At 60.6% G+C, this 113673-nt stretch carries 106 protein-coding genes and 5 pseudogenes (2 of these 111 cut by a window edge); 53 read left to right on the top strand and 58 right to left on the bottom strand.

Annotated features, from left to right (window positions below; genetic code table 11):
• Positions 1-351: the 5' end (the start) of a sensor histidine kinase gene (locus AC3WOY_RS15275; RefSeq protein ID WP_492425232.1), read on the bottom strand. It extends 804 nt beyond the left edge of the window; the window shows 351 of its 1155 coding nt (coding positions 1-351); it begins with the start codon at positions 349-351; its stop codon lies beyond the left edge, outside the window.
• A 114-nt stretch (positions 352-465) separates the two neighbouring features.
• Here AC3WOY_RS15275 and AC3WOY_RS15270 point away from each other — a divergent pair, with 114 nt between their 5' ends.
• A complete protein-coding gene (locus AC3WOY_RS15270) occupies positions 466-675 on the top strand; it encodes a hypothetical protein (protein WP_492425230.1) in 210 nt (69 codons plus the stop codon).
• A 108-nt stretch (positions 676-783) separates the two neighbouring features.
• The gene (locus tag AC3WOY_RS15265; RefSeq protein WP_492425228.1) at positions 784-1071 is read left to right on the top strand and encodes a hypothetical protein; all 288 of its coding nucleotides are present in this window, start codon (positions 784-786) and stop codon (positions 1069-1071) included.
• Between the two features lie 18 nt (positions 1072-1089).
• Here AC3WOY_RS15265 and AC3WOY_RS15260 read toward each other — a convergent pair whose 3' ends face one another.
• The 3 genes from AC3WOY_RS15260 to AC3WOY_RS15250 all read right to left on the bottom strand — a co-directional run bounded on the left by AC3WOY_RS15260 (position 1090) and on the right by AC3WOY_RS15250 (position 3287).
• Positions 1090-1299 carry a cysteine-rich CWC family protein gene (locus AC3WOY_RS15260; protein WP_492425226.1) on the bottom strand — a complete coding sequence of 70 codons (210 nt, stop codon included), beginning with the start codon at positions 1297-1299 and terminating at the stop codon, positions 1090-1092.
• The gene (locus AC3WOY_RS15255) at positions 1299-1652 is read right to left on the bottom strand and encodes a CZB domain-containing protein (protein WP_492425224.1); all 354 of its coding nucleotides are present in this window, start codon (positions 1650-1652) and stop codon (positions 1299-1301) included. Before AC3WOY_RS15255 ends, AC3WOY_RS15260 begins: the two co-directional genes overlap by 1 nt.
• An 84-nt stretch (positions 1653-1736) precedes the next feature.
• Complete coding sequence (locus AC3WOY_RS15250) at positions 1737-3287, bottom strand: tetratricopeptide repeat protein (protein WP_492425222.1); 1551 nt, start codon at positions 3285-3287, stop codon at positions 1737-1739.
• Between the two features lie 277 nt (positions 3288-3564).
• Between AC3WOY_RS15250 and AC3WOY_RS15245 the strand changes: the two genes are divergently transcribed.
• Entirely contained in the window at positions 3565-4617 is a 1053-nt protein-coding gene (locus tag AC3WOY_RS15245) for a porin (protein WP_492425220.1), read from the top strand.
• Positions 4618-4654: 37 nt separating this feature from the next.
• Here the strand turns inward: AC3WOY_RS15245 and AC3WOY_RS15240 are convergent, their stop codons facing one another.
• From AC3WOY_RS15240 to AC3WOY_RS15225, 4 genes are all read right to left on the bottom strand, one after another.
• Positions 4655-4999, bottom strand: coding sequence for a protealysin inhibitor emfourin (locus AC3WOY_RS15240; protein ID WP_492425218.1), 345 nt, complete (start codon positions 4997-4999; stop codon positions 4655-4657).
• A gap of 4 nt (positions 5000-5003) precedes the next feature.
• Positions 5004-6092, bottom strand: coding sequence for a M4 family metallopeptidase (locus AC3WOY_RS15235; RefSeq protein ID WP_492425216.1), 1089 nt, complete (start codon positions 6090-6092; stop codon positions 5004-5006).
• Between the two features lie 296 nt (positions 6093-6388).
• Complete coding sequence (locus AC3WOY_RS15230) at positions 6389-8122, bottom strand: 4Fe-4S binding protein (RefSeq protein ID WP_492425214.1); 1734 nt, start codon at positions 8120-8122, stop codon at positions 6389-6391.
• Between the two features lie 272 nt (positions 8123-8394).
• On the bottom strand, positions 8395-9282 hold the full coding sequence (locus AC3WOY_RS15225) for an MBL fold metallo-hydrolase (protein WP_492425212.1): 888 nt from the start codon (positions 9280-9282) through the stop codon (positions 8395-8397).
• 216 nt (positions 9283-9498) lie between these two features.
• Between AC3WOY_RS15225 and AC3WOY_RS15220 the strand changes: the two genes are divergently transcribed.
• Complete coding sequence (locus tag AC3WOY_RS15220) at positions 9499-10374, top strand: LysR family transcriptional regulator (RefSeq protein WP_492425210.1); 876 nt, start codon at positions 9499-9501, stop codon at positions 10372-10374.
• 240 nt (positions 10375-10614) lie between these two features.
• Positions 10615-11028 carry a VOC family protein gene (locus tag AC3WOY_RS15215; protein ID WP_492425208.1) on the top strand — a complete coding sequence of 138 codons (414 nt, stop codon included), beginning with the start codon at positions 10615-10617 and terminating at the stop codon, positions 11026-11028.
• A 269-nt stretch (positions 11029-11297) separates the two neighbouring features.
• Here the strand turns inward: AC3WOY_RS15215 and AC3WOY_RS15210 are convergent, their stop codons facing one another.
• Both AC3WOY_RS15210 and AC3WOY_RS15205 read right to left on the bottom strand, forming a co-directional pair.
• On the bottom strand, positions 11298-11561 hold the full coding sequence (locus AC3WOY_RS15210) for a hypothetical protein (RefSeq protein ID WP_492425206.1): 264 nt from the start codon (positions 11559-11561) through the stop codon (positions 11298-11300).
• Between the two features lie 124 nt (positions 11562-11685).
• A complete protein-coding gene (locus AC3WOY_RS15205; RefSeq protein ID WP_492425204.1) occupies positions 11686-12486 on the bottom strand; it encodes an alpha/beta hydrolase in 801 nt (266 codons plus the stop codon).
• Between the two features lie 415 nt (positions 12487-12901).
• Here AC3WOY_RS15205 and AC3WOY_RS15200 point away from each other — a divergent pair, with 415 nt between their 5' ends.
• The 3 genes from AC3WOY_RS15200 (at position 12902) to AC3WOY_RS15190 (ending at position 15877) form a co-directional block, all read left to right on the top strand.
• Positions 12902-13786: a protein kinase family protein gene (locus tag AC3WOY_RS15200; RefSeq protein ID WP_492425202.1), complete on the top strand. Its 885-nt coding sequence runs from the start codon at positions 12902-12904 to the stop codon at positions 13784-13786.
• Positions 13787-14010: 224 nt separating this feature from the next.
• On the top strand, positions 14011-14793 hold the full coding sequence (locus AC3WOY_RS15195; protein ID WP_492425200.1) for a hypothetical protein: 783 nt from the start codon (positions 14011-14013) through the stop codon (positions 14791-14793).
• Positions 14783-15877, top strand: a complete 1095-nt coding sequence (locus tag AC3WOY_RS15190; protein WP_492425198.1) for a sensor histidine kinase — start codon at positions 14783-14785, stop codon at positions 15875-15877. The genes AC3WOY_RS15195 and AC3WOY_RS15190 overlap by 11 nt, the downstream gene beginning before the upstream one ends.
• 87 nt (positions 15878-15964) lie before the next feature.
• Here the strand turns inward: AC3WOY_RS15190 and AC3WOY_RS15185 are convergent, their stop codons facing one another.
• Together AC3WOY_RS15185 and AC3WOY_RS15180 are read right to left on the bottom strand one after the other, a co-directional pair.
• Complete coding sequence (locus AC3WOY_RS15185) at positions 15965-16123, bottom strand: hypothetical protein (RefSeq protein WP_492425196.1); 159 nt, start codon at positions 16121-16123, stop codon at positions 15965-15967.
• Positions 16124-16152: 29 nt separating this feature from the next.
• On the bottom strand, positions 16153-16542 hold the full coding sequence (locus AC3WOY_RS15180; RefSeq protein ID WP_492425194.1) for a hypothetical protein: 390 nt from the start codon (positions 16540-16542) through the stop codon (positions 16153-16155).
• A 376-nt stretch (positions 16543-16918) separates the two neighbouring features.
• On the opposite strand from AC3WOY_RS15180, the gene AC3WOY_RS15175 reads away from it, so the two are divergent.
• Entirely contained in the window at positions 16919-17497 is a 579-nt protein-coding gene (locus AC3WOY_RS15175) for an alpha/beta fold hydrolase (RefSeq protein ID WP_492425192.1), read from the top strand.
• 246 nt (positions 17498-17743) lie between these two features.
• Positions 17744-18025 (top strand): DUF1488 family protein, encoded by a 282-nt coding sequence (locus AC3WOY_RS15170; protein WP_492425190.1) that lies wholly within the window; start codon positions 17744-17746, stop codon positions 18023-18025.
• A 158-nt stretch (positions 18026-18183) separates the two neighbouring features.
• Here AC3WOY_RS15170 and AC3WOY_RS15165 read toward each other — a convergent pair whose 3' ends face one another.
• The 6 genes from AC3WOY_RS15165 to AC3WOY_RS15140 all read right to left on the bottom strand — a co-directional run bounded on the left by AC3WOY_RS15165 (position 18184) and on the right by AC3WOY_RS15140 (position 22855).
• On the bottom strand, positions 18184-19440 hold the full coding sequence (locus AC3WOY_RS15165; RefSeq protein WP_492425188.1) for a porin: 1257 nt from the start codon (positions 19438-19440) through the stop codon (positions 18184-18186).
• A 306-nt stretch (positions 19441-19746) separates the two neighbouring features.
• Complete coding sequence (locus tag AC3WOY_RS15160; protein ID WP_492425185.1) at positions 19747-20055, bottom strand: c-type cytochrome; 309 nt, start codon at positions 20053-20055, stop codon at positions 19747-19749.
• A gap of 161 nt (positions 20056-20216) precedes the next feature.
• Entirely contained in the window at positions 20217-20585 is a 369-nt protein-coding gene (locus AC3WOY_RS15155; protein WP_492425183.1) for a hypothetical protein, read from the bottom strand.
• Complete coding sequence (locus AC3WOY_RS15150) at positions 20582-21031, bottom strand: hypothetical protein (protein WP_492425181.1); 450 nt, start codon at positions 21029-21031, stop codon at positions 20582-20584. The genes AC3WOY_RS15155 and AC3WOY_RS15150 overlap by 4 nt, the downstream gene beginning before the upstream one ends.
• Positions 21032-21231: 200 nt before the next feature.
• Positions 21232-21555, bottom strand: a complete 324-nt coding sequence (locus tag AC3WOY_RS15145; protein ID WP_492425179.1) for a DUF4148 domain-containing protein — start codon at positions 21553-21555, stop codon at positions 21232-21234.
• Positions 21556-21910: 355 nt separating this feature from the next.
• A complete protein-coding gene (locus AC3WOY_RS15140; RefSeq protein ID WP_492425177.1) occupies positions 21911-22855 on the bottom strand; it encodes a hypothetical protein in 945 nt (314 codons plus the stop codon).
• Between the two features lie 202 nt (positions 22856-23057).
• Between AC3WOY_RS15140 and AC3WOY_RS15135 the strand changes: the two genes are divergently transcribed.
• A complete protein-coding gene (locus AC3WOY_RS15135; protein ID WP_492425175.1) occupies positions 23058-23972 on the top strand; it encodes a queuosine salvage family protein in 915 nt (304 codons plus the stop codon).
• Positions 23973-24192: 220 nt separating this feature from the next.
• On the opposite strand, the gene AC3WOY_RS15130 is transcribed toward AC3WOY_RS15135, so the two are convergent.
• The 4 genes from AC3WOY_RS15130 to AC3WOY_RS15115 all read right to left on the bottom strand — a co-directional run bounded on the left by AC3WOY_RS15130 (position 24193) and on the right by AC3WOY_RS15115 (position 29556).
• Positions 24193-24636 carry a hypothetical protein gene (locus tag AC3WOY_RS15130; protein ID WP_492425173.1) on the bottom strand — a complete coding sequence of 148 codons (444 nt, stop codon included), beginning with the start codon at positions 24634-24636 and terminating at the stop codon, positions 24193-24195.
• 28 nt (positions 24637-24664) lie between these two features.
• Positions 24665-26674, bottom strand: coding sequence for an AAA family ATPase (locus AC3WOY_RS15125; RefSeq protein ID WP_492425171.1), 2010 nt, complete (start codon positions 26672-26674; stop codon positions 24665-24667).
• Positions 26675-27248: 574 nt separating this feature from the next.
• Positions 27249-28265 carry an IS110 family RNA-guided transposase gene (locus AC3WOY_RS15120; RefSeq protein WP_492422772.1) on the bottom strand — a complete coding sequence of 339 codons (1017 nt, stop codon included), beginning with the start codon at positions 28263-28265 and terminating at the stop codon, positions 27249-27251.
• A 190-nt stretch (positions 28266-28455) separates the two neighbouring features.
• Positions 28456-29556, bottom strand: coding sequence for a type I restriction endonuclease (locus AC3WOY_RS15115; RefSeq protein ID WP_492425169.1), 1101 nt, complete (start codon positions 29554-29556; stop codon positions 28456-28458).
• A 302-nt stretch (positions 29557-29858) separates the two neighbouring features.
• Between AC3WOY_RS15115 and AC3WOY_RS15110 the strand changes: the two genes are divergently transcribed.
• Both AC3WOY_RS15110 and AC3WOY_RS15105 read left to right on the top strand, forming a co-directional pair.
• Positions 29859-30080 carry a hypothetical protein gene (locus tag AC3WOY_RS15110; protein ID WP_492425167.1) on the top strand — a complete coding sequence of 74 codons (222 nt, stop codon included), beginning with the start codon at positions 29859-29861 and terminating at the stop codon, positions 30078-30080.
• The gene (locus tag AC3WOY_RS15105) at positions 30077-30424 is read left to right on the top strand and encodes a hypothetical protein (protein ID WP_492425165.1); all 348 of its coding nucleotides are present in this window, start codon (positions 30077-30079) and stop codon (positions 30422-30424) included. The genes AC3WOY_RS15110 and AC3WOY_RS15105 overlap by 4 nt, the downstream gene beginning before the upstream one ends.
• Before the next feature lie 37 nt (positions 30425-30461).
• Here the strand turns inward: AC3WOY_RS15105 and AC3WOY_RS15100 are convergent, their stop codons facing one another.
• Together AC3WOY_RS15100 and AC3WOY_RS15095 are read right to left on the bottom strand one after the other, a co-directional pair.
• Positions 30462-31748: an O-acetylhomoserine aminocarboxypropyltransferase/cysteine synthase family protein gene (locus tag AC3WOY_RS15100; RefSeq protein ID WP_492425163.1), complete on the bottom strand. Its 1287-nt coding sequence runs from the start codon at positions 31746-31748 to the stop codon at positions 30462-30464.
• 180 nt (positions 31749-31928) lie between these two features.
• On the bottom strand, positions 31929-33281 hold the full coding sequence (locus AC3WOY_RS15095) for a TrpB-like pyridoxal phosphate-dependent enzyme (RefSeq protein WP_492425161.1): 1353 nt from the start codon (positions 33279-33281) through the stop codon (positions 31929-31931).
• Positions 33282-33660: 379 nt separating this feature from the next.
• Between AC3WOY_RS15095 and AC3WOY_RS15090 the strand changes: the two genes are divergently transcribed.
• Positions 33661-35358, top strand: a complete 1698-nt coding sequence (locus tag AC3WOY_RS15090; protein ID WP_492425159.1) for a sensor domain-containing protein — start codon at positions 33661-33663, stop codon at positions 35356-35358.
• A gap of 5 nt (positions 35359-35363) precedes the next feature.
• Here AC3WOY_RS15090 and AC3WOY_RS15085 read toward each other — a convergent pair whose 3' ends face one another.
• Positions 35364-35750, bottom strand: coding sequence for a rhodanese-like domain-containing protein (locus AC3WOY_RS15085; RefSeq protein ID WP_492425157.1), 387 nt, complete (start codon positions 35748-35750; stop codon positions 35364-35366).
• Positions 35751-35968: 218 nt separating this feature from the next.
• Between AC3WOY_RS15085 and AC3WOY_RS15080 the strand changes: the two genes are divergently transcribed.
• Positions 35969-37216 carry an MgtC/SapB family protein gene (locus tag AC3WOY_RS15080; RefSeq protein ID WP_492425155.1) on the top strand — a complete coding sequence of 416 codons (1248 nt, stop codon included), beginning with the start codon at positions 35969-35971 and terminating at the stop codon, positions 37214-37216.
• On the opposite strand, the gene AC3WOY_RS15075 is transcribed toward AC3WOY_RS15080, so the two are convergent.
• Positions 37217-38512 (bottom strand): hypothetical protein, encoded by a 1296-nt coding sequence (locus AC3WOY_RS15075; protein WP_492425153.1) that lies wholly within the window; start codon positions 38510-38512, stop codon positions 37217-37219.
• 77 nt (positions 38513-38589) lie between these two features.
• Here AC3WOY_RS15075 and AC3WOY_RS15070 point away from each other — a divergent pair, with 77 nt between their 5' ends.
• Genes AC3WOY_RS15070 through AC3WOY_RS15055 form a run of 4 tightly spaced genes read left to right on the top strand, consistent with a single transcriptional unit; the run spans position 38590 to position 40594 of the window.
• The gene (locus AC3WOY_RS15070) at positions 38590-38910 is read left to right on the top strand and encodes an ArsR/SmtB family transcription factor (RefSeq protein ID WP_492425151.1); all 321 of its coding nucleotides are present in this window, start codon (positions 38590-38592) and stop codon (positions 38908-38910) included.
• A gap of 14 nt (positions 38911-38924) precedes the next feature.
• Positions 38925-39362, top strand: a complete 438-nt coding sequence (arsN2, locus tag AC3WOY_RS15065; RefSeq protein ID WP_492425149.1) for an arsenic resistance N-acetyltransferase ArsN2 — start codon at positions 38925-38927, stop codon at positions 39360-39362.
• 15 nt (positions 39363-39377) lie between these two features.
• Positions 39378-39878, top strand: coding sequence for an arsenate reductase ArsC (locus tag AC3WOY_RS15060; RefSeq protein ID WP_492425147.1), 501 nt, complete (start codon positions 39378-39380; stop codon positions 39876-39878).
• Positions 39875-40594, top strand: a complete 720-nt coding sequence (locus AC3WOY_RS15055; RefSeq protein WP_492425145.1) for an MIP/aquaporin family protein — start codon at positions 39875-39877, stop codon at positions 40592-40594. Before AC3WOY_RS15060 ends, AC3WOY_RS15055 begins: the two co-directional genes overlap by 4 nt.
• A 53-nt stretch (positions 40595-40647) precedes the next feature.
• Here the strand turns inward: AC3WOY_RS15055 and AC3WOY_RS15050 are convergent, their stop codons facing one another.
• Positions 40648-40920, bottom strand: coding sequence for a nickel-binding protein (locus AC3WOY_RS15050; protein WP_492425143.1), 273 nt, complete (start codon positions 40918-40920; stop codon positions 40648-40650).
• A gap of 79 nt (positions 40921-40999) precedes the next feature.
• Entirely contained in the window at positions 41000-41188 is a 189-nt protein-coding gene (locus tag AC3WOY_RS15045; RefSeq protein ID WP_492425141.1) for a hypothetical protein, read from the bottom strand.
• Between AC3WOY_RS15045 and AC3WOY_RS15040 the strand changes: the two genes are divergently transcribed.
• From AC3WOY_RS15040 to AC3WOY_RS15030, 3 genes are all read left to right on the top strand, one after another.
• The gene (locus AC3WOY_RS15040) at positions 41187-41600 is read left to right on the top strand and encodes an HAD domain-containing protein (protein ID WP_492425139.1); all 414 of its coding nucleotides are present in this window, start codon (positions 41187-41189) and stop codon (positions 41598-41600) included. The two genes, AC3WOY_RS15045 and AC3WOY_RS15040, sit on opposite strands and share 2 nt — an antisense overlap.
• A 372-nt stretch (positions 41601-41972) precedes the next feature.
• On the top strand, positions 41973-42164 hold the full coding sequence (locus tag AC3WOY_RS15035) for a hypothetical protein (protein WP_492425137.1): 192 nt from the start codon (positions 41973-41975) through the stop codon (positions 42162-42164).
• 123 nt (positions 42165-42287) lie between these two features.
• Positions 42288-42827 carry a DUF2478 domain-containing protein gene (locus AC3WOY_RS15030; protein ID WP_492425135.1) on the top strand — a complete coding sequence of 180 codons (540 nt, stop codon included), beginning with the start codon at positions 42288-42290 and terminating at the stop codon, positions 42825-42827.
• 45 nt (positions 42828-42872) lie between these two features.
• Here the strand turns inward: AC3WOY_RS15030 and AC3WOY_RS15025 are convergent.
• The 9 genes and pseudogenes from AC3WOY_RS15025 to AC3WOY_RS14985 all read right to left on the bottom strand — a co-directional run.
• Positions 42873-43373, bottom strand: a pseudogene (locus AC3WOY_RS15025) (GGDEF domain-containing protein); the annotation flags it as partial.
• 111 nt (positions 43374-43484) lie between these two features.
• Positions 43485-44576: pseudogene (locus AC3WOY_RS15020) on the bottom strand (CHASE3 domain-containing protein); the annotation flags it as partial.
• 260 nt (positions 44577-44836) lie between these two features.
• Positions 44837-47971: a sensor domain-containing protein gene (locus tag AC3WOY_RS15015; protein WP_492425133.1), complete on the bottom strand. Its 3135-nt coding sequence runs from the start codon at positions 47969-47971 to the stop codon at positions 44837-44839.
• A 4-nt stretch (positions 47972-47975) separates the two neighbouring features.
• Entirely contained in the window at positions 47976-49673 is a 1698-nt protein-coding gene (locus AC3WOY_RS15010; protein ID WP_492425131.1) for a methyl-accepting chemotaxis protein, read from the bottom strand.
• Between the two features lie 118 nt (positions 49674-49791).
• A complete protein-coding gene (locus AC3WOY_RS15005) occupies positions 49792-49992 on the bottom strand; it encodes a hypothetical protein (RefSeq protein WP_492425129.1) in 201 nt (66 codons plus the stop codon).
• 226 nt (positions 49993-50218) lie between these two features.
• Entirely contained in the window at positions 50219-52513 is a 2295-nt protein-coding gene (locus tag AC3WOY_RS15000; protein ID WP_492425127.1) for a putative bifunctional diguanylate cyclase/phosphodiesterase, read from the bottom strand.
• A 112-nt stretch (positions 52514-52625) separates the two neighbouring features.
• Positions 52626-54335: a methyl-accepting chemotaxis protein gene (locus AC3WOY_RS14995; RefSeq protein WP_492425124.1), complete on the bottom strand. Its 1710-nt coding sequence runs from the start codon at positions 54333-54335 to the stop codon at positions 52626-52628.
• 256 nt (positions 54336-54591) lie between these two features.
• Complete coding sequence (locus AC3WOY_RS14990; protein ID WP_492425122.1) at positions 54592-57402, bottom strand: EAL domain-containing protein; 2811 nt, start codon at positions 57400-57402, stop codon at positions 54592-54594.
• Positions 57403-57619: 217 nt separating this feature from the next.
• Positions 57620-57895, bottom strand: a complete 276-nt coding sequence (locus AC3WOY_RS14985) for a hypothetical protein (protein ID WP_492425120.1) — start codon at positions 57893-57895, stop codon at positions 57620-57622.
• Positions 57896-57933: 38 nt separating this feature from the next.
• Here AC3WOY_RS14985 and AC3WOY_RS14980 point away from each other — a divergent pair, with 38 nt between their 5' ends.
• Both AC3WOY_RS14980 and AC3WOY_RS14975 read left to right on the top strand, forming a co-directional pair.
• Positions 57934-58338, top strand: a complete 405-nt coding sequence (locus AC3WOY_RS14980) for a bacteriohemerythrin (RefSeq protein WP_492425118.1) — start codon at positions 57934-57936, stop codon at positions 58336-58338.
• 25 nt (positions 58339-58363) lie between these two features.
• Complete coding sequence (locus tag AC3WOY_RS14975) at positions 58364-59629, top strand: HD-GYP domain-containing protein (protein ID WP_492425116.1); 1266 nt, start codon at positions 58364-58366, stop codon at positions 59627-59629.
• Here the strand turns inward: AC3WOY_RS14975 and AC3WOY_RS14970 are convergent, their stop codons facing one another.
• The gene (locus tag AC3WOY_RS14970) at positions 59630-60682 is read right to left on the bottom strand and encodes an AI-2E family transporter (RefSeq protein ID WP_492425114.1); all 1053 of its coding nucleotides are present in this window, start codon (positions 60680-60682) and stop codon (positions 59630-59632) included. It abuts the gene before it with no gap.
• A 191-nt stretch (positions 60683-60873) separates the two neighbouring features.
• Between AC3WOY_RS14970 and AC3WOY_RS14965 the strand changes: the two genes are divergently transcribed.
• The gene (locus tag AC3WOY_RS14965; RefSeq protein WP_492425112.1) at positions 60874-61326 is read left to right on the top strand and encodes a hypothetical protein; all 453 of its coding nucleotides are present in this window, start codon (positions 60874-60876) and stop codon (positions 61324-61326) included.
• Between the two features lie 21 nt (positions 61327-61347).
• On the opposite strand, the gene AC3WOY_RS14960 is transcribed toward AC3WOY_RS14965, so the two are convergent.
• The 8 genes and pseudogenes from AC3WOY_RS14960 to AC3WOY_RS14925 form a co-directional block, all read right to left on the bottom strand.
• Positions 61348-62499, bottom strand: coding sequence for a GGDEF domain-containing protein (locus tag AC3WOY_RS14960; RefSeq protein ID WP_492425110.1), 1152 nt, complete (start codon positions 62497-62499; stop codon positions 61348-61350).
• Between the two features lie 226 nt (positions 62500-62725).
• Entirely contained in the window at positions 62726-63946 is a 1221-nt protein-coding gene (locus AC3WOY_RS14955) for a GGDEF domain-containing protein (RefSeq protein ID WP_492425108.1), read from the bottom strand.
• An 810-nt stretch (positions 63947-64756) separates the two neighbouring features.
• Positions 64757-67087 (bottom strand): annotated as a pseudogene (locus AC3WOY_RS14950) (heavy metal translocating P-type ATPase); the annotation flags it as partial.
• A gap of 23 nt (positions 67088-67110) precedes the next feature.
• On the bottom strand, positions 67111-67764 hold the full coding sequence (locus tag AC3WOY_RS14945; RefSeq protein WP_492425106.1) for a methyltransferase family protein: 654 nt from the start codon (positions 67762-67764) through the stop codon (positions 67111-67113).
• A complete protein-coding gene (locus AC3WOY_RS14940) occupies positions 67761-68021 on the bottom strand; it encodes a DUF2933 domain-containing protein (protein ID WP_492425104.1) in 261 nt (86 codons plus the stop codon). Before AC3WOY_RS14940 ends, AC3WOY_RS14945 begins: the two co-directional genes overlap by 4 nt.
• Before the next feature lie 171 nt (positions 68022-68192).
• The gene (locus AC3WOY_RS14935; RefSeq protein ID WP_492425102.1) at positions 68193-68393 is read right to left on the bottom strand and encodes a heavy-metal-associated domain-containing protein; all 201 of its coding nucleotides are present in this window, start codon (positions 68391-68393) and stop codon (positions 68193-68195) included.
• An 81-nt stretch (positions 68394-68474) separates the two neighbouring features.
• Positions 68475-68813: a copper-binding protein gene (locus AC3WOY_RS14930; RefSeq protein ID WP_492425100.1), complete on the bottom strand. Its 339-nt coding sequence runs from the start codon at positions 68811-68813 to the stop codon at positions 68475-68477.
• A 726-nt stretch (positions 68814-69539) separates the two neighbouring features.
• Positions 69540-70087 (bottom strand): annotated as a pseudogene (locus AC3WOY_RS14925) (amino acid ABC transporter permease); the annotation flags it as partial.
• A 346-nt stretch (positions 70088-70433) separates the two neighbouring features.
• Between AC3WOY_RS14925 and AC3WOY_RS14920 the strand changes: the two are divergent.
• Positions 70434-70844, top strand: a complete 411-nt coding sequence (locus AC3WOY_RS14920) for a hypothetical protein (RefSeq protein WP_492425098.1) — start codon at positions 70434-70436, stop codon at positions 70842-70844.
• A 398-nt stretch (positions 70845-71242) separates the two neighbouring features.
• Positions 71243-71650, top strand: coding sequence for a DUF3597 domain-containing protein (locus AC3WOY_RS14915; protein ID WP_492425096.1), 408 nt, complete (start codon positions 71243-71245; stop codon positions 71648-71650).
• A gap of 124 nt (positions 71651-71774) precedes the next feature.
• Here the strand turns inward: AC3WOY_RS14915 and AC3WOY_RS14910 are convergent, their stop codons facing one another.
• Complete coding sequence (locus tag AC3WOY_RS14910; protein ID WP_492425094.1) at positions 71775-72386, bottom strand: SDR family NAD(P)-dependent oxidoreductase; 612 nt, start codon at positions 72384-72386, stop codon at positions 71775-71777.
• A gap of 44 nt (positions 72387-72430) precedes the next feature.
• Between AC3WOY_RS14910 and AC3WOY_RS14905 the strand changes: the two genes are divergently transcribed.
• The 3 genes from AC3WOY_RS14905 (at position 72431) to AC3WOY_RS14895 (ending at position 75097) form a co-directional block, all read left to right on the top strand.
• Complete coding sequence (locus tag AC3WOY_RS14905; RefSeq protein WP_492425092.1) at positions 72431-72781, top strand: type 2 periplasmic-binding domain-containing protein; 351 nt, start codon at positions 72431-72433, stop codon at positions 72779-72781.
• Between the two features lie 215 nt (positions 72782-72996).
• Positions 72997-73488 carry a DUF3304 domain-containing protein gene (locus tag AC3WOY_RS14900; RefSeq protein ID WP_492425090.1) on the top strand — a complete coding sequence of 164 codons (492 nt, stop codon included), beginning with the start codon at positions 72997-72999 and terminating at the stop codon, positions 73486-73488.
• Between the two features lie 22 nt (positions 73489-73510).
• A complete protein-coding gene (locus AC3WOY_RS14895) occupies positions 73511-75097 on the top strand; it encodes a T6SS phospholipase effector Tle1-like catalytic domain-containing protein (protein ID WP_492425088.1) in 1587 nt (528 codons plus the stop codon).
• Between the two features lie 223 nt (positions 75098-75320).
• On the opposite strand, the pseudogene AC3WOY_RS14890 reads toward AC3WOY_RS14895, so the two are convergent.
• A pseudogene (locus AC3WOY_RS14890) lies at positions 75321-75590 on the bottom strand (superoxide dismutase family protein); the annotation flags it as partial.
• Between the two features lie 560 nt (positions 75591-76150).
• On the opposite strand from AC3WOY_RS14890, the gene AC3WOY_RS14885 reads away from it, so the two are divergent.
• Both AC3WOY_RS14885 and AC3WOY_RS14880 read left to right on the top strand, forming a co-directional pair.
• The gene (locus AC3WOY_RS14885; RefSeq protein ID WP_492425086.1) at positions 76151-77332 is read left to right on the top strand and encodes a DUF6765 family protein; all 1182 of its coding nucleotides are present in this window, start codon (positions 76151-76153) and stop codon (positions 77330-77332) included.
• Positions 77333-77594: 262 nt separating this feature from the next.
• On the top strand, positions 77595-78659 hold the full coding sequence (locus AC3WOY_RS14880) for a GSU2403 family nucleotidyltransferase fold protein (protein ID WP_492425084.1): 1065 nt from the start codon (positions 77595-77597) through the stop codon (positions 78657-78659).
• Positions 78660-78798: 139 nt separating this feature from the next.
• On the opposite strand, the gene AC3WOY_RS14875 is transcribed toward AC3WOY_RS14880, so the two are convergent.
• Positions 78799-79383 carry a superoxide dismutase family protein gene (locus AC3WOY_RS14875; protein ID WP_492425082.1) on the bottom strand — a complete coding sequence of 195 codons (585 nt, stop codon included), beginning with the start codon at positions 79381-79383 and terminating at the stop codon, positions 78799-78801.
• A 374-nt stretch (positions 79384-79757) separates the two neighbouring features.
• Here AC3WOY_RS14875 and AC3WOY_RS14870 point away from each other — a divergent pair, with 374 nt between their 5' ends.
• Both AC3WOY_RS14870 and AC3WOY_RS14865 read left to right on the top strand, forming a co-directional pair.
• Positions 79758-80747, top strand: a complete 990-nt coding sequence (locus AC3WOY_RS14870) for an NAD(P)H-dependent flavin oxidoreductase (RefSeq protein WP_492425080.1) — start codon at positions 79758-79760, stop codon at positions 80745-80747.
• Positions 80748-80831: 84 nt separating this feature from the next.
• Positions 80832-81215 carry a cupin domain-containing protein gene (locus AC3WOY_RS14865; protein WP_492425078.1) on the top strand — a complete coding sequence of 128 codons (384 nt, stop codon included), beginning with the start codon at positions 80832-80834 and terminating at the stop codon, positions 81213-81215.
• 31 nt (positions 81216-81246) lie between these two features.
• Here AC3WOY_RS14865 and AC3WOY_RS14860 read toward each other — a convergent pair whose 3' ends face one another.
• The 3 genes from AC3WOY_RS14860 to AC3WOY_RS14850 form a co-directional block, all read right to left on the bottom strand.
• Complete coding sequence (locus tag AC3WOY_RS14860) at positions 81247-81780, bottom strand: hypothetical protein (protein WP_492425076.1); 534 nt, start codon at positions 81778-81780, stop codon at positions 81247-81249.
• Positions 81777-82244: a hypothetical protein gene (locus tag AC3WOY_RS14855; RefSeq protein ID WP_492425074.1), complete on the bottom strand. Its 468-nt coding sequence runs from the start codon at positions 82242-82244 to the stop codon at positions 81777-81779. The genes AC3WOY_RS14860 and AC3WOY_RS14855 overlap by 4 nt, the downstream gene beginning before the upstream one ends.
• A 350-nt stretch (positions 82245-82594) precedes the next feature.
• Complete coding sequence (locus tag AC3WOY_RS14850) at positions 82595-83467, bottom strand: STAS-like domain-containing protein (RefSeq protein WP_492425072.1); 873 nt, start codon at positions 83465-83467, stop codon at positions 82595-82597.
• A 248-nt stretch (positions 83468-83715) separates the two neighbouring features.
• Here AC3WOY_RS14850 and AC3WOY_RS14845 point away from each other — a divergent pair.
• Positions 83716-84508 (top strand): IS5 family transposase gene (locus AC3WOY_RS14845; protein WP_492423889.1). Its coding sequence is split into 2 segments (ribosomal slippage): positions 83716-83988 and positions 83990-84508, totalling 792 coding nucleotides; the frame shifts between segments, so codons are not numbered across the junction.
• A gap of 374 nt (positions 84509-84882) precedes the next feature.
• On the opposite strand, the gene AC3WOY_RS14840 is transcribed toward AC3WOY_RS14845, so the two are convergent.
• The 5 genes from AC3WOY_RS14840 to AC3WOY_RS14820 form a co-directional block, all read right to left on the bottom strand.
• Complete coding sequence (locus AC3WOY_RS14840; RefSeq protein ID WP_492425070.1) at positions 84883-85455, bottom strand: hypothetical protein; 573 nt, start codon at positions 85453-85455, stop codon at positions 84883-84885.
• A gap of 82 nt (positions 85456-85537) precedes the next feature.
• The gene (locus AC3WOY_RS14835) at positions 85538-85897 is read right to left on the bottom strand and encodes a DUF6232 family protein (RefSeq protein WP_492425068.1); all 360 of its coding nucleotides are present in this window, start codon (positions 85895-85897) and stop codon (positions 85538-85540) included.
• Positions 85898-85998: 101 nt separating this feature from the next.
• On the bottom strand, positions 85999-86358 hold the full coding sequence (locus AC3WOY_RS14830) for a hypothetical protein (RefSeq protein WP_492425066.1): 360 nt from the start codon (positions 86356-86358) through the stop codon (positions 85999-86001).
• 486 nt (positions 86359-86844) lie between these two features.
• Positions 86845-89691: an adenosylcobalamin-dependent ribonucleoside-diphosphate reductase gene (locus AC3WOY_RS14825; protein WP_492425064.1), complete on the bottom strand. Its 2847-nt coding sequence runs from the start codon at positions 89689-89691 to the stop codon at positions 86845-86847.
• A gap of 417 nt (positions 89692-90108) precedes the next feature.
• Positions 90109-90408 (bottom strand): EF-hand domain-containing protein, encoded by a 300-nt coding sequence (locus tag AC3WOY_RS14820; RefSeq protein WP_492425062.1) that lies wholly within the window; start codon positions 90406-90408, stop codon positions 90109-90111.
• Positions 90409-91170: 762 nt separating this feature from the next.
• Here AC3WOY_RS14820 and AC3WOY_RS14815 point away from each other — a divergent pair.
• From AC3WOY_RS14815 to ccsA, 11 genes are all read left to right on the top strand, one after another.
• Entirely contained in the window at positions 91171-91407 is a 237-nt protein-coding gene (locus tag AC3WOY_RS14815; protein ID WP_492425060.1) for a hypothetical protein, read from the top strand.
• Positions 91408-91767: 360 nt separating this feature from the next.
• Positions 91768-92883, top strand: coding sequence for an NHL repeat-containing protein (locus AC3WOY_RS14810; RefSeq protein ID WP_492425058.1), 1116 nt, complete (start codon positions 91768-91770; stop codon positions 92881-92883).
• Positions 92884-92954: 71 nt separating this feature from the next.
• A complete protein-coding gene (locus AC3WOY_RS14805) occupies positions 92955-93281 on the top strand; it encodes a hypothetical protein (protein ID WP_492425056.1) in 327 nt (108 codons plus the stop codon).
• A 2-nt stretch (positions 93282-93283) separates the two neighbouring features.
• Entirely contained in the window at positions 93284-94609 is a 1326-nt protein-coding gene (locus AC3WOY_RS14800) for a LuxE/PaaK family acyltransferase (RefSeq protein ID WP_492425054.1), read from the top strand.
• Positions 94610-94698: 89 nt separating this feature from the next.
• Positions 94699-96279: a B12-binding domain-containing radical SAM protein gene (locus AC3WOY_RS14795; RefSeq protein ID WP_492425052.1), complete on the top strand. Its 1581-nt coding sequence runs from the start codon at positions 94699-94701 to the stop codon at positions 96277-96279.
• 41 nt (positions 96280-96320) lie between these two features.
• Positions 96321-98888, top strand: a complete 2568-nt coding sequence (locus AC3WOY_RS14790) for a cytochrome c3 family protein (RefSeq protein WP_492425050.1) — start codon at positions 96321-96323, stop codon at positions 98886-98888.
• Positions 98810-99874 (top strand): hypothetical protein, encoded by a 1065-nt coding sequence (locus AC3WOY_RS14785; protein ID WP_492425048.1) that lies wholly within the window; start codon positions 98810-98812, stop codon positions 99872-99874. The genes AC3WOY_RS14790 and AC3WOY_RS14785 overlap by 79 nt, the downstream gene beginning before the upstream one ends.
• Positions 99864-100730: a formylglycine-generating enzyme family protein gene (locus AC3WOY_RS14780; RefSeq protein ID WP_492425046.1), complete on the top strand. Its 867-nt coding sequence runs from the start codon at positions 99864-99866 to the stop codon at positions 100728-100730. The genes AC3WOY_RS14785 and AC3WOY_RS14780 overlap by 11 nt, the downstream gene beginning before the upstream one ends.
• A gap of 12 nt (positions 100731-100742) precedes the next feature.
• Positions 100743-101684 carry a formylglycine-generating enzyme family protein gene (locus AC3WOY_RS14775; RefSeq protein ID WP_492425044.1) on the top strand — a complete coding sequence of 314 codons (942 nt, stop codon included), beginning with the start codon at positions 100743-100745 and terminating at the stop codon, positions 101682-101684.
• Positions 101681-102505, top strand: coding sequence for a hypothetical protein (locus AC3WOY_RS14770; RefSeq protein ID WP_492425042.1), 825 nt, complete (start codon positions 101681-101683; stop codon positions 102503-102505). The genes AC3WOY_RS14775 and AC3WOY_RS14770 overlap by 4 nt, the downstream gene beginning before the upstream one ends.
• A complete protein-coding gene (ccsA, locus tag AC3WOY_RS14765) occupies positions 102502-103323 on the top strand; it encodes a cytochrome c biogenesis protein CcsA (RefSeq protein ID WP_492425040.1) in 822 nt (273 codons plus the stop codon). The genes AC3WOY_RS14770 and ccsA overlap by 4 nt, the downstream gene beginning before the upstream one ends.
• 25 nt (positions 103324-103348) lie before the next feature.
• Here ccsA and AC3WOY_RS14760 read toward each other — a convergent pair whose 3' ends face one another.
• Entirely contained in the window at positions 103349-104221 is an 873-nt protein-coding gene (locus tag AC3WOY_RS14760) for a hypothetical protein (protein WP_492425038.1), read from the bottom strand.
• Positions 104222-104561: 340 nt separating this feature from the next.
• Between AC3WOY_RS14760 and AC3WOY_RS14755 the strand changes: the two genes are divergently transcribed.
• The 7 genes in view from AC3WOY_RS14755 to AC3WOY_RS14725 are tightly spaced (at most 41 nt apart) and all read left to right on the top strand, a layout consistent with a single transcriptional unit that may run on beyond the window.
• Positions 104562-108128, top strand: a complete 3567-nt coding sequence (locus AC3WOY_RS14755) for a beta strand repeat-containing protein (protein WP_492425036.1) — start codon at positions 104562-104564, stop codon at positions 108126-108128.
• A gap of 41 nt (positions 108129-108169) precedes the next feature.
• Positions 108170-109132, top strand: a complete 963-nt coding sequence (locus tag AC3WOY_RS14750) for an AAA family ATPase (RefSeq protein WP_492425034.1) — start codon at positions 108170-108172, stop codon at positions 109130-109132.
• Positions 109129-110034, top strand: a complete 906-nt coding sequence (locus AC3WOY_RS14745) for a DUF58 domain-containing protein (RefSeq protein ID WP_492425032.1) — start codon at positions 109129-109131, stop codon at positions 110032-110034. The genes AC3WOY_RS14750 and AC3WOY_RS14745 overlap by 4 nt, the downstream gene beginning before the upstream one ends.
• On the top strand, positions 110031-110489 hold the full coding sequence (locus tag AC3WOY_RS14740; RefSeq protein ID WP_492425030.1) for a DUF4381 domain-containing protein: 459 nt from the start codon (positions 110031-110033) through the stop codon (positions 110487-110489). The genes AC3WOY_RS14745 and AC3WOY_RS14740 overlap by 4 nt, the downstream gene beginning before the upstream one ends.
• Complete coding sequence (locus tag AC3WOY_RS14735) at positions 110486-111394, top strand: VWA domain-containing protein (protein ID WP_492425028.1); 909 nt, start codon at positions 110486-110488, stop codon at positions 111392-111394. Before AC3WOY_RS14740 ends, AC3WOY_RS14735 begins: the two co-directional genes overlap by 4 nt.
• On the top strand, positions 111391-112791 hold the full coding sequence (locus AC3WOY_RS14730; protein ID WP_492425026.1) for a tetratricopeptide repeat protein: 1401 nt from the start codon (positions 111391-111393) through the stop codon (positions 112789-112791). Before AC3WOY_RS14735 ends, AC3WOY_RS14730 begins: the two co-directional genes overlap by 4 nt.
• Positions 112785-113673 carry the 5' portion of a BatD family protein gene (locus AC3WOY_RS14725; protein WP_492425024.1) on the top strand. Its footprint extends 299 nt past the window's final position, so only the first 889 of its 1188 coding nucleotides appear in the window; its start codon is at positions 112785-112787; its stop codon lies off the right edge, out of view. Before AC3WOY_RS14730 ends, AC3WOY_RS14725 begins: the two co-directional genes overlap by 7 nt.

The following is a 113673-nucleotide window of genomic DNA, read 5'->3' as shown; positions in this document are numbered from 1 at the left end:
GCGCTGCAGGACATCGAAGATCGCCCAGCGCAGAAGCTGGTATTCCGCAATGACCGCCTGGGCATCGTAGTTCGTCAGGCGCGCGCGCTCGCCGCCGTGCTCGGAGGCGGTCGTATTGGCGCTGGTTGCAATGGCACGCGGAAAATCCGGAGAGATGGCCTGCGCAAGATTGTCGTACAGGAAGGGAAAGGTATTGATCAGGACGGGTAGAGGGAGATGCATGGCCTCTTTCACGTTCGCTTTGACCCGCTGCCCCCATTCGCGCAATACCTCATCGCGCAGCGCCATCATGCGCATCGCGTGCGGAGAAAGCTTGCCGGCCCCTGCCGGCGGAGCAGCGTTCGTCGTCACGGCGGATTGCCCCGGTTCAAGGTGATCGAGCGGTATGCATTGATGACAGGAGCGCGCGCGGCAAGTTCACGCACATGCATCGGAATCAATCTCCGCGCCGCTTGTCCCATTCTCATGGACCGCAAGGAAATCACCCCCGAAGACCTCGAGCGATTTGCCGCCGCAATGGCAAACGCCATTCCCGACATCGACTGCCCGGACTGCTGCGAGCAGGGCTGGAAGTACCAGTACGTGGAAATGAGCGCCGCGCTCTACCGCGATGAGTGGGAATGGCATTGCCTGCTCAACGCCATCCTTCGCTACCGCCGGGCGAAAAAAGAATAGGGAACCTTCGCCGGAAAGGTTGTCAAATGCACTACAGTTCGCCCGTGCACGCAATTGCGCTTTCCTGCAATCGCTGCACGCAGGACAGTTGCATGGAGCCGGCACATCATGAAGTATCGGCGAATATCGCTCGGGCTTGAACTCGGTTCGGCCGCGGTCGAAACACGGCTGACCGAAATCGCACTGTTGATGCGCAAGTCATTTCCCGACTGCTACTGGGAGCGCCAGGAAGGCAGCGATGATGGCAGCACGAATGAAATGCACGTCATCATCAACGGCAGGGAGGAACCCGTAAACTTCACCGACCGCGAACTGATCAGCTATTCCGGAAAGAGGCGGCGCACGGCCATCGACCATCGCATGCGCGACGTATTGATCCGGCTATTAGAGAACTAAGGCGCGGTGCCCAAGGCACTAACTGCCGGATTTCCCGGTCGCGCAATTGCGGCAGACGCAAGCCTGGTTGCGCTGCGCCTCGGGAATGCGGGCCAGGACGGCAGGATCGATGGGTGTCGTGGTGCACCAGCAAGGCGTGTCGAAGCTGCCGCTGGCGGCCGGCGCGCAACCGTTGGGGGCGCCGCACAGCGGGCAGGTATTGTTCGGCTTGGGATCGAGGGTGCCCATTACAGCTTCGCATCCGTTTTCAGCTGCCTGACCGCCGCCACCATCGCAATGAAGGCTTTCGTGCACGGCGTGCCGCTGCCCAGCATCGCCTTGGCCTGTTCGTATTCGCCGAGGTTGATCTGGCGCACCACCTTTTCCACTTCGGCGTGGAAGGCGGCATGCGCATCGACGCAGGGCTGGAAGCTCTTCACGAACGGGAACCGGCGCTCACCCTCGCCATGCAGCCAGTTGCCCAGCACGCAGCCATCGACCTTGCCGGCCGACTTGGGATCGAGCTGATGTTGTTCCGCGATCGCGGCGAGGAGTTTCTGGCGGATCTCTCCATCCTTGGCCAATGCTTCTTCCAGATTCATGACGGTTCCCTGTTGTCGTTTTCCAAGACCTCCGCAAGGCGGAAAAGCATCATAACAGGGGCATCCCTTCCTGTTAAGGCAGGATCAATGCAGCCACTTGTTCCATCCCGGCTGCACATCATGGACAGATTCCAGCTGCGCGCGCGCTTCCTTGTGCCCCTGCGCCGCCGCGCGGCCCAGCAGGTCGAAGGCCTTGCCTTGGTCGCGCGGCACGCCGATGCCGGCCAGGTACTTCATGCCGAGCAGGTACTGCGCCTCCGCATCGCCCTGTTCCGCGCAGCGCGAGAACCAGTGCGCGGCCAGCGTGTCGTCCTGCGGCATGCCCTCGCCGGTGCGGTAGGCGCGGGCGAGATTGAACTGCGCATTGGCATGTCCCTGCTCCGCCGCCGGCCGGTACCATTCGGCCGCTTCGCGGAAGTCCTGCGCAACGCCCCGCCCCTCCGAATGCATCACCGCCAGGTTGTACTGCGACGCCGCGTATCCCTGCAGCGCGGCGCGGCGGTACCAGCGTGCCGCACAGGCGGGATCGGCGTCCACGGCGATCCCGCGCTCATGCATGACGCCGAGGTTGTGCTGCGCGGCCGCGTACCCCTGGGCCGCAGCCTTGCGGAACCAGAGCAGTGCTTCCGCTGCGGCGCCCGAGGATGCCAGCGCCAGCACGCCGAGGCGGAACTGCGCCCCTGCGTGGCCCTGCGCGGCGGCCTTCGTGTACCACGCACATGCCTGCTGCCCATCCTTCTCCACGCCCTCGCCCTTCGCGTATCGCTCGCCGAGGAAGAATTGCGCGCCGGCCAGGCCGAGGTCCGCCGCCTGCCGCGCCCATCCGAGGGATTGCGCGAGATCCTGCGGCACGTCCTGGCCCGCGTGATAGAGCCAGGCGAGATTGGACAGGGCCGCCGCATGGCCCTGCTCCGCCGCCTTGCGCCACCAGCGCAGCGCCTGCTCCCAATCCCTGTCCTCGCCGTCGGCGCCGAAATGCATGCAGCCCAGGTCGAACTGCGCCTGGCTGTCGCCCGCCTCCGCCCGCCTGCGGCACTGCTCCATCGGCGAGCCGCGCAACTGCGACACCTCGGCGCCCTCGTCCTGCAGCGCGCAGGTACAGCCGCAACGCTCCAGCGCATCCACGTACTTCTGCGCCACTTCGCGCGACACGCCTGACTTGACCACCGGCTTCGGCCGCGAGAGCAGGCGGCGCACTTCGGGCTCGGTGCGCTTGAAGAGCGGCGCAAGCAGTTGCGCCGCACGCTCCTGCGTGAATCCCTCGCGGATGCCTGTGATCGCCACCCTGACGAGTCCCGTCATGCTGTTGCACGCATAGCGCGGCTTTGGCGCCGGCGGGCGGTATACCCCGGCCTGCTGCTCGTCGAAGACAACCAGTCCGTGTGCGTTGGCGGTTTCCACGATAAAGGACATGGCCTCGTCGATACGGTCGAACACGATGATCGCGTAGCCGATATGGAGATCGCGAATGCAGGGAAAGCGCGCGGTGAGCCTGTCGGCGAGGGCGAGGAAGAGCGGATCGGACGGGAGGCAGGCTTCATCGTCGCGGCGTTCGAGCACCGCATGGAGATATGCCCAGGCCTGGCCGTCGTCATCGTGGACAGGCGGTTTGACGATGCAGACGCGGTAGCTCATGCGGCTCCCTCTGTTGTTCTTGTTTGCAGGATGACAATCGCATCTTAACCGGCGTGCAATGCATTCCGGCAGCACATGCCTGCATGCATTGCTGACGGCTGGATATTCCTTGACCGGCGTCACCTTCGCTATCGCATAAATACAACGCCGTCATGGTGAAAATACCACTGCTTGGGGAGGCAACTGATCCCGGACAAACGCCTTGCCGCAACGTTCATGTCAACTGAAAACGGATTCACCGCAAACATGTCCTCAACGAATCTCAATGGGTGCTCAAATGAAAAAATCTTTCCTCTCTCTTCTCGTCGCCGGCGCATTGGGCGCCATGGCGGGAACGGTTTCCGCGCAGACCAACCTCACCATCTACGGCATCGTCGATGCCGGCATCGTGTATGACAAGAACGTCACCGCCGGCGACAAGACATGGCGGCTCGAAAGCGGCCAGCACTCCGGTTCGCGCATCGGCTTCCGCGGCACCGAGAGCCTGGGCGGCGGACTGTCGGCCAGCTTCACGCTCGAGAACGGCTTCAACGTCGATACCGGCACGCTGGGACAAGGCGGACGCTTCTTCGGACGCCAGGCATGGGTCGGGCTGAACGGCGGCTTCGGCGCGGTGAAGCTGGGACGGCAGCAGACGCCGGTCTACCACGCGCTGCTGGCTGTCGATCCGTTCGCCATCAACCTCGCCGGCAATGCGCAGCGCATGTTCGGCACCGGGCTGTACTTCACCGATCCCTTCCTGCGCACCGACAACACCATCAGCTATGCCACGCCGAACATCGCGGGCTTCACCGGCACGCTGGGTTACGGCTTCGGCGAAGTCGCGGGCGACCGCTCGGCACAGCGCCAGCTCGTCGCCGGCGCCAGCTACGTGAACGGCCCGATCAACGTGCAGGTCGCCTACCATGACGCCAACACCTTCACGCTGCCGGGCACCGCTGCTGTGCTTGGCGCCGGGGTGGCGGATCTGCAGACGGCGTTCATCGGCGGCACCTTCGACTTCGGCATCGCCAAGGCCCATCTCGCGTTTGCCGACACCGATGTCGAGCAGGCGGGCACCTCCCGGGACAGCCGCAGCTGGCTGGTCGGCGCATCGGCGCCGCTGGGCACGGGGACCGTGCTGGCCTCCTTCATCCGCAACGATGTGCGCGACATCGCCGCGGGCGAATCCGACCAGATCGCACTCGGCTACATCCAGCCGCTGTCGAAGCGGACCAACATCTACACGTCGGTCAGCTACACCGAGAACGATCCGGGCGTGCGCCTGAACGCGTTCGCCAACGGCGAGAACAGCCGCCAGTTCAACGTCGGCGTGCGGCACCAGTTCTGACGCGAGCGAGCGGTGCTGGCCAGGGGGGATATGGCGCTTAACGCCGGGCGGCGGCGCGCATCGCCTTGACGTGCGCCTTCACGGCATCGAACAGCGCCTTGAGCGCGGGGTCGGCGATGGGCAGCAGGGCGCACACGGTATGCGTCGCCGTTCCGTCGTCGATGGTGAGGGTGTCGCACTGGTAGTCCGCGGCGCCCTTCTTCGGCTGTCCGACTTCGGACGGCAGCTCGAAGAAGTGCGCATCCTCGGCCAGTGCCTGCAGGCGTGCCGCCTCTTCCCCGTCCAGTGAAGCCGGGTCGATGACGACCGGCTTCGCCAGGCCGGGGAAGTAGCCCACGCCGTGGGCGTCCGACTGGAAGATGATCTGCCGAACCGGTCCCATATCCTTACAGGTCTGAAGCCAGCAAACCGATGCCAACGGCATCCCAGCCCGCGTACACCGCGCGCTGCTCGGCGCTGCCTGCACCGTAGCGGCGGCCGGCGATATCGGCGGTGACGCGCGCGAAGCGGACAAAGCCGGTGTTCGGCCTTACCCGCGGGTCGCACATGGCGTCGTACCAGATGCGCCCGGCTTTCTCCCATGCATGGCCGCCGAGCGCGGTTGCGACCCGGTAAAACGCGTGGTTGGGAATGCCCGAGTTGATATGCACGCCGCCGTTATCTGAAAACGTATTCACGTAATCATCCATGTGTTTGGGTTGCGGGTCCTTGCCGATGACCGGGTCGTCGAACGCGGAACCAGGGTCTTTCATCGAACGCAGGGCGACGCCGTTGACATTGCCGGTGAACAGGCCGTCGCCGATCAGCCAGCTGGCATCCCTGGCCGATTCCTTCCGCGCATACTGCCGCACCAAGGAACCGAACACATCGGCGAGGGATTCGTTCAGCGCGCCGGGCTGGTTGAGGTATTGCAGTCCAGCCTCATCCTCGATCACGCCGTGGGCCAGCTCATGGCCGATGATATCGAGTGAGATGGTGAATCGGTTGAACAGTTCGCCGTCGCCATCCCCGAACACCATCTGCACGGAATTCCAGAATGCATTGTTGTAATCGTCGCCGAAATGCACCGTCGCGTCCAGCCGCATGCCGGCATCGTCGATCGAGTTGCGGCCGAATACGTCGGCAAAGAAATTGAAGGTGGCGCCCAGGCCGTCATAGGCCTCGTTCGCCGCATCGTCGCCGTTCACCGCGGGACCGCCTTCGACACGCACCACTTCGCCGGGCAGGTTCTGCAGGTTCCTGGCGTGGTAAATGGTGCGCACCGGCTTCAGTTCGGCCAGCGGCACCGAGGGTTGCTGCGCCGTGCCTTGCGGCGCCTGCCGGGCAATGCGCATGGCGCGGAATGTGTTGTCCGCGGACTTGGTGCGCAACGCTGCCGAACGCTGCTTCGGCGTGCCGTTGTTCGCGATGCCATCCAGGACATAGGGCGGAAGGATGCAGAGAATCGGATTGTGCGCGGGGTTGTGGCGACACATGATGAAACCTCCTTTGGAGCCGGGTTTGCTCCCTGGGTAATGGGGCAGGCATGCGCTGACGGTTTTATCAGCGCACGCCCCTGCAAGAACCGGGAGTCGACATGTCTCGTTACCCGCTTGTTCATGCACGATAAATACAAGCGGTAACAGACTGAAAATCGTCGCCCTCCTTGTTCAGGGGGCGTATTCTCCGACACGCTTTTTCGGGCAGTATGAGGTGGATCAAACCGCACATCACAAAACAAAACGGCCCCCATATTCATGGGAGCCGTTTTGGCGTGGATGCCTATCGAATGTCAGAAGCGCATCACCATTCCCTGCGCCATCAGCCACATGTTCATCGATGTGATGGCAGCGATGAAAACTACCAGCGGTATCAAGCGCCAGCTGCGCACACCGTTGGCGGCGTCGAGCTGGCCGCGCGCGCGATGGCGGACGATCTGCACCGCCAGCCAGAAGCCGAGCACCATCAGCCCGGCCTGCAGCGTGAACACGGCGAACTCGGGCAGGATCGGGGCCATCATCATGTCGTGCTTTTCGGAAGCCGACAGCGCCGCCAGGCCAGTGCCCAGCGGGTTGGTGAACAACTGCACAAGATCGGCGCTCTCGCGCGAGAGGTGGTCGAGGTTGTGCGCGAGGTGGTACACGAAGGCCAGCGGCAGCGTGACGAACGCGAATGACACGAACAGCGTCTTGAACGGCGTCCTGCGCCCGTTGCCCAGCCAGGCCAGTCCGATCGCTGCGGCATAAACAACCACTACCGCGCCGCACGCGCCGAGCATCGCCAGCGTGAAGCTGACCAGCGGCTTGCCGGTTTCGCCGAGCAGCCCGGCCAGCACGCCCACCCACTCGCCCCAGAACTCCATCATCGTCAGGCCGTGGAAGATGGTGATGCCCAGCAGCGCCAGCATGAACCACGCGCCGTCCCATTGCGGACGCGCCTGCGCCTGGTCCTTGGCCTCGCTGCCGAGCGGACGCAGGCGCCAGGTCACGTTCTGCTTCGGGCAGCTCAGCATGCAGCTGCCGCAGGAGAGGCAGTTGGTGTTCTGGCTGAAGCGGCCCACGACGAGATGGGTCGGACAGGGTTCGATGTCTTTCGAGCCGTTGTAGCACTCCAGCGTCTTGCAGGTATCGCAGGTCGATTGTTCGACCGGACGCACCGACACCGGCGCCAGCCGCGAGTAGTAACCGAGCGTGCGGCCCACCGGGCAGGCATAGCGGCAGAACGCCTTGCGCTCGTACAGCAGCATGAAGACGATAGACAGCACCAGCATGATCAACGCCATCAGCGCGGTCGCCAGCGGCCAGCCGGTCACGCCGATGCCGGTCTCCAGCCAGGTCAGACCCATGAACATGAACAGCGCCGGCCACACGTTCTGCAGGGTGCGCGGCACCTTGCGGTTGCGGCCCGGATGCGGATCGCGGCGGCGCCACAGGCGCCAGCGCACCAGCCAGTTGGCCAGCGTGTTCCACGGGCAGATCGCGCACCATGCGGTACCGAGGAAGAGCACCGACACCACCACCAGCGGCCACCACAGGTTCCACACCAGCGCGGTGGCGAGGTTGTGCTCTGCGAAGGTGGTGCCGAAGAGGCCGGCCGCGACCACCATCAGGAAGACCACGACCGACACCACCTTGATCGACAGCAGCGGATACGGGCTGCGGTTGAGGAAGCGCACGATGCCGCCGACCAGCGGCGCGGCGGCGAGGTTGATGCTCCTGGGGGACGACTCCGCCGGAAAGCGGGCGAACAGGGCCCACACGGCGATGGCGAACATGGCAATCCAGGCGGGAATGCGCCATTCCTCCGGCAGGCCGGGGTGCAGCATCTCCATGGGTTCGTCCGGATACACCTCCTCTTCGGCGGCGGCAACCGGAACGGCGCCGTCGTCAACCTGCACCGGCACGGCGGGCGCGGCCTGCTGCGTCTTGGCCGGCACCGGGGCCAGTCCGTGGTCGGTGTGGGCAAGCGCATGACCGCCCCATCCCTGTGCGAGCAAAAGCATCGCGGCGAAAATGATGTGTTTCATGATTGGCAGTGCTCCGGCGCCGGCTTTACGCGATGCGAAGAGTGCACCGCTGCGCCACAGCGTTTTGTTCCTGTCGTTGCTCGTGTTGCATGACCAAGGCGGCAACGGTTCAACGCCCGTCACTCGCCGCTCGTCAACAATTATCGCGAGGCAAAACCGCCGCCGCCCTACTCCAGATCAAATAATGCCAAGAATCACTTGTCGCTTCGATAGGGTTTGTCCGACAAAGGTAAAAACGGCATGAAACAACGCCACGAGACTTGAAAAGCCAGCTAGCGCACCCAGGCCGGGAAAAATCCGAGCGCATGCTGCACGCCGCCATCATGCGCCGGCACCACCACGATCTCCGGCTTGCGCTCCACCAGCGTGCGGATCTGTTCCACCGTGCGCAGCGTCTGTTCCGGATCGCGGTCGACCTGTACCCGCGCCGGCCAGAACTTCGGACGCCCGTCCTTCACCGCGCCCGCATTCCACACCACATCGCCGACGAAGAAATAACGCTTGCCCGAATCCACCGTCACGAACATGCCGATCGAGCCCGGCGTATGGCCGAACATCGGCACCAGCACGACCTTGCCGTCGTTGAACAGGTCGGCGCTGTGCGAAAAGCCTTCGTAAGGCACGGGTTTGAAGTCCAGCGTCTTCCACTGGATGGATTGGGCGCCGACCTGCGACGGCCAGGCGCCGCCCAGCGCGGGAGACGGCTGGCGGATTACCGCCATCTCCTGCTCCGGCAGCCACACCTCCGCTTCCGGGAAGTCAACGACGCCGCTCGCGTGATCCCAATGGCTGTGGCTCAGGAAGACACGCCGGACCGGAGCGATGCCCGCCTTGTCCAACTGTGCGCGCGCCGGCACGACCGGATCCTCGTAGCGGAAGAACGGCCGGTTCCAGAGCGGCATGTCCTCCCTGTACTGGCTGGCGATATTGCTGCCCAGGCCGGTATCGAACAGGAAGGTATCGTCGCCATGCTTGACCAGCACTGCGGAGAAGATGGTCTCCACCTCCTTGCCGAAGTCGCCGCCTGCAAAGACCAGTGCCTCGCGCACGCGCAGGCTGCCGGTCTTGATGATCGAGAAGCCGACGGCGGGCGGAGCGGCGTCGGCATGCGCGGCGGCCATGGTGACGGACAGCAGGATCGCGGCAAGCAATCGGAGCATGGGTTGTGTTCCTTTGCGAATGAAAAGATGGCTGAATCGAGACGAAACGGATTGCCCACTCCCCTCTCCCGCAGGCGGGAGAGGGACCGGGGGTGAGGGCGCTGGTCAAGACAACTTACTCCCCGCTCCCCCTTGCTTCCCCCACTCTAGCGCCAATCAACAAATAGTCATAATATTTAATAAATATTCATCTTCAATAATTTACCTATACAACCCATGTTCGACCTCCGCGCCCTGAAATACTTCATCGCCGCCTACGAAGAAGGCTCCATCACCGGCGCGGCCAGGCGCTGCTTCATCGCCCAGCCCTCCATCAGCATCGCGATCCAGAATCTCGAAACCACGCTCGGCACGATCCTCTTCGAGCGCACCCGCCATGGCCTCAAACCGACCGCCGACGGCGACAAGCTCTACCCTCGGGCAAAGGACCTGCTGGCGGAGTCGAGCGCCATCGTGCAAAGCTTCACCGCCCCGCCGCAGCGCGAACTGCGCCTGCAGCTCGCCTGCGACATGCCGGTGCGCCGCGCCGGTCCGCTGATCGACCTGCTCTATCGGCAGATACCGGGCATGCAGCTCAGGCTGGTGCAGGAAAGCGAAGCCTTCGACCTGAAGCTGGCGTCGGATCAGCACAAGCGCGCGGACGAATGGATGCTGACGCTATGGGAAGAAGACTACGTCGCGCTCATCCCCGGCAACCACCCGCTGCGCTTCAAGGCGCAGCTCGAGCCGTCCGACCTGCACGGCGCGCCCTTCATCGCGCGCCCGGAATGCCCGTTGAGCCGGGTCTTCGCCCAGGCGATGGCACGCAAGCGCATCCAGCCCGATATCCGCGCGTCGGTGGTGCGGGAGGAAGCCGTGCCTGCGCTGGTCGACATGGGAGTCGGAATCGCACTCCTGCCGGAATCGCATTGCGAGGGGCTCATGCATGCGGTGGTCAGGCCGATCAGGCATGGCAGCGAACTGAAGCGCAAGGTGGGACTGGCGTGCCGCGCGGACGACCAGCAGATGACCCGCTTCATCCGGCAGTCGAAGCAGGCGCTGCTGCAGGCCTATGCGGGCAATGCCGGACAGCGCATGCGGCACGTGGCCTAGAAGCGGATCTTCCCGGTCAGGATCTGCCAGTACATCACCCAGTCGCCGGCCAGGCTGTACAAGGGATACTTGAAGCAAAGTACACCAAATTGCCGGCGATTGCTTCGCCCGCAAGCAGCACGAAAAAAATGCGCGCACCATGTCGATTCCGGCCGCTCCCGATCGTCGTGGAAGTGATGGGCCCCGCGCGCCATCCCAGACGACATTCCTTGCATTGCCACCAGACAAGAGGAGAGTTCCATGCAAGTCCAGCCCTACCTGTTCTTCAACGGCCGCGCCGAAGAGGCGTTCGCGTTCTACGCCCGCGCGCTTGGCGCCGAGGTCACCGAACTGATGCGCTTCAAGGACGCGCCCGACCCGCCGCCGCCCGGCGCCATCGCGCCCAATTCCGAAGACAAGGTCATGCACGCCACCCTGCGCATCGGTTCGTCGACTGTCATGGCCTCCGACGGCGGCTGCTCCGGCCCCGCCACCTTCCAGGGATTCGCGCTCACGGTCGATTTTCCGGACGAACAGAGCGCACGCAAGGCATTCGACGCGCTGGCGGAAGGCGGCACCGTGCAGATGCCGATCGGCAAGACTTTCTTCTCGCCCTGCTTCGGCATGGTGGCGGACAAGTTCGGCATGGGATGGATGGTCATCGTCCTCCCGTAACCGCAGCGAGGCTTTCCCCCTTCCCCTTCAAGGGGAAGGTCGGGATGGGGATGGGTTTCGGCAGCGCCTCATGAAAAGACAAGAAGGCAGCACCGCCGCCCACGAACAAACAAGCGCACAATGACCAGGCCACGGGCGCCAGCGCAATCATGCGCCGCAAGTGTGAAGGTCCGCATCACTCGCCAGCGTATGGTCGGAAGCATCGCCCGACACAGTGGCGCGGACATAGCAGCCGGAGTAACGACCGGCCGCCCGTGGCTGCAGCTTCCTCAGCTGCCGGACCGCGTCGCCTGCGCAAGCTTGACGTTGAGCACGAAGTTCTCGAGCGTCAGCTTGGCGATGGACGAAACGAAGATGTATTCGCGGTCTGCCTCCGACATGGGCCGGATATTCTGTTCGTAGTGTTCCACCACGGACGTGGCGATCAGGTGGACGGCGTCGTCTTCATTGATGTTCAGCATTCCCCAGTCGATCGGGTCCGCCAGTTCGATTTCCTTGATTAAATCTTCAACTGCCTGCAGGTTGATTGCCATAAGGATGCGGCTCGCTTATCGGAAATGATCCGCCTCCATTGGAACATGGATGCGCGCTTGCGCCAACAGGGGGCGCGAGGACACATCTACGGGGCAATGGCCGGTGGCAAACGCCCGTAGCGGATCAGGATGAGGGATGCCTGATCCAGTCAGTGATGATCTTTACCGCTTCCTCTTCCATCCCGATGAAGCCATGCCAGTGCATCGCCTCGCACGAATCGCCGGCGGGATTGGCGCCGCCATCCACCATCACCGCTTTCTTGACCGGCGCATTCGTGAGTCCGCGCAGGATGTACGGCACTTCGTGCGGCAGGGTGACATGGCAGGAATCCTTCGCATGGTGCAGGACCAGCACCGGCACCGTGACCGCCGCCAGGTTCTGCGTCGGCACCGCGCCGACCTTGCTGAAGCTGACGACGCTGGACGTGAGCACGATGCCCGCGATACCGGCGTCCTTGAGGTTGATGGCCGCAGCGGTCGCTGAAATCGTGCCGCGGCTGGTGCCGACGAGCCAGACCGGCGCCGGACTCAGGGTCTTGAGATGGTCGAGCACCGCGCGGATGTCGGCGACATGGTTGTCGCTGATGCGGGCCGGGTAGTCGAGTGCGGGCCTGTCGCTGGGGCGGCCGAAGATGGCGACATTGAAACCGTTCGCGCGAAACTGATGCGCGCTGCGAACGAGAAAGTTGCCGCTGCTTGCGCGGCCATTGACGACCTTGCCGAAGCCGCCATCTCCGCCGGGGAAGAGGAGGACGGTGGCTTTGGGGTTATCGGTGGGTTCCCAGAAGAGGGTTGTGTTGACGTCGGGGCGGGTGGAGATTTTTTTGAGGATGCCTTCGGCGGTTGCGGCGAGAGGGAACGCTACCGACAAAACGATCACTGCCCATAGTCTTTGCTGGAAAGCACCTAACTTTTTGCTTTTCATGAATTGGGTATCTGACTTCTCATGATATTGATTCTGGTCCGTCGAGTTTGACCACAGATGCAAGTGATTGCAAGAAGTAGTTATCGCCCCGCAAAGTGTTCTAGGAAACAAGATGAGAATCATTAAATACAGGATAAGAAATGACGCATGGATACAAAAATTCCACCGTTGGCCATATTGAGAGTTGAATAAAGAGATTAGAACTGAATAGACTTCAAATTACTTGAAACAGCGTATTGATCTCATCCACAGTACCCTAACGCATAGCATGCTCCTTAGCTCGAGATGTCAGACATTCTCCGTCGTGTGTTCATGGGATAGCCGAAAATTTGGATGCAATGTCTAATCTTCCGTTTTGTTCGGCCAACATCCCATTTCTGACATCGACTCTCGTCTAACAACTAAGGAAAAACTGATGTATCTCTTTCGCATTCATATCCGCCCACAAGGTGGTACTGCCACGATGCGAGAAACGTTCAACTACTGCTTGAAGAACGCACTCCTAGGGGTGGGATGGCGAACTGAGTCAAATAAGAACATCATTTCGTGGTCGGAGTACTACGAAGAAGCATCAGCGATCTACAAGAAGCTCGATTCCTGTAAGTACATTCATAAAAGGGTCTCCGAAGGAGATCTAGTTTGGACGCGTGACCCAATGAGCCGGTACTACTTAGCACGCGTGACCTCGGGATGGGAATACTGGACTAACGAAGAAGCTCAGCGACTAGACATCGACATCGCCAATATCTTCCGGTGTGAATTTCTCCCTGTCGCAATCGATGAAGTTCCAGGAAAGGTCGTCGCTTGCTTTAGGGCGACCAGGACTATTCAGGAAATTGCAGACAAGAAGGCTAGGGAATACTCAAAGTATTTATGGAACATGCTGTCAGGCCATCCCATTTATGAAATTGACAAACAGATGTTTTCAGATGTTTTCATGATGCTTGACGACGAAGAAACGGAGGATCTCCTATTTTTATACATGCAAAGCAAAGGATGGTATGTGCTTCCAAATTCAAGAAAGGGAGACACCATGAGTTTCGAGTACCTTGCCGTGAATTCTTCCTCAGGTGAACGTGCACTTGCGCAAGTCAAGACTGGCAACAGCGAACTTCGACCACGTGACTATGCTAACGAAGGTTTAAAGGTATTTCTTTTTCAATCGAACGAGCTGTATTCCGGCTCGCGACCGCCAAATGTGGTGTGCGTTCAGCGCCACGAACTTCTGGAGTTTATGAAAACTGCAAAGCCATGGCTCCCGAAATCATTTGTCCGGAAGATGACTTTGGTAGGAAATTGAGTAGGACGAGTCGTCCATTTTCAAAGTGATCTCGTGAATTCAATCACCAGATTGTTAACCAAAGTTGAATTATTGGGGCGAAAAAATATATCTATGTTCTCAATCACCTTTTTCCTAAGTATTGTTGATAAACCCGAGCGCACGCCTTTTTGGAATTCATATTTGTTTCACAATTTTTAGCTTTATAAGATCAACAAGAATAACTAACGAAAGGCTTTTTCAGGATGTTTCAGGAGATCACGTCCTTTTTTGAAGGTCTAGGCTGGCTAGCAAACATGTTGGCACTCAGCCCTGTTTTTGGAGTTGGTTATGGGATGTATCACAAGCGGGAGAAGATTTTGGGATGGTTCACTAAACGACGCTACCTTAGCGTTGGCGATCACATCGCAACACACCTAACGAACTACAACTTTGATAACAAGAAGGTAAAGATAGTAGTCGTTGATGATAACCCTACCGATGTTCCTATTGATTACTTAAGGGGCATGTTTGGCCAAGTTCTCGTGTATGACAAGATCTCACTTTCCGAGGCGTCAAAATTAATTGGGAACGATCTAGTTTTTTTAGACATGATGGGTGTAGTGAAAGAAGATCCAAAATACGGCGGACTACATCTCATTAGAAAAATCAAAGAGCTACCAGATGCTCCAATTGTTGTTGCTGTCTCAGGCGCACGATTCGATCCAACTGCCAGCGATTACTTTAGGGCTGCAGACGACGTATTAAAGAAGCCGGTTAGCGAATTCCAATGTGAAGAGGTAATCAAAGACCTCTTAGAGGAAAAATTTTCCCCCTATAAATCCGCTGATGCAATAGATAGCGAGATCATGGCAAAAAGTAGGGATGAAAAGGAGAAAAGCAAAGTCCTTCAATTAATTTTCTCCTTCCTAGAAAAAAAGATCTCTCTAGAAAGACTCCGATCTGAACTTGTAAACAATTATCGCCATTTGGATACGGCGCTTTTGGTATCTAAGGCAAACCGGATCAAGGATTCCTATGCTAATTAAAAAGGCCCTGCAAACCGGCGCACTGTATACACCTTGGCCAATACTTATTGATGGTGCTCCCATCACGGGTTCTCGTTTCGACTTTTCTCCGATCTGTGCTTCTGAATGTATGCAGGGCAAGGGGAAGTATTTTTGCAAGCATGGATTAGCCTACTTGCAGAAAAGTATCGGGAAGGAAAGTGTAGTTGTGTGCGGGTATGTCGATGACTGGACGAAGGTCAATAAGGAGTACAGAAATAGACTCACTAACCGGTCGATTAAGGAGGGAAAAATCTATGAATGGCTAGACAGACTTCAAAAGCTGAGGGATGCCATTTCTTCTAGTGCAACGGATCCGATTGCCCTCGGATCATTTCATGAAGTTAGTCGATGGGCCAGGCAAATCAACGTTATCGCACAGAAGATGGTTGTTAGAAACAAGGATCAGGATTTCTCGGCAAATTTTGAATCTGCAACAAAGGAAATGAAATCACTCTACAAAGCCAGCACAATGCTTGTGGATGCATTTGATTATCTAGACATTTTCTACAATCCATCCTCGGCGGCTTTTGGCAAGAAGAGATCTGTTGATCTTTACAAAATGGTCGACAAAATAAGAATAATACTGTTAGGAGCCGAAGGCGCTTCACAGAATAAAAAAATCTACATTATTGGTAGTCTCCGGCATGAGGTAGACCTTTACGAGTCATTCAAAATTATTCCCTTTTGTTTACTCCAGAACGCGATCAAATACTCCTTTGACAGTGACATCAGCATCAATTTTTCGTCGACAAACCGAGAAGTAGAAATGTCGGTAGAGTCATCGGGCCCGCCAATTACCGAAGAAGAGAAATCAAAGATTTTCGAGCAGTCGTATCGCGGTAAGCATTCGCGCACTATGCACCACGAGGGCTCCGGCATGGGACTGTACATCGCAAAAATTGTAGCTGATGCACATGCGCTCGAAATAAAGGTCCGCAGCGTATCTCGCGGTTATCAACGCGAAGGAATTGGCGTCTATCAGAATACGTTTTCGATGAAGATTCCGCTAGGCGCTCCAATTGAGCGCCGTATTTGCCCGCGCGAACCAACTCTTAGGGCGTAATTGGGATCAATCATTTACGCGTATCTAAAACGTCGAGTTTTAGATAGCTGGATCGCTAGTGGTTTTGTTTGGTCCCACGACGCGCGACTAGATCGCGCGCGGCGGGCCGCATGGCGCATCCTTTTCGAGCGCCCTGCTTGCGGAATCGGGCGCCGACGCATTGGATACGACGGCAGCGAGCGTGGCAACAACTTCATCGGCAAGCGATTCCTGGGGCATTGCCGCCGGCACTCTTTCCATTTCCATGATGATGCTCGCTGTCACAACAGGCGAATTTACTTCACGCGCCTGGCTTTTGACTTGGGCGAGGGAAACATGTCCGGCACGGCAGGGAACCAGGAGGCGAGCGCGTTCATCGGTTGCATTTTGAAGGGGCTCATGTCCCAGGCGAGGATTCCGAAAGCTTTCTGGTTCGCATCCGCCATCCGTTGAATCGCTTTCTGCTGGCTGGACATGACGTTGTCGGCGAGCGCCTTGCTGCAGGACTGAGCGGCATTCGTCCACGCCTTCATGGTCTGTTCCTGAATGATCCTTGCCGAGCTGACGGTCAGGTATTCCATGTTCTGGCGAAGGGCTTCGCTGTAGACGTTGGCAATTTTTGTCGATACGGCGAGGAAGGGATTTTGAGCGGCAAATACGTTGGTAGAGGGAGAGGCAGTAGTCACAAGGGGGTCCAGTACGGTAGTCAATAAAAGCAGCGACGCATGTCGTTTGTGGCGCGCGGCTTCAGTACGAGTAGGGAATCCGCCATAGGTTCATAACTGTTTGACAATCGGCTCTCTTGCTTCAGGCGCTCAATGTGCAGGATGGAATGTTGCTTCCAGCATGATCGAGATTAATTGTGCACTGCATCAGAAATAGGCGCATACTTTTGACAAGGCTTGTCCGCATCAACATATCCTGGAGAAACTTATCGACGACATCAAACTTCAACCGCCTAACGCGGTTCTTCTCGCGCTCGAACCGCTCAGGGCGATATCGGATTACGTTGCCGGTATTGTTGGCCCTGCCGAGTCGTTGCCGCGCGGCGACGGGCGCCCGGTGATTGTGTTTCCCGGTCTTGCCCTCAGCGGGGCGGCGACTGCAGACTTGCGCGTTCGCCTGCAGCAGTTGGGATACGAACTCTATGACTGGGAGCAGGGCATCAATAACTGGCCGGATGCCGACTTTGACGAATGGCTTCTACGCCTGGGCACGCATCTCCAACGGATACATGTACGGCATGGCCGATCTGTTTCGCTGATCGGTTGGAGTCTCGGCGGAATTTACGCTCGCGAGCTCGCAAAGAAGTATCCAAAGCTGGTGCGGCAAGTCATTACGTTGGCCACGCCATTCACGAACAAGCGCGACTCTACCCATGCAGGATGGCTCCTTACCCTCTTGAACGGAGGCGCCTACGCGGTAGACGATGCCTTGCTGGATCGCTTGAGAGTCGACCCGCCGGTGCCGTCTGCATCGATTTATTCGCAGACCGACGGCGTCGTAGCCTGGCAGGGATGCCTGGGAAAGGAATCGCGACGTCACCGCAACATCGAGGTCAATCGCGTGAGCCACATGGGCATGGTCCACCACCCGGACGTGCTGCGTGTCGTGGCCGACCTTCTCGTCCAACCGTGCTGAACGATCGTTTCGCATGCCATCTTGTGCGGTGGCATTTTTAATATTTTTCCCGATACCAAACTTAATCGGGTATCTGGTGTCATAGCAGGGTGCATGTGAACAATCTGCGTCACTGCTGTTACCACGCTGTTTTCCCTCAAAGCCTCCTGCGGACCATTCCCTCCTCATTGAGCAACCTTTGTAAGGACTCAATCACGTTGAGCGCGAGCCATGCCGTCAATATCAATCACTAATCAGGAGCCCCCCATGAGCCATTACACCCCACAACCGCTGCCGACCTCCGAAGGAGTCGTCTTTACCGTACGCGTCGATTCGCTTCCTCGCGAATGCCTGATCACGGACGACGCGCTGGACAAGCTGTCGGCCCACAAGAACATGGATTTTTCGGATGCAGGGAAGATGGATATCTTTCATGCATTCGAAGACACCATCAATGGCGTAGCGCGTCGCCTTGTCGCCGCACGCGTTCCTGGAACCCCACTCATGATGAGGTCCAGTACTTTTTTCAGCCCGCCTCGAACGGATTGAATCTTCCCAGGTCCTGGCGCAGAGCCAGGACTTCCTCCGGAAGAGGACGACAGGTTCAACGAAAGCCTTTACGAGACCTTTACGTGACGCGAGATTCCGTGTGGGCTTGGCTCAGGGTATGGTAGGGTGCGCCCCGCGCACCCACCCCGTCATGCAAGTCAGAACCGATGCCGCACACCTAGCTGCACCGCCCGCGCATCCTGCCCGCCGCGCGTGGTGAAACCGCCGCTGTACCCCGCCCCTCCCAACGCATACTGCGCATTCGCCTCGTTGTTGGCGAGCGCGAAGAACAGGTACACGTCGGTGCGCTTGGACAGGTTGTGGTCATAGCCGAGCGAGATCAGGGTCACGTCGCTTTCGGCGAACAAGTCATTTTTGGTATGGGCAACGGCACCCATCAAGCGCCCCGCGCCGATGGTGTAGTGCATGCCGAGCGATGCGCTCTTCGCATCCAGCCGCGCATTCGTGTTGATGGTGGCCACCACGGTCGGCACCAGCGCCGCGCCGGCGGCGCCCAGCGCGGTGGTGACGGTCGGTGTGAGCGCAAAGCCGATACCGGGGTTCTCGTTCTTCATCGTCATGTACCCGGCAAAGAACTTCATCTTGCCCATGGTGTACGAGCCGCCGACGACACCCGTGCGCAATGAACGCGCGCCGAACGGATCGTCCTCCCGGTTGTAGCCGATGCCGACGTTGAAGCCATGCGCCTGGTATTTCACATGGCCGCCCACGAAGCGGTTGGACACGCCGAGCGAACCGGAGCCGCGGTCTTCCGGGCTGTACATCAGCGACGCGCCAAGACCGTTCGGCAGTTGCATCCGGTACTGGATCGCATTGCTCGAACGAATGGCGACGCCCGGCGTATAGAGCGCGCTGGTGCCCGTCGTGATACTGCCCCAGCCGCCCACCGATCCGGTTTCGAAGGTATCGGCCATCGCGCCGATCTCGTAGGCAGGCGTGTACTGGCGTCCCATCAGGATGGCGCCGGCCGGCGTGATCAGCCCCACCATCGCGGTGCGGTCGAACAAGGCGCCGCCGGCGTTGACGACAGCGGGGTTCAGCCCCAGCGCGGTCGCCAGCGCGAGCGAGCTTGCCGCCGGCAGCGGCGCGCCTTGCAGCAGCGCGAAGTCGGGATTCTTCCCGAGATAGCCATTGCGGAGTTCGCCGGTATCCAGCTCGAAGCGCGACTCCAGCGTGAACGTTGCCTTGAATCCGCCGCCCAGGTCTTCCGTCCCCTTGAAACCGATACGCGATCCATCGGCCATGCCGCTGGCGAGGTTGTACTGCGTGCCGTTGCCGAAGCGCGACGCCTGGATGCCGGCGTCGGCGATGCCGTAGATGGAGATGCTGGTTTGTGCGAGGGCCGGCACGACGCCAAAGATACCGAGCAAGGCGGCGAGTGTCTTGATCTTCATGTTGCCTCCATAGATTGTTTTTCTTCGCAGGAAGCAGCGCCGGCGTGAATCGCGGTGCTGCTTCTCAGTGAATATCACTTCACTGCGGGGCAAGCTTGGGGAGTGTCAAAGAATGGAGGAACAGAGGGAGAATCGTGACGCGGTGTGGGGAATTCGCGACGGGTTGGGCTTGCATTGAAGAGGATAGAGCGTCTGGCTGGCAACACTGTTCGATGAGGGGGCTGCGAGACTGCAGGAGGTCTTGGCAAGCGCCCTCACCCCCGGCCCCTCTCCCGCCAGCGGGAGAGGGGAGGCAGGACTACCCTGTTACTTCTGCTGCAGAATCCACTGCACCAGCGTCTTGGCTTCCTTATCGCTGACGCCCACGTTGGCCGGCATCGGCATGCCGCCCCACACGCCGGTGCTGCCCTTCAGCACCTTCTGCACGAGTGCATCCTCGGCGCCCTTCTGGCTGCCATACTTGGCGGCGACTTCCTTGAATGCGGGGCCGACGACTTTCTTGTCGATGGCGTGGCATGCCATGCAGTTCTTTGCGGTGGCAAGTTTGACGTCTGCGAATGCGCTGGTTGAAACGATGCTGCCAACGGCGAATGCGATACAAAGGTAACGGTTCATATTCCTTCTCTGGGTAATCGATGGTTGAGGGGACGGCACGGGCAGACGTGCGCCCGTGCCAGGCGGAATTGTCGCGGCCCGGCTTTCGCATGTCCTTAATTTATGTTCAGAAAATCGCGACCGTGCCCGGTTCTTTCCGTTTTTTGTCCGGGCAAGGGCGCTCAGGCACCTATTGCCGCAATCACAAGCGGCCACACCGCTTTCGCAAAATCCTTGATCGCCGGATAAGCCCACGAGAAATTCTCCCGCACCGTCTTGAGCATATCCGCGCCCTCTTCCGTATTCCCGGGTGCGTCCAGTGCGCGTTCTTTCAGCGCCTTCATCCGCGCAAGCACGGCCTCGATTTCCGCATTCGTCTTCCCGAGCGCATCGGCAAGCGCGCGCACATCCTGCTCCGCCGAACGGAAACGGTGTTCGGCCTCCTCTTGCGTGACGGCGGCTGTGCCGCTGACGCGTGCCGCATCCCCCTGCGATACGGCGCCAAAGGATGCCGTCCCGCCCGAGACGTTGATGTTCATCCTGTTCGTCATGTCTTCGCGCCTCCATCCACGCCGGCCATGCCGGACACCCTGTTCATCGCGCCCTGGACCACCGAGCCGAACGAAGTCTGTCCGCCACTGACGTTAATGCTCAGGATGTTGGCCTTCTGCTGCTTGAGATCGCTGGTATCGATGCCGAACGATTCCAGCACCTCGACCAGCGTTTCGAACGCCACGAACTGCAGCTCGCGCGTGCGGTTGACGATGTCGATCTCATTGAAGAAGCCGGGGTAGACCGTCATCACTTTCTTCAAGGGGTCGTACTGGCGTTGCATGTACGCGTAAAGAATGAAGGGAAGCATCACAGGCGACAGCGCATGGAACCAGAACACCTTGTTCGGATCGCGGATGCCGCTGACCAGCAGCCACCAGCGCACGCCCTGGATATCGGCGCTGCGGCTGAAGCTGCACATGATGCTGAAACCGGCATGGCGCATCGTCCGGGGCTGCGGTGACAGGTGGGGAGAGTGTAGATTCTGCCCGTGTAAATGGCAGTTACTGGCCTGTGGCGATTTGTGCTTGATCAAATCGCGAGGAAGACAGGAATGGCCCTCCTGTCGCGGGGATCCATGCAAAATGACCGCCTCGCCTCACCGGACGCAGGGTGAGGACAGGCGGCCATTCATGCGGAAGCTATTCAGCCGCCGAAATAGATATCCTTCGGAGAATAAGGATCATGGGTCTTGCGGTGCTGGATCAGTTCGTCCCGCACCTCTTCGCGCGTCTTGCCCGAGTAGCGCGAACCGGATACGCCCTTGACGCCGCTATCCCCGCTGCTGGTCATGGTCGACGGAGCACGTGCCGGTTCCATTTCGGCCCGTACTTCTGCACGCGATTTGGTGGATTTGAAATCGCGGAAGAAGTCTTCCCCATCGCGCATTCCTACGTCGGCAACTGCGATGCCGGACACGGCCAGTACCGAAAGCGCTGTTATTCGGGAGATGCATCGTGTGGTTTTCATATTGACCTCCGATCAAGCAAACAATTGACGACGCACTGCCGGAAAGCAGCGCGCGCCGCCTCGCTCCTTGCAGTCGTCCGTGTGCGCGCGGCTACTGCGAGTGCGTTCAGTGAATGCGGTTGCAGTCAGCCGGCGACCAACGGGATGTGGGAAGGGGCTGACTCAGGTCAGCGGCAGGGGGAGGCGAGGCAGGTCTTGCGTGATTGGCGCAATTCAGTCCGCCGGGTAGGCAGACTCGAACTGTCCCGTGCTTCAGGAGCCACCGAGAAGAAGCGCATAGCATGGGTGCCAACCCACTATATGTCGCGCTTTTCGTGACTTCAAGGAAAATCGTCGCCCGGCTGAATACCGGTCATCAGAGCGGCTTCAATGGTCCATTCCGGTGCGTGACCGTCGTGCTTTTTGCCTCGATTCCCGAGGCAAAGGCCGGTTCGAGATCCAGCGGCTTGTCGAAACGAAAGACCTGCATCGACTCCTCGACAAAGCCGCGCAGGTGCCGCGGCGTAGCCCGGTGCCAGTGCACGAGAAACTCGCGGAAGCTCGATTCCTTCGGCAGATCGCCGGCGTTGAGGTAGGCCACTGCACGCCAGTCGCTGCTCTGCTCGACCAGCGGCAGGAACAGGCTGGCGATCAGCTCGTTTTCCTTGCGCATGTACGGACTGGAGACCAGCCGCGGCGCGGTCGTGCGGAACCATTGTTCGAAGGAGACGCCGGCCGGCAGTCTGCGGTGCCGGTCCGACAGCGCGCGCCGCGTGAAGGCCTGGAGCGCGGGCGCATATCCGCCCGCCTCCGGCAATGGCGGCGCGGCGTCCCAGGTGAGGGAAAAGTGCTTGAGCATGTAGAGGGACACCGTCTCGCACAGCATCTCCTCGAACCACTGATGCCGTCGATGTTCCGGCCTGGCGTGATGTTCGTAGTTCGCAAGGATATGGACCAGCTCGTGCGAGAACTCGTACACGTATTCCGCCCAGTTCTGGTCCCGCGCGGAGAGCATCACCTGGTATTCGTTGCCCGGCCCCTTCTGGAACAGCACGACCGGTCCGCCGGACGCGTGGGATACCACGATGGGATGCAGCCGCCGGTTCGGGAAATGCTGGAGCATTTCGTCGGCAATCGCGTTGAGGAGCATTTCGATCTGCCAGGGAGCGGCATCGCCCCAGGCGCCATCGACGACGCGGATCAGGCTTTCCTGCTGGGAACGGACCTTCTTGTGCTGCAGCGACTTGGTTTCGGCGGCTTTCGCGCTCTGCATGGTCATCAGGGCCAGGAAAACCGAGGTGAAGATGGCGGCGCGCTTCATGGGGATGTCTCCTTCGGCTCCCGGGGTGACGAGGTGACCGATTTGTTTTCCGGCCGGCATGCTGTGGAACGGCCGTCATGTCCGCTGCGAGGATGACTCGCATAAATTGACTATAGGCGCATGTCCGGCTGATTCGTAGCATTTTCTGTTTGCGGGATGCATGGTGTTGGAGCCGGGACATCCCTGGAGTACGATAGTGCCCATGAGCAATTCCCTATCCGCCAAAGAACGCCTCCTCGCCCAGGCCCGCCTGGACTATTGCCCTGACCTCGTCGCCGTCGATCCGGACGCCATCGCACGCCTGCCTGTGCGCGCCGACCGCTTCAGCCACGCCACCACCGGCCTGTCGGAAAAGCCCGCCGGCCAGACGCATGCAAACGCGGCGGCCTACGGCATCGTGCTGAACAGCCTGAACTTCATGTTCTGGACGCCGACGCCGGAAGGCATGGCGCGGTACGAATGGAACGGCGCGGGCGGTGCGGACGGCCTGACGGCTGCGCTGGATCATGCGTGGGGCGAGGAACCGACGCCGGCAAAGCTGCGCGAAGTCCTGGGCTCCGGCGCGGAGAAAACAGTCGTCGACGCCTTCGGCGACATTTCCATGCCGAGGCGGCGCGCGCACTTCCTGCGCGAAGTCCTGCTGGACGATCAACTGGAACAGGCCGCCGCCGAACTTGTTGCCGCTGGCGACACCGGGCGCCTGACCTCCGACGATGCGGAACGGCTGGCGAAGCGGTTCCGGGTTGCGTACGGCCAGGACACCTACCTCATGCGCGCGCAGCTTGCGGTCATGTGGTACGCGGGGTATCTCATCGATCAAGGCACCGCAATCGACTGCGATGTGATCGTCGCCGCCAACTACCAGATGCCGCGCGTGATGCGGTCGATCAAGGTGCTGCGGTATTCAGCGGAACTGGCGGTGAAGATCGATCGGTTCACGCTCATCGTGCGGCATAGCGTCGAGGAGCGGGCGATACGGGCTGCGACTGTGCTCGGCACCCAGGCGATGGCGCAGCATCTGGGGGTGTCGGAGCATGCGATGGTGAATGTGCTTTGGAAGAATCGGTTGGCTTGTGGGGGGGGGCCGCATCATTTGACGATTACGACGGATTATTGAGCCGCGCCGCCGAGAGAGGCGGCGCGTACTGAGGCAACTCAGTCGTCGGCGGATTTCATCTGGGACTGCAGGTAGTTCTGCAAGCCACATCCTTGGTCAGGGTCTGCGGGGGACTTTCCAGCCAGTCCATCGCGCTCGCTCAATGTCCCAGCAGGCCCCCCCAGCAATTCCCGGCTGACGTAATCATGGGCGTCCCCGGCTAAGAACGTTTCTCATTGCTTCACTTTAGAAGGATTTCGGAGCGGAAGACATCGCCGACGCGCATGGTCGCGGTTGGTCCGTCTGCCTCCACCACACTTTGACCAATGAGCCGTGTCCACGGCGCGTGTTCTTCGTCGGCGAGTTCCGCCAGCGTCGGCCTTTGCTCAAGTTCCTGCAAGGCCTCGCTGTTGACACCTTGCCTGATTATCACTTTCTTTACCGAAGTTTCGTTCACCAAGATCCCGCGCGGAAGTTCGAGTGCTATCTCCCGACCTCGGAATCGTCCGTCAAACACCTTCCTATGTTCGACATTGTCGCGAAGTTCACTTCGCGACCTCTTATCTCGCTCCTCCACCATCTGTTTACGTACACTCTCTGCTTTGGACGACGTCTCGCGCTTTGCATCAGGTCGGCGCCCGAAAGGAGAAGCAACTGCCTCGGCGGTGACTTCAAAACCCGCCATACGGAGAGCTCTAGACATTACACCGCGATTAGGTGGGCATGAGCACGATATTGCTGGTGGCACCATTACGTTCCACCATGAAGTGCTCGACATTCTCGACGCTCTTGGTCTTGCCTTCGCCTGCCGCGATCTTCTTCTTCGGAATAGACAATCGTTTCAAGTACTTTAAGAAATCCAAATTGTGCGTGGAAATGAACAGTTGCTCGTAACGATAGCTATTGGAACCGTCAGCGTTCTTAACTGGCTTGGCGATAAGGCTCTCAATGAGGCTGAACATAAAGAAGATGTGATTACCGTCCAAGCTAGAAATTGGATCGTCAATGTAGATGATCAATTCCTTACCTTTGCTTTCTGGCTCTTCCAGTCTTGCGATGAAATAGCAAAATGCAATCAAACTGCATTCGCCTTCACTCAGGTTATAGGCCGACTTCCCATCTCGCGTGACTTCAAACTTGACCGCTGTCTTTTCTGCGTTGTCCTTTGCTTCAAGCTTGATTCCGTCATGGCCAAAGAAGTGATTAAGCAGTGCGTTGACCTTCTCCGCGCCTTTGCGCTCATCCTTCTGCTGGCCGCGAAGCTGAGCGACCTTTGCTTCGCGATCGGATATACCATTCTCGACATCCGTAAAAGCGGTATGGGCTGCTTCAGCATCCCTCTTAAGGCTAGCTATACGTGTAAGTTCGGAGTCATAGTTGATTGCGCTCATGAAAGAGGCTACATCAGTAAGCCTCAGCGCGTCCCGAGCAGCACTTTTATCCTGTTCCAATGTCTTCGTCCGACCATTGCTTTTGGCAATGAGGTCATTGATATCGCTGGCATGTTTTTCGATCGCCGCTGCATCACACCTAATCTCCGGCATCGCGACGCTTTGAAAGAGGCTGACTTTCCTTGCTTCCAGTACAGATTTCAAGGTTTCCAAATTTTTTTTGTAGACGGCCAATTCTTGGTCAAGGGCCTTCTTGCTCAATTCAAATGCGACCTTCTCTTCGGAATAGAAACTATCTCCGGTCAAAGTGACAAATTCAGGAATTTCATCAAATGCTGCGGTGATCGAACTCAGGCAAGCGTCAATCAATGATTCCAAATCAGATGACTCTTTGCTGAAATGGGAGTCCAATTCCTGCCAAATCTCATGTGGTAGATTCTGGCGACAGAAGGCGCATGTATCTCTCTTTCCCTTGTGATGAGGAATACCTTGCTTTACCCACAATTGGAGAACGCTGTCATTAAGTAGCTCTTGAATAGGCTGGGTAGGTGTAATGCTTTTGGATAGAAGACCTGCAGCAGCCTCCTTGATTCTCTCAATTTTTAGCCGGATATTTATCGTGCTAGTAATGTCAGGAAGGGCATCTTGTTTAAGCAGGGAAAGTTTGACTTCCTGCTCTGCTACGTTCAGCGGCTTAAATCCAGTCTTCTTGGTGGCTGCGATGTCCCGCTTGATGCTTTCGATGTTGTAGACAGAGTTTCCGTAATTGCGATTCTTTTTTATCTTATCGTTGGCATGAAACCGCAGCTTCTCGTCAAGTGACTCTAAAGCCGCCTTGTGATTGGCTTTGGTTCGATCTCGCTCCTTCTTCTTTCCGTCCAAATCAAATCGAAGGCCGGCTTTCGTATCTGAACTTCCAAGCTCTGCCTCGATGGCAGCGATTGCATCTTCAATTTCCTTGTTTTTCTCGCCAACGATGGCAAATGTCTTGATTTCCCCACTAATTTGATTAACAAGGAAACTAAGATTGTCAGTCACGAAGTCTCTGTTGTAGACCCGAACGTTGTAGCCGTGAGTTTGGATACCAGCGTGGGTGACGTTACCGTTATCACCATAGATAGTGAAAGAAGGGACAGCGTAATTGAGCGGAATACACTTTGTCTCCATGGATCGGAAGATTCGTGACAGAGTGGTCTTTCCGGAGTAGTTTCGCCCGTACAAAATGTTCAATTTCTTGAAATCCTGAACGGTATTTCCACGATCCCGAATGCTCTTTTTCCAAGTCAAGTCACTGAAGCTTCCAAAGCTCGCAATGTCGATTTGATTGATCATCGATTCTTCCCCCTCAGGAGTGGCCGTTTATTATTTCGTACGATATTGAATGTAAATTCACTTTGGCCGATGCGGAACAAGCTTCATTTCTCCAACACGCCAAACGCCTTTCTCACCTTCTGCCCCGGCACCGACTCCTCGCGGTGAAAATGCGAAAGAATGGGGTCACCCATTAGCCGGCCGTAGTCAAGAAAGAAAATTCACCCGGCGTCGCGGTGATAACCGCGACGCAATTGCTTTTCGTTCCCGCACAGCTGCCGCATCGCGCCCGTTTTTTCGCTCGTCTGGTTACGATAAGAAGTCGCACCAGTCACCCATCAGGATCAAGCGCGACAGCGGTATGGCTGCTGTCGGCCCTGGCAGTCTGCACTGCCCCAGAAAAACGTTGGTACCGTCCCGTGTTCAAAACAAAAAACTGACAGATCAATGGCTTTCGATAGTCGATGCCAACCCCACATTGGCTCACGGCCCGGGCGACAAGCTTGCTGTTCGGGCGGCGGTGCAGCGGCGTCCATTCAGATCTGCTGGTTGAGGACCAACCCCATATCCTGGCTCGCCGGCACCGCCTTAACCGTCAAGCGAAGCAGCGTCGTTCATCGAAGTCACACTGCTCCTTCAACATGTAATAGCAGGCGCGCGCCAGTTTGTGCGCCAGTGCCTTGGTGGCCACAACGGCATTCGTCTTTGCTTTCTTTCGTTCGTAGAAGCGTTTCGCGGCGTCGTTGTACCGCAGCGCGAAATGGGCGGCCTCGACAAACGCCCATGCCAGATAACGATTGCCGTTCTTGCGGTTGCCTTCGCCTTTCTTCTTCCCGTTGGAATAGCGTGCGCTGTCAACACACCGCGCATAGGAGGCGAAGTTGCCGACCTGGGCAAAGCGATCAATTGTGCCGGCTTCCAGCATGATCGTAGTCGCCAGCACGTCACCGATGCCTGGCGCCGACTTCAGTACGGCATATTCTGGTCGCAGTCGCACACGCTCGCACAATCGCTTTTCCAGCTGCACAATAACGTCATTGACGGCATGCATGACGGTGAGACTGGCTTGTGCTGCCAAGGCGGCATCGGGCAGCCATCCCCATTGCGCAACCGCGTCCGTTGTGAGTTGCCTGACTGCGTTGCCGGAAATGCGTCCGCCTGTTTGTCTTGCCACCAGATTCTCTATCGATAACACATGCATGGTGCGCAGGCGCACCAGCTGGCTGCGCTTGCGTGCCAGATCCCGAACCGCGCGCAGTTCCTTTGGGTAGATATAGCCGGTACGTAAAATGCCCAGCCGTAGCAAATGCGCCAGATGTCGCGCATCGTGTTCGTCACCGCTGTGCTTCAACCCGTTGTACTGCTCGATGGCCGTCGTGTTGGCCAGCTCAACCTGATACCCAGCTTGCTGCAGGCCATCAACCAGCCAATACCAGTTGTAGGTCGATTCCACCACGACGCCGACTAACTCCTCTCGATATGGCGTCAGCAGCGCAATAATTTCGGCCAAGTCGTTTGGTACACGCTGCTGACAACACACGCGATCCATGTCATCAATCACCGCAACTACGCAATTGTTTGAATGCAGATCGATCCCGCTATACTTGTTCATACCGGCCTCCAGGTTCAGGTGAGAACAACTCGTCATTGCTCTCTTACTGTAACCCCTCCGCATTACCGCAGAGGGAGGCCGGCTAGATGATTTTCAGATCTTGCAGCCGAGCATTTATTAGGATCGCAAGACATGGCCCCGCCGTTTTCAATCGTTGCCTCTCCACTAGTACCGCCTGCCTCCTATTGCCTTACGTCTTTGTTGCATCGTTAATTTCGCCAACGTAGCTGCTGACAGTCGCTTTCAACTTGTCTGCGTACTTATAAATGTCTGAGAGGTCCGACAGCGTGACTCTCTCTTCTTCCTTGCCCGAGAAGAGGCCAATCTGTAGTCGTGCGGAATTGTTAAACCGGAGGCGGCAGATAGGCTTGCGATTATTATCGTCGAACAAAACAGCGCAGTAAGTTTGAGCATCTCGCATCACTACCCTTCTGGCATCGACCATCTCTCGCAGAATCGCGCGCACGATGTGAAATCCCTCGACCTCTTCCAGGCTTGTACGGACTTCTTCCGTCTCGACGTCAGTAGCTAAAGTTGTCGGTGTGGGCTCGCCCGTATTCATCACAGGATCCGGAGACATCGCAACCTTGAGTCGATCATTGATCCGATCACCGATTAGTTGTTGGAATGCTCTCTTGGTAATCGGCGCGAATTGCTCCTTGATTGCTGGCGTAAAACGTTTACCTGCAAGGAGATCTGCAGAAGTGACGAGTAGCCGAATCAAATCCTCCGAGGGGTTACTCATCCATTCAGCAAGGAGATTTTGAATCGACCGAGTGTATTTCAACTCGTTGGCGGTCGTGAGAATCTTTTCGACGTCAAAGGCCGACTTGGCGAATTTTTTAAGTTCTTCAACATCTTGGTCTTTAAAGTCAAGAATGTTGAATTCCAAAAATGGCTTCTCATCCATCTTGTTAGGCATCTCAAGATCGGTGAAGAAGCGGTACACCAGTCCATTCGTGAGTACGCCAAACTTTGCCTCTGTAACGTGGAAATAGCGGAACAGTTGGGAGGCATGGTTAATGCTCAGATCACCGCCGCACTTCTTGCATTCAAAGAGCATGATTGGCTTGCCGTCCTTTAGGATGGCGTAATCAACTTTCTCTCCCTTCTTGGTTCCAATATCGGCTACTAGCTCAGGAGTGACTTCCAGGGGATCAAACACGTTGTAACCGAGCGCATGAATGAACGGCATGATCATCGCGTTCTTCGTTGCCTCTTCCGTTTGAATTAGGCTTTTCGTGCCTTCGATACGAGTCGCGAGCGCCCTGATTTGATCAATGAAATCCATAAAATCTCCTTGTTTTTATGCCTTCAGGAGATGATGACAATATGTAGGGACACCCCGCGATTCCCAAAATCTATCCTGAACATGCATTTCCGCAAAGAAATCATTAGAACGCATTTAGATCGACCAAGTCATTCCATGATTATGGGAAGAGGATGTCTTACACACCCGTTCCGACGATCCGTTTCGGGGGGCGAATATATGAAGCCAGGCCCTGTATCTCTATCGATCGAGCGAGCACTTCAAACCTCCTACATCGCAATTCCATAAGCCTGATACTTCGCGTGTCAAACAGGAAAAAGCAGATGATAAAGACCGAGCTCGAACGCCGCGTCCGATCCAACGGAAAGTACAGCCTGTTTTCCAACAACTGCTCGACCAACGTTGCGGATGTGCTGGCAATGATCGGCGTACTGGCGCATGATCCGCGCTACTTCGTTACGCCGGTCAGCCCGAAGGAGTTGCTGCTGGTCGTGTCCCGATCAAAGCGCTTGAAGAAACGAATCAACCATTCCGCGTCAAAATGAAATCATCACTCCTCTTGAAGGTCCTTCTTGTCGTTGCTGTTCTCGCTTGCATCGCGCTTTACATCATGGGACAACAGACTCCACCCTGGACCGGGCCGTTTATTGGAAAACGTATCGTTATCCAACAGGACATGGCCCCTTCACTTTCGACGTCGTGGATCTTCGCCGACGTGGTGAACTTCCAGAAGGCCTTCCAATTGAACAAGGGAGATGAATGCTTTGTGCTTACCGCGCCGGAATGGCGGCGGCAGGATGCCAAGGGCGGATTCTTTCTCATGCCTGTTTTTGCCTCGGCAAGAGCGCAGGATGGGGCGATCACCACATCCTGGACCTTGGATGATTAACGGTAGCCGGCAAGGTGCGCATGGCGCACCCTACCCGTCAGGCCTTGCTCAATGCCTGTTCCAAATCCGCAATCAGATCATCCACATGCTCGATGCCGATAGACAGACGCAACATATCCTCCGACACCCCCGCCTTCTTCAACTCCTCCGGATTCAACTGCCGATGCGTAGTCGATGCCGGATGCGTCGCCAGTGACTTCGCATCCCCGATATTCACCAGCCGCGTAAACAACTGCAACGCATCCAGCACACGCGCACCCGCCGCACGCGGATCGGCCTTGTCCACGGTCTTCAGCCCGAAGGACAGGATGCCCGACGCACATCCATCCATGTACTTCTTCACCAGCGGGAAGTCGGGATGGTTTTCCAGGCCGGCATAGTTCACCCACGCCACCTTGGAATGACTCTCAAGGAAGTGCGCAATGCGCTTGGCGTTGTCGCAGATGCGGTCCATGCGCAGCGCGAGCGTTTCGATGCCTTGCAGAATGAGGAAGGCGTTCATCGGTGCGATGGCGGCGCCCATGTTGCGCAGGGGGACGACGCGGGCGCGGCCGATGTAAGCGGCGGGACCGAGGGCTTCGGTGTACACCACGCCGTGATACGACACATCCGGTTCGTTCAGGCGCTTGAAGCGTTCCTTGTGCTGCGCCCAGGGGAACTTGCCGCTGTCGACGATCGCGCCGCCGACGCTGTTGCCGTGGCCGCCGAGGTATTTGGTCAGCGAGTGCACGACGATGTCGGCGCCGTGCTCGAAGGGACGGCACAGGTAGGGGCTGGGCACCGTGTTGTCGACGATGAGGGGGATGCCGTGGGCGTGGGCGATCTCGGCCAGTTTCGCGAAGTCGGTGACGTTGCCGAGCGGGTTGCCGATGGATTCGCAGAAGATGGCCTTGGTGCGGGCATCGATCAGCGGGGCGAAGTCTTGCGGCTTGCGTGGGTCGGCGAAGCGGACTTCGATGCCGAGCTGCGGGAAGGTGTGGGCGAAGAGGTTGTAGGTGCCGCCGTAGAGCGTGCTGGCGGAGACGATGTTGTCGCCGCTTTCGGCAATGGTCTGGATCGCGTAGGTGATGGCGGTCATGCCGGAGGCGACGGCGAGCGCGCCGATGCCGCCTTCGAGTGCGGCGATGCGCTTTTCCAGCACGTCCTGCGTGGGGTTCATGATGCGGGTGTAGATGTTGCCATGGACCTTGAGGTCGAACAGGTCGGCGCCGTGCTGCGCGTTGTCGAAGGAGTAGGCGACGGTCTGGTAGACGGGGACGGCGACGGCCTTGGTGGTGGGGTCGGGGGTGTAGCCGGCGTGGACGGCCAGGGTTTCCAGTTTCATGGGGGCTCCTTAGTGTCGGTATTCCCTCCCCTGCAAGGGGAGGGTTGGGGTGGGGATGGGGATGGGGTTTAAGTACTCGGAGTGAGTCTGTACATGAATCGCTACTGAAACCCATCCCCATCCCTGCCTTCCCCTTGAAGGGGAAGGGGTTGTACGGCGCGCGCTTTTGACAGAGGAGGATTAGCCGACCTTCGGCAACCTCTCCAGCGCCGCCTTGATCTCTTCTTCCGGATATGCAAAGTCCTGCAGCTTGCCGCTGAAGTAGCTGTCGTACGCGCCCATGTCGAAGTGGCCGTGGCCGGACAGGTTGATGAAGAGGGTCTTGGCTTCGCCCGTTTCCTTGCAGCGCAGTGCTTCGTCGATGGCGGCGGCGATGGCGTGGCTGGATTCGGGCGCGGGGATGATGCCTTCGGTGCGGGCGAAGCGGACGCCGGCGGCGAAGGTGGAGAGCTGCGGCACGGCGACGGCTTCGAGCAGTTTTTCGTGGTAGAGCTGGGACACGAGCGCGGAGTCGCCGTGGTAGCGCAGGCCGCCGGCGTGGATGCCGGGGGGCATGAAGTCGTGGCCGAGGGTGTACATCAGGGTCATCGGCGTGAGCTTGGCGGTGTCGCCGTAGTCGTAGGCGTAGTGGCCGCGCGTGAGTGTCGGGCAGGACGTGGGTTCGACGGCGACCAGGCGCACGTTCTTGCCGGCGGCCTTGTCGGCGAAGAAGGGGAAGGCGACGCCGCCGAAGTTGGAGCCGCCGCCGCAGGGGGCGAAGATCATGTCGGGGTAGTCGTTGGCGAGGTCGAACTGTTTCTTCGCTTCGAGGCCGATCACGGTCTGGTGCAGCAGGACGTGGTTGAGCACGGAGCCGAGCGCGTAGTTGGTGTCGGCGCGCGAGGCGGCTTCTTCCACTGCTTCGGAGATGGCGAGGCCGAGCGAGCCCTGGTTGTCCGGGTTTTCTTCGAGCGCGCGGCGTCCGACCTGGGTCATGTCGGACGGGCTGGCGAAGACTTCGGCGCCCCAGGTCTGCATCATGGAGCGGCGGTAGGGTTTCTGGTGGTAGCTGACCTTGACCATGTAGACGCGCACTTCGAGGCCGAACATTTGTCCTGCCAATGCCATCGAGCTGCCCCACTGGCCGGCGCCGGTTTCGGTGGCGATGCGCTTGATGCCGGCTTCGGCGTTGTAGTAAGCCTGGGCGACGGAGGTGTTGACCTTGTGCGAGCCGGCGGGTGAGACGCCTTCGAACTTGTAATAGATCTTGCAGGGCGTGCCGAGCGAGGCTTCGAGGCGGCTGGCGCGGAACAGCGGGGTGGGACGCCAGAGCTGGTAGATCTCGCGCACCTTGTCGGGAATGGCGATCCAGCGCTCGGCGGAGACTTCCTGCTCGATCAGCGACATCGGGAAGATGGCCGACAGCGCATCGGGCGAGAGCGGCTTGCCGTCCGGTCCGAGCGGCGGCGCCGGGCGGTTGGGCATGTCGGCGACGACGTTGTACCAGTGGGTGGGGATGTCGGATTCGGGAAGCAGGAACTTGGTTTGCGACATGGATGTGTCCTCGGGGCTGTTTTTTATCGGTCTCCTTGGCCTGCAAGCCGGGGCGGTTTAACCGCCGCTTCCCGCGATGGCCAACCGATGATTAAAACGCTGCGGCGAAAAGTGCGTATGCCATGCCCATGGGATTTTTGGATTTTCTTGATCCAGGATAAGTTTTCGATTCGATCTGCCGGCGATAAATCGCTACATTAAAAGAGCAGAAGACGGGCACGATGCCGGGAAAACGAAAGGGCTTCCCTGACGCATCGAAAGAATTTCTATCTAACATCCCTGAACTGGACTACCCTGAGTTGAAAGGATCCGGAGCAATCCTTCGCGGTCGAACCGGCGCCTGATAAGCACTGTTACATCCATCTACCCAGACCGCACCATGCATGACCAAGCCATTCCATTCGACCATATCGACGCTCGCGGCGCGGAGGGCGACTTCCATTTCCTCGCCTACCCGTCGCACATCCTGGTGTGGACTTGCGACGCTACGGGCGCGTGCGATTTCGTGAGCCCTTCCTGGCTGGAATTCACCGGGCGCGGCCTGCAGCAGGAGACGGGCTGGCGCTGGCAGGATCGCGTGCATCCGGACGACAGGATCACGGTGGCGCGCGGGCTGGAAGAGGCGATCGCCGGACGGCAACCGTTTCGCCTGCTGTACCGCTACCAGCGGGCGGACGGCGCGTACCGCTGGTTCGTGAACCAGGGCATGGTGCGGCTGGCTCCGTCGGGGGAGCTGGCCGGTTACGTGGCCCAGTGCTTTGACGTGACGGCGTACCAGGAAGGCGAAGCGGAACTGGAACACTCGGCGCAGCGCATGATCACGCTGCTGCGCCAGACGCGGCTGATCGCGGTGGTGCTGGATACCGAGGGCCGGGTGATGTATTCCAATGGCAGTGTGTGCCGGCTGCTGGCGACGTCGGGCACGGAGCTGATGAACTGCAGGCTGTTCGAACACTACCTCGCCCCGGGCGGGCGCGGTCTGCTGGACAGGATTTATCCGGACGGCGGCGCGCGCGCGGTGTTTGCCGCGGAATTCGAGGCCGAGATGTGCGCCGCCGACGGCGGCTCGCGCCATGTGCTGTGGCATGCGATCGTGCTGCACGAGTATTCGGGCAAGGTGCGGGGCACCATCCTCATCGGCGACGACCTCACCGAATCGCGGCGCATGGAACAGCGGCTGGCGTTGACGGCCAGCGTCTTCGAATCGACCAGCCAGGCCATCGTGGTGACCGATGCCGCGGCGCGCATCATCGCGGTGAACCAGGCGTTCACCGACCTGACGGGTTATTCGAAGGAAGACGCGGTCGGGCAGAATCCGCGCGTGCTCAAGTCGGGCCGGCACGACCAGGCCTTCTACGAACAGATGTGGAAGAGCATCCAGGAAACCGGCCACTGGCGGGGGGACGTATGGGACCGCCGCAAGGATGGCAGCGTCTATCCAAAGTTCCTGTCCATCAGCGCGATCCGGAATGAACAAGGCGAGGTCACCAATTACGCGGGCATCTTCTACGAGATCTCGGAGCGCAAGGCGGTCGAGGAGAGGCTGGATTTCCTGGCGCACTACGATACGCTGACCGGCCTGCCCAACCGCTGCCTGCTGCTGGACAGGCTGAAGCTGGCGGTGCAGCGCGCGCTGCGCGACGGCACCAAGGTGGGCCTGCTGTACCTGGACCTGGATCATTTCAAGGAAATCAACGACACCTACGGGCATGCCGCCGGCGACGACATCCTGAAGGCGGCGGCATTACGCATGCAGGGCTGCGTACGCGCCGCCGATACCGTCGCGCGGCTCGGCGGCGACGAGTTTGTGGTGATGCTGCCGGACATCAAGAAGCTGGCGGCAGCGGAGCAGGTGGCGCAGAAGATCCAGGTTTCCCTTGCGCAACCCTACGACATCGACGGGCACGAGACGCTGGCGATACCCAGTATCGGGATCAGTGTCTTTCCCGACGATCACCACGACGAAGAGGTGCTGCTCAAGCAGGCCGATACCGCGATGTACGAGGCCAAGCAGGGGCGGAACGGCGCCTACCGTTTCTTCCACGAACTCGGGCGTGCGCCCGGCACGGTCAAGTAGCCGGGCTATCGCCTTATCAGCGGCAGGCCCGCTTTTTCCCAGGCAATGATGCCGCCCTGGACGTTGTAGACGGACTTGAATCCCATCTGAACCAGCATTTCCGCGGCGGCGCTGGAGCGTTGTCCCGAGCGGCAGATCAGGATGATGGGCTTGTTCTCGAAGGTGCGGAATTCGTTGGCGCGCGCCGCGAGCTGGCCAAGCGGGACGAGCAGGCTGCCCGGCGCGTGGACTTCCACGTATTCATGCGGCTCGCGCACGTCCAGTATCGGTGCGCCCTGGCGGAACATGGCCTGGGCTTGCACGGGTTCAATATGGGTCACCTGGACTGCGGCGGCCAGCGTGCACACCATGGCCAGGATGAGGGCGAGAATGGATCTGAAGACTGTCTGCATATCGTTATATTTCTCGTTGCGGCAAGCCGGTGCCGGGCGGCTGCTCCGTCCCGGTGCAGCGGCCTAGTCTATTGACGGCGATGCGCTCTTGACTTGACCCAGGTCAAAAATTTCCTATTGTGAGCAGAACTGACGACGAAGCTGGGACGCGTCGGCCTGTTCGGCAGGCGCCAGCCGATGCACCTATAATTTCTTCATTGCATCCGCCGCTTCGCTTCATGGACAACCTTCCTTCTTTGTTCGCCAGCTGCGCCGTCGCGCTCGGCGGCGGCATCCTCATCGGCATCGAGCGCGAACGTCATAAAGGATCCGGCCCCTCGCGAGGGCTGGCGGGTGTGCGCACGTTCGCGCTGGCCGGTTTCGGCGGCGTCATCGCCAGCCATGCGGGGCAACCGCTGGTGACGGTGGCGGGCGCGCTGCTCATCGTGCTGCTCGGTGCGATTGCCTATTACCGCGACCTCGGCGACGATCCGGGCATCACCACCGAGATGGCGCTGTTCGTGACTTACCTGCTCGGCATCGTCGCGGCAACGAATGCGCAACTGTCTTCGGCGGGCTTCGTCGTGGTGGCCTGCCTGCTCGCGGGAAAGACGCGCCTGCACCATTTCGCCACCAAGACGCTGACCAGCGTGGAACTGCGCGACGGCCTGCTGCTCGCGGCAGCGGCGCTGGTGATCTATCCGCTCATTCCCAACCGCACCATCCCCTTCCTTGCGAACGCCAACCCCAACCACCTGTGGCGCCTGATCGTGGTGCTGATGACGCTGCAGGCGGTGGGCTACGTGGCCCTGCGCGTGATGGGGCCGCGCTTCGGACTGGCGATTGCGGGACTGGCGTCCGGCGTGGTGTCGAGCAGTTCGACGATGGGCGCGATGGGCGCGCGCTCGAAGGCGGAGCCGCAGTACGCGGCGTCCTATGCGGCGGCGGCGCTGTGTTCCAACCTGTCGTCGATGGCCTTGCTGGTGGCGGTCGGCGTCGCGATCGATCCGGCGGCCGTCCAGGCGAGCTGGCCGGTGATCGCGGGCGTGATGGCCGGCAGCGGAGTTGCCGCGGTCATCGCCATCGCGTTGCAGCCGGCGGTGAATACGGAAAACGTGCCGTCGCAAAGCGTGTTCAGCGTGCGGCAGGCGGTGGGCTTCGCGGCATTGCTGACGGTGCTGACCGCGATCGTCTCGCTGGCGACGAAATACTTCGGAGCCGGCGCGGCCGAGGTCGGCGCGGCGATTGCGGCAACGGTGGACATGCAGGCGGCAGGCGCGGTGCTGTTCTCGCTGTTCGCCGGCGAGTCGGTGGATGCAGGCGCGCTGAATCGCGGCCTGGCCATCGCCATCACCACAAACGCAGTGAGCAAGATGGCCATCGCGTATGCGGCGGGCAACCGCGCTTACGGCCTGCGCACGAGCGCCGGGCTGGCGCTGGCAATCGTCGTGGTGTGGATCGCCGTGCTCATTCTCCACGGACAGTGATCACCAGGGATAGACCGGCGCAAAGCCGCCCCCGGGCGTGCGGAAGTTGGTGGTCTGCCCCTGGTACAGGCGCGCGGCGAAGCTTTGCACCTTGCCGTCGTACGCATAGGCGCGCACGTCGAATTTCAGCGGCGGCATTTCCGCTTCATTGCGCATGACCCGCTCTCCCGGCGCGACCAGCGACTGCGCGACATAGCCGCCGGCAAGGATGTCCTGCCACACGCGCTTGGTCAGCTTGTCGCCACGGTAGGCGGCGCGGCTGCCGAATCCGGCCGCGGGCTTGAAGAACAGCTGCCTGCGCATGTCCCATAGCCGCTGGGCATCGGCGACATCGACGATCTCGGTGCGCGGCACGGCGCTTTCCAGCACCGCGCACACATCCTCCGGCACGCCGAGCGCGGCAAGCCGTTCCGGATCGGACAACAGCACGAGGTTGCGCTTGTCCGCATATAACGCATGCGCCTGCGGATGCGGCGTGAGGACGACGGCATCGGCGAGATATGCGTCGCGGATGGCCCGGCTGGCGGGCGCGTCGAGCATGAAGTCGGTCAGGCGGTTGTAGACGAGGTCGATCGCCAGGCCATCCTTCCACAATGCGCCGCCACGGAAGACGAGTTCCGCGGGGTCGGCGATCACTGCCTGCACGCCGTGGCGCGCGAACATGCGCTGGAAGAGCAGGAATTCCGGATAGAGGTACTGGCCGGCGGGGTCTTCGTCCACGATGGCCACGGTCTGCAATGGCCGCGCGGCGCCTGATGCCATCCACTCGCTGCGGAACATGTCCATGAAGCGCGCCTCCGCCCCATCGTCCTTGCCAACCAGGGGAAAGCGTTGTTCGACCGGGGCGCAGCAGGCGCGCTGGGCGCGAGCCAGCGCGGCATTGAGCATCGCGCCGCCGGCATTGGTGTTGATCTCGATGAGCGCGATGCCCTGTTCGCCGACATGGAAGTCATAGCCGAAGAACACGCTTTTCGCGCCGCGCGGGTCGTGGCGCGCGATGGGTGCGGCCCCGGCGAGCACCGCGTCCCGGTAGGCGGGGAGCGCAACCACCGACTCCACGGCTTCGACCACGCGGCGCATGGCGGCGGCATGCGCTTCCGACACGAAGACAGGCTGGGCGGCGAACAGGTGCGGGCATCGTTCGGCGACCAGGCGGTACACCTCGGCGTCGCCCAGCTCCGACTCCAGCGCGCGGCGCAGGGCCGCCGGCTCCAGGCTGATGCAGGCGCAGCCCTTGTTCAAGTCCCCGGCGCTGACGGGCGGGGTGTCGATGACGGATTGATCGGACGGCATCATGCTTTCCTTCCAGGCGGGCATTTATTTAATATTTCCAGTATAGTAGAATTGTCGAATCAAAGGAAAAAGGTAAGCACATGGAAACCAGACAAGCCATTTCGGCGCTTGGTGCGCTGGCGCAGGAATCCCGGCTGGCGGTATTCCGCCTGCTGGTGCGCACCGGCCCTGCAGGCATGGCCGCCAGCAGGATTGCGGAGCAGGTGGGCATTCCGCCGTCGTCGCTGTCCTTCCACCTGAAAGAGCTGGCGCATGCCGGCCTGGTGACGCAGCGCCAGGAGGGGCGGTTCGTGATCTACGCCGCCAACTTTGAAGCCATGAATGCGCTGATGACCTTCCTCATGGACAGTTGCTGCAGCGGCATGCTCTGTACGCCGGTCACTGCCTGCGCTTCCGACTAATTGAAAGGACGACCATGTTTGCCATCCGACCACCCCGCGCCGACGACCTGCCCGCGCTGAAGGCGCTGCTCGACGCAAGCGGCCTGCCGTCATCCGACCTCACCGAGGCCCATCTCAAGCACTTCATCATCCTCGGCCAGGCCGGGCGCGTGGCGGGCTCCGTCGGCATCGAACCGCACGGCGAGGATGCGCTGCTGCGCTCCCTGGCCGTCGAGACCATGCTGCGCGGCGAAGGCTACGGCCAGCGCCTGCTCGAACTGATGGAAGAACGCGCGCGGGATGAGGGCGTGCAGCGCATGTACCTGCTGACCACGTCGGCCGACAACTTCTTCCACCACCAGGGCTACGAACCGGTCGCGCGCGACAGCGTGCCCGACGCCATCCGCGGCACGTCGCAGTTCGCCGGACTGTGCCCCGCCAGCGCGGCCTGCCTGCTCAAGACACTTAACTAGATACGAAGGAAAACCATGTCCGACAAGGTTTACAACGTGCTGTTCCTCTGCACCGGCAACTCGGCGCGCAGCATCATGGCCGAAGCACTGGTCACCACCATGGGCCGCGGCCGCTTCCGCGGCTTTTCGGCCGGCAGCCGTCCGGGCGGCAAGGTCAATCCCTTCGCCATCGAACAGGTGAAGGCGACCGGCTACCCGGTCGACAACCTGCGCAGCAAGAGCTGGGACGAGTTCGCCGGTCCCGATGCGCCACAGATGGATTTCATCGTCACGGTGTGCGACAACGCCGCCGGCGAAGTCTGCCCGGTGTGGCCCGGCCATCCGGTGTCCGCGCACTGGGGCTTTGAAGACCCGGCCGCCGTCGAAGGCAGCGACGAGGAAAAGCGCGCGGCCTTCAGCAAGATCTTCAGGCAGATCATGAGCCGCATGAACACCTTCGTTAACCTGCCGGTCGACATGCTGGACAAGAACGCGATCCGCAGCGAGATGCGCAAGATCGGGGAGTCGCCGGTATGACGCGCGCGCGTCGTCTGGTCGCGGAAGGCCTGGGCACCGCGATGCTGCTGGCGGTGGTGATCGGCTCGGGCATCATGGGCGAGCATCTCTCGGGCGGCAATGTCGCGCTCGCCCTGCTCGCCAATGCGATCGCCACGGGCGCCGGGCTGGTGGCGCTGATCCTGATGTTCGGCACGATCTCGGGCGCGCACTTCAATCCGGCGGTGACGCTGTCGGAAGCGTGGCAGAAGAACATGCCGGCATCGGATGTGCTGCCCTACATCGTGGTGCAAGTCATCGGCGCATTCTGCGGCGTGGCGGCGGCGCACCTGATGTTCGGCGAGCCGGTGTTCTTCGCGTCGGAGCATGTGCGCACCGGCGCGGCGCAATGGTGGAGCGAGTTCGTCGCGACCTTCGGCCTGCTGGGCGTGATCATCAGCTGCTCGCGCAGCCGGCCGACGGTCACGCCGTTCGCGGTGGCGCTGTACATCACCGCGGCGTACTGGTTCACGTCGTCGACATCGTTTGCGAATCCGGCGGTGACGCTGGCGCGGGCGGCGAGCGATACCTTCGCTGGCATCCATCCGGCGGACGTGCCGGGGTTCATCCTGGCGCAACTCTCCGGCATGGCCGCGGCGACGGGATTGTTCTGCTGGCTGTATCCGGCGGCGCCGAAGGATGCGACGGTGGCGGGTACAGTTGCGCCGAGCCAGTTTGCGCAGCCTGAATCCGACTAACGAAAGCGTGCGGAGCGTGTGATCCAACGCCGCTCCGCTTTTCCCTGTGCCACTCAATGCATAGCGGGTGCCAGGTCCATCACCTCCTCGACACGGTCGAACGGCAGCGATGCCGCCCGGTTGACGTCTTCCACCGCTTCCCGGCTGGGCGCCTCGAACAGGCAGGTGCATCGCTGGTCGGCCGGATAGAAATTACTCCGTATATAGGTGACCGCCGTTCCCTGCTGCGAAGCGGCTTCGCTCGCCTGGATCGCCGCCTGCTGTGCGGCGGCAAGCTGCTCCATCGTGATGCCCTGCAGGTTGCGTTGGACTGCGTAGGTTGTCATGGTCGTCTCCAATTTCATCAATCCCTTTTCTCCCCGGTTCTCATGCTTGTTCACGGGAGCCAACGCGGATTGATTTCACTCAACACCATGGTGAGTTGCCCACATTTGCTGTGGCCAACTCTGTGGACAACCGGGAATAAGCTTCCGTATGTCCATGATTCGCAAGGAAATTGTTGCGTTGATGAAAATCAAGGCAGGCGAACCGTCCTTGCTCCGCGCCGCGTTTTGCGGCTATCGTGAGCGCACTTTCACCACGATTTTCCTCCATGCTCATCTTCCTTGGCTTTGACGGCGTCATGCACCCGGCAGCGGGCGACCGCGTCTTGTTCGAACACCGCGAGGCCTTCGAGGCGCTCCTGCGGGAGCATGCCCATGTCGAGGTCGTCATCACCTCCTCCTGGCGCGAAGTCTTCGACCTGGACACGTTGCGCGAGGATTATTTTTCGCGCGACATTCAGCCGCGCATCATCGACGTCACGCCCCTGATTCCGGGTGCCATGCGCTGGCAGGAGATCCAGGCCTGGCTGGACGAGACGCGTTATGCCGGTCCCTACGCCGTCATCGATGACGACGCATCGGAATTTCCGCAAGGCTGGGCGCCGCTGCTGCTGTGCGAGCCGGCCGTGGGGCTGGATGCGGAGAAGCGGGATGCGCTCGCGGCGCGCCTGTTCAACTCATAGGTTTGCCCAGCGCCTTCTCGTACGGATTCCTGACCACGCGATAACACTCGCAGCAGACGAGACCGAAAAGCGGACGTACAGATGGTGTATGGCTGCCGCAACATTGCCGGACGCAAAATGTTTCCCCATGGGGGCACCCGCTCCACGCGATGCTGCTTCATTGCGGTGCGCATCCGCAGGGAAATTTCACTTCTGCGCTATCCAGTCCAGAAATTGAGCCGATTGCCGTTCAGCATTCCCGGATCCGGGAATAAAGGTGGGCATAACAGGCCCCTGAAGGCCCATCGGCGCTTGGCACGGTCATTGCTGCGTAGCAGCAAGACTGGCGGCACCGCCAGTCCGACTTTGTCAACATTCAGCCAGCTCAAGGCCATGACAACCACTACCAAGGCATTAAACAAGATCCATATCATTGCGATGGCCCGGCATGCCGGGCTGGCGTTCCAGGACGCCGACGCGATTTTCCTGAACGACCTCGCCGGCGAAAAGGAAGTGCTGGCGTTCGCACGGATGATCGAACGCGCCAGCCAGTCGCAGGCGGACGAAGGCAACGCGAAGGAATAAGACGGCGACCGCGGGTTTCGCGGATACAATCCGCCCGCCTGCGCCTGCACGTAAAATCTTCTTGCGCCACGCGGTGTGGCGAAGGCATCTTTTTCTCTCTCCGGATTCCCCCAAGGAAAGTCAATGCCAGGAAAACAGCCCGCGAACCGCCCGAGAATTGCCGCGCTCATCTATGGCGACGGCATCGATCCCGCTCCCGTCCTCGCGGAAGTTGTCGCGCAACTGCGCAAGCGGGGCGTTGCCCTGGCCGGCGTCATCCAGCACGGCGACGGCTCCTGCGCGATGACGCTGGAACTCCTGTCCTCCGGCCAGCGCATCCCCATTTCACAGAACCTTGGCAGCGGCGCCCGCGGCTGCCGGCTCGATTCGGCCGCGCTGGCCGAGACGGCATCCATGGTGCGGCAGGAGATCGATGCCTCTCCCGCATTGGCGGTCTTCAACAAGTTCGGTTCGCAGGAAGCGGCGGGGAATGGCTTGTGCGACGAAATGGCCGCTGCCGCGGTCGCAGGGCTGCCGGTCATGACGGCGGTACGGGACAGCTTGCTCGATCAGTGGTCGGACTTTACCGGCGGAGAATACGCGATGCTCGCCTGCTCCACCGAAGCCGCGCTGGCGTGGTGGGATGGGTTGGCGGAAAATCAGGCGCTGGGCGCACCAGACTAATTACTTCCGCAACGAGAATGGCGAGTGAATACATGACCGGCGTTTTCACGCCACCGTCACCATCGGCATTTCCGCGATGACCACACGGTCCCGCCCCGCGGATTTGGCCTGGTACATCGCCTTGTCGGCGCAGGCGATCAACGCGGCTTCATCGCCGCCGTGCTGGGGATAGCTCGCGACGCCGAAGGACGCCGTGACGGGGCCGATCACCTGTCCGCCGTAGGAGACGTGCAGCGAGCGGATCACGCCGCGCAGCTTCTCCGCCCGCGCGCCGGCATCCCGGACGTCGCATTCCGGCATCAGGATGACCATCTCCTCGCCGCCGAAGCGGCAGATGAGATCGCCTTCGCGCACGCTGGCCCTGACATGCCCGGCCACCGCGCGCAGGACCGTGTCGCCCGCCTCGTGCCCGTACCGGTCGTTGATCGATTTGAAGTGATCGACATCGATCATCATGATCGACAGCGGGCATGACTTCCGCCTTGCCCGCGACAGCTCGCGGAAAAGCGTTTCATCCATGTAGCGGCGATTGAACAGTCCGGTCAGCGGGTCGATGATGGATTGCTGCTTCAGCACTTCCTTCAGCTTTGCATTGGACAGGGCCAGCGCCAGCTGCTCGGCGAGCGCCGTCGCCAGTCCCACCCGGGCGGCGGCATGGGATGCATCGCTGTCCTGCACGGCCGGCGCCTCGATGGTCATGAGGCCGATGATCTCGCCTTGCGCGGACAGCGGCAGGCAGAGAAGCGACCTGCGCTGCGCCGCGTGCCTGTCGTGGTGCGGGCAATAGAGCGCCTCCTTGTCGTCCACCTGGTGCACGCGGCCCAGGCGCAGGCCCCAGCATTCGTGCGGCTCGATGGCGTCTTTCGGATTGCAGGGATCGCCCCACTGCAGGGCCTTTTCGAGCAGGTTGCGTGAGTTCCGGTAGAGGAAAAGTTCGCCGGACGTTCCCGGCAGGAGCCTTGCCGTGAAGACGGAAACGCTCTCCAGCGTCTCGGTGAGCGACATGGACGAATCCAGCGTGCGCGCCATCTGCGCCAGCAGGGACATTTCCACGTTGCGCCGGCCAAGCTCGGCCATGCCGCCTTGCAGCTCGCTGCTCAGGCTTTGCAGTTCGCCCACCGTCACGCGGTGGCGCTTGATCAGCCGGAACAGGACATGCAGGGCACCGGCCACGAGGAGGACGTTGATGAACGTCGCAACAAGTGTGGCCATGGCGGCCAGGCTGGCATAGCGCGCGGCTTCCTGCCGCAGCTTGTCCCTCAGGTCATGCTCGACGGCAGTGACCGCTGCGACTTCGACGCGGATGTCGTCCATGTACAGCTTGCCGCGGCCGGTGGAAACGGACGCTCGCGCCGCGTCGTTGCCTTCCATGCGCCGGATCTCGATGGTGCGTGCCAGGTCTTCCAGCTTCCTCCGGATGAGGTCTTCGAAGCGGTCGATATCCTCGGCGCCGTAACCCGGAAGCGAGGCGCGGCGCACCGTCTCCTGCCCATCCAGTCGCGCGATCGCCTTGTAGTAGGGTTCGAGGAACGATTCCTGCCCGGTGATGATGAAACCGCGCTGGCCGGTTTCCGCATCCTTGATAAGCGAAAAGGCTTCGGAGATGACAATGATGCGCGCCTCGGACTGGAGCAGGGCTTGCTGCAGCTGCGCGGCTTTTTCGGCAGTCTTGAACGGAACGATAGCGGTAGCGCCTATGACCAGGGTAGCGATCGCGATCAGCAGTTTGATTCTTCGTTCGATGATCATAGGCACTTATCGACAGAACGGTTCCCGAAAAAGGGAAGAAATGCGTTCCCTGAAACGGGAACGGCCACCGTCCTGTCCGCGAAAAACTTCGATATGGGGACGCTGCCGCTCGGTATCGTGCGGCAGCGGATGAATCTCCGTCCTTCACGCAATTTTTGCGCCAGCGAAGCGCTTCACAGCCGGCATTCACGCGGCGCACGAAAGCACTGTCTGCGATGACCGTCTGACGCATGGCCTTCGCCAGTGCAATCACGCCCTTGTCAAATCTGCCACTCCGGCGACTCGTCGCCGGGAGCATGCATCGCAAGCAGCGCGGCAAATGCAACCGCTTCGATGGGCTTGCTGAACAAATAACCCTGCATGCCGTGGCAACCATGCTGGGTGAGGAAGTGCTGCTGTTCCTTCGTTTCCACGCCTTCGGCCACGACTTGCAGGCGCAGGCTGTGGCCCAGCGCGATGACGGCACGGGTGATCGCCGTGCCGCCGTCATCGATGCCGATGTCGCGGGTGAAGGACTGGTCGATCTTCAGCGTGTCGATCGGAAAGCGCTTGAGCTGGGACAGGCTGGAATAGCCGGTGCCGAAATCGTCGATGGAGAAGCGTACGCCGAGATCGCGCAGTTCCTTCATCACGCTCACGACATGGTCCGGCCGGTTCATGATGACGCTTTCGGTGATCTCCAGTTCGAGCTGGTGCGCGGGGAGCCCGGTTTCGTGCAGCACCTGCCAGACCTGCGCGGCAAAACCGTCATGATCAAACTGCTTCGCCGACACGTTGACCGCAACGACCAGCCCTGAATTACCGGCGGCATTCCACTCCCGCGCCTGCCTGCACGCCACGCGCATGACCCACTTGCCGATCTCGATGATCTGCCCGGTCTCTTCTGCGATGGGGATGAACTTGGCGGGCGAGACGAGCCCGAGGTCGGGATGCCGCCAGCGCGCGAGCGCCTCCATGCCTTTGATGCGTCCGCTCGCAAGGTCGAGCTGTGGCTGGTAGAAGACCTGGAACTCGTTTCGCACCAGCGCCTGGCGCAGGCTGCTCTCGATGAGCAAGCGCTCGGTGGCCGACTTGTTCATCTCTTCGCGGAAGAACTGGTAGCGTCCTCCGACGGCTTCCTTGGCATGATGGAGCGCGGTGTCCGCATTCTTCAGCAGGACATCGGGCGTCTTGCCATCACCGGGGAAAATGCTGATGCCGATGCGGGCGCCCGCGCTGACCTCATGTTCTTCAAGATCGAAGGGCTGCGCCAAGGCACCGAGCAGACGTTCCGCCATGTCGGCCGCATCTTGCGCATCGTGGATGTCCTCGACAATCACCGCGAACTCGTCCCCGATATGGCGCGACAAGGTATCCGATGCGCGGATCATGGGTTGCCAGCGCGCCTTCATGCGCAGCAGCAACAAGTCGCCGATATGATGGCCGAGCGAATCGTTGACGTGCGACAGGCGGTCCAGGTCGATGAGCAGCACCGCAATGCGGCTTCTCCGCCGTTCCGCAGTATAGATCGCCTGCTGCAGGCGGTCGCGCAGCAGCGCACGGTTGGGCAGGCCGGTCAGCGCGTCGAAAAAGGACAGCTGTTCGATCCGGTCCTGCGCGACCTTGTACTGCGAGATGTCGGAGAAGATGCCGATGTAGTTGACCACCTCGCCCGACTGATCGAGGACGCGCTTGATCGACAGGTGCTCGGCGTACAGTTCGCCGGACTTGCGTCTGTTCCAGATTTCGCCGTTCCAGCTGCCGGTGCTATCGATCTCGCGCCACATGGCGGCATAGAAGGCAGCGTCCTGCCGGCCGGAACTCAGCACGGAGTGCGTCTTGCCGGTGACTTCATGCTCGTCGTAACCGGTGATCGCGCAGAACGCGGGATTGACCTTGACGATGCGCCGCTGTGCGTCCGTCACCGCGATGCCCATCGTGGTGTTGTTGAACACGGTATCGGAAAGTTGCAGCTTCTTCTCGGCGAACTTGTGCGCGGTGATGTCGGTGTAGGTGGTGACGAATCCGGCCAGCTTGCCGCCCACATGCATCGGCCTGCCGCACACGAGATGCACCTTGCCGCCCTCCCTGCGCCGCTCGAATTCGTGCGGCCGGAACTCCAGCGCCAGCGCATGGAAACGAGCCACGTGCTCTTCGGGATCGCCCGGCCCGTACTCGCCCCGCTGCGCCGGGATGCGGATGAGATCGTCGAAGTAGGCGCCGTCGGTCAGCACTTCCTGCGGGAAGTTCAGGACTTCGGCCATGACCGCGTTCCAGTGACGCAGGTGCAGAGTCTCGTCGAACACGCTGATCCCCTGCGGCATGTGCTGCAGGATGGCCTTGAGGTAGGCACTTTCCCGTTCCAGTGCCTCGCTCACGGCGCGTTCGCGGGTCACGTCGAGGTAGATGTGGACGAACCCTCCCTGCGGGGCCTGCGCAGTGCGGGTTTCGTAGATCCTGCCGTTCAGGTGCAGTTCGAGCGCGTCGCCGGCAACGGCCTCCTCGAGAATGCCGTGTGCCTGTTCATTCAGCAGCAGCGGTCTGCGGTCGGCGTCGGTGAGCGCAATTCCGCACGGAACATGGTTCAGGACAGACTGAAGGAGATCGTGTTTCTCCTGCAGTGCATCGGCCAGCTGCTTGCGTTCGGTTACGTCGAGCATGATGCCGACCAAGCCGCCGGTCGTGCCGTCGCTCTTTAGGAAGACGGCCTTGTTGAAGACGACATGCCGGCGTGACCCGTCGTGATACTTCACGGCGCCTTCGTAGATTTGCATGCCGCCGCGCTCGAAGAGCTCCTGGTCGGCTCTTGCATAGACCTGGGCCAGTTCCTCGGGAGAGATGTCAAAGACTGTTTTTCCGACCAGTTCCTCGCGAGCAATCCCGATGTATTCCTCGAAGGCCTTGTTGCATCCCTGGTAGCGTCCCTGCTCGTCCTTCCAGAAAATCGGACTCGGGATCACCGCACCGAGCTCGCGAAGGAACTGCGCCTGGTCAGCCAGCTCCTGCTGTGCGCGCTTGAGGTCGCTGATATCGATCATCACGCCGCCCAGTGCGACCGGCACGCCGTTCTCGACACTAACCGTCACGGCATCCTTCAGCCATACCGCACGTCCATCGGCCGCCACCATCCGGTATTCGAACTCGTGGTTCAGGCCAGCGTGGGTCTGGGATGTGCAGAAGGCCACGGCATGCGCGCGGTCGTCGGGATGCACATGGCTTTCCCAGAAACCCGGCTCGCGCCATGCGGCGACAGGGTAGCCCAGGATCCGCTCGGCAGCAGGACTGACGTAACTGAAGGTAAAGGTTGCGGGGTCGGCCTCCCACACGATGCCGTCGATGCGGCGCAGGAGGTCGCTAAATCCGCCCCGGTGGAGGACTTTCTCTTCTTCACCGTCCCTGTTCGTGCGCGCGTGCATGGACTTATCCCGTCCGGGTCATGCGCGTCTTCGACGACGGCAACGCCTTGCGGACGGCATTGTGCGACAAGGCCGCGCGTGCCGGATGCGGCTCGAAGGCGAGGACGGTACCGTTTGCCTGCCGTTGCACACCTGCTGCGTCGACGCGGAAAATGCTGACCGCTTCGGACAACTGGTGCGCCTGCTCCTTCAGGCTTTCCGATGCGGACGCTGCCTCTTCCACCAGCGCGGCATTCTGCTGCGTCACTTCATCCATCTGCCCGATGGCCTGGTTGACCTGGTGGATGCCCGCACTCTGCTCCTGGCTGGCGACGGCAATCTCGCCGATCAGTTGCGCCACCTGCCGGACAGAAACCACGACCTTCTCCATCGCATCGCCGGCCTGCTGCACGAGGGAACCGCCATCCTCGACCTGGGCGACGGACTGGCCGATCAGCGTCTTGATTTCCTTTGCCGCGCTGGCGGAACGTTGCGCCAGCGTGCGCACCTCGGTGGCGACAACAGCAAAGCCGCGTCCCTGCTCACCGGCGCGCGCCGCCTCCACTGCGGCATTCAGGGCAAGGATGTTGGTCTGGAAAGCGATGCCGTCGATGATGTTGACGATGTCCGCAATCTTGCCGGAGCTGCCCTTGATCGACTCCATCGTATCGATCACCTGCGACACGACCTGTCCGCCGTCGCTCGCCAGTTGCGATGCCGTGATGGCGAGCGTGTTCGCCTGCTGCGCGTTATCCGCGTTCTGGCGCACGGTGGCGGTCAGTTCTTCCATCGATGCAGCCGTCTCTTCCAGCGAGCTTGCCTGTTCCTCCGTACGCCCCGAGAGGTCAAGGTTGCCGGCGGCGATTTCGCCCGATGCGGTCACGATGGAATCGGTGCCGCTTCGCACCTGTCCGACGATGCCGGCGATGCTGTCGCGCATGCTCTTGATGGAATACAGCAGGCTCGTTTCGTCCTTCGCCTTCAATTCGACCGGCACGGTGAGGTCGCCGGCAGCGATGCGCCGCGTCACTTCAGCCGTGTATGCAGGCTCCGCGCCGAGCTGGCGCAGCAGGCTGCGGCCGATCAGCGAACAGATGACGAGCAATGCACCCGCAAGCGCCGCCGCGCCAAGCGTGAACTCGATCACGCGCGTCATAATCGCTGCCTCGACCGTATCGACATAGACGCCGGAGCCGACGACCCAGCCCCATGGCGCGAAGCCCTTGACGAAGGACACCTTGGGCACCGGCTCGGCGCTGCCCGGTTTCGGCCAGCGGTAATCGACGAAGCCGCTGCCGTCGGCGCGCACGGTCGCCGCAAACTCGACAAACAGTGCCTTGCCGTCCGGGTCCTTCTGCTCCGCCAGGTTCTTGCCTTCGAGTTCCGGCTTGATCGGATGCATCACCATCTGCGGCTGCATGTCGTTGATCCAAAAGTATTCGGATTTGTTGTAGCGCAGTTCCTTCAGTGTCTTGAGCGCCGCGGCCTTTGCTTCTTCCTCCGGCATGGCGCCCTTCCCCGCCAGACCGTGGTAATACGCGACGACGCCGTGCGCCGTTTCGACCGCCTGGCGAACGCTGTCCTTCCTTTCCTGCAACACAAGTTTGCGCTCGCTGACGAGAAACAGCACCGTGAGCGCGACGATGCCAAGAATCGCGCAGGCGGTCAGCACACGCAGCTTTTTCGAAATGGTCCAGGATTCGAGGAACGTAAGATTCAACACGGGTACACCTATTTGCAAATGAAAGCAGGCCGGGGTTTCAGGCACTGCGTATTACGGATGTCGACAACCTGGTAAAGGGAAGCCGGGCGGATGATGCAAGTCGAGGCGCCGTTGCCCCTCAGGGAATCTGGTCGGAGTGCCGGTCCCTGTATTCGGCGGAAGGATGGACGAACCAGCGCCCTTCAATGTATTCGGGCGCGGGGTGGATACGCCCCTGTTCGATCCAGCAGCGCAGGGCGTATGGCGAAGGCGCCAGATCGCCGAACTGGATCCGTGCCCACTGGGTTGCCGGTACGTGTGATGCAGGTTTGGTTGCCATGCTTTCTCCAGAATGAATTGACACCTGCTCCTGACTGACAGCGTCGTTGCAACCGGACAGGACAATGAACCCATTGCTGTTCAGCAATAACCATGCCTGCAACTTGACCCATATCAAATCTGGGCATCTCTCATAAAATATTCCTGTTCGCGGTAATGGCGCTTCCCGACCTCGCGAAATTCCCGGGAATGGAAAACAAAAGGTTTTTGCCAGTCCGGCAAGTGCCTTATGCCACTCCGGCGGCCCGCCGCACTCCAGGCTCGTACTCAGCGAGCCAGCGCGTCAGTTCTTCCTCCGGCACCGGACGGCAGAAGTGATAACCCTGTCCCGCGTAACACCCCTGCCGCCGCAGGTAGGCAAGCTGCTCCAGCGTCTCGATGCCTTCTGCCACGACCTGCAGATGCAGGTTCCTGCCCAGCCCGATAATCGTGTCGCACACAACGCGTCCGTTGGCGCTCTGGTCCGCCTCCATGACAAAGGTGCGGTCGATCTTCAGGGTATCGATCGGCAGGCGGCTGAGATACGACAGGCTTGAATAGCCGGTGCCGAAATCGTCGACCGCAATCCTGACGCCTGCCGCACGCAGGCTCTGCATGATCTCGATGGCCTGGTCCGGATCGTTCATCAGCGCCGACTCCGTCAGTTCGATTTCGAGCACGGAACCCGGCAGGCCGTATCGCGCCAGCAGCTTGCGGATACGGTCGGACAAGACGCCGCCACGGAACTGGAGCGCGGACACGTTCACCGCAATGCTTTGCACGCCGGCGCCGCTTGTGCGCCAGATGCAGAGCTGGCGGCACGCTTCCTCCAGCACCCATTCGCCGAGCGGTTCGATGAGCCCGGTCTCTTCCGCCAGCGGAATGAACTCGGCCGGCGGGACAAGGCCGCGCTCCGGATGCCGCCAGCGCACCAGCGCCTCCGCGCCGGCCGGCGTGCCCGTACGCAGGCAGATCTTCGGCTGGTAATGCAGCTCTAGTTCGTGCTTTTCCAACGCACGCCTCAGATGCATTTCGAGGTGCAGCCGTTTCTTCGCCCTGTCGGTCATCGACGCGCTGAAGAACCGGTAGGTGTTCTTGCCGGCGGCCTTCGACTCGTACATTGCGGTGTCCGCGTTCTTCAACAAAGTCGCGGCGTCCGGGCCGTCGGCAGGATAGATGGCTGCGCCTACCGACGCCTCCACCTGCAAGGTAATGCCGCCCAGCTGCATCGGTTCGGAGATGCTGTCCACGATGCGCGTGGCGACCGCAGCCACGTCTTCCGGCGTGCCGGGGTTCTCCAGCAGGACGACAAACTCGTCGCCTCCGAGGCGGGCAACAGTATCGGTCTCGCGCGCCGCCTCGCGCAGGCGGACGCCCACGATCTGCAGCAACTTGTCCCCCTGGTCATGACCGAAGGTATCGTTGATGTTCTTGAAGCGGTCGAGATCGAGGACCAATACCGACACGCTCTTCTTCGAGCGTTCGGCAAGGGTAATCGCATGCCCGATGCGGTCATTCAGGAGAGCGCGGTTTGCGAGTCCGGTCAACGAGTCGTAGAAGGCCAGATATTCGATGCGCTGGTCCTTGCGCCACTGGTCGGTGATGTCGTTGAACACGGCGACATAGCGGACGATGCCGTCTTCGCCATGCAGCTTGCGGATGGTCTGCGATTCGAGAAAGACTTCACCGCATTTGCGCCGGTTCCAGATCTGCCCCTTCCATTGCCCGACCGTTTCAATCGTCTTCCACATCTCGCGATAGAACGACTGGTCGTGGCGGTTCGACTTCAGCATCCGCGGCGTCTGTCCGATGGCTTCCTCCATGCTGTAGCCGGTGATCTCGGTAAATGCGGGATTGACGGAAATGATGGTGCCCTTTGCGTCGGTGATGACGATGCCTTCGATGGCGTTGTGGAACACGCTGGCGGCCAGTTCCTGCTGGGCTGCCGTCGCCTTCAGATAGGCGTCCTTGCGCTCCATGCGGCCGGCGATGTAGCAGAACAGCGCGCACTGGCTCATCCCGGTGATCAGGTGAATGATCAGCGAACGCGGTTCGAGACAGGAAAACAGCACCACCGGCGCTCCTGCGTCCTGCAGGGTATAGAAGCCGAGGTGATGCGACACAAAGAACGCGCCGGCGAGCGCGACCGGCCAGCGCGTGCGGTAGTACAGCAGGAGGGAGGAGAGGATGAACGAAATGACGTGGAAGTCGCCCGAACCTCCACCGAAATGCACGAACAGCGCGGAAAAAACAATTGCCGCCGCCGCGTTGTAGATGCCCCCGATCGGCTGCGCTTTCCAGCGGCGGCAGATGAGGACAGAGCCGAGGGCGACGCTCGCCGCGATCGCCATGGCAACGGTCCAGCCGCCTGCGGGAGCGGCAGGCGGGATGCCGTTCGCGCATAAGAGCGGCGAAGCGCCCCAACCCGGCGTCAGCCACGCCACCCATCCGACGATAGGAGTCAGTCCGACAAGCAATATTGCGAAGATTTTGTCTGCATGTGCTCTAACGTTGAGTACGGGCAGACTGATCAAATTTCGCATTGCAGGTCCAAGAATAGCGGGCAATTCTTTCCGCAAAGCAAGACTCTGTCAATGAGGGTTTTCCGCAGTGCGCACGGTCAGGCGTCGCGTTATCCCTGCGCGACACCTTACATCAGAACTCTTCCCATCCGTCGGCAGCGTTCGCGACCACTGCCGGAGGAGAACGGCGGACCGGAGCTGCTCGCACATGCCGCGCCGGCGACGTTGCCTTTGTTGCAGCGGGCAGCATCGGCTCCTTGCGCGGCGACGGTGCAGGCGCGGCCTGGGCCGCATCGATCTTGAATACCTGCACCGCCTCGGCCAGTTCTTCCGCCTGCTTGTGCATGGATTCGGCGGATGCCGCCGCCTCTTCCACCAGCGCCGCATTCTGCTGCGTGACCTGGTCCATCTGCGCGACGGCCTTGTTGACGTGGTCGATGCCGTTGTTCTGTTCCTGGCTGGCCATGGAGATTTCGCCAATCAGGTCCGCCACGCGTTTGACGCTGGTGACGACTTCCTGCATGGTGGCGCCCGCCTGGTCGACCAGGGCAGACCCGGCATGCACCTTGTCCACGGAGTCGCCGATCAGCGCCTTGATTTCCTTCGCGGCAGCGGCGGAACGCTGGGCAAGCGTGCGCACCTCGGCGGCGACGACCGCAAATCCCCTGCCCTGCTCGCCGGCGCGCGCAGCTTCGACGGCCGCATTGAGGGCGAGGATGTTGGTCTGGAACGCGATGCCGTCGATGACGCCGATGATGTCGACGATCTTGCGCGACGAATCGTTGATCGCCGCCATGGTGTGCACCACTTCGGCAACGACCGCTCCGCCCTTGCCTGCCACCTCCGACGCCGCCACCGCCATCTCGTTGGCCTGGCGCGCGTTGTCGCCATTCTGTTTCACCGTGGAGGTGAGTTGATCCATGGACGATGCCGTCTCTTCCAGCGACGCAGCCTGCTGCTCGGTGCGCGACGACAGGTCGAGATTGCCCGCAGCCATCTCGTTCGTTGCGGCGGTGATGGAATCGGTGCCGATGCGCACCTTGGTCACGATGCCCAGCAGGCTGTCCTGCATGGTCTTCATCGCATAGAGCAGGCTGGTGGTGTCCCTGGGCTTCACCTTGACCGGCTGCGACAGGTCGCCCGCGGCGATCCGGCGCGCGACATCGGCGGCGTCCTCGGGGTCGCCGCCGACGGCACGGTTGAGGCTGAAGGCGACGAAGAGGACGGCGCCGTTCAGGAAAATGCCGACGACGGCGAGCGCCACGAAGGCCGTCCAGAAGTCACGGATGGTGGCGTCGGTCAGGTCGTCCAGGTAGACGCCGGTGATGAAGGTCCAGTCCCAGGGCTTGTAGGTCAGGACGTAGGAACCCTTGTCGAAGACTTCCGCCTGGTTCGGATGTCCCGGCTTGGGCCAGACATATTCCACCCATCCCTCGCCCCGCCCCTTTGCAATGGCGGCCATTTCCTTGAAGAGCTGATTGCCCTTTGCGTCCTTGAAGTCCATGAGATCCTTGCCGTCCATTTCCGGTTTCATCGGATGCATGATCATCTTCGCGTCGGACGAGATGATGGTGATATAGCCATCAGCCCCGAAACGCATGGCCTTGATGCGCGCCATCGCCTGCTTTTTCGCTTCATCGACCGGCATGGTGCCGGCAGCGGCCATGTCCGCGTATTCCTTCACGATCGATAAACCGATTTCGGTGGCGGACTTGAGCGACATCTGCCTGTCTTCCAGGCGGCGCTGGTTGTTGTGATAAATGTCGGTGAGGGTGATGGCCCAGAGGCTGATCCAGCAGATGACGAGCGGAGCGAAGAGCTTGGTGCGGAATGAGAGCTTCATGTTCTTCTGATAATGGGTTGATTCTGATGACCGGCACATCGCAGCGGGGATGAGGATGCGGATGTGCAGCGCGGATGCGGATTGGAAACAGGAGGGAAGGGTACTCTTGCGGGCTTTCGAAAAACTTACTCTAGATCAATTTTTACGTATTAGTCGAGAGGGTCTGTGTGGTGACGTGGCGCTCACACAACGCGACTTGTCGACTTGCACACACGAATGGATGACAGACAAAATCCACCGCTGCCGCGCGCTGATGTCAATGGTACAAGCCTTGCGGCTGGGTCCGCCGGAACCATTGTTCAAACTGGCCTGCGTCCATCGGCTTGCCGAACAGGTAACCCTGCCCCATGTCGCAGTCGCGTTCCCGCAGCAGTTCGAGCGCCTCTTCCGATTCGATGCCTTCCGCCACCACTTCCACGCCCAGCTTCTTTCCCATTCCGATGACCGTCTCGGTGATGACAAGCGAACGCTTGTCCGTCTGGATATGGCGCACGAACGACTGGTCGACCTTGAGCTTGTCGATCGGAAGCTGCGACAGGTGGCTCAGGCTCGAGTAGCCGGTGCCGAAGTCATCCAGCGAAATGCGCAACCCGAGGCGCTTGAGCTCCTCCAGCGTTTCGGTCGTCCGCTGGATTTCCCGCATCACCATGCTCTCGGTCACTTCCAGTTCGACATAGGCGGGCGCGATTCCCGACCGTTCGATGGCTTCCGCCACGCGCTTTTCGAAATCGTGCGCGCGAAACTGGATCGGCGACACGTTGACCGCGACACGCAGCGGCGGCAAGCCGGCTTCCATCCAGCGGACGTGCTGCCTGCACGCCTCCTGCAGCACCCACGCGCCAAGCTGGTTGATCAGCCCGCATGCCTCGGCCGCGGAGATGAATTCGCCGGGCATCACCATCTCCGCGCCTTTCTGCTTCCAGCGGATGAGCGCTTCGGCGCCGACCGCCTGCATGGTGCGGGTCTCGATGATCGGCTGGTAGTACACCTCGAATTCGCTCTCGTTGAAGCTTTGGCGCAACCGCTGTTCGAGGGCGAATGCGCGCTTGCTGCCGACGTCGATCTCGAGGTTGAAGAACTGGTAGGTATTGCGGCCGTTGGCCTTGGCGTGGTACATCGCCGCATCCGCGTGCCGGAGCAGCGTATCGATGTTTTCGCCATCGTCGGGAAACAGGCTGATGCCGATGGAGGGCGAGGTGCGCAGTTCCAGTCCGTCGATGTGATACGGTTCGCGCAGCCTGGCAAGGAGGTGCTGCGCCGACTGGTGGACGTGGTGGTCCGATTCCATGTTCGCCAGGACGGCGACAAACTCGTCGCCGCCAAGCCGTCCCACGAGATCGCTGCCGCGCACGCTGCGGGTGATCCGCCGCGAGACTTCCTGCAGCATCTTGTCGCCGGTCTCATGCCCGTAGGTGTCGTTGATCGGCTTGAACCGGTCGAGGTCGAAAAACAGCACGGCCAGTTTCGTGCCGGAACGCTTCGCACCCGCCAGGAGGCGCGCGCCGAACTCATACACGAGCGCGCGGTTCGGCAGGTCGGTCAGGGGATCGTGCTGCGCGGCGTGGAGCGCGCGCAACTCCGCTTCTTTCTGCTCCGTAATGTCGAGCGAGAACGTGCACAGGCCGAACGGTTCCAGCGAATTGATGTAGCTCACGGGAAAACGCACCGTCGCGTAGGTGCGGAACGTTCCATTCTTCAGGCGGATCTGCTCCTCGTCGCGCACGGCCCCGTTGACGCGCATGGCCTCCTGGTCCCGTTGCCACATCCGTTTCGCGACATCGGGCGGCAGAAGGTCGAACACGCCTTTGCCGATCAGCTTCTCGGCCGGCATGCCCATCGCGTCCGCCAAGCTCTGGTTGGCAAGGATGATGCGGCCGGAGAGGTCGCGGATGGACACCTGCAACGGCGAGTATTCCAGGATGCTTTTCAGCTGCGACCGCTCCAGCAGCAGCTCGTTCTCGATCTGCTTGCGCCTGGTGATGTCGGTGACGAAGCTGACCGCCATCCGGCCTGCCGGCGTCTCGCACATGTTGATGCTGGCCTCGATGGAAAAAACCGAACCGTCCCTGCGCCTGGCCGTCAGCTCCATGCCTTGCCCCATCGGGCGCGGACGCGGATGGGAGAAATACTCGGCGCGCTGGCTTGCATGCCTGTCCCGCAACTGGTCCGGCAGCAGGACTTCCAGCGACTGCCCGACGAGTTCATCCCGCGAATAGCCAAACATCTGCTCCGCCGTCTTGTTCACCAACCGGATCCTGCCGCCCTGGTTGATGCCCACGACGGCCTGCGCCGTCGATTCGAGCAATGCCTTCGCCGTCTGCTCGCTTTCCTCCAGCGACTTCAGCAACGCATGTTCCCGCGTGCGGTCATAGGTGATCTTGGAGAAGCCGCGCAGCTTGCCGTGGATGTCGTACGTGGCCGTCAGGGCGACATCCGCCCAGAATTGCTCGCCGCCCTTGCGTACCCGCCACGCTTCCACCCGCGCAGCCCCGTTCCCGGCCGCTTCCGCCAGGAAGCGCGCCGGCACACCCTTGGCGCGGTCCTCCTCGGTATAGAAAATGGAAAAATGCTGTCCGATCACTTCGCTCTCGGCGTATCCCTTGATGCGCTGGGCGCCCTCGTTCCAGCTTTCGATGATGCCCCTGGGGCTGATGAAGAACACGGCGACGTCGTGCGCCCCCTGCACCAGCAGGCGAAACCGTTCCTCGCTCTCGCGCAGTGCGCAACGCGACTTTTCCAGCACCGCCCCGATGCCGATCGTGGCCAGCGCCACCAACGCGAACAGGGCGAATTGCATGTGGTCTTCCGGGTCATCCAGGTACAGGGTGCCCGGCACGCCGGTGAAAAAATAGGCGCTCGACATCATGCTGAGGACCGTCGCGACAAACGCAGACAACACGCCGCCGAACAATGCGCAGAACAGCACCGGCAAGGTAAACAGCAGCAATGGCGCCTTGGCCCCGAGGTAGGGTGCGAGCAAGTATCGGACGAGCGTGGTGATGGCCACCGCGAAAATGGCAAGCACGGTCGGCGCGACGCGCGCCGAGAGACGAGTCAGGGTGGGCATGGAAGGGACCCGGCCGCAACGGTGGGGATATCGCTTGGAGGTAAAAAGGAGGAAATGGTTTCCTCGTTGAAGTTACTATTGGTCGCTACCCCGCTCCCTCTCCTGCGGACAATCCTTTTTCGGTGCCTGGATTTGAACGGATGCTTCCCTGAGTAATGCATCTTGCCCGCAAGGCGCAGGCGTACAGCGCCGCCAGCGAGCAGCACCTCGGTCGGCTTCAGTCCTTGCTCGCGCGCGACAGTAAAACCAGCGGGCCCGCACGAAATCCATCGCCTCGGCAAAAGCACTTGCGCGATGGGCGCAACGGAGCGACGGACTTTATCTGTCGACCGGCTTTATCGTCGTGACAACTGGCGCATTCACCCTCTTGACCTGGATCAATCAAATAAAGAAACCCCATAAATATGGGGGTGTTGATCCAGATCAATTTCAGTACATTGCCATCTTGCAACAATAACCACTCGTTAAATATGGTTATCTTGTCGACGATCAACTTCACCTCCTGGCCGGAGGCCTTCATGGAGATTGGAAATGGCATATTTCACGCTGACTGACGACCTCAAGGTCGGTAATTCCTTCATCGACAGCGACCACCAGAAACTGGTCAACCTAGTCAACAAACTCCATGAAGCGATGGCCCAGGGACATGGCAAGGAAGTATTGGGCGGTATCCTCGGCGACCTGATCAAGTACACGCGGGAGCATTTCAAGCGCGAGGAGGAACACATGCAGCGCATCGCCTATGCGGGCTTCGCCGCGCACAAGCAGGAGCATGACAAGCTGCTGCGCGAAGTCATCGAACTGCAAAACAAGTTCAACGCCGGAAACGGCATGATGTCCGTCCAGGTCTCCACCTTCCTGCGCAACTGGCTGGTGAACCACATCATGAAGGTGGACAAGGACCTCGCATCCGCCATCAGGAAAATGGCAGCATGAAGAGGCCGGAGGCAACAGTCCTGCCATGACTGAAGGCGGCATCAACGTCAAATTCTTTGACCTCATCCTGTGCGTCTCCCGGGCGCTCGATCTCCTGTCTCCGGAACTGTCCGACCACCATCTCCGTGTCGCTTATATCGCTGCACGGATTGCGGAAGAACTTGGTCTGGGCATTGAAGAAAAACAGGATGTCGTCGTAGGCGGCGCACTGCACGATGTCGGCGCGGTGTCCGTCAGCCTGCGGCTGTCCTTGCAGGATTATTCGCTTTCCCGATGCAAGCCCGACGATGGCCGGGGGATAGAGGATGTGCACCATCACGGACTGAACGGCTACCTGCTGCTGCGCGATTTTCCGCCGTTCACCCGGGCCGCCGAAGCCATCCGCTTCCACCATGTCCAGTGGAATTTCAAGCGCGGAAGCGAACTGGACCGGGAGCCCGTCCCCTTCCTGAGCCACATCCTGCACCTGGCGGACCGCGTCGCCGTCCTGCCCATGGACCGGCAGAATATCCTGGAGCAGAGCCGCCCGATACGCAAGAAAATAGCCGAAGGCGCAAACGTCCTTTTCCATCCTCACATCGCAGCCGCCTTCAACAGCGTCTCGGCCTCGGAAGCCTTCTGGCTCGACCTGGTCAGCGAGCACAAGGAAGAAATCATCCGCGCCCATTTCGGCTCGCACAACATGGTGCTCGACCTGGACCAGCTGTATGAGCTGGCCAAACTGTTCGGAAGGATCATCGACTTCCGCAGCCGCTTCACCGCCATCCACTCGAGCACTGTCGCATCGCGCGCCGAGCGCATCGCCCACATGCTCGGCGCCGCTCCGCAGAAAACCCGGCTGATCGGCATTGCCGGCTTCCTGCACGACCTTGGAAAACTTGCCGTGCCGACGGAAATCCTCGACAAGCCTGCGCCGCTGACGCCGCAGGAGATGCTGATCGTGAAGCAGCATCCGTACTATACCTATCGGATCCTTTCCCTCGTGCCCGGCCTGGAGGAAGTGAATACCTACGCATCGCTCCACCATGAACGGCTGGACGGCCACGGATACCCTTTCCGCAAGCGGACGATTCCCCTCGGCTCCCGCATCATCGCCGTCGCCGACGTGTTCACCGCCATCGCCGAACAGCGCCCCTATCGGGATGGCATGTCGAAAGCGGAATCGATCAGGATTCTGGAACACCTGGCGCGCGACGGCGCGCTCGACGGCGAAATCGTCGCGCTGGTCAGAGAGCATTTTGAAGAGCTGAAATCGATGTCCCACACCGCGCCTGCCTGCGCGGAAAGCTGACTACGGCTCCTGCGCCGCCGACGCAAACAGATCCCACGCCGAAATGAACAGCGCGGCGATCACCGGGCCGATGACAAAACCGTTGAGGCCGAAAAGCGCCATGCCGCCAAGCGTCGAGATCAGCACGACGTAGTCCGGCATCTGCGTGTCTTTCCCCACCAGGATGGGACGCAGCACGTTGTCGACGAGTCCGATCACGAGGATGCCGAACAGGATCAAGGTCACGCCCTGCCAGATTGCGCCGGTGAAAAGAAAATAGATGGCCACCGGTCCCCAGATCAGTGCCGTGCCGACCGCGGGAAGCAAGGACAGGAACGCCATCACCACGCCCCACAGCAGCGGGCTCGGAATGCCGAGAAACCAGAACATGACGCCGCCCAGAGCGCCCTGCACGGCGGCGACGACGATGTTGCCCTTGACGGTCGCCCGGATCACGGTCGTGAACTTGCCGAACAGGTTGCGCTTGTGTTCGGCGCTGAGCGGGATCGCCTTGCGGATCGTCCGCGACAGGCTCCGTCCGTCGCGCAGCAGGAAGAACAGCAGGTACAGCATGATGCCGAGGCTGATGACGAATTCGAAGGTGTTCTGGCCGATGGTCAGCGCCTGCGTGGCGATGCGCTGGCTGCCTTCTGCCGCCGCCGCCGACAGCTTCTCCTGCAGCGCAAACAGGTTGCCCACATCAAAGCGGTTGAGCAGGTTGACCATCCACGACGGCAGGGCATCGATGATCTGCTGGAAATAGGCGCCGAAATCCAGCTTCCCCGAGCGGATCTCGTCATACACCGCCGTTCCCTCCTGCACCAGCGCGGCGGTGATCAGCGCGAGCGGAAAGATCACGATCACCAGCGACAGCAGCAAGGTCATGAGCGCCGCCAGATTGTGCCTGCCGGGCATCGATTGAAGCATCCGGTGGTGGAAGGGCTCGAACAGGATGGCAAGCACGACGCCCCAGAACACCGCACCGTAGAAGGGCCAGAGTATCCATGCGAACGCGAGGGAGACAACCAGCAACAGGGTCAGAAAGACTTTTTGGTGAAGCGCGGGGTGATCCATCGTTTCCTCCTTTGGGAGGCACCTTGCACCAAATGTGCCTGGGACGGATTGCGAGCTGTCATACCGGCCTGCAATAAATGAAAAGCGATGCGCAAGCGATAGCCGCGAGGAAAGAATGGTCGCCCCCTCCCTTGGCGGCGCGGCTTTTCATGCTACATTCACCCGGCAAAAACCTGATTGCCGGAAGCGCCATGAACCTCGCAAGAATGATGACCGACAAGGTCTTTTTTGAAGACAGGAACGGGTCCCGCAGCGGACCGTACAAGACCAGGTTCGGGACCGGCAGGATCACTGTCTTCCAGGACGGGCTGCAGGTGGCAGAAGGCGATCGCGTCATCCAGCCGCTGCCGGATGGCACCGAGCGGATCCACATTGCGGAGGCTGTCACCTATAACGAGGGACGCCGCAATATCCCGGGACATTTCAGCATCGCGCTGGCAATCGAAGCCGAGCCGGCCGTGCGCGAGTCCGCTGCTGCAGGCGGCAACGAGGAAGACGCGCTCACTGCGGCCCCGCTGCAATTGCTGGCTGAAGGCATCGAGAATTCCGGCTTTCCCGTGGAACAGAAGGATGAGGCCAGGCGGCTTCTGCGCATGCTTGTCGAACATCCTGTCGTGGCGGCAGTCCTGAACGCGACGAAGTAAGACCGTATCCCGGATTCCGTTTCACTTTATCCAGGCTACCTGTGCCGGCTCCGTTGCATGTCGTTCGCCCTGCGCGGCAACCGTACGGTTGCGGCCATTCGCCTTGGCCTGATACAGCAACCCGTCCGCACGCTGTATCCCCTGGTCGATGGACTCCCCATGCGACAACTCCACCAGGCCGGCAGAGAATGTGACGCCGAATTCGGCCGCCCCGGAACCGAAGACCAGGGACTGCACCCGCTGCCTGTAGCGTTCGACCGCATCCCGTGCGCCTTCCAGCGGCGTATCCGGAAAATAGAGCAGGAATTCCTCGCCGCCCCAGCGCGCCAGCACATCATTCGTCCTCAACGCCATGCGGCTGGCTTCCGCAAACCGCTTCAACACCTCATCGCCGGCGGCATGGCCGTGCACGTCATTGATCTTCTTGAACCAGTCGATATCGAGCAGCGCCAGGCAGGCCGGAGCGGCCCCCGATCTCCTGCGGCCTTCCTCATGATGCAGCAGCTCGCCCATGTAACGCCGGTTCGGCAGCGATGTCAGCTCGTCGCGCGTGGCCAGCACCTGGATATGCTCCAGCGCTTTCGTCAGTTCGGCCTTCTGCGCCTTCAGCGTGTCGCGCAACTCGCTCAGGCGCCCGGTCAGCGTGGCGACCACCAGCAGCATGGAGCCGCTCAGGATGAAATGGATGATCTCCGTTTTCGCGTCGAATATCTCCGGCGCGGCGAAACGCATCGACACCATCGTCGCGCCCAGCAGGCTGATGGCGAAGATGCTCAGCGAGTGCGTTCTTTTCGCCTCCAGCGTAAAGGCGCAGAACACCAGGATCACGGTAAGAATGACCAGTGAAGCGCCGCGCAACGGCCCCATGACGGAGTAGCCCGCCACCGTGCACAGGATGGCGAAGCGTCCCTGGTAGACCGACAGTTGCGACGGCGTGAGATCGAGCCGCCCGCATTGGCGGATCAGGAGATAGAAAAAGGCATGGCCGGCAAAGGCGATCACCGTCAGCGCAATAACGGGAGCGGCGCGCGCCACGCCGGACAGGACTTCGACCCACAGGATGGACAGCGACAGCAGGTAAAGCAGCACCGTCGCGCCCCAGTACGTGACCAGCCTGCGCATCCTGGCGTCGTCGCCGGCGAATCTATTCAATACAAGGCGGCCGAGCGTCATGCATCGTCTCCGTTGTTTTATTTTTTGAACATGTCCAGCTGGACAGAGTGCTGCCCGCTTGGCGATTGGCGCCGGCTATATACCAATAGTTACTATACAGCAATATTAGTAGCGGAGATGACGCGATCCAGGGTCAAGCTTTGATGTTGCTCAACAGGCGGCATCCGGCCGAAGGCGCTTCGCTTTGGCCGCAAGCTCGAAACCCCGCTTCGCTCCGTTTTCCGCCCTACTGGCCTGCCGTGCCGGATCCGCCGCAAGCACTGTTCGGATGGGTGAAGAGCACGGCCACCGAGGATTCCAGCCCTTTCGCAATCGCGATCCGGTCCTTGCCCGCGTGCTTGGCTTGGTACAAGGCGTCATCCGCACGCGCAATCAGGCTCATGGACGACTCGCTGCCATCCGATGCGGTCGCCACACCAACGCTGACGGTATAGTCCGGCATCCCCGAAACAGAAGACTTGCCCGTTGCAAGGCGCAAGCGGTTGGCAATGACGCACGCCTGCTCGACTGCCGTGTCGGGCAAGAGCACGACGAATTCCTCGCCGCCGTAACGTCCGAACAGGTCGGCGCGGCGCAACTCGCGCAACGCCTTCTGCGCGTAATCCACGATCACCTGGTCGCCGGCGATGTGGCCGAGCCTGTCGTTGATTTCCTTGAAATCGTCGATGTCGATCATCAGCAGCGAGGTATACCGTCCGCGCGGCGCTCCCTGGAGTTCGCGCTCCAGCAGTTCAAGGAAGGCACTGCGCCGCCGCGCGCCCGTCATGTCGTCGTGGGAGGCCGCGTATTCGAGCATCGACCGCAGCTTCTGGTTCACCATGAGGATGAACCCGAGGCCCAGCGCCACCACCGAAAACGAGAACGTTCCGAGGTACACATGCTGCAGCAAGGAGATGTCTGTGAGCGAGTCCGTCCCGCTCGGCTGCAACAAGGCGGCCAGGAACCGGGCCAGGGACACCGAGCCGGTGAACAGGAAGAGCACGCAGGTAAACCACTCGGCGAACCGTTTCGCCGGCAGGCGGTAGATCACCAGCGCGCACAGGCCGAACAGCGTGGCGTTGGCCGAAGTGATGTAGACCAGTCGAAGCCGGTAATCGTCCTCGATGAATGTCGGCCAGAACAATCCGAACGACAGCACGACCAGGAACAGGGGAATGACACGATGGTGCCGTGGCAGGCCGGCGAACTCGCGCATGCCCAGATACATCAGCATGATGCCGCCGACCAGCAGGATGTTCGCCAGGTAACTGGTGAACACCACCGGCATGCTTCCCCGGAGCGAAAACAGAACCGCCGCCGCGGTCATGATGAAATAGGCCCGCGCCCACTCTTTCAGGCCCTTGATCTCCGTGGGAAAACTGCGCTGCAGGACAGCGAAGATGAACCCGGAGAGAATGCCGAGGGCGGCCGAGATGACGATGAACGAGCGAGGATCGAATCCCAACATGGTGGTAGCTTTCGTGAAGCATGCCCTCGCTTTCCGGTCTGGTATCCGGAAGCGGAGTATCAGGAGAGGGAGAGGAACGCGCCAGCGTGCCGCGACAGGCATACTGCGGGCACGGAACCCCACGTTCGATAGTCGCAGTGCTGCCGCGCCTGTGCAATCCCATGGAAATGGTAGGAGAAATGACGACAAAGACTCGCTCCGGCCATCAGCGGCGCGAGTTCAACAGGCGGCATTTCGATCCGTCAGAAAAGCATGCGATAGGCGATGTAGAAAACAAGGCAGGCCAGCATCAGCCAGCACGACCACTAGGAATGCATGTCGCCTCCGATTGCGCCTGTTTCAGGTTGCCATCTTCCTGGAAGCCTGCACGACCTTGCTTCCTACGTACATCACCCCCGCCAGGTTGAGCAGCAGCCCGACCCAGAACAGTTCGACCTGGAACTGCGCGGCAAACGCGACCAGTCCGGTGGCGCCAATGACGGGTGCGACATTCGCCAGGTAATGTGCACAGCAGGAGACCATCGCAGCGGTCGATGTCGTTCCCGACGTGGCGACGACGGCGCCGGAATTCTTCGTTGACCTTGCCATCGCGCGAAGGCGTGTGAACAGGCCGACCTGGACACCGAAACCCGCTGCAAGAGGGACGATGAAATACCAGAACTGCCTGAACTGCTCCAGCGTGAATTCCCATCCGGAGATGAGGGACAGGACGGCGAAGTAGACCGCGAGCAACGCGAACGCCGACAGCACGCCATAGGCGATGAAGCTTGCCCCGATCCCGCTCCCGGGATGCGCGGAGCGAACGGTTCCGCGCAAGCGCAGCACATTCGTAATGACGGAAACGGAACTCAGGCTCATGGCAAGCGCCGCGATCATCGGCGACAGCAGTTGCCCCGTGAACGGATAGAGCAGGCCTGCAGCGAGCGGAATGCCCAGCGCGTTGTAGACGAAGGCGAAGCCAAGGTTCTGCCGCATGTTGCGTACCGTATCGGCCGACAGCTGCCTGGCCCGCGCGATCGCCCGCAGGTCGCCCTTCACCAGCGTGACATGGGCGCTGTTGATGGCCACGTCGGTCCCCGTGCCCATGGCAACGCCGACATTCGACCTTGCCAGCGCGGGTGCGTCGTTGATGCCGTCGCCGGCCATCGCCACGATCCTGCCTTGCTGCTGCAGGCGCTCGACCAGTTCCAGTTTGTCCTGCGGCTTCACCTCGCCGTGCACTTCATCGATGCCCAGCCTGCGCGCCACCGACCTGGCCGTGGTGACGCCATCGCCGGTTGCCATCACGACCGTCAGTCCGGCCTCGCGCAAGGTCTGCAACGCTTCGGGCGTCGTAGCTTTGACCGGATCGGACACGGCCAGCAGGCCGACCAGGCGGCCGTCCGCAGCCAGGTACATCACGCTCGCGCCTTCGTTGCGCAACGCCTCCGCCTCGCTGACCAGGACGCGCCAGTCCACCTTTTCCTGGTCCATCAACGCGGTATTGCCCAGTGCAATCCGCTGCCCCCGCACGACCCCGCGCACGCCGATGCCGCTGGACGATTCGAAGGCCTCCGGCTTGTCCAGCGCCAGGCCTTGCCTGCGGGCCTCATCCACGATGGCATGGGCGAGCGGATGCTCGCTGCCCTGGTCGATGCTGGCGGCGATGCGCAGCACGTCTTGCCCGCTGAATCCGGGCGCGGCCACAACCCGGTCGAACGCAGGTTTTCCTTCCGTCAGCGTCCCTGTCTTGTCGACGATGAGCGTATCGACCTTGCGCATGCTTTCGATCGCCGCCGCATCGCGGAACAGGATGCCCTGCGTCGCCGCGCGCCCTGTCGCTGCCATGATCGACATCGGCGTCGCCAGCCCGAGCGCGCACGGACAGGCGATGATGAGCACGGCGACGGCGTTCACGAAGCCGTACACCCAGCTCGGTTCAGGGCCGAAGAATCCCCAGCCCAGCAGCGTCAGGAATGCAATGCCGACCACCGCAACGACGAAATAGCCGGCCACCACGTCGGCCAGGCGCTGCATGGGCGCGCGCGATCGCTGCGCATTGGCGACCATCTGCACGATCTGCGACAGCATGGTCTGCGAACCGACCTTTTCCGCGCGCATGACGAGACTGCCGCTGGTGTTGATGGTGGCGCCGATCAGCTTGTCGCCGGCACGCTTGGTCACCGGCACCGGCTCGCCGGTCAGCATCGACTCGTCCAGCGCGCTCTCGCCTTCGAGGACCGCGCCGTCGACCGGCACTTTCTCCCCGGGGCGCACGCGCAGCATATCGCCGATATGGACATGCGTCAGCGGAACGTCCTCCTCGGTGCCGTCGGTCCTGATGCGCCTTGCGGTTTTCGGCGCCAGTCCGAGCAGCGACTTGATCGCGGCGCTGGTCTGCGAACGCGCGCGCAACTCCAGTATCTGGCCGAGCAAGGTCAGCGAAATGATGACGGCGGCAGCCTCGTAGTAAACCCCGATGCGGCCGTGCATCAGGAAGGTTTGCGGGAAATATTGCGGCGCTACCGTCGCCAGCACGCTGTAGCCGTAGGCGGCCGCCACCCCCGTCCCGATCAGCGTCCACATGTTGGGGCTGCGGTTGCGGATGGATGCGAGGCCGCGCGTGAAGAACGGCCAGCCCGCCCACAGCACGACCGGCGTGCTCAGCGCAAGCTCGATCCAGCTCTGTCCCGGCAGTTCACCGGAAAACAGCCGGTGGCCGAACATCGCCAGCACGGTGACCACGACCGTGAGCGGCAGGGTCCACCAGAACCGCTGCCTGAAATCCGTCAGCTCCGGGTTCTCCTCTTCCTCCAGCGATGGCAGGACCGGTTCGAGCGCCATGCCGCACTTGGGGCAGTTGCCGGGGTTGGGCTGGCGGATTTCCGGATGCATCGGGCAGGTGTAGACCGTGCCGTCGGGCATGGCCGCCGCGGGCGGTTCCGGCGCAAGGTCTGCATAAGCAGCCGGGTTGGCCTTGAACCTCTCCATGCAGCGGCTGCTGCAGAAGTGGTAAGCCTTTCCTCCGTGCTCGATGGTCTTCGCCGGGTCGGCGTCGACTCTCATGCCGCAGACCGGATCGATAAAGGGTTTCTCCACAACCGTTGCGTCCATATCGTGACCATGATGGTGGTCATGATGGTGATGGGTATGGTCGTCCATGATGGGCTCCGCTTCTTGTTCTTTCAGGAATGCACACCCGCGTCCTTGCTGCCGAATGCCGGGAAGAATGCGGGCGTGCTCCGCCGGTACTGTTCATAATCCGCGCCGAATTCGGCGGCCATGTCGCGCTCCTCCGAACGTGCCAGCCGGGCATAGACGATCACCAGGACCGGAAACATCACGAGCGTGAGAAGGGTCGGCCACTGCAGCAGGAAGCCGAACATGATGAGCACGAAGGCCACGTACTGCGGATGCCGGATATGCGCATACAAACCGCCGGTCGCCAGGCGGTGGCGCGTCTGTGCGTCATAGAGCACGCGCCACGCCGCGGAAAGCATGATGAAGCCGCCGAAGATGAAGGCGTTGCTGAGGAGATGGAACGGGCCGAAGTGCGGATTCGCCTTCCATCCGAACATCATTTCCAGCAGATGCCCGGCGTCGTGCGACAGGAAATCGATTCCGGGGAAATGCTGCGACAGCCACGGCAGAAGCAGGTAAATGGTCAGCGGGAAGCCGTACATCTCGGTGAACAGCGCCACCACAAATGCCGAGAATGCGCCAAATGAACGCCAGTCGCGCGGGCTCTTCGGCTTGGTAAAGCTGAAGGCAAAGATGATGAAGACCAGCGAGTTCAGGAGGACCAGCGGCCACAGTCCATAGGAAGGAGTCTCGTTCATGATCCATCTCCCGCACGGCGTTGCGCTTGCCCCTGTTCAGGATCATGCGTATGCCGGTGTTGTCCATGACGGTGCCCGTGATGGTGGAACAGATGCATCAGGGGGCAGGCGAGAATCAGCAGGTAGGGAAGAACGCCGAGCAGGTGCGCCTTGTGCTCGGTCCACAGGAAAAAGGCAGCGACCGCGAGAAAGCCGATCAATACCCACCTGCTGCGGTTTCCATGGCGCGGAACGCCATGCGGGTCGTGTGCTTGCATTTCAACCTCCGACGCCTTCGTTGCAACCTTGCGTTGCCCAGGCATGAGTTGTTGCTTTTGCACGCTTGCCTGGATCATGGTAAGAAGCTCTGCCTCAAACCGGAATGACCCAGGTCAAAATTTTCCGGATTGCCCGTGCAGTGTTCCGCGCGGCATTCCGGGACTTGGGAGTCAGCGCGGAATGGACGCAGGATAGCCAGCGGCCGTAATCGTTCGCACCAGGGAGTCGGCGTCCAGGTCGCTTTCAACCTGGACTCTTTTCTTCACCAGGTCCACCTTGACGACCGCGGAGTCATCGACCGACTGGACCGCCCTGGTTACGCGCGCTGCGCATCCGCCGCACGTCATCTTTTCAACATGAATCTCAACCATGATGTTCACTCCTTCGCTGTTCCTGGCTACACGGTAGACCCTCCCACCGTGGAAAGGTCAAGGACCATGCGCGTGCGCTGATTACTTCGGCTCCACCTTTGTCGCGGTCAGCTTGCCATTCACCTGTTCCGCCACGAAGCTGATCTTGTCGCCAACCTTCACGCGGTCGAGGATGGCCGGATCCTCGACCTGGAAAGCCATCGTCATCGGCGGCATGCCGAGGTTCCGCAGGTCGCCGTGTTTGATGGTGAGCTTCTTCGCGTCCTTGTCGACCTTGCGGATCTCGCCTTCCGAGATGGACGACGTTGCTTCCTTTTTCGCAGGCGCAGGGGCGTGGTGGCTGTCGTGGCCGGCCGGCTGCGCGAAGGCGGCGGATGCGGCGATGGTCGCGCCCAGGATGAATGTCGAGACGTGTTTCATGCTTGCTTCCTTTCGTTGAGTTGCGAGTGAATTGCTGGAGAATGGCTTGTCCATTCGTGGCCGCAGCCATGCGCGCAGGCGCATGCATGGGGCAAGACGGCGTGGCGCGCCGGCCACGCAGCGGTCAGGTGGAGAGAGGTCTGGGCGGGCGTTCCAGGCCGCCGGGAATGAAGCCGGCGACGCGGGAATCCGCAGCAGGAAGAATAGTCACTGAACGGATAGGGACCGGCGACCAGAGGGAAACAACGGCCGGAGGCGCTGATGCGCCCGCGCAGCATGCGGCACAGGCACTGCAGGAGGAACTTGTTGCCAACTTTCCAGTATGACCGTGCGCCGCTTGGTCAACTGCGACGCCCGCCGATGAGGAAGCGTGCGGATGCGCATCAACGGAAACTGTTTCTGCCTTGACATGATGGTTCGGTCCGCATGATGCATTGACGACGCCTGCTACTCCCTGCAGCGGGAGTGCAACCATCATCAGCCAAAGCAGCAATGTCTTGAGGATGCGGAACATGGAGATAGTCTAGCGCATTCCCTGTGTACGAAGCAGGATAAAGCTTCCAGCCTCATATTTTGCGACGCCATGCCGGCTGGTACGGTGAACTGCATCCCGCGCCCATCCCGATGTGGATCTTCGTGCTGCGCGGACATGTCAGCCGCGCGGTTGGCGACGAGGAGGTCACCATGGCGGTGGTCAGGCTCGGGCAGATCCGGACGTGAGTGCTGCGCGACGTTCAGGCGCCGCTCGAGCGAGGCCTGCAGCATTTCCAGGCACAGGCTCAGCCCCCAGTAGGCGAGCGCCGCCATGATGTACAGCGAGAGGGGACGAAAGGTCGTCGCGATCACGTCCTTGGTGGCGAGCATCAGCTCGGTGACGGTAATGACGGAAACCAGCGAGGTATCCTTGATCAGGCTGATGAGGGTATTGCTCATCGACGGCACCGCGCTGCGCATGGCTTGCGGCAGGATCACGTGCCGCAGGGTTTGCCGGTAGGTCATGCCGAGGCTGTAGCTCGCTGACCACTGGCCCCGACCGACGGCAAGAATCGCGCCGCGGATGCTTTCGCAGAGATAGGCGCCGGCATTCAGGCTCAGCGCGAGTATGCCGGCCGTGACCGGCGAAAATTCGATGCCGATGCCGGGCAGGCCGTAATAGATCACGAAGATCTGCACCAGCAGCGGCGTGCCGCGGATGAGGCTCACATAGGCGGCGGCCACCCGCCGAGCATGGAAGCCACGGCAAACAGGACGGTGCAGGCCACGCCGTTGAGCATGACGGGCCGGTGCTTACTCAGAAGTCGCGAATTTAGGCGACGATTGCGAGAACAAGCCCCTTCCCCTTCAAGGGGAAGGTTGGGATGGGGATGGGTTTCCTTCGATGGCGTTCCAAACCCATCCCCTCCCTAACCCTCCCCTTGAAGGGGAGGGAACGTCTCTCTTTTTGTCGCCTATATTCGCGACTCCTGAGTAAGTTAGTCAAACACCTGTCTTTTCCCCTCCGGCGATCACCGCCTTTTGCAGTGCATGTACCGCTTTCTCGCTTCTGTTTATCAAGAATGAGAACTGGATCAATTGACGGTGCCGGATCTTCCTTGCTGTCGAACCGACCAGGAAATTTCAATGATGACCATCATGACGACGGGCGGTCGGCAGAATCAGCCAACAAAGGGATGGCGAACGGCTGCAATGCTGGGCGTATATCGCAGCCTGCCGCATCATGCACAAAAGCAAGACGCCGGCCGGTGGCTTCATGCAGAAGTGCCATGGCATGCCCGCTTTCGCGGCTCTGCAGTTCCAAACTATTCGTGGCAGGCTTCTTGCATACCTTTGTATCGCAAGGAGGCCACCATGAACACGTTCAACGACAACATCCGCCGCCAACTCGGTTTCGGCTTGATCTCCTGGAACATGCCGGAACATCGACCGTCGACGATCCCGTCCCAGCTTCAATCAGGCAAGCCCGCGCGGGCAGTTGCAGCCTCCCCTACCGCGACGCTTGCAAGTCCTGCGATTGTGTCAGGCGTGCGTTGACTCTGCGTCTACAACCAAGCCTGTAGACGCCGCCGGAATGCAATCCCGGCAGGCCAATGATTCGTCAACAGATCACTCAATCGGTGCAGCCACTTGTGCGCACGCCCGACTATCCAGCGGCGCACTTCTTCACCTCGGGCCTCTTGCATCAGATGCGTAATTGCAAGACCTTGACCTGTTCCCACTTTCATGTGCCCCCACTCTTCGCGGGTTGATCATTCAATCGCTGATGTCGCGCAAAGCCGCACGGATCACGTCTCCCATACTTGACCCGGTTCTTGCCAGTCAGGAGATCAACATGAACGAAATCATTCTGCGCTTGATAGAACGAACCGGCCTGCCTGAGGCACAAGCAGCGGCAGCGGCGGAAGTAGTCAACCAACCTTAAGGGGAATAGCATGAGTATCTTTGGCAACATCCTATCCAAGCTCGGCTTCGGCGACGCAAAAAAGGAAGAGACCGTCACTGCCTCCGCCCCCCAGGCAGAAGTCGCCGTCGCACCACAACCCGAGGCCGCTGCCGCGCCTGCAGCGGCAGCGACCAGCACGGTCGATGTCGTCGCCAAGCTGGAACAATTATCCCGCTCGCACGCCGAGAAGCTCAACTGGAAGACATCCATTGTCGATCTGCTGAAACTGCTTGGACTGGACAGCAGCCTTGCAGCACGCAAGGAACTGGCCACAGAGCTTGGCTGCCCTGCCGACAAGATGGCGGATTCGGCGCAGATGAACATGTGGCTGCACAAGGCCGTGATCCAGAAACTGGCCGACAACGGCGGAAACATCCCGGCGGATATGCTGGGTTAATTCTTCCCTGCGGCGATGCGGTGACTGCCAGGTGAAGACGTGGTCAGGTACTGCAATCACGCATCTGCTCGATTGCGATACCTGCCACCCATCTCACCCATCGCATAGAGCACCGAGCAGGGCTTCACTTCTTCTGCGACAGCACGATGGCATCCTCACCTGCAGGATAGCGGAGTGTTCCTGTCGTATCGTTCGCGGCTCGCCACACTGCGTCCGCAACGTCTGCTTCAGTGGTTACTTTGGCCGGATTGGCGAACATTGCGAAGATGGACTGGGCAAACGGCGCGTATGGCTCAGGAATCAATCCTTGCATGCGTTCTCCGCCGTTTGCAGCGAAGCGCGTGGTGGGGCCATATCCGGGCTCGACCAGTTTGACACGCACGTTGAACGCCTCGAGTTCGAACGCGAGCGACTCGGTAAATCCCTCGATTGCCGTCTTGCTTGCGGTGTACGCAGCCACGAGAGGCATCGGCGCCATCGTGCCGAAGACCGCGATCTTGTCCTGGGCCGACTCGTCGAAGTGCCGCTCATCGAAGCACTCCGTTCGACTCCTGGTGACAAGGCCGCCCCCGGACTGCTCCGCGGCTTGGCGGACGCCCGGCTGGCTGCGGCAATCCGGCACATGAACAGCGCCCCCCCCCTGGACCGTGGACGAACTCGCGAAGAAGGCTGCGCTCTCGCGATCAGCGTTCTTCGAACGCTTCTCTCGCGGCGTGGGCGTGCCGCCGATGAGCACCTTCTTTCCTGGCGAATGTCGCTTGCAAAGGACCTGCTCCCCGGGTGCGTGACGCTGAAGAAGGGAGAACGCAGGGGCAGGTCACAAAGACTGTTACATCACGATCTGCCACCTGCCCGAAGCATCCGAAATACCTGACCGGACTGCCCTGTATACGGCACCGCTTTCCGAGCGGCGTGGTGTACCGCTGGGAATTCCAGCGCCGCGAGGTCAAGCTGGAGACGCAGGTCGACGGGCCGCTGATGCTGGGCGACGTGGGGCTGATGGTTGGCGCGGCGCTGTACGGTAGCGGACTGGCTTATGTGTTCGAGGATATGGTGGCCGAGCATGTCGCCGCAGGGCGGCTGGTGCCGGGGGCGTTGAAGGCGTTTATTGAGTTTGCGCGCGCCGCTTGATCGCAAGTCCACGACGTTATCGGACTACAGTGCCCCCCCGCTGCCCGATAGCGCCCGCCCCGCCTGCGCCCAAGGACCATCCTCTCTTTCCAAACCGGATTCCTCACCTTACAATCCATTATTGCCTTTTTGACAATTGCGATTGCCACGATCTTTGCCCGTATCACCAACCGCGCTTCGGTAACCGGCTCATGCCGAAACATCACTTGGATAACATGAAAACCAAAAAACTGCTTGGCTGCGCACTGGCGGCCTTCCTCCTCTCAGCCTGCTCGTCCATCACAGCTTTATCGGAATCGAGCGACGAACCGGGTCTCATGCTTGTGCCCATCAATCACACCAGCCGCTATGCACCGACCATATTTGTTGAGGATGCTTGGGCGGGCAATGTCAGCGCACAAGGCGGTGGTGGAAAGGCAACGTGCTGTCTTGCAGGCCGCAATGACTGGTCGAAGCCTGTAAAAGTGCAATGGCGCTGGGGTACGGAAGAAGATCGGATAACGAAGCAGATCACCATGCCACCGGAAGAACGGTCTGCGTTTGTGTCCTTCCCCCGCGCGCCGCACAGGGTTAATAAAACCATCCAGGAAAAATGGACACGCGAAGATTATCAGGCCGACGAGGCCTACCTGTGCGTCATCTTCCGGACGCTTGATACGGTGGAGTTCGCGTTTTCCTCGAGTGGCAGTGGATGCCGTTCCAAGTAAGTAACGCATTCAGAGAGACCTTATGACAGTCAAGCAGGCACCCCTTTCGCTCACCGACGAACAACTGGCCAGCGCCCGCCGTCAAGGCGCGACGGCACGCATGACAGCCGAAATGGCATGGAAGACTCCGGACTCGAAGCCAATGGACCAGTGCAAGTGCCGCCTTTATCCCAAGCTTTCATTTTTCTTCGACGGCACCGGCAATAATCTTGAGCAAGAGCTTGCCAAACCAGCCCCGGAGCGTGCTCTCTCCAATGTGGCAAAGCTCTTCCTCGCCGCAATCGACGACAAGGATGGCCATGAATCGGTACCGCGCTACTTGTCCGGCGTTGGCACCCCCTATCGCTACAAATACGCCAACATTTCTCCGAATGAAGACAAGGGCGGCGTGATGGGCCTGGGCTTTGGCGCAGGCGAAGAAATGCGCCTGAACGCCGCGCTCTTTGAATTCGGCCGTATCCTGCAAAACGACTGGAGCGCAGGCGCCCTGCGCAACATGCAATGGATCAGCCTCTCGGTCTTCGGCTTCTCGCGCGGGGCCACCCTTGCTCGCGCATTTGTCCGGCGGCTGATTGCCGAACAATGCGAGCGCACTTCGGAAGGGCTGATCTGGAAAAGCGATTATGGTCAACAAGTCCGTCTTCGCATTGTATTCATGGGCCTCTTCGACACCGTCGCTTCGGTCGGCGGCCCCGGCATGAGAATGGCATGGGGATCGGAGCTCGCGATCCCCAAGGAGGTCGAGCGTTGCGTGCACTTCGTCTCAGGTCACGAAGTGCGGCAGGCGTTTCCGCTTGACTCCGTGCGTTCGGACGACACCTATCCGGCCAACTGCGAAGAAGTCGTCTATCCGGGCGTGCATTCCGATGTCGGCGGCGGCTATTTCGACGGATTCCAGGGGCGAAGCAACCTGCTCTCACGCATTCCCTTGCGCCACATGTATGCCGAAGCATTGAAAAGCGGTGTGATGTTGCTCGCGCATGCCGACCTTCCATCCGACCTGCGCACCGAAATCGACCTGCCCGATGACTCGCCCCTTCTGGACAACTACAAGGCCTACACAACGGCATTGCGCCCTGGGGGAGGATCGCTGGAATCACTGATCCACGCGCATCGCATTCTGCAGTTTCAATGGCGCGCGGTAATCACGCGGATCGACAGCGACACGCAAGTGCTCGGCACATTGCACCGCCGCGTCGATGAGGCGATGTGCGCTGCAGTCACTGCCCGCAATAATCATCGAGCCTGTCCACCCGGGACCTGGAAATACGAGCTGCCGCAAAGTCCCGACGAGCAAGCCAAGCAATTGCTGGCCGAACATCGACGCCTGGTTCGGCAGTTGCCCTCCATTCGAAAACCAGTCGAGCGCCAGGGCGACACGGAGTTCACGCGAACTCGAACCGATTATGAAAACCTGATCGTCGAGGCATGGGATGCGGGCAAACCGCTGCCGGAAGGAGCGGACGTTTTGCTGGCCGAGCACATCCACGATTCAGTCGCCCATTTTACCGACTGGCCGTGCGCGTTGTACGAGCAGCGGGGGATATTCTGCGATCGCAGCAGGTATCTCGCGAAGGTGAAATCCGACGCAGCATCGTTGGTGACATAAGAAAAGCCTGAGCCAGGCAAATCCGAAATCAGGGATTGCAACCACATGTCTGCGCGTTTGCCAGACCTGCCCGCTGCCCTGTGGCCTCGGGAAGCGCTCCTTATACGCCGGTTATGCGTTGCCATAAACGCCTTAACGCATAACCAAGGCCACCATGATTAAGACTGCCCGAACCCACCCATCACCTGTACGCCGGCCCGTCGTGCCGGGGCCGCGAACGTCATCACTCTTTTCCTGACTGCTTTTCCACCACCCCGCACGCGATCCTGGCGCCGGCGTCGCCTGTCGCCAGTGTCGTCGCGTCGGGCTCGGCGACCGCAAAGCGATCGGTATTGAACCGCGCTTGCGCGGTGCCGTCGGCATTCACCAGCAGGACAGGAAAATCGCCGCTGTGATCTTTATGGGTATGCGTGGTCAGATTGAAGTGACCGCCTGCCGACGTGAACGGCGCGACGCACTCGCCGACGGCATGCACATGGAACCCGTGAAAACCCGGCGCAAGGCGCGACGATCAGTCGCTGGAACATGGAAGTTCTTCATGTGGGGATTCTCCTCTTCTTTGGTTGCCAATCGGTTTGGCCCGCTCGTCCCGCCATCGAGACAGAGCGGAAGATGAAAGAGTATTCGCCATCAAGCACAGCAGGCGGCACCCGCAAAAGCTGGCTCGATCTTAATGAAGCCCCCACCGTGAACGTTTGATAAAGATCTATGAAATACAGCAGTCGATCCTCTATTGCCGCCGGCAATAATCGATGTGTTCTGCGGCGCACGATTCCCGTGGTCAGGTCTTGCACGAATACATCTGTTTTCAGTCCCTGGCTCCGGCTGCCCTCTCAAACGTGTGTTTGTGCAAGACGTGACCCCGAATGCATGCAAGTTCTTCAAGTGCACAAGCAGGGTTGATCGTGTCTCGGGATGCTTTCGTGCCAACTGCCCCCTATTACCCCAAATTCTGTAAGACGGATTCTTCCCATACATTCGGGATGGCTCAATTGGATAGAGCGCGGTTACGCTTGTTCACAAATAAATGAACCAACCGCTGAGGCAGCGAATATGCAAATCGACGCGCATCATGGAGCAACCTACGTAGCGGCTCGAGCTGCCGGCTTCGATCATGCAGAGGCTGAAACGATAGCCTACGCAGCGCAGTATGTTGACGACGCAACCAATGACGGACTGGTTCAGTTTGAAAACAGCGAGTACATGTATGCGCGAATTGCTTCAGCGCACAAGATGATTGACTACAACAACTTCTCTGAGGTGAAGAATCATCTTGCCTGGTTGCCGTTTCACTTCCTTCCGGGCAATGGAGGACTTCCAGCAGGAGAAGATCCGGAGGGAAGCGAATTAGAAAAATTGATCTGTAGACCAGATAGCTACGTGGCGCGTGACATGCTTCGCATTGCGATGCGGGACAAAGGCACACGCCGTGCACTACATCGCCTGGGGATTGCCATGCACGTTTACGCGGATACGTTCGCGCACCAGGGATTCGTCGGAGCCCTATGTCAGGCAAATCAAACGTCCAGTCTAACGAGCGGCAATCCGGAGACGGACAAGAAAATTCAATCCATTACAAAAAAAGAGCTCATTAGAAAAATCCGCAGCGATCCCAAAGGCACGCTGCAGGTCGCCTTGGATGCGATAAAACTCATGATTACGCAACGGAAGTTGCCTATTCAATTCATCAGGAGCTTCTTGAAAAGCGATCCACTCGGTCACGCCGGCGCTGACGTTTACCCCGATCAGCCTTACCTGACCTGGAGTTACGAAGACTGGAAGAAAAATCTGATCGAGAGGAATAACCCCTCCTTGTTCATGCAAGCAATGAACATGATGGTAAAAGCCATGCGGGCGTGGCAGACCGGCGACGAATCCATGAATCTGGATTCCTACGACGGGCTGAATTCGGCAGATGCAAATGTAATGGAGACGCTGTTCAGGCAGTTACAAAACCCTGATGGCGATGCGCGACATGCAAGCTGGCTGGCGGCTATCGAACGCGGTGACTTTAGCTTCGGCAAGGAAAGGCTGAAGTACATTGGTAAAGGCAATGGAAGCTGGAAACACAGGGCTCTTGGAACGAAAAATGCCGTGGATAAAAAGGACGAGATTTTTCCGTACTCTCCCGCATTCCTTACTAGCGACTGGAAGTGCTTTCATGATGCGCTGCAAGCACACAGGAGTGATGTCGTACATAACATCTTGCCGCGATACGGGATATGCGCGGCATGAGGTTTGTCTCGTTCATTACAGCACCACAGTACAACGGCGCTTTTCCTGAAATAGTGATTGATGTTGCATTTTCAGTGAACGGGCTGGATGATTTTCAGTTCTTGCATGAACACTTCTGTTTTCTAGACCCTGATTCCAGTTTTCCCCCATAAATGTGATCGTGCAAGACCTGCCCCCTAGCACGCCTGAGACCAGCATTTATGTAGCTATACGTTGATATCAATTTTTCAACGTATAACTTCTGCCGCCCGTGGTACACTCATTGTTATACGTTATTTTCCGAAACGAACGTATAACAAAGATTGCCATGATCAAAAGACTCCCCGAATCTACCCAGCAACTGTACGCCGAACTTCTCCAGAAGGTCGCCGCAAGCCCTCTCGCCGGTCTTTCCGGCGGCACGTTCGTATCCAAGGTCGTGAAGGGATCCAGGTATTGGTACTACCAGGTGAGCACTGCCAAAGGGCAGGTACAGAGATACATTGGACGCGAATCGGACACACTCCTTGCGCGGATACAAGAAGCCAAGGCAGCCATCGCAGAGAACCAGCCGATTCTTGACGAGCGCCGCCGTCTCGTGGCGATGCTGATCGCCGGCGGCGCAATTTCCGAGAAGGGGCGCCCAGGCAAAATTCTGCAAGGAATGGCGGACGCCGGCCTGTTCGTTTCGGGAGGCGTGCTTGTCGGTTCGTTCGCGTTTGCATCCTACGCCAACATGCTCGGCGTACATCTGGACGACGCTCTTCGTCGCACGGAGGACATGGACTTTTCTGTCGACCGTGAGATGGAAGTCGGAATCGTGCGGGAGTTGAAGGACGATCTGGTTGCGGCAGTCCCCGACATCAAGACGCCGCGACAACTCAATCCATGGGTGGTGCCGTTCAACATGCTCACGCCTGACGGGTTCCAGGTCGAATTTCTCACCACGAAAAACGCCCCCGATGAAAAGGCGCCAATCGAGATCGCGCGATTCGGTGTACACGCCCAGCCGCTCGAATACATGGACTACCTGATCGACGATCCACAGCCCGCAGTGATCTTGTATGGCGCCGGAGTCCCTGTCGTCGTTCCGAATCCTGCGCGCTATGCGTTGCACAAGCTTGCGGTATCGACCCGGCGCCCGATCGGCAGTCAAGCGAAGAGCAGGAAGGACAAGGCGCAAGCTGAACGGTTGATTGCCGTGCTGGCCGAAGATAATCCGGGCGCCTTGATGCTGGCCGCAGAAGCGGCGGCACAACGCGCCGATCATCTGGCAGATCAGATGCGCCGAGGTGCGGCGGGCTTGCCTGATGACGTGAAAGATCACGTGATGCGTTTTCTTGGCTGATCATGTCTGGAAATCGAGCACTCGTAATGGATTCACGATTTCAACTCTCAGACGGGTCAGGTCGAAAATTGCGCATTAATATCGAGCCTGCCCCCCTATACGCACGCCCCAGCCTGCCGTGCCGGGGCCGCGAACATCATCACTCTTTTCCTGACTGCTTTTCCACCACCCCGCACGCGATCCTGGCGCCGGCGTCGCCTGTCGCCAGTGTCGTCGCGTCGGGCTCGGCGACATACCGGGTTGGGATGTTTGCGTAGTTGTCAGGGCTTGCGTGGATGATGATCGCGCTGCCGTCCGCGTCGAAGAGATCGGCGACCGCGAAGCGATCGGTATTGAACCGCGCTTGGGCGGTGCCGTCGGCATTCACCAGCAAGACAGGAAAATCGCCGCTGTGATCTTTATGGGTGTGCGTGGTCAGATTGAAGTGACCGCCTGCCGACGTGAACGGCGCGACGCACTCGCCGACGGCATGCACATGGAACCCGTGAAAACCCGGCGGAAGGTCATGGACTTGCGCCTGGACGGACACGCTGCCGTTTCCTTCCTGAGTGAGCCGCACTTTGCCCACCTGGTTGCCGGCCGTGTTATACAGCTTCGCGTCCGCGCCGGGTTTCTGTGCCATTGCAGGAGCAGACAGTGCCGCGAGCGAGGCGATCACGATCAACGCTGCACCCGTCCGGCGCAAGGCGCGACGATCAGTCGCTGGAACATGGAAGTTCTTCATGTGGGGATTCTCCTCTTCTTTGGTTGCCAATCGGTTTGGCCCGCTCGTTCTGCAATCGAGACGGAGCGGAAGATGAAAGCGTGTTCGCTATCAGGCACAGCAGGCGGCACCCGCAAAAGCTGGCTCGATCTTAATGAAGCCCCCACCGTGAACGTTTGATAAAGATCTATGAAATACAGCAGTCGATCCTCTATTGCCACCGACAATAATCGACGTATTCTGCGACGCAAGATCCACACGGCAATTTCACATTCTCGAAGGGAAGGCGTTCCGACGAACAAGCGCGCGGCCCCCATTTCTATCCCCGGGACAACTTTCGCATTCCTCCTTTCCGTGCACTATGCTTCAGGAACAAGAACCGGGATGGAGGCACTATGGCGATCACAACCGCACTAACGGAATTGCTCCGGATTTCCCATCCCGTTCTCCTCGCACCGATGGACCTCGTATCCGATGCCCGCTTGACGAAAGCGGTATCGTCCGCCGGCGGTCTCGGACTTCTCGGCGGCGGATATGGCGACGAGCAGTGGCTGGCGAGGGAGCTCGACCTGCTGGCCGAGTCCGGCATGCGGTACGGCGTCGGCTTCATCACATGGAGCATGGCCCGAAATCCCAGGCTGCTGGACCTCGCGCTGGAGCGCAAGCCCGCGGCGGTCATGCTTTCCTTCGGTGACGTACGTCCGTTTGTTGACCCGATCAAGCGCGCCGGCGCACTACTGATCTGCCAGATCCAATCCCTTGCCATGGCCAGGGAGGCGATCGACTGCGGCGCGGACATCCTGGTCGCGCAGGGGACCGAAGCGGGCGGCCACGGCGCATCGCGGGGACTGATGACGCTCCTGCCCGAGGTCGTGGACGCTGCGGGAGACAAGGTTCCGGTGGTTGCCGCCGGCGGCATTGCGGATGGACGCGGGCTGGCTGCGGCACTCATGCTGGGTGCGTCGGGCGTCCTGATGGGCACGCGATTCTACGCCACCCAGGAAGCCGCTTCGGTGCAGGCGGCCAAGGAACGGGTATGTGCCGCGACCGGCGATGACACCTTGCGCAGCATCGTCTTCGACATCTCCCGTCGCAATGTCTGGCCGGCGCCATTCACCGGCCGCTGCCTGCGCAATGCGCATCTTGACCGCTGGTTCGGACGGGAGATTGAACTGCTCCGGCACCAGGAAATGGAAGCGGCACGATATGCACAAGCGCGCACTGCAGGCGACTTCGAGATCGCGGCAGTCATCGCGGGAGAAGCCTCGGGACTGATTCACGATGTTCCGTCGGCGCGGGACGTCGTTGAGAACATCGTCCGTGATGCATCGGCGCTGTTGTCGCGCCGTGCGCGCCAACTGGCGCCGGACGCAAGCCCCGGCTGAATCGCCACCGGACAGCGCGCCGACCATCTTTCGACAGTGCGCCCGGCATGCGTTCATTACGCCAGATTGACGCAGGAGGAAAAGATGTCCGCAGACTTGTCATTCTCCCGTCTCGTGCCGGAAGCTGACGGCGGCTCGCGATTCGAGCCGATTGCGATTCCGCTCACGCTTCAACAATTCGCACCGCCGGCACAACCGTTCAGCGTCTCGCCGTTATCCCCGGCCACGCAATGCGGCTTCCTGCAGGTCCCGGCCGGCTGGTGCGGTGAAAGGCATCCGTCGCCGATCCGCATGTGGATCTTTGTTCTGGATGGGGAGATGGTGTTTGAGGCTGGTAACGGGGACACGAGGACGATTTCAACAGGCAGTGCCTTGCTGCTGGAAGACACAGTCGGTCGCGGACATGTCAGTCGGGTAGTGAGCCAGCATCCTGCCACGCTGGCGGTGATCCGGCTTCCCGAGGTGTGATGCGGAAGTGGACCTTCCCCCCGAACTTCGATTATTTCACGCCTGCTCCTAGAAGGGAGATGATTGCCGCAATGTTCGCATCACCGGGATAGTCCCTGCTCAATCTTTGAGCAAGATCGATCGGCGTCATGCCCGCAGCATCAGCGACCTGGATGCTTGCACCATGTTTCAGCAAGAGTGCAACCTTGTCCGGCGCCCTCTCTGCGACAAAGCCGTGTAATGCCGTCCATCCCCTTGTATCGAGGTCACGCGCGTTGATATCGACGCCATTGGCAAGAAAGACGGTCAGCATGCGCTCGGCCATTTCGGGCTGTGCCAATCCGGCGGGCAAGCGAGCGCCCGCCTGCAGGTTCAGCTCGCCGATCTGTTCTTCCGAGAGCGCCACATGGCGAAGCACCTGTTCGCATGTCCACGCGCGCCAGTTCGCTTCGGTTTCTACGCATGCAAGAAGCAGAGAGGGACTTTGCTTCGTCATTGAATGGACGATTGATCCGTACATCACAGCAAGCGTTACTGTGACGAGCGCCGCGAAAGGCACGATAAGCTTTCGAATGGCAACCATCATGCCCACACCAATTCCACACGTTGGCGGGCAACGAAAAGCGGCGACATATTTCGCTTCAACGCAATACCAGTTTGAATCGCGTCCATGCGATGTTTCAGATGCAGTGACAGGCTGCGACGGACGGATTCATAGATTTTGACGTCGTCGAGGTCATGACGTTTTGTGTGTTGCCACCAGTGCCGCGCAAAGTTGCGCGCCAACTTCTTCGCCAGGTCCTTGATGCCGGATCCAGGCCGTGCAACGGTCCGTCCCAGCGCGTCGAGGAATCCCATCGCATATGAACCCTCGATGGCGGCCATCAGTGCTGCCTGCGCCAGGCGACGAGCCTCGTTATCGATCTCCAGTTCCGAGATATCCGGGGCCCGGCCGGGCCAGAAGAAGACGAGTATCTGCCTCGTCTCGTGCTCGTTGTAGATCAACTCGTGATCGGCAAGATCGGGGATCTTCAGCAGGATACTTCCCATGTCTGCGCTCTCCTGATTATCAAAGATGGAACTGGTTTAATTTGACGACCCGGCGCCACACGTGCAGTCACCTCGCTCCGGAAAGAGCCATTTTTCGCTCAAGGCTAAGCGGTGAAGATTGCGATGCGTGCGGCGACGTATAATCAGGCCGAAAATTGCAATTATGGCAATTCCAGCGTTATCACGCCAGTAGAATTGGCCGGCGAAGGATTGACACCCGACGGCATCAGGGTAGGAAGCGGGTGAAGGCGCACTGCGCAAAAAGCGCGCAATGAATCATAGGTCTTGAATAAAACATCCCCTTGAGGACATATGGGACGAAAGTTTGTTTTCGCAGCCCTGACAACCAATTAACCCAACCCCGTTGCGGAGCGCTGAGTAATTGCACGGTCGACAAGGCTACGGACGGTATGCTCGATATTGGTTATAACGATGCGTTGCATAAATGCAAGCGGTCCTAGTTGGACAAATAGCTTTCCGAAAACTTCGTCAGCAAAACTGCTTGATACAAGAGGAATTCCAGCACAGTCAATTACGATTCTTTGCGATGGGCACATGTGGAGCAAGTTTTGGAGTTTATTTCGGACAGGAGTTCCAGATGCTCTGCTCCCAAACGTTTTTGCCTCTTCGTGAAGCGGGAAGATGAGGTCTTGATTCGCAGCTTGCTCGTACTTCAACTCCACAAAATCAACTGGCGCGTGTTTCTTTCCAGCGAAGCGTAGAGCCTCTTCAAGCAGCTTCGGACTGGAACAATCAATCTGGGCGATGACTACGGTTCCTTCGACTGGAATTGCTTCGTTTCGTATAGATAGGCCAGCGTTATGCGCGTAGAAAAGTTTTGCATGACCAGATTCAATCTGAAAGCGACCACCGCTGTGACTGCAAATCTCGTAGCTTCCGAAGAGGCCATTTCCTTGTCCAATCGATGGGTCGCGTGTAACACCCTCTCGAATTGCGAAATCCAAAGCCTCCGTGTCGGAATGAATATCTTGGTGACCGGAACGAAGAGTTGCCGGGATTCCGAGTCCGGCATCGGCCACAATATATTCGACTCGTTTTTGGTTACGCGAAAATGTTGACACTTGAACCAATCCGCCGATCGGGGACTCTGCATGGACAATTACGTTGTCTGTAACCTCATTAATTGACCATTCGAGGGCAGCAAAATCTGATCGTTCCAGTTCCGGGATTGCTCCAAGGATTGCATTAACGATACGGTTCACCGCTTTACTCTGTTCATCAGGATTTTTGAACTGTGTAGCGGCAACCTGCGTGTGTCCTCGAAAAGATGACTCAGAATACCGGCGCGGCTCGATGAAATGAGCCCAATTAGCATTCCGAAAGAGCCTCGCAAGTGCATTACTCGTCGGCAAGACTAGTTCGAAATCAATTCGATTCTCTCTGAGCCTTAGAACCTGTTCAGTGTCTTTGAATCAAACGCTGCAGAAGCGATGGATGCGGAGCAGCGACCATGGGACGAAAAGATTATCCGAGCGATATCAGCCGAGACCAGTTTGAGGTGATCCGGCCGATGCTGGAGGGCGCGAAGCACCGGACAGCGCCAAGGCGTGTGGATTTGTATGACGTGTTCTGTGCGATCTTGTATCTGCTCAAAAACGGTTGTACCTGGCGCGCGATCCCAGGCGATTTCCCGGGTTGGAATATCGTGCGCTATTACTTCGATCATTGGACAGTCGGTACGATTGACGGCTTCAGCTTGTTTGAGCAAGCGTTAAAAAAAACTGGTCAAGCAAGAGCGTATCGAGAATGGACGCGCAGAAAAGACCAGCTTTTGCATTCTGGACGCGCAAAGCGTGAAGAACACGGACACGGCGCAGGCCAAAGGCTATGACGCGGGTAAGAAGGTATCGGGAATCAAGCGACATCTGGCGGTCGACACACAAGGGCTACCGCATGCGATCGACGTGACGACAGCTGATGTGACCGACCGCAACGGCGCCTTACTCATGTTATTGCTGAACGAGGACATGCTGTCAGAGGTGAAAAATCTCCTGGTCGACGGTGCCTATACCGGCGATCGATTCGCAGAGTTGGCGTGGAAGATCCTGGGTGCAAAGGTGGAGGTGGTCAAGCGAAGCGAGCTGCATAAGTTCGTCGTCATTCCGAAGCGCTGGGTTGTCGAGCGATCATTCGCATGGCTGGAGAAATGCCGGCGACTATGGAAGAACTGCGAACGCAAGCTGGAAACAAGCTTACAGTTCGTCGTGCTCGCGTTCCTCGCATTGTTATTACGGAGACACTGAACAGGTTCTTAGCACTTGGGCACATAGCGCGAGCATCGGGCCAGCGAACGCCGCGGTGCAATTTGAGAAATCAAGAACTAGATCTTGATAGCCGGCAGTAACTCCTTGATGGATGCAAGCAAGCGGGCGATGCAAATCCGCGCTCCCAAACTCTCCTCCAAAACTTATTCGATTATTGTCACGTGCGACCGGCATATGCGCTATTCCTACGACCTCAACTAGACCTAAATAGATATTCTTACATCTAGACTTTTCGAATGCTAACTTAGAGCCTGTAACCAGAGCCGGGATAAGGCCTTGCACGCCAACATCTGATCAGTTGCAAGACCTGATTCCGCCTTTTTGCTTTTCTTGTTCCCCTATTTCTACGCAAGTTATGAATCACGCCATTTCCTTACATCTGTCATAAACCACTCGAGCATCTGCAAGTGATTAAGGTTTGTAGCTTCGTTACCCATACTTCGACGTATTTGAAGAAGGAAATTACCCAGCAATGACATCAGCATTTTCAGGTTTTTTTCCGACGTGTCAGGATTGTCTCCCTGAGCGTAGAGATGCTGGAACAAATCGTTGTAGGCAAAAACAACTTCATCTGACCCAACTAGAGAAAGCTTAAAAGCACATTTTCTATACTCTAAAGACAGCATCTTCCCGATTGCGACGTCGCTCTTGTCTTTACCTTTGTTCTGCTTGTCGTGCTGCCAAGCCACATCAGTCATCAACAAAATAATAAATGGTTCAAGGATATAGTTATAGATGCTAATACGGTCTTCTCGGAGCTTGTCTTCCAACTCAAGCCGACGATCCAAACGTCGACGAAGGCGCCAACCAATCGCTGTCAGGCCAAGAACGAGAATCGGCGTTGCAATTGCCCCGATTGCAGCTATGTAATCTAACCAGTGTTTTTCAGTCACCATAATTTCGTCACACGGGGTTAGGTCTTGCATAAACACGTTGGCGTGGTTGCGAGACCCAAAACCGTTTCGCTCGCTCGGTCCTCAACTCAAGGGGGAGCACTTCGTCTCCATACTAGCCGCGATGAACTATCGCGTTATTCAGCGCCGTGACTATTTTTTGGAGGTATTCCTTTTGATGAGTCTTCAAGGCGCTAGTCTCACCTCCTGCGGTGTGCAGCATCACGTGATAAACGGTCTTTTGCATAGCCAGCCAACAAACTCCGATTACAGAGAGAACCAAAGCTCCATAGGCACCACTCAATGCGGGCAAGGCACCAAAAATTACGAGCAGAATGGGAAGAATGCGTTTCGGCCTTTGTTCGAGTGGTTTTACCGACGTTATGTTATTCATCGCAAAGGTCTGACCATCAACGATAAACCGGCTGTTTGTAACACGGACGCCTTCGTACTCAAAAAACGTAGTTTCATTCATATAAAACTCCCTTATCCACCGGTCTGGGCTCAGGCCTTCCAGTCAGGCAGAGGTGTCTGTGCTAAGCATCGCGCAAAAATAGCTTGCGCGACGCCGACGTGTTATTTCACAAGGTCAGAATTAATGACTCGCGTAACGAAGTTTTCCAAGGTAACGCGAATCGCTTTCTGGGTTGCCTTGGCCAGAATATCTGCTCCGACAGCGCATTCTCCGTCGGTTGTTTCCGTTCCGTAGCCGCGGACGGTAGTGCTAACCAAGTCCTTTCCATCCGGTGCAACTGCCGAGGTTCTCATAGCCATTTCAACACTTGCATCCGCCGTCGCAGAGAAAAAGCCGGGAGTAAAACGCAGCTTCGGGCTGAATTCATCAAGAGCGAACACGTATACGTGACCGTCTTTTTGCGCCTCATTCCGGCTCGGAACGCTAACAACTTCCTTATATGCCGCTTCCATGGTCTTCATGATGGATGACTTTACGGCGGGACCAGCCTGGAGTGGGTAGGAGTGGGCGCCGCATACGTGGCCTGACTTCACGGTCGGTTCAAGCACCTCAAGATCTCTTGCGACCACTACGTACGCCTTCCCGGCGCGGACCTTATCGGTCCTGATTTCATACGCTGCGGACGTACTGCTTACACTGGCTTGGTGTGCACAGCCGGATGCCAGAACAGCCAAAAGGACCACGCTTAGTTTTTTCATTTTGTTTCTCCCCAGTTGATTGTCGGCAATTACATCGTAAATTTAACGTTCTGGCATGCCATGTTCAGGGGAAGAGTTTCTCTTACGCGAATCGTGCACAAGTAGATCGAAGATTAGTTAGCCTTTTTGCCGTCAAGTAGTTGGAGTCAGGTCTCGCAATTCCACATTTCGCTTGAGCGAGAAGTTTGGCAACCGAAAAGAAAAAGGGCCGCAGATTGCTGCAGCCCTTTCTATCAGATAGTTCCTATATTAACCACAAGCCCCAATCGCCCCACAAGCCGTACAAAACTCACACCCATCCTTCTTGATAACCGTGGTATTGCCACACTCGCGGCACAGCTTGCCGTGGATGGTCGGCGCCGGCTTGGCCGAATGCGCAGCAGGCTCATCCGTCACCACACCCATCGCCTTCACCGGCATCCCCTCTTCCGTCAGGATGCCCAGCATCGCATAACGATGGATCACCAGCTGCGCAATGTACGCCACCGTCGACGGATAGCTAGCCTGCTTCTCGCTACCCGGCACACGCGCCAGGAAGTCACCGCGCGGCTCTGCGTAATTGAGCAGCTTGCGCAGCTTCATGCCGATCCACGCCGGATCGACCACGCGCATGTCGTGCGACAGCAGCTTGCACAGGCCGTCGAGGGTGTGCGGGTGGCCGCCGGTCAGCCACATGCTGTACGGACGGCGGGTGCCGTCGGGCATCTGGAGTTCCTTCAGCATGAGCACGAAGTCGTCTTCGGTGGACGGGTTGCGCACGTCAGCCACCCATGCCAGCGTGCCATCGGTGCCGGTCTTGGGCTCGTGCGGGGCGAACAGGGCGTCGAGCACCGGGGTCGGGTCGTTGTCCTGCTTGTCGAGGGCGCCGAGCTGGTTGTAGCGGAACTCGACGAGCTTGGCGAATGCAGCCGTCGCGCTCGGGACCTGCACGATCTGGCCGGTGGGCGGCATCGGCATGTCGAAGGCGTCGCCGTAGGCGGAAGCCAGCAGCGCGAGGCGGCGGCGCAGCCAGCCGCGGTCGTTGGCGCGCATGTCGGTGGAGAGCGTCTTCGCAACCGCGTCGAGGCCGCGCGGGGGCTGGCCGCCGAGGACCCAGACTTCGAAGGGCACGCCGCCCTTGTCGCTCACCGCGACGGCGAATTCGCCTTGCGGGGTGTCGATGATTTCGCTGATCCATGCGGACGCGCCTGCGGGCAGGCCCGGACGCGACGGCCAGCGCAGCGAGGCCATCGGGGGCGCCATGGCGAGGTCTTTGAGCACGAGGCGCTTGTCCTGTTCGGACAATTGCATCGGTTGCGGGTTGGTGCTGGCGGTGGGGACGGAGAGCACCGCGCCGAGCACGCCGTTGGGGCGGTAGGTGGTGATGCCCTTGAGGCCCTGGCGCCAGGCTTCCATGTAGAGGTCCTTGAATTCCTCGTACGGGTAGTCTTCCGGCACGTTGACGGTCTTGGAGATCGCGGCGTCGATGTAGGGGGCGACGGCGGCGACCATCAGCATGTGGTTGATGGCGGAGATGTCCAGCGCGGAGACGAAGGCTTCCGGCAGGTTGTTGGTGTCGTTGCCGAGCGCGCGGTAGACGCGGTAGGCGTGGTCTTCCACCGTGTAGTCCTTCTTGGTGCCGTCGGGCATGCGCTTGGTGCGGTTGTAGAACCAGGAGAATGCGGGTTCGATACCATTCGATGCGTTGTCCGCGAAGGCGAGCGAGATGGTGCCGGTCGGTGCGATCGAGGTCAGGTGCGAGTTGCGGATGCCGTGCTTGGCGATCTTGGCTTTCAGGCCTTCCGGCAGGCGGGAGGCGAAGCCGGCGGCGAGGTACTTGTCGGCGTCGAACAGCGGGAAGGCGCCGCGCTCCTGCGCGAGTTCGACCGAGCTCTCGTACGCTGCGTCGCGCATCACGCGCGAGATGTTGGCGGCCAGCATGCGGCCTTCTTCGGTGTCGTAGCGCACGCCGAGCATGATGAGCGCATCGCCGAGGCCGGTGTAGCCAAGGCCGAGGCGGCGCTTGGCGTCGGCTTCGCGCGCCTGTTCGGGCAGCGGCCACTTGGTGGCGATCAGGACGTTGTCGAGCATGCGCACGCCGAGCTTGGTGACCTTGGCGAGCAGGTCGAAGTCGAACCTGGCTTCGGCCGAGAACGGCTTTTCGACGTAGGCGGTGAGGTTGAGCGAGCCGAGGCAGCAGCAGCCGTAGTCCGGCAGCGGCTGTTCGCCGCAGGGGTTGGTCGCTTCGATGTATTCGGCGTAGGAAAGGTTGTTTTCCTGGTTGATGCGGTCGAGGTAGAGCACGCCGGGTTCGGCGGCGTTGTAGGTGCTCTGCATGATCAGGTCCCAGATCAGGCGGGCTTGCACCTTCTTGTACACCCACTTGCCGTCGTCGCGCAGGTAGGCGCCCTTGGACTTGAGGTCGGCATTCGGTTCGACCTTGTGCGCGAGTTCGAACTCGCCGTCGCTTTCCACCGCGCGCATGAAGGCGTCGGTCACGCCGACGGAGACGTTGAAATTGTTGAGCTGTCCCTTTTCCTGCTTGACGGTGATGAAGTCGACGATGTCCGGGTGCTCGACGTTGAGCACGGCCATCTGCGCGCCGCGGCGTGCGCCGGCGGATTCGACGGTTTCGCAGGAGCGGTCGAAGACCTTCATGTAGGAGATCGGGCCGGAGGCGGAGCTGCCGGTGCCCTTGACCATCGCGCCCTTGGGACGGATGGCGGAGAAGTTGTAGCCGACGCCGCCGCCGCGACGCATCGTTTCCGCGGCTTGCGCGAGCGCGGTGTAGATGCCGGGCTTGCCGGCGACGTCTTCGGTGATGGAGTCGCCGACCGGCTGCACGAAGCAGTTGATCAGCGTGGTCTGCAGGCCGGTGCCCGCGGCGCTCGATACGCGGCCGGCGGGGATGAAGCCGTTCTGCATCGCCCAGAGGAATTCTTCTGCGTATTTTTTACGCAGCTTGGGCGATTCGATCTCGGCAAGCGCCCTGGATACGCGGGTGATGACCTGTTCGATCGAGGTCTCGTCGCCTTTTGCGTATTTCTCGATCAACACTTCGGTGGAGATGTCTTGCGGCTCCGCGAGTGCGATGACGGCGCTTTCCAGTTTATGCATGAATGGACTCCCTTTTAGCCTTTGGCTATCTGTCTGTAATGGTTGTGGTGGTGTGTTCGGGCATGGCCGCGTGAATGTTACGCGGCGGCTTGCGGGGGTGCTGCTTGGGCCAGGACGGTATGGAGGGTCGAAAGCAGGGATGCGTTCATGGTTTCTCTTGGTCCTGGATTGAAGGGGCAGCAGGCTGCTCGGCTATGGGGAAAAACGGTCCCGATGGCGGCTGGCCATCGAGGATTCTAGCGATCCGCAAAACGCCCACACCTTGACCTGGATCAAGTATTTCCGGGTCGAATTGATATGCGTCTAACCGCCGGGAAAAGGAGGTTAATTTGCGGGTTTTTTTGTGTTGGATTTTGGCGGCTGGTTCGGATGGACCGCCCAAAGATGTCAACGGTCTGATGCAGCCCGGAGGACCGCTTACTCCTTCTTCCAGCGGTTGTGTCCGACAAACTCTTCCCATGTGAGCAGGCCGTCCTTGTCCTTGTCGTAGCGGTCGAAGTGCTCGGCCACATAAGGCAACGACGCAGCCGCCTCCTCTTTCGAGATCCGCTCGTCCTTGTTGGCGTCGGCGCCGTTGAACTTGTCCTGCGCCTGCTTGTGCGCGAGGCGTGCCATGTCGCCCTTGCGTCCGTCCTGGTCGAGCTTGGGGACAACGGTTTGCGCATGCGCGAAGTTCGCTGCAGCGAGGAGGACGAACAGGAGGGAGAGGGATTTCATGGCGCTTTCCTTGGATCAACCAGCATATCCTAACGGGCATTGCAAGCCGTGCCCAAGCATCTGGATCAAACCGGCAAAAAAAAACCCGCTGCCTTGCGGTAGCGGGTTAAATCCAATTCTAGGAGAGTTGGAGGAGACAGTTGAACTATAGTCCTCCATGAATGCAGTGTCTGCTTTATTGTCGTGATAACCGATATACAAGGATGTTATATCAGGAGAAATATTGCATCCCCTTCGGGGCATGACGGCTTGCAAGGTCAAGCTTGGCGCGGCGATGTCAACGGTGCCAATGGAAAAGCCCGCTCGGCTTTTGGCCAAGCGGGCTTTATTTGTCTCCTGCCCGTCATCCTGTGATGGATTTTTTTTGGAACGGGAATCTTACACCGAAGCACCTGAAATTGGTCAATGTACAAGCAGCGACCGTTGCGCCGGCGCAGTTGACAGGCGGAAAAAAGCCCGCTCGGGGCGGGCTTGGGATCTGAATACAAGAGTAGATTCCTGGAGCCCTTACCTATCTGGAAAGTGGTCCAGTTGATGAATCTGCTCTTGTATTCGCACGCTGTTTCGTGTGCGCATGAGGAGACTATATGCGTTTACCGCGCAGCGCGCAACTCAACGATCCTCAAAAAAGCGGCATATTTTCAATGCTGTATCGCGTTTTATCCATGTCGTTTATCAAGTAACAAGCACGCGCGCAGGAACATGGAAAACCTGGCAAGTTTTCGGTTGTCCAATGCGCATGTCCGTCCACCGGGAGCCGCCATGCCGACCTTCGTCCAGCACAACAACATCAATATCGTGACGCTGTATCGTGACGATGAAATCGCGGAGCACTGCCAGCCGGGCGACGTGGTGCTCAAGCAGGAAGGCGATCACTGGATGACGTATGAAGTGCGCGCCAACGGACAGGTAGCCGCAGCGGGCTTTCCGTGCGAAAGCTACGACAAGGCAATGGAAGCGGCGAAGACTGCCGCGGACAATCCGGATCGCCTGAAATGACACACCGCATTTCTCCAAATCGGGAATAAAACATAGTTTTCCCATTTGCGAATTGATATGGAATAGGAAATTCCAAAGTCATCGCAACTTGCCTCTCAGCATTGCATTTGCCTCCCACATAATCCCATCCGACTACAAAGGTTTTGAAACAGGTCCGGTACCAGTTCCAAGCTGAACCGGAATGCCTGTCGGGTGCGCTGGTCCATCGCTCCGCAACAGGCCGGACCGCACATGAGGCAAAGGGAAACAGACATGCATCGACGGCCATGCGCGGCGGCACGCCTGCGAAGTGTATCGACTGCGGAAAAAGCAAGCTGCGCACAGGCGCCGGCACATGCATATCGTTGATAGGCAGGTGCGATGCCTTTCCCGAGTTTCCCATCCTCGCTGCGCGTCATTGCGATCGCCCTGCTTGCCGCGACATTATCCGGATGCGCCGGCAATCAAATTCGCGGCCACTTCAGCTACGACATTCGTCCGTTAGGTCAACGCAGCGAACTTGTCTGGCCGCAGCCGCCGGAGAAGGCGCGATTCCGTTACGTTGGCGAATTGGCGGGTGCGCCAAACTTCGACAATTCCGGCGGCCGTGAAGTGACTTTCATGTCCGCCATGATGTGGGTTGCCGGCCTGTTTGAAAACGACGACAAGCTGATGCTGCGCCAACCCCAGCATGGGATGACCGATGACAAGGGCCGCGTGTACGTCACCGACCCGGGTCACAACGCGGTTCTCATATTCGACCCGAATCCACCACCAGACAATCCGACGGACAAGAGCGGCGGCCAGCTGATCGTCTGGAGCGCGCTGAAGGACGACCTGCGCCTGGCCGCGCCAGTGGGCGTGACGTCAGTGTGGAATGGCGACATTGCCGTGTCTGACGCACAGCAGGCTGCTGTATTCCGGCTGAACAGCAAGGGCGAACTGTCCGGCGTGATGGGCGACGGCCACCTGAAGCGGCCAACCGGGCTGGCATACGACCCCGAGCGTAGATTGCTTTTCGTTGCCGATACGGTCGCGCACGATGTGAAGGTCTACGACGAAACCGGCCAGTTGGTAAACACCATAGGCAGCCCGAGCGAGAGTGTCATTCACCTGAACGCGCCTACGCACCTCTCCTTTTCCGATCGCCTTCTGTACGTGACCGATACCTACAACAGCCGCATCCAGGTGTTCGACACCGAAGGCAATCTGGTGCGCAGCTTCGGCGAACGCGGCCTTTACGTTGGCAACCTCGCACGCCCTAAAGGCATCGCGGTCAGCAACGGCATCGTCTATGTCGTCGAGTCCTACTTCGGTTACATGCTTACGTTCAACGACAACGGCGAACTGCTTCTCGGGATGAACGGAACCGGGCAGGAAGGCGACCGCTTCTTCCTGCCTTCCGGTGTGTGGACCGACAACAAGGGAAAAGTTTACCTGGCGGACACGTTCAACAGTCGCGTCGTCGTATTCGAATTCCTTGGCGACAAGAACTGACGCACGCCTTGGCCAACAGATTTTGCAATCCGCCCGGCAGTGTGCCGTGCAAAAGACATGGAGTGTTATCGATGAAACCCTGGCTTATCCTCATCAATGATTTCTGCCACGACCTGTTCACCGGATTGTGGTTCGGCAGCTTCGTCACGCTGCTCGTGCTGCGCAACAAGGTGGGCGATCCCGCCCTTCTCCACGAGCTGAACTACACCTTCACCATCCTGTGCCTGTCCTCGCTGATCGCCATCATGCTGTCGGGGATCTTCCGCTTCTTCTATTACCGCGACTGGGACAGCAAGGACATGGCGGGCATCAAGAAGCGTCTTCTGAAGATCAAGCACGCGCTGCTCGGCAGTTCCATGCTGGGCGGGACCGGCCTGGTCATCTTCTGGGCGCTGTGACCATGAACGGCCCAATGGATGCGGGACTGGCGGAGCGGCTCAGGCTCGCCGAGCGGGTGCGGGAAATGTTCGCGTCGGGCGTCGATGGCGACCCGGCTCCCTTCGAACAGCTCGCACTGGATACGTTTGCCTATCAATACCGGCATAACCTGCCCTACCGCTCCTACTGCAATGCACTCGGCAAATACCCTGATGTGATCGGTCGCTGGCAGGACATTCCCGCCTTCCCGACCGACAGCTTCAAGACGGAACTGGTCACCTCCTTCCCCTTCGACGAGGCGGTGATGGCCAACCTCACCAGCGGCACCACGGCGATCGTGCGCGGGCAGATCTTCCGCGACGAGATCGGCCGCGAGCTGGTGCTGGATGCGAACCGCATCATGACCGGCGCCTGGCTGTTCCCGGATTTCGCCAAGGGCGAACGCTGCCGCGTGCTGATCCTGGCGCCGAGCCCGGAGATGGCGCCGTCGATGGGCATGGCGGTCGGCATGGACGAGACGCGCCGCCTGTTCGGCACGCCCGACAGCCGCTTCCTGCTCAGCCACAGCGGTATCGACGTCGGCGCACTGGTGCAGGCGCTGACCGAATCGGAAGCCGGCGGCGTGCCGGTGGCGATGATCGGCTCGACCTCGGCCTTCGTGTTCTTCTTCAACGCCTGCAAGAAGCGCGGCGTGTCCTTCCACCTGCCGGCGGGCAGCCGCATCGGCGACGGCGGCGGCTATCGCGGACGCTTCGGCGAAATGACGCAGGAAGACTACCTGCGCCTTGCGTATGAAGTGCTTGGCGTCCCGGCCACGCATTGCGTCAACGTGCTGGGCATGGCGGAAAGCGCGACCGGCTATTTCGACAACACGCTGCGGCGCGCGGTCAAGGGATTGCCGCCGGCAAAGCGCATGCGGCAGAACCCGCCGTGGACGCGCACGGTTGCTGTCAGCCTCGACACGCTGGAGCCGCTGCCTGCGGGCGAGGTCGGACTGCTGCGGCATTACGACGTGGCGAACCTGCCGACGGTACTGGCGGTGCAGACGGACAACCTGGGCTTTTGCGACGAGCAGGGCAACTTCCAGATCGTGGGCCGCGCTCAGCGTGACGCGAGCGGGAAGGTGTCGGCGATGCCGAGCGAACGCACGGTCGGGCCGATGGGCGACAAGCGGATCTTCCGCTTCCTCGAAGCGTATGTGAATTTTTCGATCCGTTTCAAGTCCGGACTGCTCAAGCCGCGCACGCCGATGGTGCCGCCCGCGTGTCCCTGCGGCGAGCTGGCGGATTCGGCGATTGAAGAGACGACGGAAGAACAACTGACGGCAGCGATGGCGGTACGGTCGTAGGGTGCGCCTCGCGCACCGAGAACGAAACGTCCGCCGTGGATGGTGCGCAAGGCGCACCCTACGCCAGCAATACAAAGAATGCAGAGAACATGAGCCTCATCGAACAACCGATCAGCTTCGTGCGCCGGCCACAGCCGGGCGCCGAGCGCAAGCAGTCCCCCAAGAAGGTCAAGCGCGTCGCGCTGGTGACCGCGCCCTACCATTCCGGCGTGGTCGAATCCGCCGGCACCTGGCTGAACCTCGGCTTCGTCTATGTCGCCGGCGCGCTGCGCGAAGCGGGTTACGAAGTCGATTACTACGATGCCATGGCGCTGTGGCACGACCAGGACCAGATCCGCAAGCGGCTGGAAGACTTCAAGCCGGACGCGGTGGCGTCTTCCGCTTTCACCGCTGCCGTGTTCGCTGCCATCGGCGTGCTGCGCCTGGCGAAGACGATCAATCCGGAAACCGTCACGCTGATCGGCAACGTGCATGCGACCTTCTGCTATGACGAGATGCTGCAGGCCGATCATGACGTGATCGACTTCGTCGTGCGCGGCGAAGGCGAGCATACGCTGGTCAAGCTGCTCGACTGCCTGAACGCCGGCGACGATCCGGCGAAGGTGAACGGCCTGGCTTTCTGGCGCGACGGCGGCGTGGTGACCACGCAGGCGGCGCCGATGATCTGCGACCTCGACGCGCTGCCTACCGCATGGGATCTGGTCGAATGGCCGATCTACAAGTACCGCGCGAAGAACGATGCGCGGCTGGCCATCGTGTCGTCGTCGCGCGGCTGCACGCAGAACTGCTCGTTCTGCTCGCAAAAGCTGTTCTGGCAGCGCGGCTGGCGTACCCGCAGCCCGGAAGCCTTCGTCGCCGAGCTGGAAATGCTGCACCAGAAATACGGCGTGCAGGTGGCGATGCTGGCCGATGAAACGCCGACCATGGACCGCGCGCGCTGGGAAAGGATCCTCGACCTGATGATCGAGCGCAAGCCGGGGGTGAAGCTGCTGATGGAAACCCGCGTGGTGGACATCGTGCGCGACGAAGACATCATGGACAAGTACCGCCTCGCGGGCGTGGAACACATCTATGTCGGCGTGGAAGCGGGCGACCAGGCGACGCTCAACCTGTTCCGGAAAGGGACCAAGGTGGCGCAGTCGCGCAAGGCGATCGACCTGATCAACCAGGCGGACATCGTGTCGGAAACCTCCTTCGTGCTCGGCATGCCGACGGATACCAAGGAGTCCATCGCCAACACGGTGGAGCTGGCCAAGATGTACAACCCGGACATGGCCTTCTTCCTTGCCATCGCGCCGTGGCCGTACGCGGACCTGTATCCGGAACTGAAGGATTACGTCGTCACGCGCGACTACAGCAAGTACAACCTGGTGCAGCCGGTGCTCAAGCCGACCGGCATGACGGTCGAGGAAGTGGAGAAGGAACTGGCGATGGCATCGAAGAAGTTCTTCATGCACAAGTTCGAGAACATCGAAAAGCTGTCGCCGTGGAAGCAGGAATTCATGCTGTCGGTATTCGACATCCTGATGAATCATTCCTACCTGTCGCACCAGATGAAGGACATGGCGACGCAGAGCAAGAAGATGCCGGAGTCGGTCCGCAACATGATCAAAAACGTCAAGGCGGCCAAGCGCGCATTGTCAAACGAACCGATCGCGCCACTGCCGTAAGAACACAGCGTCACCCGACAAGAAGAAAACATGGGGCAACAATGACAAAAAGCTGGAAGGAAAGGAAATCTGCACTTGCGACGGCGCTGCATGCAGGTATGGTCATGCTCGCAGCCGGCATACTGGCCTCCGCCGCCGCAGCGCCGGTGTCGGATGTGCGCAACACACCGCACAACCTGTCACGCACCGGACCGAACAGTTTGGCGAGCAATCCACTCTCCAACGTGCGAGCCCCGGCGGACGGCGAAACCGCTGTCTGCGCGTTCTGCCACACGCCCCATGCGGCCACTTCGTCCGTCAAGGGACCTCTCTGGAATCGCAATGCCTCGGGGGCTCTCTATACACGCTACACCTCGTCGTCGATGGACGCGAACTACATTCTTGAGGGTTTCAGCAACCAGCCGCTTGGCAGTTCCGTTCTCTGTCTTTCCTGCCATGACGGCATGCTGGCGCTAGGCAACGTGAACATGCTGCGCGGCGCGAGCCGCACCATCCAGCTCGACAACACCGAAGGCGGTAAAATGCCGTCCGGTCCGCAGGGCGCGCTGAGCGGCTTCACCCGCCAGGTTGGCACCGACCTGACCAACGACCATCCGATTTCGTTCACCTACAGCGATGCCCTCGCCGCGCAGGACAGCGAGCTGACACGTCTGACAGGCAACACACCGGCGGCGCGCGATGTCATCACCGGCAACGTCCTGGGCATCCGGAGCAACGGCTACAAGCCGCTCCTTCCGCTGGAACCGACCGGCACCAATGGTGCCGGCCAGGTCCAGTGCGGCACCTGCCATGATCCGCACCTGTGGACGTCGGACAGGCTCAACAAATTTCTAAGAGCAAATCGCTTCCAGCAAACGACGCCGACCGGCTTGCCCTTCAACGAAAACACCGACCAGATCTGCCTCGCATGCCATCCGAAAATGAATCGGACATGGTCCGAATCGGCACATGCCAATCCGATCGTCGCGGACGAAGCCTACATCGACGCGGCGGCCGTCCGCCGCAACTTCCCCACGGGAACGAAGGTATGGCAGGCAGCCTGCCTGAACTGCCACGACACCCACTCGGCTCAAGGCACGCGACGTCTGCTGCGTGAAGGCGTGCAGAGCGACACGGCCGGCACCGGCGCCGGCACTTACCGCGTGGGTTCGGCCATCACTCCGGCCGACACCACATCGTCGATCGAGAACACCTGTTACCAGTGCCATGATCTGTCGACCAGTGCGACGCGGGTGATCGGCACCACAGCGAACAGCACCGTACCTGACATCAAGACCGAGTTCAACCGCGCAATCCGCATGCCGATCTCCACCGTCGAACAGCTGCGCAACAAGCGCGAGGTGCACGACATCGTCGACTCCGACTTCATGGAGTCGCCTGAATTGCTGGGCAAGAACAACCCGGAAAACCGGCATGTCGAATGCACCGATTGCCACAACCCTCATCGCGTGCGGCGCGCCAGCAAGTTCTACGGCACGTCTGCGCCAACGGGCGACGGCGCCCTGCGTACGCACGTTGCAGGTGGTACGAAGACAGTAGACATCAAGGGTGCGGACGGCAATGTCGCATCGGGCGTGCTACGCGGCACGTGGGGTGTCGAACCGGTATTCGGACCGACCACTTCCACCTGGCCGCAACTGCCTGCCCAGTACGTCGTCAAGAAAGGCGATCCAGGCTTGGACCTTTCGTACGACAGGAACAAGACCTACCTGACGCGCGAGTACCAGCTTTGCTTCAAGTGCCATTCCAACTACTCCAACAGCGACGACATGCGTTCCTTTCCTCCGCTGGGCAACACGCTTGGCGGCACCTTCGGATCGGGCGCGCAGCGCAACTACCTGACTCGCTATACCAACGTAGCCGCAGAGTTCGGATCGGTGCGCGCCACAGATCCGCCGACGAGCGGCACCGACCAGGGCGAAGTCGGCAACGACTCCCGCTTCACGCCGAACGGATCGCCCCCTTCGGCGGGAGACAACAATCACCGTTCCTGGCATCCGGTGATGTGGCCGACAGGCCGCACCAGCCATGAACGGACCGGCAGCGCAACAACCGACTTCACGAATATCCGCGCGCCGTTCAACACGGTGGCGTACGTCGGCTACCAGACCATGCATTGCTCGGATTGCCACGGTGATCCCGGATCGTGGACGCAGAACACCGGGCCGACGGCGGGCGTCACCCAGGGACCGCACGGCTCGTCGAAGAAGTATTTGCTCAAGGGTGACTGGAACATCGGCGAGCGCGGAAACACGCCATCCAGCCCGGGCTTCTGCGGCAACTGCCACAATCCGACCGGCGGCAATGGCGGCTTCCGCAATGGCGATGCCAGCCATAGCTTCAGCGACAAGAGCGGTGCGCCCTGCAACTTCTGCCATATCGCAGTACCGCACGGATGGAAAAACAAGGCGTTTCTTGTCAATCTGAACTGCGTCGGCACCGAAGCGGGCCTGGCGCCGGGCTGCACCTCGGTGCCGACCAATTACACCGTTCCGCCCTATTACGTCAGTGCACGACTGAAGGTCACGACATGGCGAACAAGCAGTACCTGGCAGGAAACGAGCTGCTTCGATGGCAGCGGCGGCATGAGCGCGGCTTGCGGGAACTGACGATCATGGGATGGCGGCTTGCGGCAGGCATCAAGGCGTTGGCGTCGCCGCGCCTGATGGTGGCATTTTTCCTGCTCATGGCGATATCGGCGCTGGGCGTGTCTTACGGGGTGCTCGCGGCCACGCCGGCTGCGTTGGTGCCGCTGGGCCTGCTGACGGTCAACCTGACCGCCTCGATCGCAAGCAATGCGCGTTTCCGAGCGGACCTGCCGCTGCTGGTGTTTCACGTGTCGCTTCTGGCGTTCATCGCCTTGCTCGCGGTTGCACGCCTGACCTACTTCGAAGGCGCGGCAAAGGTCTCGGTGGGCGAACGCTTTGCCGGCGATTTTTACAAGGAGGAACAAGGCGCCTTGCATGGAAATGGCGCACGCGCACTGCGTTTTTCCAACGACGGCTTTGTCGAGGCGTTCCCGGAACGGAACAAGTACCGCTCCACCCGCAACAAGGTGCGCTTTTCAGATGCCGGCGGAACAATGCATGAGGGCGAGATCGGCGACGACCGGCCTCTCGTGCTGAACGGCTACCGCATCTACACCTCGCGCAATCGCGGTTTTGTACCGGCCGTGCAATGGGCTGCGCAGGACGGCACCATTCATTTCGCCGCGCTGCAGCTCGGCGCGGCAGGCGAGGACGGCTTCACGCCAGGCAGGCAGTGGTCGATCCCGTCCGGCCCCGAGGTCTGGCTATCCCTGTCCACCGAGCCGATGCCTGCCGCACCTGGGACCCAGCGGACCAACCTGGGCGCAAAGGAGGCGCACAACAAGCTGGTCCTGAACCACGATGAACGCTTTCACGAGCTGCGCCTTGGCGAGAGTGTGGACCTGCCGGGCGGCAGGCTGAGCTACACCGGCCTGAGCGCATGGATGGGCTACAGCATCATTTACGATCCAACCACACCATGGCTGACCGCCACCATCAGCATTGCGATCGCCAGCCTGGTGTGGTTCTACGCGCAACGGTTATGGAGAACCTGGGATGAGGACTGAACGGAAAATGACGGACAAGGCGGGAATTGCGTGGAAGAGGCTGGCGGCATTTTCCTGCGCCATTGCCAGCAACATCGCTGCTGCTGCTCCACAGGCGTTGCCGGCGTGGACGGAGCCGATGACGGGCATCGTATTCGTTGCCCTTCCCAAGGGGTGCTTCCAGATGGGGACGGCGCAGCGCGTCGAAGCAGACTTCGACAGCCATTGGGAGCGGATCGGCTACAAGGGCCATCTCGCCGAGGACGAGATGCCGCGGCACGAAGCCTGTGTCGACGCGTTCTGGATGGCAAAGACAGAAGTCAGCCAGGCGGACTGGCACAAGGTGATGGGCGGGGATGTGCCTGCCGACGGCGGCCGTCGGGCAAAGGTCGGCGTGACGTGGACGCAGGCAACCCAGTTCGCGGAACGCCTGTCGGCGCAAACGGGCGGCAAGGTTCGCTTCCGCCTGCCCACGGAGGCCGAATGGGAGTATGCGTGCCGCGCTGGAACCAAAGGCGACGACGCCGCCAAGGACATGGACGAAGTGACCGCCTATCTGGCACGCAGCGCGTGGTATGCGGGCTCGCCCAAACGGAGTTACGAAGCACTGGAAGTCGGCGTCCTGGAAGCCAATGCATTCGGACTGCACGACATGCTGGGCAATGCGTGGGAATGGACGCAGGACAGCTACCAGCCTGACGCCTACGCGCGCCATGCGCTGTTCAACCCCAGGACAGAGGCGGGGAATACGTTACGCGTCCTGCGCGGAGGCAGCTTCCGGACAGAACAGAGGCAGGTGCGGTGCGCCATGCGCGGCCGCTACGACCCGGCGGCGACGATGGACAACATCGGCCTGCGCCTGGTGCGCGAACGATAGAGGAGAAACCGGATGCGTTCATTCATACAGATGCTGCTACTGTCACTGTCGCTGGCGTTGGGCGTGCCGCATCACGCTCGCGCCGATGACTTGCCGCGCGAGGTCACCATCAACGGCGTCGAATTCATTCATATTCCCGAGGGCTGGTTCTGGTATGCGGTCGGTGGCGGATACTGGAAGGACACCACCAGGCTCAAGGTGCCGTGGTATCGCGACGTGAAGACCTGGCTCGATGGCTTCTACATTGCGAAGTATGAAGCCCGGGCGCGCGACCTGTTGCGCTTCCTCAATTCCGGCCAGGCGAAATACGCGTCGCAGTATGGACAGGGTGATCGCACCCTGTGCGCGGTACGGCAGCGTCCGAATGGCGCCTATTACCTTGCCGAACCCGAGCTCGATCTGCCCGCATCCCAATTGTCCTGGCAGCTTGCCGACGAGTTTGCGCGCTGGATGGGTTTCCGCCTGCCGACCGAGGCCGAATGGGAAAAAGCGGCGCGCGGCACGGACAAGCGCATCTGGCCTTGGGGGAATGAGCATCCTGACGACACGTTTGCGCAGTACAACACGAATTCGGATTGCCAGGGAATGCCGGTCGATTACTTCCGCAACGGCATTTCGCCGTATGGCGTCTATAACATGGCCGGGAACGCGATGGAATTTGTCGCTGACTGGTTCAATGAAGACTTCGATGTCAGCATGAAAGACGGACAACGCAATCCGCCGCTGGCCCCGTATGGGACGCTTGGCAATGGCGAGCTCGATGTTCCGGTGAAGCTGGTGAAAGGCGGCCGCTGGGGCTCGCCATCCAGCGCCGTGCACATCTACGCACGCCGGCATCACCGCCCTGACGACAGTTTCATCTGCTTTGGCGCGCGCTTTGCAGTCGATGTGGCGACGGTCCGCGCGCACCTTGCCAACGGCACCGCCACGGTCGTGTCGCAGGGACCGCGATGAGCATCGCATCATCGCCAGCACCGCGTCGTCGCCGCGATTTCCGGCCAATGGCTCTGGTCGGCGTGATTGCCGGCGTCATCGCGATCGGCTTGCTGGTGGAATTCCTTCCCGGTCGCGGCATCGATGCGTCGGCCATGCGGGCAGAGCAGCGCAGCAATACGCCGGTCGGCCTGGACAACCTCCGTGAAACGGTTGCCGAGACGAAGGAAGAAAGCATTCCCGGGGAAGAAAAACCGCAAACCACCGGCAACCGCGCTGCCGAGCGGGCCAGGGAAATCAACAACCTGCTTCGCGCCGCTGAAAAGAGCATCCGTGAAAAGCGATACGACGAGGCCATCGCGACGCTTGATCGCGCGGGTCCGCTCGACCCGGAACACGCGCCGACGTACTTGGCGATGGGCCATGCGCTTGCCGGAAAGCGCAACTATGCAGAAGCGCGGCGCTACTACGAAGCCGCAATCAACTTCGATCCTGTCTATGCCGATGCGTACTTCGCGCATGCCGCAGCGTCGGAACAGCTCGGCGATCTCGAAACGGCGCTCGGCGGCATGCGCAGCTTCCTCCATACCGTGAAGAATGCCGACCCGTACCGGCTGCAGGTGGCGCAGGCACGCTCTGCAATCTGGGAATGGGAAGCGCAACTCGGTCGCGGCCCTTGGGGGCCCACGCGCGGCATACCGCCCGGCTTTACGGCGGAAGAATTGCGCCGCGACGGCAAGGGCATGGGCACCAAGATGCCGATTCCGGGCACCGAAGACCCGGGCAGCATGAGCAAGTACGAAATCAAGACCAGCGACAAATTCAATCTCTTCAAGCCATGAACCTCCTGCAAGCCGAACTCATTTCTTTCTGGATTTCCGTCACCGGCTACGCCCTGGCGACGGTTGTCGCGCTGTATGCGCTGGTCTTCCGCAAGCAGCCCGAGCGCACCGTGCTTGGCCTGATGTTCGCCGCCTGGCTGCTGCACACGACGGCCATCGGTGTACGCTGGGTGCGCATTGGCCACCTGCCGGTCGGAAATACCTTTGAAATGCTGTCGGCGAACGTGTGGGGACTGATGGCCGCAGTGGTGATCGGTTACTGGCTTCTGCCGAGAATGCGAAATTTTGCCGCGATCGCCTTGCCGATAGTCATGCTGGTGATGGCATGGATGCTGCTGATCCCGACAGCGGAATCGTCATTGCCGCCGACCTACGATACCGTCTGGCTGTTCATCCATATAGGCTTCATCAAGCTGTTCCTCGGGGCGGCATTCGTGGCGCTGGGAATGGGCGGCGTCGTGCTGCTGCGCGCTGCGGAAATCGGCACAGGCGTATTCACCCGCATGCCGGCTGACCATGTACTCGACAGGACCGCATACCGTTGCATGGCGCTGGCGCTGATTTTCGACACATTGGGAATCGTCGCCGGCGCAATATGGGCCCAGGATGCCTGGGGCCGCTACTGGTCCTGGGACACCCTGGAAATCTGGTCGCTGCTGACCTGGTTGTCGATCGGGTTGATGCTTCACCTGCGCGCATCCTTCAGGACCGGCCCGGCAGTCAATGCGGGGATGATCTTCGCCACATGGTGCGTCGCCTTCTTCACGTTCTTTGGCATTCCGTTCGTGTCGACGGCATTGCACAAAGGGATGATCTGAGCGCCGCAATCTGCGACGCGGCCCGCTATTTCCCGGCGCCAGAGCCGGCGAAGCCGGAATCCGAGAACCCGATCAGGGCCTGCGCGGCAGTGATGTCGGTGGCGGTCACGGCGGCGGCAATCGCCGCCGTACGCGACAGGGATACCTCCGCGGTGTTGTAGTTAAGACCGTGCTGCACGGCGAAGTAGTAACCGACCGAGGTCCTGTTGTCCAGCAGGAGGGTGACGGCAGCTGTGTTCAGGTCGGACAGGCCGGAATGCGCCGCATCGAGCATCGTGAGCATCAGTGCGCCGCGAGAAATTCCGCCCTTGTCGATCCGGGTGCTCCAGCTTTCCACCGTGGCGGGCGATGGCGCCATGGCGCCGAACCGGCCGAACGCTGTCTTGTACACGGCTGTCACAAATTCGGAATTGGTCATCCCCGCGCTGTAACCGGTGATGCCGGGATTCTGCACCGCCTCGGTATACAAGGCATCGGCCAGCTGGATCTGCGTCTGCCCTGCATTCAACCTGTCCATCCACCCGGCGAGAGCGTCCGCATTCGGCACGCGCGCAAGAAAGGTCATGTACAGCTCGATCAGGTCATTGGTCCGGCCACGGCCTAGGAATGCAGATTTGTCGGCAATGTCCAGGTTGACCGACATGTCAGCGAAGCGAATGGCTTTCGCACCGGTGACGTTCGATGAAGCGCCCGTGCGGCGCTCTGTGACGGTATAACCGTTTGCGGTGCGGGCGATCGAATAGTCGCCTCGCACGCCGGCAAAGGAGGCTACGCCGGCGGCAACCGGTGTACCGGTGGATGGATTCTGCGTCGAAGCACCCGTGCTCCCACCGCCCCCGCCGCAAGCGGCAACAAGAAATCCCAAGGCGATCGCCGCCGCCAATGCATTGCGTTTCATGCAAATCCTCATTGAAATCCGTCGCGGATACCAATGCGGTGCCGCGCCACTCCCTCGGCATAGTAGGGGAGCACAGCCAATGCATTCATTGACCAGAGTCAATTTTTCCCGGATCCGCAAGGCGGCGCGCGGTGCGCGAAGGCTGCGTCTGCTGCTTTGGGAAAAATTGCTCCGGGTCAAGGATTTGTGCTTGACGTTCGGGCATTCTTGCTTCAAGAGCGGGAGGCACCCCGTGTCCGTTCGCCCGCATTCCGGCGAGGGCGCCGTCGCCCGGGAACGACAAGAAAACAGCACGATACGGCCCAAGCAACCATCATCCTGACAAGCCAGGAAAACGTCCATGCCCACCATTACCGTTGGCCAGTCCCTCACTGGCGATGTCACGACCGCGTACGCACTGCTCAACTATGACGTCGCGCTGACAGCCAACACGACCTACACGATCCGTGTCGTCGGCGCGGGCACCAGTTCGTTCACGCTCGGTGACCCGCTCATTGACGGCATCTACAACAGCACCGGCTCGACCTACATCAACGGCTTCAATAACGACGGCCTGATTTCCGGACCGAACGGACGCGATGCCATGACGACCTTCCGTCCGACGACGAGCGGCACCTACCGCATCATGGTTTCCGGCGATCTCGGCACGACGGGTACGTTTCAGATCTCCGTCACCAACAGCAACGGCGCAACGGACAACGTCACCGCAACAACGGCAACCACGGGTACGGTAAGCGTAGGCGGATCTGTCACCGGCACCATCGATACGGAGACGGATGTGGACTGGTACCGCGTCTCCCTGACCGGCGGAACCACGTATACTGTCCGCATGCGCGGTCTGGTGTCGGGCAACGGAACACTGCCCGACCCTGTCATCGCCGGCGTCTACGACAGCTCCGGCAGGTATATCACCAACACCTATGTGGACGACCTGGACACGCGCGACGCCGGCATGACCTTCGTCGCACCGTCGACCGGCAACTTCTATATTGCCGCCGATGGCTGGAGCACCTACACCGGCACCTTCTCACTTGACGTCAACGCCTCCACCACCGACGTGCCGGGAAACACCACGACCAGCGCCACGCTGGCAATCGGCAGCAGCGTCACGACCAAGATGGAGCAGCCATACGACCACGACTGGTTCGCCGTTTCGCTGACAGCCGGCGTGACGTACCAGTTTTCGCTGAACGGCACCGGCACCGACAACACGCCGGTCATCCATGGCATTTTCGATGCCGCAGGCAACTACACCGGCTCTTATGCGGCGCCGATTCTCGGCCCGTGGACTGCCTCGTCGACCACCATTTTCACGCCCACTGCCAGCGGCACCTATTACATCGACGCCTTCGCCCTCTACGAAGGCACTTATACGCTCTCCGCCGCGCAGATAGAGAATGACATCCCCACCAGCACGTCCACCGCGGCAGCTGTGGCGGTCAACGGATCGGCAACCGGCAACATCGGCGGTGCAACAGACATCGACTGGTATCGGGTAAACCTCGTGAGCGGCATGACCTACGTGATCAAGATGCAGGGAAGCCAATCCGGTGCCGGCACGCTGGAGGACCCGCTGATCGCGGGCATCTTCGACGCCGCCGGTGCCCGGGTCGCCAACACTTTCTCCGACGATAACGACGGCAACGAGGCTTCGCTGGTTTTCCGGCCAACCGCTACCGGCACGTATTACATCGCCGCGGACGGCTATGCGGGTTATACGGGCAGCTACCGCCTGAGCGTTACCGAGGTTCCCGGCGACATTGGACAGGCCATCGCGACTGCCTCCGCTGTCACGCTGAATAACCCTGTCGTGGTGACCATCGACGATGCAGCGGACGTCGACTGGTACAGCGTCTCGCTGACAGCGGGAAGCACTTACGGAATCCGGCTGCAAGGCGCGCCGACGAAGCGCGGCACGCTCTACGACCCGGTGATTACCGGCGTCTACGATAGCGTGGGCCAGTTCGTGACCGACACATTCGTCGACGATTCACGCGGCCTGCTCAATCCGGTGCTGTTCTTCACGCCCTCGACCAGCGGTACTTACTATATCTCCGCGGACGGATACGACCGCTTCACGGGTACGGCGAAACTCGCCGTGACGATCGACAACATCGGCACAACCAATGGCACGGCGGACTCGTTTACCGTAGGAACGCCGGCCGAGGGCACCATCGACAGCAATGGCGACATCGACCACTATGGCGTCAATCTGGAAGCGAGCACGACGTATTACGTCCGCATGACCGGCATCGACAGCCGAAGCGGCGACCTGGCCGACCCGCTCATCACCGCCGTCTACAATTCCGGCGGCACATCGCAGACGCTGACCACGATCAACGACCCGATCGATCCACTCTCGGTCGTTGTGGGCCGCGATTCATGGGTCAAGTTCACTACCGCTGCCGGAGGCGCGGGGACCTACTATGTCGCGGCATCGGGTGCGGGCGGCACTGACGGCACCTTCATGCTGAGCGCCGACAAGGACATCGCCGGCAGCCAGACCACGACCGCCACCATTTCCGTGCCCGGATCAGTAACGGGCATGATCGACGAAAGCACCGACACCGACTGGTATGCCGTCACGCTGAACACGAACACCAGCTATGTGGTCAAGATGCTCGGCGTGTACAGTGGCGCCGGCAGCCTTGCCGACCCCTATATCAATGGCATCCGGCTTTCGACGACGCCGACCACCATCGTCGCCGGCACGTCCGGCACGGGCGTCGACAATGCGCTCGGGCGCGACTCCGTGGCACGCATCATTCCGGCAACGGCAGGCACCTACTATATTAATGCGCAAAGCAGCAGCAACAGCTTCGGTACGTATGTGCTCTCTATCGCCACCGAAGTGGGCAACACGATTGCAACTTCGGATACGACATTGACATTGGGCGGATTCGCCAACGGCACGATCGATGATACGACCGACTCTGATTACTTCAAGATCTCGCTCGCTGCCAACACGAGTTATCTGTTCAAGATGCTGGGCGTGGAAACCGGTGCAGGTACGCTGGACGACCCGCTCATTTCCTCGATCCGAAACTCGAGCAATACTGCCGTCACGGGACTGGTGTCGAGCTCGGTCGGCATGGATTCATATGTACGCTGGATTCCCGGTGCAGCGGGAGACTACTACATTGAAGCGCAGGGCGCAGGTACGGACGCAGGCACATTCCGGATTACTGCGGAGGCAGAGATCGGCAATACGGTAGCAAGTGCCGCAACACTTGCCATTGGTGGTTCTGCCACCGGCAAGATTGACGACACTGTCGATGCCGATTACTTCAAAGTTGCGTTATCGAGCACGTCAAGCTATGTGTTCACGATGACTGGCGTGGACGGTGGCGGGGGCACGCTGCTCGATCCGGATATCCCAGGCATCATGAATTCGACAGGTGCCTCGGGAACGGCGGTAACCGGCGAAGTGTTTTCTGCTTCGGGACGGGATGTGATCGTCCGCTATGCGCCGACCGCCAACGGCGACTACTTCCTCGACGCTCGCGGCTCAGGTGGCATGGGAACATTCACGATCACGGCGCAGGCGGAAGCAGGAAGCGCCAATACCAATGCCCAGGCGCTCTCTCTCGGCACCACAATCAATGCCGCGATCGACGACGGCAGTGACACCGACCGTTATATCGTCACTCTCGCGACCAGTACCAGATACCGCATCAGCATGCTGGGTGCCGATGGCGGCAACGGCACACTGACCGACTCCCTGGTGAGCATCCGCAGCGCATCTGCCCAGCTTGCAGCGCAGGAAGGTTCCGCAGGTGCCAGCGATGCCGTCCTGATCTACACGACCCCATCCACAGGCACTACGTACTACATCGATGCCGATAACGGTGCGTCCAACCCGACGATCGTCGGCACGTACAAGCTGCTCATCGAGCTTTGGCCCTAACCTCCGTGCCCGGCCGTTGCCGGGCACAGCAAGACCAGACCATGCCTACGCACCGCCACTTCCACGACCTGCGCCATCGCCTGAACCAGGAAGTGCTGGGCCAGCCGCGCCTGGTCGACCGCCTGCTGGTCGCCCTGCTGGCCGACGGCCACCTGCTGCTCGAAGGCCCGCCCGGCCTGGCCAAGACGCGTGCCGTCAAGGTGCTTGCGGCGCTGGTTGAAGGCAGCTTCCATCGCCTGCAGTTCACCCCCGACCTGCTGCCGGCCGACCTCACCGGCACCGAGGTGTTCCGTCCGCAGGACGGCAGCTTCCATTTCGAACGCGGGCCGCTGTTCCATGAGTTCGTGCTGGCCGACGAGATCAACCGCGCACCCGCCAAGGTGCAGTCGGCGCTGCTGGAGGCGATGGCCGAACGGCAGATCACCATCGGACGCGAAACCTATCTGCTGCCGCCGCTGTTCATGGTGATGGCGACGCAGAACCCGATCGAGCACGAAGGCACCTATCCGCTGCCCGAGGCGCAGCTCGACCGATTCCTGATGCAGGTGCAGGTGGATTATCCCGATGCCGCCACGGAGCGGCATATCCTCGCCCTGGCGCGCAATGAAGCGCGCAGCAGCGGCAATGCGCGCATCGACCCGGTTGCCTCGCGCGAGGATATGTTCGCCGCGCGCCTCGCGGTGCTCGAGCTGCATCTTGCCGAAGACCTGGAAGACTATATCGTGCGCCTGACCGAAGCGACCCGCCGCCCCGACACCGTGGATGCGTCGCTGGCCGGCAGTGTGCGCTACGGAGCGAGCCCGCGCGGAACCATTGCACTCGAACGCTGCGCGCGCGCGCATGCATGGCTCATGGGACGTGATTACGTCTCTCCCGACGACATCCGCCTGGTAGCGCCCGATGTGCTGCGGCATCGTATCCTGCTGAGCTATGAAGCGCAGGCGGCCGGCATGACGGTGGACGCACTGGTCGGTACGCTGTTGCAGAAGGTGCGCGTGCCGTGAACACCGGGGATGCAGGACAGGAGGGGAGCGTCGCGCCGCTGGCGGATCTGGTGGCCCTGCGCACGAAGGTGCATGACCGGCGAGGCATCCCGCTTTCTCCCGCCGCCGGCACGCCCGGCGGCCGTTCTCCCGGCCGTCTCAACCGCGGCATGGAGTTTGCCGAATCGCGCCCTTACCGTGCGGGCGATGACGTGCGCAGCATCGACTGGCGCCAGACCGCGCGCCGCGGCGCGCCGTTTACCAAGCTGTTCCGCGAAGAACATGAGCGTCCGGTGCACCTGCTGGTCGATCTCGGCGCGAGCATGCGTTTCGGTACGCGCGTCGCGTTCAAGTCGGTGGCCGCTGCCCGCACTGCCGCCCTGCTCGCCTGGCAGGCAGCGGCGGATGGCGAGCGCGTAGGAGGCATTGTGTGCGGCTGCGGCCGCCGCGAAGTGCGTCCGCAGGCACGGCATCACGGCGCGCTCGCATTGATGCGCCATCTTGCCGAGGTATCGGCCTTGCCGCCCGACACGGGATCGTTGCTTGTCCCTGCCCTCGCCGCCGTGACACACACGGTTCGCCCCGGCGGCATCGCCATCCTTGTCAGCGACTTCCATGCGCTCGACGACGCGCTGGCGCATTCCATTGCCGCCCTGTCGTTGCGGATCGATGTCGGGCTGGTGCATGTCGTCGACGCTTTCGAGTCTTCGCCGCCGCGGGGCATTTACCGGGTGAGCGATGGCGAGCGCGGCATGACGCTCGACCTCGACAGCGATGCCGGCCGTGCCGCCTATCTTGCGCCGTTTGCGGCACGCTGCGCCTTGCTGGAAAAGCTCGCCCGGCACCCGCATGTCCGCCTGTTGACGCTTGCCACGGATGACGACCCGGCGCGCGCGCTGTGCCTGTTGTCCGGCATGCCATGAATCCGAACGCACTCGACGCCCTGCGCGATATCCATCTTCCCGCCGCTCCCGCATGGTGGGCCATGACGGAAGTGTGGGTGGCGGCCGGATGCGCAGCCGTTGCCGCGTCCTGGATCATTTACCGGAGAATCCGTTATCGCCTCCTGCGCCATGCCATGCGCGAGCTGTCGTCGCTGGAGGCGGCGCATGCGCTCGACGGGAATGCGGTGCGCCTTGCCGGCGGCCTGTCGCAACTGCTGCGCCGTCACGCCGCCGCCTGCTTTCCCCAGGCAGGCGTGGAAGGACTGAGCGGTGGCGACTGGCTCGCCTTCCTCGATGCGCATGGCGGCGGCAACGCCTTCACGCAGGGCGCGGGCGCGGTTCTGGAAAGCCTTCCCTATCGCGCATCGGGCACGGCCGACACAGACGCGCTGCTTGCGCTGGTGCGCCAATGGCTGCGGGAGAACCCGCGATGAGCTTCGCCTGGCCGTGGTTGTTCCTTGCCCTGCCGCTGCCCTGGGCGATGCGCCTGCTGTTTCCGCCGGTGGAAAGCGGGGCTGCATTGCGCATTCCCCGGCTGTCCGTTGCAGCCGTGCACGCGCCGCCGGCGCAGGCGAAAGGCTGGTTCACCGCCATCGCCTGGCTGCTGCTGGTGGCAGCCGCTGCACGCCCGCAGATGCCGGGAGACTTCATCCCCGTCCGTGGCGGATCGGGATTGGTCATCGCTTTCGATGTGTCGACAAGCATGTCGGCCATCGACCTGAAACACGGCGACAAGGCTGTCGAACGATTGCAGGCGGCGCGCGCGCTGGCCGGCGACTTCCTCACGCGGCGGGAGGGCGACCGGGCGGGGCTGGTCGTGTTCGGGGCACAGGCTTACCTGCACACGCCCCTGACCCATGACTTGCATGCGGTGCAATCCGCGCTCGACAGCGTGCAGTCCGGCCTGGCGGGGCGAGAAACGGCCCTGGGAGATGCCATCGCCTTGTCGGTAAAGTACCTGAAAGGGCTGCCTGAAAGTGCGCGGGTGCTGGTGCTGCTGACCGACGGCGCCAATACCGCCGGCACGCTCGAACCGTCGCGCGCCGCATGGCTGGCGCGGCGCGAAGGCGTGCGCATCCACGCCGTTGGCGTCGGTGCCGGCCCCGACCTGCAGGAAACCGCGCTGAGGGATATTGCCGCCCAGACCGGCGGCAGCTATGCCCGCGCCACCGACAGCCGGGCCATCGCCGCCTTCTTCGATGGTGTGGAACGCGCAGAGCCTGCCGTACGGAACAGCGACGAGCGTGTAGTGCGCGAAATGTATTCCTGGCCGCTGGCCCTCGCCTGCCTGCTGGCCGCCGGTCTTGCATGGCGCAACCGCCGCGAGGCGATGGCATGACGCTGCCGGGCCACTTGTCCTTCGCTCGGCCGGAATGGCTGCTCGCGCTGCTGCCGCTGGCGTTCGCGCTTTGGCATTGCCGCCGCTCGCCGGCGGGACCGGCGCGGTGGCGGCGCGTGGTCGATGCACATCTCCTGCCGCATGTCCTGACCGGGGAAACGGACAAGCGAAGCGGCACGGCAACGCTCGCACTGGCCGGGCTGCTCGCCGTGCTGGCCTTGGCCGGACCGCAGCTGCACGATGCCGGCGAACGCCATGCAACGCGCCGCGACAGCATGCGCGTACTGGTGGTCGACCTGTCGCCGGAAGCGGCCTCGCATCTGGAACGCATCAAGCTGAAGCTGCATGCACTGTTGAACCTGCCGCACGCAGGCGAGACGGCGCTGCTGGTGTATGCGGAAGAACCCTACCTGGTCGTTCCTCCCACCGGCGACACGGCCGTTGTTGCGCGCTTCGTCCCGGAACTCGCCGTCGACGCGATGCCCGTTTCCGGCAACCGTCCGGAGCACGCGTTGCGCATGGCAAGCGCCTTGCTCGCGCGCAGCGGCGCAGGGACGCGCGACATTGTCTGGCTCACCAGCGGCGACTGGCGCGATGCCCCGGAGGAAGCGGAACTGGCGGGCATCCGCCTTTCCGTCCTGCATGCCGGCAACGCAGACCTGCCTGTCCTGCGTAAAACAGCGGCCCGCACTGGTGGCATACTGCTCGCCATGCGCGCCGAAGACACAGACCTGACCACGCTTTCCGACACCCTGACCGCGGGCCACCGCGGTGCGGATACGGCCGGCGGCACCGCACTCGGTCCCTGGCTGCTGCTGCCCCTGCTGCCGCTGGCTGCGCTGCGCTTCCGGCGCGGCCTGCTCGCGGCGTTGCCGCTGGTCCTGTGCGCCAGCTTTCTGCCGGAATCCGCCGAAGCGGCAAGCCTTGCCGATGCAGAAGGAAAAAGATTGTTCGACACCGGCCGCTACAGCGAAGCAGCCGCACGCTTTACCGATGCCCGCTGGAAGGCTGCCGCGCACTACCGAGCCGGACGGTTCGAGGAGGCGGCGCGCCTGCTCGAAGGGAAAGAGGATCACGGCTCGCTGTACAACCGCGCCAATGCGCTGGCCAAAGCGGGACGCCTGCAGGAAGCCCTCGAAGGTTACGAAGCCGCGCTGCGCATCCGTCCGGCCGATGCCGACACCCTGCACAACCGCGACCTCGTGCGCAGCCTGCTGAACTCACCGAAAGGCGGCGGCAAGGGCGGTGGCGCATCCGGGCCGTCCGATAGCGACGCCAACCGTGTTGCCGAACAATGGTTGCGCGGCGTGCCGGACGATCCGGGCAGCCTCTTGCGGCGCAAGCTGCAGGCGGAGCATCAACGCCGCCTCGCCGGACACGCGGAGCGGCCATGGTGAAGCGCCTGCTCGCCATCCTGCTGCTCGCGGCCGTGCTGCCCGCATGGGCGGCGCAGGACCTGCTGCTTGAAGCCGAGCTCGACCTGCAGGAGGTGCACGTCCATGCGCAAGCAGTCTACCGCCTGCGCTTTCTGCACGCCGTCGATGTGCGCGACGTACAACTCACCGGCCCGCAGGTTCGCCTGGCCGACCTGCGCCGCATCGGCGAAGACAAGACCTTCGAGACGGAACGCGAAGGCCGCCGCTACCGCGCGCATGAACGCAAATACGCCGTCTTTCCCTTCGCCAGCGGCACGCTGGAACTGGCCGGCGCCTATGCCACCGGCCGCATTCCTGTCGCGACCGCATCACTGCCCCAGGGCTGGCGGCCGGTCCGCATGGATGCGCCGCCGCGCACGCTGACCGTGCTGCCCGTCGACATCCAGGCCGACGGCGCCCCCTGGCTGCCGGCCAACACGCTGTCCCTGACGGAGCAATGGACGACCGTGGAAAACGGTGTGCACCGGCGCACCCTGCGCATCGAGGCCGCCGGCGTGGAAGCCGCGCAACTGCCGGAGCTGGACGTCAAGGTCGAAGGCATGGGCGTGCTCCCCGGCCCGCCGCGCCTGCAGAACCAGTTCACCGGCGAGCGCAACATCGCGGTGCGCGAGCAGACCTTCGTCCTCATGCCGACGAAAAGCGGCCTGTTCACCGTGCCGCCGCTGCGGCTGCGCTGGTGGAACGTCGATACCGACAGCGAGCGAACAGCCGACCTGCCCGGACGCACGCTGCTTGTCGGCGAACCGGCGCCGTTGGCGGACACGACCAGCAGCGCCACCCTGACGCAGACGGCGCTGGGGCACCTGTGGGCGATCGTAGCGGCCGGCCTGGCCAGCGCACTGC

The organism is Noviherbaspirillum sp. FW303-A3, assembly GCF_058788695.1.
The sequence above is the reverse complement of the archived record's forward strand: the minus strand, read 5'-3'. Positions and strand labels throughout refer to the sequence as shown.

What these genes read in the sequence shown, in the direction of transcription:
- AC3WOY_RS14860 (WP_492425076.1), bottom strand. Translation starts at nt 81,780, where the DNA reads ATGATGGTTGCCATTCGAAAGCTTATCGTGCCTTTCGCGGCGCTCGTC.
- AC3WOY_RS15135 (WP_492425175.1), top strand. Translation starts at nt 23,058, where the DNA reads ATGAGCAATTCCCTATCCGCCAAAGAACGCCTCCTCGCCCAGGCCCGC.
- AC3WOY_RS14840 (WP_492425070.1), bottom strand. Translation starts at nt 85,455, where the DNA reads ATGCAAGACCTAACCCCGTGTGACGAAATTATGGTGACTGAAAAACAC.
- AC3WOY_RS15015 (WP_492425133.1), bottom strand. Translation starts at nt 47,971, where the DNA reads ATGCACGCGCGCACGAACAGGGACGGTGAAGAAGAGAAAGTCCTCCAC.
- AC3WOY_RS14930 (WP_492425100.1), bottom strand. Translation starts at nt 68,813, where the DNA reads ATGAAACACGTCTCGACATTCATCCTGGGCGCGACCATCGCCGCATCC.
- AC3WOY_RS15165 (WP_492425188.1), bottom strand. Translation starts at nt 19,440, where the DNA reads ATGAAGATCAAGACACTCGCCGCCTTGCTCGGTATCTTTGGCGTCGTG.
- AC3WOY_RS15085 (WP_492425157.1), bottom strand. Translation starts at nt 35,750, where the DNA reads ATGCAGACAGTCTTCAGATCCATTCTCGCCCTCATCCTGGCCATGGTG.
- AC3WOY_RS14815 (WP_492425060.1), top strand. Translation starts at nt 91,171, where the DNA reads ATGCCGACCTTCGTCCAGCACAACAACATCAATATCGTGACGCTGTAT.
- AC3WOY_RS15080 (WP_492425155.1), top strand. Translation starts at nt 35,969, where the DNA reads ATGGACAACCTTCCTTCTTTGTTCGCCAGCTGCGCCGTCGCGCTCGGC.
- ccsA (WP_492425040.1), top strand. Translation starts at nt 102,502, where the DNA reads ATGAACCTCCTGCAAGCCGAACTCATTTCTTTCTGGATTTCCGTCACC.
- AC3WOY_RS14740 (WP_492425030.1), top strand. Translation starts at nt 110,031, where the DNA reads ATGAATCCGAACGCACTCGACGCCCTGCGCGATATCCATCTTCCCGCC.
- AC3WOY_RS15220 (WP_492425210.1), top strand. Translation starts at nt 9,499, where the DNA reads ATGTTCGACCTCCGCGCCCTGAAATACTTCATCGCCGCCTACGAAGAA.
- AC3WOY_RS15050 (WP_492425143.1), bottom strand. Translation starts at nt 40,920, where the DNA reads ATGACAACCTACGCAGTCCAACGCAACCTGCAGGGCATCACGATGGAG.
- AC3WOY_RS15060 (WP_492425147.1), top strand. Translation starts at nt 39,378, where the DNA reads ATGTCCGACAAGGTTTACAACGTGCTGTTCCTCTGCACCGGCAACTCG.
- AC3WOY_RS15255 (WP_492425224.1), bottom strand. Translation starts at nt 1,652, where the DNA reads ATGAATCTGGAAGAAGCATTGGCCAAGGATGGAGAGATCCGCCAGAAA.
- AC3WOY_RS14875 (WP_492425082.1), bottom strand. Translation starts at nt 79,383, where the DNA reads ATGAAGAACTTCCATGTTCCAGCGACTGATCGTCGCGCCTTGCGCCGG.
- AC3WOY_RS15120 (WP_492422772.1), bottom strand. Translation starts at nt 28,265, where the DNA reads ATGAACAAGTATAGCGGGATCGATCTGCATTCAAACAATTGCGTAGTT.
- AC3WOY_RS15240 (WP_492425218.1), bottom strand. Translation starts at nt 4,999, where the DNA reads ATGGGACCGGTTCGGCAGATCATCTTCCAGTCGGACGCCCACGGCGTG.
- AC3WOY_RS15160 (WP_492425185.1), bottom strand. Translation starts at nt 20,055, where the DNA reads ATGAACCGTTACCTTTGTATCGCATTCGCCGTTGGCAGCATCGTTTCA.
- AC3WOY_RS15185 (WP_492425196.1), bottom strand. Translation starts at nt 16,123, where the DNA reads ATGGAAATGGAAAGAGTGCCGGCGGCAATGCCCCAGGAATCGCTTGCC.
- AC3WOY_RS15265 (WP_492425228.1), top strand. Translation starts at nt 784, where the DNA reads ATGAAGTATCGGCGAATATCGCTCGGGCTTGAACTCGGTTCGGCCGCG.
- AC3WOY_RS14975 (WP_492425116.1), top strand. Translation starts at nt 58,364, where the DNA reads ATGACTGAAGGCGGCATCAACGTCAAATTCTTTGACCTCATCCTGTGC.
- AC3WOY_RS15260 (WP_492425226.1), bottom strand. Translation starts at nt 1,299, where the DNA reads ATGGGCACCCTCGATCCCAAGCCGAACAATACCTGCCCGCTGTGCGGC.
- AC3WOY_RS14830 (WP_492425066.1), bottom strand. Translation starts at nt 86,358, where the DNA reads ATGAAGACCATGGAAGCGGCATATAAGGAAGTTGTTAGCGTTCCGAGC.
- AC3WOY_RS14735 (WP_492425028.1), top strand. Translation starts at nt 110,486, where the DNA reads ATGAGCTTCGCCTGGCCGTGGTTGTTCCTTGCCCTGCCGCTGCCCTGG.
- AC3WOY_RS15095 (WP_492425161.1), bottom strand. Translation starts at nt 33,281, where the DNA reads ATGTCGCAAACCAAGTTCCTGCTTCCCGAATCCGACATCCCCACCCAC.
- AC3WOY_RS15105 (WP_492425165.1), top strand. Translation starts at nt 30,077, where the DNA reads ATGAAATCATCACTCCTCTTGAAGGTCCTTCTTGTCGTTGCTGTTCTC.
- AC3WOY_RS15210 (WP_492425206.1), bottom strand. Translation starts at nt 11,561, where the DNA reads ATGGCAATCAACCTGCAGGCAGTTGAAGATTTAATCAAGGAAATCGAA.
- AC3WOY_RS15035 (WP_492425137.1), top strand. Translation starts at nt 41,973, where the DNA reads ATGACAACCACTACCAAGGCATTAAACAAGATCCATATCATTGCGATG.
- AC3WOY_RS14780 (WP_492425046.1), top strand. Translation starts at nt 99,864, where the DNA reads ATGAGGACTGAACGGAAAATGACGGACAAGGCGGGAATTGCGTGGAAG.
- AC3WOY_RS14980 (WP_492425118.1), top strand. Translation starts at nt 57,934, where the DNA reads ATGGCATATTTCACGCTGACTGACGACCTCAAGGTCGGTAATTCCTTC.
- AC3WOY_RS14800 (WP_492425054.1), top strand. Translation starts at nt 93,284, where the DNA reads ATGAACGGCCCAATGGATGCGGGACTGGCGGAGCGGCTCAGGCTCGCC.
- AC3WOY_RS14750 (WP_492425034.1), top strand. Translation starts at nt 108,170, where the DNA reads ATGCCTACGCACCGCCACTTCCACGACCTGCGCCATCGCCTGAACCAG.
- AC3WOY_RS15225 (WP_492425212.1), bottom strand. Translation starts at nt 9,282, where the DNA reads ATGCTCCGATTGCTTGCCGCGATCCTGCTGTCCGTCACCATGGCCGCC.
- AC3WOY_RS14835 (WP_492425068.1), bottom strand. Translation starts at nt 85,897, where the DNA reads ATGAATGAAACTACGTTTTTTGAGTACGAAGGCGTCCGTGTTACAAAC.
- AC3WOY_RS15055 (WP_492425145.1), top strand. Translation starts at nt 39,875, where the DNA reads ATGACGCGCGCGCGTCGTCTGGTCGCGGAAGGCCTGGGCACCGCGATG.
- AC3WOY_RS14825 (WP_492425064.1), bottom strand. Translation starts at nt 89,691, where the DNA reads ATGCATAAACTGGAAAGCGCCGTCATCGCACTCGCGGAGCCGCAAGAC.
- AC3WOY_RS14995 (WP_492425124.1), bottom strand. Translation starts at nt 54,335, where the DNA reads ATGAAGCTCTCATTCCGCACCAAGCTCTTCGCTCCGCTCGTCATCTGC.
- AC3WOY_RS14945 (WP_492425106.1), bottom strand. Translation starts at nt 67,764, where the DNA reads ATGAACGAGACTCCTTCCTATGGACTGTGGCCGCTGGTCCTCCTGAAC.
- AC3WOY_RS14770 (WP_492425042.1), top strand. Translation starts at nt 101,681, where the DNA reads ATGAGCATCGCATCATCGCCAGCACCGCGTCGTCGCCGCGATTTCCGG.
- AC3WOY_RS15245 (WP_492425220.1), top strand. Translation starts at nt 3,565, where the DNA reads ATGAAAAAATCTTTCCTCTCTCTTCTCGTCGCCGGCGCATTGGGCGCC.
- AC3WOY_RS14785 (WP_492425048.1), top strand. Translation starts at nt 98,810, where the DNA reads ATGGCGAACAAGCAGTACCTGGCAGGAAACGAGCTGCTTCGATGGCAG.
- AC3WOY_RS14755 (WP_492425036.1), top strand. Translation starts at nt 104,562, where the DNA reads ATGCCCACCATTACCGTTGGCCAGTCCCTCACTGGCGATGTCACGACC.
- AC3WOY_RS15000 (WP_492425127.1), bottom strand. Translation starts at nt 52,513, where the DNA reads ATGCGAAATTTGATCAGTCTGCCCGTACTCAACGTTAGAGCACATGCA.
- AC3WOY_RS14990 (WP_492425122.1), bottom strand. Translation starts at nt 57,402, where the DNA reads ATGCCCACCCTGACTCGTCTCTCGGCGCGCGTCGCGCCGACCGTGCTT.
- AC3WOY_RS15205 (WP_492425204.1), bottom strand. Translation starts at nt 12,486, where the DNA reads ATGAAAAGCAAAAAGTTAGGTGCTTTCCAGCAAAGACTATGGGCAGTG.
- AC3WOY_RS14730 (WP_492425026.1), top strand. Translation starts at nt 111,391, where the DNA reads ATGACGCTGCCGGGCCACTTGTCCTTCGCTCGGCCGGAATGGCTGCTC.
- AC3WOY_RS14870 (WP_492425080.1), top strand. Translation starts at nt 79,758, where the DNA reads ATGGCGATCACAACCGCACTAACGGAATTGCTCCGGATTTCCCATCCC.
- AC3WOY_RS15115 (WP_492425169.1), bottom strand. Translation starts at nt 29,556, where the DNA reads ATGGATTTCATTGATCAAATCAGGGCGCTCGCGACTCGTATCGAAGGC.
- AC3WOY_RS15140 (WP_492425177.1), bottom strand. Translation starts at nt 22,855, where the DNA reads ATGAAGCGCGCCGCCATCTTCACCTCGGTTTTCCTGGCCCTGATGACC.
- AC3WOY_RS14900 (WP_492425090.1), top strand. Translation starts at nt 72,997, where the DNA reads ATGAAAACCAAAAAACTGCTTGGCTGCGCACTGGCGGCCTTCCTCCTC.
- AC3WOY_RS15250 (WP_492425222.1), bottom strand. Translation starts at nt 3,287, where the DNA reads ATGAGCTACCGCGTCTGCATCGTCAAACCGCCTGTCCACGATGACGAC.
- AC3WOY_RS15005 (WP_492425129.1), bottom strand. Translation starts at nt 49,992, where the DNA reads ATGGCAACCAAACCTGCATCACACGTACCGGCAACCCAGTGGGCACGG.
- AC3WOY_RS14970 (WP_492425114.1), bottom strand. Translation starts at nt 60,682, where the DNA reads ATGGATCACCCCGCGCTTCACCAAAAAGTCTTTCTGACCCTGTTGCTG.
- AC3WOY_RS14820 (WP_492425062.1), bottom strand. Translation starts at nt 90,408, where the DNA reads ATGAAATCCCTCTCCCTCCTGTTCGTCCTCCTCGCTGCAGCGAACTTC.
- AC3WOY_RS15270 (WP_492425230.1), top strand. Translation starts at nt 466, where the DNA reads ATGGACCGCAAGGAAATCACCCCCGAAGACCTCGAGCGATTTGCCGCC.
- AC3WOY_RS14915 (WP_492425096.1), top strand. Translation starts at nt 71,243, where the DNA reads ATGAGTATCTTTGGCAACATCCTATCCAAGCTCGGCTTCGGCGACGCA.
- AC3WOY_RS14955 (WP_492425108.1), bottom strand. Translation starts at nt 63,946, where the DNA reads ATGTTGGGATTCGATCCTCGCTCGTTCATCGTCATCTCGGCCGCCCTC.
- AC3WOY_RS15170 (WP_492425190.1), top strand. Translation starts at nt 17,744, where the DNA reads ATGAGCCATTACACCCCACAACCGCTGCCGACCTCCGAAGGAGTCGTC.
- AC3WOY_RS14920 (WP_492425098.1), top strand. Translation starts at nt 70,434, where the DNA reads ATGATGACCATCATGACGACGGGCGGTCGGCAGAATCAGCCAACAAAG.
- AC3WOY_RS14795 (WP_492425052.1), top strand. Translation starts at nt 94,699, where the DNA reads ATGAGCCTCATCGAACAACCGATCAGCTTCGTGCGCCGGCCACAGCCG.
- AC3WOY_RS14775 (WP_492425044.1), top strand. Translation starts at nt 100,743, where the DNA reads ATGCGTTCATTCATACAGATGCTGCTACTGTCACTGTCGCTGGCGTTG.
- AC3WOY_RS15110 (WP_492425167.1), top strand. Translation starts at nt 29,859, where the DNA reads ATGATAAAGACCGAGCTCGAACGCCGCGTCCGATCCAACGGAAAGTAC.
- AC3WOY_RS14935 (WP_492425102.1), bottom strand. Translation starts at nt 68,393, where the DNA reads ATGGTTGAGATTCATGTTGAAAAGATGACGTGCGGCGGATGCGCAGCG.
- AC3WOY_RS14885 (WP_492425086.1), top strand. Translation starts at nt 76,151, where the DNA reads ATGCAAATCGACGCGCATCATGGAGCAACCTACGTAGCGGCTCGAGCT.
- AC3WOY_RS15230 (WP_492425214.1), bottom strand. Translation starts at nt 8,122, where the DNA reads ATGAAACACATCATTTTCGCCGCGATGCTTTTGCTCGCACAGGGATGG.
- AC3WOY_RS15130 (WP_492425173.1), bottom strand. Translation starts at nt 24,636, where the DNA reads ATGGCGGGTTTTGAAGTCACCGCCGAGGCAGTTGCTTCTCCTTTCGGG.
- AC3WOY_RS14855 (WP_492425074.1), bottom strand. Translation starts at nt 82,244, where the DNA reads ATGGGAAGTATCCTGCTGAAGATCCCCGATCTTGCCGATCACGAGTTG.
- AC3WOY_RS14960 (WP_492425110.1), bottom strand. Translation starts at nt 62,499, where the DNA reads ATGACGCTCGGCCGCCTTGTATTGAATAGATTCGCCGGCGACGACGCC.
- AC3WOY_RS15190 (WP_492425198.1), top strand. Translation starts at nt 14,783, where the DNA reads ATGCTAATTAAAAAGGCCCTGCAAACCGGCGCACTGTATACACCTTGG.
- AC3WOY_RS15145 (WP_492425179.1), bottom strand. Translation starts at nt 21,555, where the DNA reads ATGAAAACCACACGATGCATCTCCCGAATAACAGCGCTTTCGGTACTG.
- arsN2 (WP_492425149.1), top strand. Translation starts at nt 38,925, where the DNA reads ATGTTTGCCATCCGACCACCCCGCGCCGACGACCTGCCCGCGCTGAAG.
- AC3WOY_RS14865 (WP_492425078.1), top strand. Translation starts at nt 80,832, where the DNA reads ATGTCCGCAGACTTGTCATTCTCCCGTCTCGTGCCGGAAGCTGACGGC.
- AC3WOY_RS15100 (WP_492425163.1), bottom strand. Translation starts at nt 31,748, where the DNA reads ATGAAACTGGAAACCCTGGCCGTCCACGCCGGCTACACCCCCGACCCC.
- AC3WOY_RS14940 (WP_492425104.1), bottom strand. Translation starts at nt 68,021, where the DNA reads ATGCAAGCACACGACCCGCATGGCGTTCCGCGCCATGGAAACCGCAGC.
- AC3WOY_RS15215 (WP_492425208.1), top strand. Translation starts at nt 10,615, where the DNA reads ATGCAAGTCCAGCCCTACCTGTTCTTCAACGGCCGCGCCGAAGAGGCG.
- AC3WOY_RS15125 (WP_492425171.1), bottom strand. Translation starts at nt 26,674, where the DNA reads ATGATCAATCAAATCGACATTGCGAGCTTTGGAAGCTTCAGTGACTTG.
- AC3WOY_RS14790 (WP_492425050.1), top strand. Translation starts at nt 96,321, where the DNA reads ATGACAAAAAGCTGGAAGGAAAGGAAATCTGCACTTGCGACGGCGCTG.
- AC3WOY_RS15150 (WP_492425181.1), bottom strand. Translation starts at nt 21,031, where the DNA reads ATGCGCCATGCCGGTTTCAGCATCATGTGCAGCTTCAGCCGCAGCGCC.
- AC3WOY_RS15090 (WP_492425159.1), top strand. Translation starts at nt 33,661, where the DNA reads ATGCATGACCAAGCCATTCCATTCGACCATATCGACGCTCGCGGCGCG.
- AC3WOY_RS15045 (WP_492425141.1), bottom strand. Translation starts at nt 41,188, where the DNA reads ATGGAGGAAAATCGTGGTGAAAGTGCGCTCACGATAGCCGCAAAACGC.
- AC3WOY_RS15195 (WP_492425200.1), top strand. Translation starts at nt 14,011, where the DNA reads ATGTTTCAGGAGATCACGTCCTTTTTTGAAGGTCTAGGCTGGCTAGCA.
- AC3WOY_RS14895 (WP_492425088.1), top strand. Translation starts at nt 73,511, where the DNA reads ATGACAGTCAAGCAGGCACCCCTTTCGCTCACCGACGAACAACTGGCC.
- AC3WOY_RS14965 (WP_492425112.1), top strand. Translation starts at nt 60,874, where the DNA reads ATGAACCTCGCAAGAATGATGACCGACAAGGTCTTTTTTGAAGACAGG.
- AC3WOY_RS14810 (WP_492425058.1), top strand. Translation starts at nt 91,768, where the DNA reads ATGCCTTTCCCGAGTTTCCCATCCTCGCTGCGCGTCATTGCGATCGCC.
- AC3WOY_RS15040 (WP_492425139.1), top strand. Translation starts at nt 41,187, where the DNA reads ATGCTCATCTTCCTTGGCTTTGACGGCGTCATGCACCCGGCAGCGGGC.
- AC3WOY_RS15235 (WP_492425216.1), bottom strand. Translation starts at nt 6,092, where the DNA reads ATGTGTCGCCACAACCCCGCGCACAATCCGATTCTCTGCATCCTTCCG.
- AC3WOY_RS15155 (WP_492425183.1), bottom strand. Translation starts at nt 20,585, where the DNA reads ATGACGAACAGGATGAACATCAACGTCTCGGGCGGGACGGCATCCTTT.
- AC3WOY_RS15030 (WP_492425135.1), top strand. Translation starts at nt 42,288, where the DNA reads ATGCCAGGAAAACAGCCCGCGAACCGCCCGAGAATTGCCGCGCTCATC.
- AC3WOY_RS14805 (WP_492425056.1), top strand. Translation starts at nt 92,955, where the DNA reads ATGAAACCCTGGCTTATCCTCATCAATGATTTCTGCCACGACCTGTTC.
- AC3WOY_RS15070 (WP_492425151.1), top strand. Translation starts at nt 38,590, where the DNA reads ATGGAAACCAGACAAGCCATTTCGGCGCTTGGTGCGCTGGCGCAGGAA.
- AC3WOY_RS15075 (WP_492425153.1), bottom strand. Translation starts at nt 38,512, where the DNA reads ATGATGCCGTCCGATCAATCCGTCATCGACACCCCGCCCGTCAGCGCC.
- AC3WOY_RS15200 (WP_492425202.1), top strand. Translation starts at nt 12,902, where the DNA reads ATGTATCTCTTTCGCATTCATATCCGCCCACAAGGTGGTACTGCCACG.
- AC3WOY_RS14760 (WP_492425038.1), bottom strand. Translation starts at nt 104,221, where the DNA reads ATGAAACGCAATGCATTGGCGGCGGCGATCGCCTTGGGATTTCTTGTT.